The sequence below is a fragment of the Bradyrhizobium sp. SZCCHNRI20481 genome, assembly GCF_032485055.1.
Classification (GTDB): Bacteria; Pseudomonadota; Alphaproteobacteria; order Rhizobiales; family Xanthobacteraceae; genus Bradyrhizobium.
This window is the reverse complement of sequence record NZ_JAUEUE010000006.1, coordinates 114,450-229,792: the sequence shown is the minus strand read 5'-3', so window position 1 is coordinate 229,792 and position 115,343 is coordinate 114,450. Positions and strand designations below refer to the sequence as shown.

Here is a 115,343-nt window from a genome sequence, read left to right as displayed (position 1 = left end):
GCCGACCAGGCGGTGTTGAGTTCGGCCAAGAGCAATCTGAGTGCCGCACAACGCATCGACGCCGCCGCAGCGAACTACAAGCCGGCACCGCCGCCGGTCACCGTGAAAGATCCGGTCGCGCGGAAAGTTGTCCCGCTCGTCGACGCGGCCTCGGCCCAGGTTTCCGCGGGAAAGGCCAAGGTCACCGCCGATACGGCTGCTCTCGAACAGACCAAATCGCAGCTCGGCCGTCTGGACACCGAGATGGACCGGGGGATCAGCGCCGGAACATTGCACCGTCTGTCGTTGCTGAATCAGCAGCAGGATGCGCAGCAACACAAGCTGGCGACGGACCAGCGCAAGCTTGATGCCGCGAGCGCCGACCTTGCGGCAGGGAAAAGCGTCGTCTACGGGCAGCAGGCCGCGGCGGACAAGAAAGAGCTCGAGAGCGCTTCCACAGCGCTGAAGAAAGCCGGTGTCACGATCGACCAGAACGACAATCCGACCCAGGCGAATTTGACGCCATCGCAGCTGCGCGCCTATGACGACTTCACCGTCGCGCGGAGCAAGCTCAACGCCGATGTCGGCATGGTCGCGCAGGGCAAGGCCCAGCTCCAGTATTATGCTTCGAATTCCGAGAAATACGGGACGGTTGCGAAGGATGCCCAGGATCGGGTGAACGACGCTCTGCATCCATTGGGGTACACCATACGTGCAACGCGCGGCAGCGATCCGCAGCAGGCATCGCTCGATCTCAAGCTCGCGAACGGGAACGCTGATTACCAGAATGCAGGCTGGGCCGTAGCTCAGCACCGGGTGGCATTTGCGGCGGCAGCGCAGACCGATCTTGAGGCGGCGCAGGACTCCGATCTTGCCAAATTGTCCCCGCAAGCCCGGCAGAACGCTACCACGGCGAAGATCGAATACGATCAGGCAAGCGCCTATCAGAACAAAGTCGGGACCGACCTCGCCCTGATCAAGGGCCACCAGGCCGTCTCGGATGCGCAGGCCGCCTATATCAAGAATCCGACGGCCGCCACGGAGCTCAAGCTGAACCAAGCGCAGCATCAGTTGCGCGAGCTCTCGACAATGTCCGCCATTGCGACGGCGGGCTTCAAGTCGGCAACCGGGCTTGCCTACGCCGACCAGCGCAATACGACATTGGCTAATCTGGAGCAGACCTATAGCCATGTTCCCTTGCCCTCAAACTCGCCGGTGTTGCAGCAGATAGCGCAGGCAAGAACTGACGCGGCATCGGCCGGCCTGATCACGAAAGAGCTGGCTGCAACGACCAACAGGCTGGTTCAGGATTATCGTGTCACACAGAGCGAGGCGGCGGTCGCAACCGCGCGGCAGTCCGCCAACACTGATTCGGTACAAGCTGGCAATGTACAGGCTGTGGGTTTCACCAAAGCGAGCAGCGCCCTGACGACGGCTCAGCAATCGCTTCAATATGCAAAGCTTCAACAGAAGCTGGCTCAATATCAGCTGCTGGACTCCCAGTTTCGGCTGACATTGCCGCAAAATCTACTTGATCCGCAAACGGTCTCTGACCAGAGCGCGCTCTCGCATGCGTACAATACATTCTTTGCGCAGCATCCGGGTGCCTTGAGCGATGGCGCGGTCGCTGAGCAGCTTGCGAGCCTCAAAGACGCGAACGCGCGAGTTGATATCGGTCAAGGGCTACATGAGCTGCAGGATGCCATCGACAGGGAAGACAAAGCACTTGGCAACCGCAGCCTTCTGCAGAAGGGCGGCGATTGGGTCGGGGGACTGTTCGGTGCCAACCGGTCTGAGCTCGAGTCGGATCTGCAGGACAAGAAAGAGGCGCTCACGGCCCTGCAGAAAAATCAGGGAGGGATGACTGCCCAGGAGGTCAACGGCGAGTATCTGAACATCATGGGTAATCTGGCCACCCAGAATGACCGGATGTTCGAGAACGAGCGCAAGACCGACGCCAATTGGTCGAGTGCACAGGAAGTCGTGCGCGACGTCGCGATCGCCGCGGCTGCGACCGCGGTTACGATGGCCACGGCCGGAGCCGGCGCGCCGGTATTGGCCGCCCTTGCGGCGGGCACATTGGTGGGAACGGGAACGGCCGAAGCCATCGACACGGCCCAGAATGCAGCAACTGTGTTCGGTGGCGGCGACATTCACAGCGATCCTCACATCTCACTCGACGCAGCGCTGACCAACAACTTCTTCAAGGGCGGCGGCAGCTGGGATGAGGTGAAGCAGGCGGGCGTTGATGCGACCGTATCGGGCGTGCAATCCCTCGGCGCAGCAGGGGGGGCGTTGACGGGCGGAGCCACGGAGGCCTTCCTTACGCGCGGCCTCGACCAGGCTGCAAGCTCGGTCGTCTCGAAGCTGGCAACCGGATCAACGGTCATGGTTGCCAATCAGGGGGTGATGGGTCTCGGCAACGTGGCGGGGACGTATGTCGAGTCCCAATATCAGCTCTCGGAGGGGCGGCTCACGCAGGACGAAGCCCAGGCGCAGATGAAGGATGCGTTCTCCGGATACTTCAAGAATCTCGCGGTGGCCGGCGTGACGGGAGGTCTGACGAAGTTCGTCGACGGCAAGGTGGCCGTGCGGACCGCAAGCGCGGCACGGCCGAATGGACTCGTGTCGAACCCGCTTTATCAGACAGCCTCCCAGCTGGGTGCGAACACCATGCTGACTGCGGGCCCCGGCCTCCTTTCCGGCAAGGCGCCGACCGCCCAAGACTATCTGTCCATCGGTCTCAATACGGTTTCCGGTGTGGCTTCTCATCACTATCAGCAGAGCAGATCCCGCACCGTGGCCGAAACGGGCCTTGCCGGTCAGCCCGCCGCGTTCGACGCGGGAAGGAAGGTGTTTGACGCCTATCAGGGTCAGGCGAGCGGGACATCGCCGAATGGCATCCGGCTGCAGGCCATGGATCCCGCCGCTTTCGCCCGTGCATATCAAAAAGCCGGCGGCCAGCACGATCCGGCGTCCGTCGATGCCTTCAGCATCTTATCGGATCAGGGGCATCGCGTCTATGTACGGACCGATAGATTGAGCCCGGACGTGGTCGCACACGAGGCCGTGCATGCACTGACCTCGGAATCGTTCAAGAAGCTCGCAAGCACGTTGGTCATTGATTCAAGCCGGCCGCATTCGAACTTGAATGAAGGTGTGACCGAGCTTCTCGCCTCGCAGGTCGTGCCGCGCCGTGGCACATCGCCCTATGCGACGGAGGCGCAGATCGCGGAGGCCATTCGCGACCGGATGGGGGAGACCGACTTCCATAAGGCGGTTTTCGGAGGCGATCCAGCGGCACTCGCATCGTTCCGGCAGACCGCTTTGGCGTTGCACGAAAGACCTGTCAGCGAAGACTCGGCTGCAAATTGGGCCCTAGCCGCCTCGACGGCAGCCCAGCCCGCGGGTGGTGGCGGCGGCAAGCCGCCCGCGAGCGGCGGTGGTGCGGTCTCTCCGGCCTCGCCCCCGCCGGCCTCGAGCGGCTTGACTCTTGTGCTCAGCCCGAAGGCATTCGAACGATTTCAGGACCGGGTCGCTCTCCAACCCTCCAAATACGGCAGTAGCGCCGACAGGTATATCTACGTTGTGGAGACACGAGGAAACAAGCCAAGCCGACCGTTCGCCATGAACGACGCAAACATCAAACGGCGAGGAGTGATCGGAGCAACAGACCGCTTTGTTGACTGGGGCGGAAGTCCGCCGCAATCAGCCAAGACATACAGCCGACGCTACGATCTACCGAAAAAGGATTTTCGTGTCGTGGTCACGGATCAGCCCTACACGGGAGTGGGCGATCGACAAGTGGCACCGCGCAGGTCAGGCCTCCGACAGGCTCTGCCCGTTGCTGCAGGAGTGGCCTCCGATGCGGTTGCCCTTGCAGCAGCCGCGCGGTTCGGATCTCTAGGCATGCTGGCGGCCTGGAACGCCACAGTTCGTGGACCGCTGAACATCGTTCAGCTCAAGCCGAAATTGGCTGCCAAGTTGAGAATACCCGAAAAAGCAGCCCCGTATTTGCGAACCGCAACAGGTGTGAGCTTCATTGCCAACGGCATGGCAAACGACATCGTCAGTGTGACGAGCGGCCACCTGCTGAGTTTCCAATATGGTGGTGCAGCTGTCATCGGCTCCGCGCAAATCGTCTTGGGAGCGCGGAGCTATTTCAGTGGCTATGGCGCGCTTAGATCGCGTGGAGCTACCGATACGGTCCGGTCAACCGACACCAGTCTGAGCGAAATCGCGGACAGGAATAACGTACCGGACGAGGTGATCGGACGCGTCAATGCGAGAGATCCCGCGCATCCGCTTAAACTAATTAATCCAGATAAGTCGATCTCCATCAAGAGCAACGATGAGCAGCTCACTTTCCGCCAGATCGCCAGAAAGGAAAATAAGTCCGTCAGGAAGGTGCTCGAGGATGTCGGGCGTCGCGAGAAACTGGCAATTCCCGGGCGATTCACGTCTAAGGGGAGGCAGATCACCGCTCGGATCAAATCAGGCGAGGACCTGGATGCCTTTGCAGCGAGAAATGGCTCCTCCGCGCGGGCGATCATCAAGGCGCATCGGGATCGGATTCCAAGCACGTATACAAGCAATCCCGATTCGCATGCAGTTTGGACCGGCGCGGGGTTGAGGATTCCCGGGTCGTTTGACAACTCGCGAGGTCTATCTTGGACGGGAATTGCCTGGCGAACCGGCCGCTCTGCGCAGCAGTTGAAATCCCTTAATGGGGCGGCCAGCGGAACCAACAGCAGAGACACGGCTCCCGATATCGTACATATCCCTCCAGCATCTTCCTGGGACACGACTCGACTGTCTCGCCGCATGCAGATAACCGGAAGTGCCGGTTTGATTGCTGGCAATGTTACTGAGCTTGTCTACGATATTCACGGTAATATCGGGGCTATCCCAGGCGCGGTCGGCGTCGCGGTTGGATCCGGCTTATCGATCTACGCGATGCTGCGCCGCAGGGCTCCGACGAATTATCAAGTAGTAACGTCTGTTTCGTTCTCGCTGAAGGGGCTCAATCGCGCTTGGCCCGCTTTCGGGCACGTCAGCGATGTCGTTGTGACCTTCGTCAAGGACAAAGGGCTGGAAGGACTGAGTTGGTTACAGAGGTGACGGATCCCATGCGTCTCCTCTCTGCAGGGACGCCGAGTGGCGGGACGTCGTGGCGACAACGCGCCCTCGGCAACATTGACATACGCCGAGCACCCTCGGCCTAAGTGACCTCAAGCCGGCGACCCCGACGTCGGTGCAGACGCACGAGCAACTCGTCTGGCGCGCTCGAAGCGCCGCGATTCGCGTATATGGTTTTGTAGTGGGAGAGATGCGCAGTCCGCCCGGAGCGCCCAGCCCCGGCGGCTGGCAGGTTTCGATCGACCACACCTTGCCGGCGACCGCAGTACGTCGACGTGTGCCGCGCAGGGGAGCGACGCCCTCGTAAGATTGCTTTAGCCGACTCTCACCAAGCGTCGCAGTCGTATCCTCCCGGCAACCTTTCGGAACTTCACTTTGACAACAACAGCCATGATCGCATCTGCAGGCGAGGGCGCTAAATCTCGCCATAAACGCGAGACGCGAAGCAGGCATCGTCAAGAAAGCAACTCGATGATGGTTCGAACCTCAGTTGAGTCGATTTATTGATAATCGTATGGGTTGTGGACCTTCGGAGCAGGCAATCATTGGCTGAAGTTGACATGGAGATCGTCATCGATCTGGGTCCTTCGACTCTCGCTGGTCGCCATTGCGCGACAGTCTTCGCGAGATGAGCCCAATGTGCGCAGCGCAACATTGATTTGCCGCTTGGTATTATCGTGCCGAGCTGATATTTTCTCAACGCAATCTTAAGTTTCGTGGGCGGTTGAATCGCACAGGCGGCAGTGCGTCTTGCCGCAGCCATGAAAGAGTATCGTGTAGGTTGGCTATTGGTTAGCGCATGAGGGATAGCGGTGTTCCGCTTATAGGAAGGGACCAGGAGTCGAACCGGCTTCGCGGGCTTCTCCCGGACAAGAATGGACGCGCTGTTGGTGCGGTCCTGGTAGGAGAGGCTGGAATTGGCAAGAGCCGTCTGGTCGAGGCACTGGCCCAAACTGCGAAGCAGCGCGGCTTCTGTGTGGCGAGGGGGGCCGCCTACGAGATGGCCGAACCTCTGCCATACGGATTGTTTGCCGACACGTTCTCCCAATGGGCTCGCGAGCAGCCGACACTCCTCAACCATGCTCGCAATGACATGATTCGGCCGCTGTCTCGCGTGGTGCCGGCGTTCGCGGCCGCTGCGGATCTTCCTGCTCTCAAAGGACTCTCCGGACCGGACGAGCGGTTTCGACTGTTCGAATCCGCGGTTCATCTGCTTCATGCGGTTGCAGTCGAGTCTCCACTACTGCTCGTGCTCGAGGACCTGCACTGGGCCGATCGCGAATCCTGGTCGATGTTGCTGCATTGCTTACGCTCGACGCGATCTCTGCCGCTGCTGACCGTCATCACTCTCCGTCCCGACGAGACCGGCGGCGAGCCTCTGGAACTCAATGCGCTGATGCGCGAGAGCGAGCTTCATCGGATCGCGGTCCGCTCGCTCGAGCCGGCGGACACGATGCGCATGCTGGAGTCATTGGCAGACGAGCGGCTGCCTGCATCGCTTGCCACGGCAATTCACCGTGAGACTGGCGGCAATCCGTTCTATGTGCGCCAGCTCTTCAACCACCTTGTCGAAGAGGGAAAGCTTGCTGGGCGCCAGGGCCAATGGCCCGCCGATCTCGTGAACAACGGTATCGGCATCCCGGCCGGACTGCGTCCGTTGCTGTCGCGACGGTTCGCGCGGCTCTCGGGGCCGACCTTGGGAATGCTGCGGATCGCTGCGATATTTCCCGAAGGGTTCGATCTCGGCCGATTGCAGCTTCTGATATCGGATTCCGAAGAGACGATTCTGGACCATATCGACGAGGCGATGAGGGCTGGGGTACTCGTCGTTCGCGGTGATGGCTACGTCTTTGCGCATGCGTTGTTGCGGCGCGCCTTGTACGACGAGCTGAACCCCGATCGGAGAGCGATTTTGCATCGACGCGCGGCGACGCGTCTCGCTGAGCTCGATGCCGATCCTGGAGAGATTGCGCATCAGTATCACGCTTCGCAGCGCATCCCGGGTGCTGAAATCGGCGAGGTCTTCGCACTGAACGCAGCCGAGCGCGCGCGAGCGAACTATATCAGCGAGCACGAAGCTGTATTCCTTCGGATCGCTTGCGATCTCGCAGGCGATGCTGCCTCGGACGAGATGCTCCGTGATCTCGCGCTTGCGCAGGCTGCATCACTCGACGTCGAAGCCGCCGATGCGACGACGCGCTTTCTGTTCAGCCGATGCTGGGAGCGGCGGCCATCATGGACCATGAGTTTCCTGGTGGCGATTGTCCGCAGGCTGCGGGACGCCGGCGCTCCCGCTGAGATGTGGCAGCCTCTGGTGGAGCGCGGACTGGAAGCCTGCGATGATCGCCGAGATTTGCACTGGGCCCGATTGGAGGTGCTCCGACAGGACTGGCGGTGCCGATGGAATGACGGGACGTTTGAGGCGATCTACCACGCGCCGGATCCGCGTGCGCTCGATCTCGTTCGTCAGCTTGGAGACGAAGAGGATCGTGCCTCGGCGCTCGACCTGTATGCTCCGCGATCCATCGAACAGACAGAGCAGGTGCAACGTTGGGCCGCCGAATGGCAGAATCCGGCGGCCATCATCCGGGCTCGAGAGGTCGTGACCCATGATTGGATCTATCGGCATGGGCAACTCGCCCTGGGGGTCGAAACTGCGCACGACCTGTTGCGGGATGCCAAGTGTTTCGGGTCGCTTCCCGGTCGGATCGAGGCGTTAACCTCTCTCGCGATTGCCGAGGCGAGCCTGGGTCATTTGGCAAGCTCAGACGCGGCGCTGCGCGACGCGCGTGCGCTGGCTGTCCGATTGGGACCGTGGCACCGGTTGCATCTTGCCCTGGAGCTTTCCGCGGTCGCATGGCGTGCCTATTTGTATGGTGGCGACTGGCCGGCGATTGGCCGAGTCGCTTCGCGTGCGCTACAGATCGTCAAGGATCATCCGGTGCGCCTTGGGCAAATCGTGCTCGGCTTCGCCGCTCTCACCGAAGCATTCCTGCCTGGCGAAAACGAATACGACGTTCGCATTGAGGCGTTGCTCCGATCCCTGGAGAACACAAATTCCGACAGACAGCTGTCGGATGATGCGCTTGGGCTCGGTGTCTGTGCCGCCTGGCAGCGTGAGGACGTCAAACGTGCCCGCCGGTTCGAAGCGTTGGTCCGCGCTCCAAAGCACGGGAGCACGATCGGTGCAGCCGGTGAATGCCGTGAATTCATCCTCGGACGCCTCGCGGCCCTTCAGGATCACACGGTTGCGGCACGCACACACTTCGCAAAGGCCCGCGGCGACCTTGACCGGGCAGGCCAAGTCTGCCTCCGAGCGCTCGTCGATCTTGATGAGGCGACCGTTGCGGGAACCTCAGGGGACAAGCCGTCATCGCGTGCGCTGCTGCAGCGGGGACGCGAGCAGTTCGTAGCACTCGGCATGCGAAGCTGGCAGGAGCGCGTTGATCGAGCACGGATAGAGGGAGTCGAGGCGGAGCCGCGCAACTTATACGCGCGAGGCCCTGATGATCTTTCACCACGAGAAATGGAGATCCTCAGCAAGCTCGCTGCCGGCAGCCGCTCCAAGGCCATTGCTGCGGAACTACGCCTCAGTGTGCCGACCGTCAATCGGCACATTGCGAACATATATATGAAGATCGGCGTGAGCTCGCGCGCCGCAGCAACCGCTTACGCGATGAGACACCGTCTCAGCATGCTCCAGTGAAGCGGTACACATCGATTGCATAGTTTTTATGATGGTGACGGCTGCAATGAGTGCGTAAGCTTACGGTGTGTAAAAAAAATGAAAGTCATGGGCGGACAACGAGTAGCAGGGCAAGGAGTCGACGTCGGGCGTCGTCGAATCCCTTCGTGCGTGCTCGTCGGCGCTGTCGGAGCATTCCGGGAACAAGTTATACGCCTCTCGGGAGCTACGTCTGCGGCCGGCAAGTTGCGTCCGCCGAGGGCGGTTCAAGGGGACGTGGCATGCGTGATACAGACGGGGATATCAGCAAGGTAGACACCGCTTACACTAAGCTCAAGGACCTCGTCATCCACTATGATCTGGTACCTGACGGCAAGGTCCGGGTGCTTCCAGGAGAGCATCTGCATATTGACGATCTGGCGGATCGCGTCAATGCGAGCGCCACGCCTGTGCGCCAAGCGCTGGAGCGCCTACAAGGCGAGGGGCTGATCGACAGCATCGCGAAGCGAGGCTTCTTCTCCAAGGTTCCGAACGCGTCCGAGCTGCAGGATCTGTATGAATTTGCCCGGCTGGTTCTTGAGCACAATATTACGAGGCCACTCGATCCGTCCTCGGTTGCGCGTCTCGGCCGGGGTTTGATGAAAGTGGAAGCCGTTGCAGTGGGCCACTCGGCAACGAAGTGCGTCAAGCATCATGCGATGACCATCGAGAGCGTCTTCGAGCAGATCACGCAGCTGTCGCGAAACGGGCAGATGCTGAGAATGATGCGGAACTTCAATGATCGCAGCCGGTATGTCCGATGCCTCTCGATCTTGCAAAGCCCGGATCACGGCGCGCAGGTACGAGAATGTCTCGAGCTGATCGAATTGCTCCGCGATCAAGATCCGAAAGGTGCAAGCGCTAAATTGGAAACGCACATGTGTCGGATGATCGTCGATCTGCCCGAGCTCATCAGGGACGCTAGGTCACGCTGGACGATGGCCGCGGCCATATAGATCTCGTTTGACGTTTGATTGTAATGCCCATGGGTACATCGACCTTCGACCTGTGAGAGGGTCCAAGACCCCGGTTGCGAGTGAAGCTCTGGATCCGGCATGCGCGGGGAGAATTCGCGGGGCGACCGAAGCCAAAATCAGGTCCATCATTTGAGCCCTGGCGTGAGCGAGAGGGTGGCGATGTCGGCGTGGTTTTCGAGCCGACTAGGCTTGCCGGGTGGGCTCTCAAGGGCTTGGCCGGCTATCGCCGCAATTGCTGTCCTGGCGATCGTGGGAGTCGCGCTGCTGTCCTACCGATTGGCCCTGAGCGCTGGCCTCGCGCAGATGAGCCGCGACTCCGACGATCGGCTTACGTTGATCGCCAGTACGTTCGATGCAACCGTTGCCCGCTTCCGATATCTGCCCACGGTTCTTTCACTCGCCGATCCGGTGCGCCGGCTGTTCCGGACACCGGGCAATGGGGCAGTTGTCGAAGCTGCCAACCGTTATCTTAAGTCGCTAAATCAGGCCGCGGGATCGGCCGAGCTATACGTGCTGGACACGGCCGGGGTGACGCTGGCAGCAAGCAATTATGATGGAGCAAAGAGCTTCGTCGGGCATGCGTACGACTTTCGCCCCTATTTCCAGAGCGCAATCCGTGACGGGGAAGGGCAGCTCTATGCCGTTGGGGTGACGACCGGCTTGCCTGGTTACTTCTTGTCGCAACGGATCACCGAAGGCGAGCTTACGATCGGGGTTGCCGTCGTGAAGATCGATTTGACGCCGCTGGAAGCCGATTGGGTCAGGGCCGGTGATCTGGTGGCCATGGAAGATGAAGAAGGCGTGCTCATCCTGGCCAGCCGCGCGCAGTGGAAATATCATCCGTTGCGAAGGCTACCCTCGACCGCGGTCGCGCGTCTGAACGCGTCCCGGCAGTTCGGCGACACGATAGAGAATGCTCCGATCCTCGGTTCGTCGGCCGAATCGGGCGAGGTATCGGTCGAACTGGGCGACGACGATGGCGTCCACGAATATGCGCTGCGCGCGCGGCCTCTGCCGGCGCATGGATGGCAGCTGCTCATTTTTTCGGACATCGGGGAGGCTCGTCGGCATGCAATGACCATCGCGGTCACGGCCGGCTTTGCCGTTCTCACGGTACAGCTGCTTGGGCTTGTCGCTCATCAATGGCGGCAATCGATGAAAGCCAAGGGCGAAGCTAACGAGCTGCTGGAACGAAGTGTTGCGGAGCGCACGATGGAGCTGCGCGAAGCCAATCGTCAACTGACAAGTGAAGTCCTGGAACGGACGCGCACCGAGCAGGAATTGCGACAAACCCACGAGAGCCTGGTGCAGAGTGCGAAGCTTGCCAGTCTTGGACAAGCCCTGGCAGGGGTGGCGCATGAAATCAACCAGCCACTCGCGGCGCTCACCACTTACATCGCAAGCAGCCGAGTCTTGTTGCAACGCAACGAGATCGAACGAACGGCCTTGAACCTCGACCTGATGTCATCCATAGCCGAGCGAATGATGGCATTGATCGGTCACTTGCGCATGTTTGCACGCAAGGAGACCGGTGCAACCAGCAGAGTCGATGTCGGTGTAACACTCGGCAATGCGATGCGGCTCCTGCAGTACCGGATCAGAAATGAAGGTATCGAGGTTGTCTTGGACTTGCCCGCGGAGCCGGCTCACGTTGAGGCGAATCCGATCCGTCTCGAGCAGGTCTTCGTCAACCTGCTCTCCAACGCGGTCCAGTCGATGCGCGACCGCCCGCGCCGAGTTCTCAGCGGTTGCATCCGGCGTGCGGAGAGCACGGTTACGATCGAGGTCGCAGACACCGGGAGCGGAATCTCCGCGGATCACATGAAATCACTGTTCGATCCGTTCTTCACCACCAAGGAAATCGGTGAAGGGCTCGGCCTCGGCCTTTCAATCAGCTATGGGATCGTGAGGGAGCTCGGAGGCACGATTTCGGTTGAGAGTGAACTGCAAATCGGAAGCCGGTTTCGGGTGACCTTGCCGACGCCGCCCGAGCCGGCCTAGACCTATCGGGGTGTGTGGATGAGCAAATCGATTCTTGTCGTTGACGACGAGGAGATCGTTCGCAGCTCGATCAGACAATGGCTGGAGCTGGGCGGCTTCGAAGCGCGCACAGCCCGAAATGCTGACGAGGCGCTGTCGATGCTTCAGGCCGAGCTGCCTGACGTGGTACTGACCGACTTCCGGATGCCGCATCGATCCGGCATCGAACTCATGCGCGACGTGCAGCGAATCGATCCCGACATTCCGGTCGTCCTGCTCACTGCTCACGGCGACGTTGCACTCGCGGTAGCGGCCATGCGCGAGGGTGTCTACGACTTTTTGCAGAAACCTGCCAACCCGGATCATATGTCTGCCGTGCTGGCACGGGCGGCAGAACAATCAGGATTGAAGCGTCAACTCAGGCATCTCACGAGCCGGCTCGGCGCCGAAGGTGAGCTGGAGCGACGTCTCCTCGGGACATCGCCCGCGATGGCCACGCTGCGAAAGTCCGTTGGCGAGCTCGCCGAGCACGACAGGGATGTGATCCTCTTCGGCGAGAGCGGCACGGGAAAGGAGGTCGTCGCTCGCGCACTGCATGACCTCGGTCCGCGGGCACGAGCTCCATTCGTTGCGGTGAATTGCGCGGCTATACCCGCCGAGCTGTTCGAGAGCGAGTTGCTGGGTCACGAGGCGGGCGCGTTCACTGGTGCACGCGGGGCTCGCATCGGGAAGTTCGAACATGCCAGCGGCGGAACTCTCCTGCTCGATGAAATTGAAAGCATGCCACACGCGTTCCAGGTCAAGATCCTACGCGTTCTGCAGGAGCGCGTGGTCGAGCGGGTGGGATCGAACCGGCTGATCCCGGTCGACGTCCGTGTGATCGCGGCCGCGAAAGCCGATCTCGCCGCGGACAGCCGCAGCGGCCGCTTTCGGGCCGATCTCTACTTCCGCCTGGCAGCGGCTGAGATCCGTCTCCCGCCGTTGCGCGAACGGGGCAACGACGTGCTGCTGCTATTCCAGCATTTTGCCGGGGAAGCTGCCCGGCGCAGCGGCCGTGACCTGACGCCACTCGGAGCCGAGGATTTCGATGCACTGCTGACCCATGACTGGCCTGGCAATGTTCGAGAACTGAAGAACGTGGCTGAACGCTACGCGCTCGGCTTGGCCGCAACGGGTCGCCGCGTCGCGGAAATTCTGCGGCGAGCCCAGGGAGCGGGCGCAAGGCGCTCGCTCTCTGAGCGTGTCGCAGCTTATGAGCGCATGCTGATCGAGGCGTCTTTGCTGGAGCACAACTGGTCGGTTGTAGCGGTTATGGAAAGTCTCGGCGTGCCACGGCGGACGCTCAACGAAAAAATGGCAAGATACGGCTTGCTGCGACCCAGCCGAACCTCCTGCTAGGCACGAGGCGGATTCCCGCTCACGCGCCGACGCGGATCGGCGGAATTCCGCTTAGCGCGGCGAGCCCGTTTCACGCGAGGCGCATGCAACCATCTGAAATGGCTTTGTTTGGCGGCGCGATCGGCGGCCGCCGCCGGCTGGCACGCGGGTTGCTCAGGCATGAGCACGATTGGCCTTAGAGCCTAAGAAAACGTGCACTCGGAGGACGCCATGAAGTTTGAGCGAGCTATCAGCCCCACCCTCGTTGCGGCCGCCGATGAAGCACGCCGTGACGGCCTTGGGATGGGTAGCCGCTTGCGCGCGATCTTCGTCGGCTCGGTCGGAAATCTGGTGGAATGGTATGACTTCTACGCCTATGCCGCGTTTGCGTTGTATTTCGCCAAATCGTTTTTTCCTGAGGGCGACGAGGTCGTGCAGCAGTTGAACGCCGCGCTGCTGTTTGCCGCCGGCTTTCTTGTCCGCCCACTCGGAGGCTGGCTATTCGGCCATTTTGCAGATCATCATGGCCGCCGTAATGCCTTGACCTTGTCGGTCTTGATGATGTGCTTCGGCTCGCTGATCATCGCCGTGACGCCCACCTATGCGTCGATCGGCTTTGCGGCGCCGGTCCTGCTTGGTTTCGCGCGAATCGTGCAGGGAATTAGCCTAGGCGGTGAATATGGCGCCAGCGCAACTTACCTGAGCGAGGTCGCGGACGAAAAGAACCGCGGATTCTATTCCAGCTTCCAATATGTGACGTTGATTGGCGGCCAGCTCTGCGCGATCGTCGTTCTCTTGGTCCTGCAGAAGGTGCTTCTGACGGAGGAGCAGCTTCGTGGATGGGGCTGGCGTATTCCGTTCGTCATCGGCGCGCTGCTGGCCGTCGTGGCCGCCGTCATGCGCCGCAACCTGCACGAAACGGATGTATTCACCCGCGCGAAGTCGGCAAGACAGGGGAGTTCGCTGCGCGCGCTGGGTCAGTTCCGACGCGAAGTCTTGCTTGTTGTTGGACTAACAATGGGGGGGACTGCGGCCTTCTATACCTATACCACCTACATGCAGAAATACCTGAAGCTATCCGTCAAGCTGACCGATGATCAAACGACCATGGTCACGGCCTGTAGCCTGATCTTCGCAATGGTGCTGCAGCCACTCTATGGCGCCCTTTCCGATCGCATCGGACGCAAATGGCTGTTGATCGGGTTCGGACTGGGCGGAACTCTGTTCACGATTCCGCTTCTGAACACGCTGCAGGGAGTCCACGACCCGTTCACCGCATTCCTCCTGATCGCGGCGGCGTGGTTGATCGTATCCGGCTATACCTCGATCAATGCGGTGGTCAAGGCCGAACTGTTCCCAACTGCAATTCGAGCAACGGGCGTAGCGCTGCCATATGCATTGACCGTTTCGATCTTCGGCGGCACGGCAGAGTCGATCGCGCTTTGGTTCAAGTCGATCGGTCACGAAAGCTGGTTCTATTTCTACCTCACCGGCTGCATTGCGACCTCTCTCGTCGTCTATCTCACCATGCGCGACACCCGGCGGCACTCGGCGATCGATCGTGAGCAGAAAGCGCGATGAGCGACGCGTCGCATGAGCGCGCGACGCGCCGCGCAGCCTTCGGCTCAAGCCCGCCGGATCAGCAATCCTCGCGCAGCAGGTATCGATATGGACAGCGAATTCAATCGAGTCGATGTTGCCTACGCCCGAATCAAGGAATTGGTCACACATTACGAGTTGACGTCGGAGTCGAAGATCATTTTGCCAGGCGAGCACCTGCGCATCGAACAGCTTGCTGACTATGTCAGGGCGAGCGCGACACCGGTGAGACAAGCTCTCGAGCGTCTTCATGGCGAGGGGCTGATTGATATCGTTCCGAAGCGAGGCTTCTTCTCGAGGGTCCCGGACGCAGCGGAGCTGCAGGACCTCTATGAGTTTGCTCGGCTGGTGCTCGCGCATAATCTCAGGAAGGCTTTGGAGCCATCGTCGGCCGTACGCTTTGGCCGAAGCGCGATGAGAATGGCGGCGCTTCCGCCCGCGAATTCGGCAAGGAATCGCGCCAAGCATTATGCTGCCGCTATCGAGGGGGTGTTCGAGCAGATCGCGCAGATATCGAGGAACGAGGAGATGCTGCGAATGATAAAAAACTTCAACGACCGCAGCCGGTATATTCGATGCCTCGTCATCTCCCGAGACGCCGATCCGGACTCCGAGCTCCGTGACTGTCTTGATATCGCGGACGGCGTCCGCAGCCAGAACGCCGCGCGCGCGTGCGCACGCCTGGAAGCCCACATGCACCGAACGACTGCAAATTTGCCAGAATTGATACGGGAAGCCAGATCTCGCTGGGCCATTGCCGCCGCTGCAGGCTGAACCATCCCACCTAATGGTCTCGCACTCACGGCGCCCGCGAAGTTCGATGGTCGATCGTTGCCATCGATCGAGCTGGTGGGTCGTTTGCGTTCGTGTGGACTGGCAAACTAGTCTTTAGCTGCAGTCTCGTGCCGACCTAACTCGACGTTTGCGGACGTGTGCAGCCGACCGCAAGGAGCCACTCCTGATAGTTGCGCTCGAACCGTTCACGGTCGGCGAGCAGCGGCCGCGGTTTTCCGCGAGCAAGGTAAGCCCCCGGCGACGGCCGCCTTGCGTCGGAGCTGACGCTTGTTGAAGCCATAGGACTAGTCCTGGAGCCAGTCCTATGGCTAAAGCGGAAGTGGAAGTGGAAGTGATCACGTCGGAGCGGCGACGGCGGCATTGGTCGCGGGCCGATAAGAAGCGTGTCGTTGCTGCAGCGTTAGAACCGGGAGCGACGATCCTGGGGGGGCGCGAGCGTTCGGGGTGCATTCCAGCCAGGTGTTTCGCTGGCGCCAGCAGCTATGCGGCAAGGAGGCTGCCGCGCCGGGTTTCGCTGCCTTGACGATCGCAGCCGATCCTCACGCGGCGGCAGCTCCAACGCAGGGGCTGATCGAAGTAGAGCTCGGGGCGGAGGCCAAGATCCGGATCAGCGGCGCGGCGGATGTCGCGACGGTGACCGCGGTGATCGCGGCGCTCCAGGCGGGTTCGCGATGACGATCCCGATCCCCTCCGGCACCCGGGTCTGGCTTGCGACAGGCCATACCGACATGCGCAAGGGCTTCGACGGTCTGGCGCTCAGTGGAAGGTGATCCAGCATGTACGGGAGAAGTTCTCCTGCCGCGCCTGCGAGGCGATCACGCAGCCGCCGGCGCCGTTCCATCCGATCTCGCGCGGACGAGCGGGACCGCGCCTGTTGGCGCACATCCTGTTCGCCAAATACGGGCTGCACGGCTGCGCGCAAGCCGGGCCCGATCATCGAGGTCGGCTGCTGGGCGCATGCACGGCGCAAGTTCTTTGAGATCGCACGGCTGAAGAAGGCGCCGATCGCGAAGATCGACGCGCTGTTTGCGATCGAACGCGAGATCAACGGTCTACCGGCTCACGAACGCAAAGCCGTGCGCGACGCACGCAGCCGCCCACTCGTCGACGAGCTCCACGGCTTCCTGCGCGAACGCCGTACCAAGCTGTCCGGCAAGAGCGAGACCGCAAAAGCAATCGACTACAGCCTCAAGCGCTGGGAGGTGTTCACAATACGGCCGAGCGCGAGCTGCGCGCCGTGGCCCTCGGCCGCAAGAATTGGACCTTCGCCGGCTCCGACGAAGGCGGCCGCCGCGCTGCCGCCATCTACACGCTGATCCAGACCGCCAAGCTCAACAACGTCGACCCGCAGGCTTGGCTCGCCGACGTCCTCGCCAAGCTACCCGACCATCCGGCCAGCAAGCTCGCCGATCTGCTTCCCTGGGCTGGCAGGCCGCCCAGACATCGGCCGCCGCCTGATCGAGCCGCTCCAGACCGTCCAGAGCAGTCGCTCGGCCCGTGGCCTTCACCGGACGCCTACGCAATTCAAGCACATCACTTGGCTTCTGACGACCAAATCCAATCGGGGCGAAGGCGCCTTTGGCGCTGAACGCAAAATACGGTCAGTAGCTGCGGGGGATGTGTCGCGGGCTCTTCCCGACTTCCGAGAGAGCTATTGATTGAGTGGCGCACCCGACACGATTCGAACGTGTGACCTTTGCCTTCGGAGGGCAACGCTCTATCCAGCTGAGCTACGGGTGCGTACGGCAAATCGTTTAGCCGATTGCCCCGGCGACGGCAACGGCCTTGGATGCTCCCGGACCGGGCGGACGGCCGCTCGCGCCGCGAGGCACGCGGGCAGTTCGGCGGGGGGCGCGGCCGGCCCGCTCCCGCCGACCGCCTTACGCCGGCACGATGGTCTTGCCGATCGGCCACAAGGCGAGCCCGGCGAGCTTCAGATGGGCCCAGGCGAAGGGCAGGCCGATGATGCTCACCGCGAGCACGATTGCGGTCAGGAGGTGGCCGAGCGCCAGCCACCAGCCGGCCAGCACGAACCAGATGATGTTGCCGAGCAGGCCGAGAACGCCGGTTCCGACGTCCTCCATGCCGGTGAGCTCGTCGCGGCGGACCGCGCGCGAGCCGAACGGCAGCAGCGTATAGGCGGCGATGTTGAAGGCGGCGCGGGACCAGGGCAGGCCGACGATCGTGATCGCCATCACGACCGCGGCGACCAGCCAGCCAAACGCCATGTAGGCGCCGCCGCACAGGATCCAGAGGATGTTCAGAAGCAAGGAAACCGGCTGCATGACGACCTGCCAACTCCGTTGTTGCCGCTCCGGATATAGGAACGCCGCGCCGAGGCCGGTAGCGGGCCGGTCGTCGAAATCTGCGTGGCCTCGCGCCGCAGCCACGGCCGGGGCGGCCGGGCGTGGACCGTGCCGTCGAGCCGGCTCAGCCGGCGACCTGCAGGCCCCCTGCCGCCGCCTCCAGGGCAAACAGCTTGCGCAACTCGGCCGCCGGCTTCGGGGCGCTGAACAGATAGCCCTGCATTTCGGTGCAGCCGAGCTGGCGCAGCGCCGTCTGCTGCGCCCCGGTCTCGACGCCTTCGGCCGTGGTCGTCATGTTGCTGGCGGCGGCGATGCTCACCACCGCCTGGACGATCGCCGACGAGCTGCCGGCGCCGATGTCGCTGACGAAGCAGCGGTCGATCTTGATCTTGTCGAACGGGAACCGCTTTAGATAGCTCAGCGACGAATAGCCGGTGCCGAAATCGTCGAGCGCGATGCGCACGCCCATGTCGTGCAACTGGTGCAGGATGCCGAGCGCGGCGTCGTCGTCGCTGATCAGCACCGCCTCGGTGATCTCGACCTCGAGCCGTTCGGGCGCAAGGCCGGCCGCCGACAGCGCGCCTGCGATTCGCAGCGCCAGGGTCGGCGATTTGAGCTGCACGGGCGAGACGTTCACGGCGATGCGGATGTCGGCGGGCCAATGCGCGGCCTCGGCGCAGGCGGTGCGTAACACCCAGTCGCCGATCTCGTTGATGAGCCCGGTGTCCTCGGCGAGCGGAATGAAGTCGAGCGGCGGCACCATCCCTCGCTCCGGATGACGCCAGCGCAACAGCGCCTCGCAGCCGGTCATGACGTTCTCGCTGAAGCCGAGCAGCGGCTGGTAGTGCAGCTCGAACTGGCCTTCCGTGATCGCCTGGCGCAGGTCCTGCTGCAACTGCAGCCGCGCGCGCGCGTTTTCATCCATCGCCGGCTCGAAGAAACGGAAAGTGCGGCGGCCGCCGGCCTTGGCGGCATACATTGCGAGGTCGGCATTCTTGGTCAGCTGGTCGCGCTCGACGCCGTCCTGGGGCGCCAGCGCGATGCCGATGCTGGCGTCGGTCGACAATTGGTGGCCCAGGCATTTATAGGGCTTGCGGATCGCGTCGAGGATCTCCTTCACGGCCACGATGACCTCGTCCCGGTCCGCAACGGTGGCCAGCAGCACCGCGAATTCATCGCCGCCGAGCCGGGCCACCATATCCTCCGGCGCGAGGCAGCTTTCGATGCGGCGCGCGATCGTCTTCAACAGCTCGTCGCCGACATGATGGCCGAGCGAATCGTTGATGCCCTTGAACTCGTCGACATCGATGTAGAGCAGCGCGAAGAAGGTGCCGTGGCGCACGCGTTCCAGTTCCTCGTCGATGCGCTCCTGGAACAGCACGCGGTTCGGCAGCTCGGTCAATGCATCGAAATGTGCGAGATGGGCGATCTTCTCGTCGGCCAGCCGCCGCTCCGTGGTGTCCTCGATCACGTTGATCAGATAGCGCGGCCGCTGCGCATCATCCGCGACGGCGATGCGCCGCGATGTGATGTAGCGCAAGCCCAGCCCCGGACTCTGCCAGGGATGTTCGGCGAGAAACAGCCCGTCCGACTGCTCCAGAGCCCGGTCGTCGTCCGCCGTCACCTTTTCCGCGACCGGTCGCGGCAGCAGGTCGAACGCCGTCTTGCCGACGATCTCGTCGCGTGGCACGCCGAAGCGCTGCTCGGTCGACTGGTTGACCAGCACGTAGCGGCGGTCGCGGACGTCCTTGACCATGATGTGTGACGGGATGTGGTCGATGATCTCGCGCAGGAATGCGTAGTTGCGGTCGCGCTCCTGCTCGATCCTGCGATGCTCGCTGATGTCCTCGATCGTCGTGACCCATCCGCCCGACGCCAGCGGCTTGTCGATGATGTTGAAGAAGCGTCCGGCTCCGCCCTCCGCGATCATCTGCGAGGTGCCGCCTGCTGCGGCTCTGTCGATGATGTCGGCGCAGAAGTCGGTCACGTCGCCGTTGAAGGATCCGCGCGCCTTGCAGTGCGCGATGACCTCGCTGAGGTGGGCACCGGGCCTGATCGCGTCTCTGGACAGGCCGAGCAGGTCGATGAAGCGCTGATTGAACATCACGACGCATGCGTTCGCGTCGAACGAGATCAGCCCCTGCGTCATGTTGTCCAGCGCAGTCTCGACCCGTTGCTTCTCGGTCTCCAGTTGACGCGTTGCCGCACGCCCCTGTCGCACGATCTGCCGGATCATCAGGCTGAACGTCAGGGCGATGACCGCGATCGCAAGCATCGCCGCACCTACGAGCAGCACCATCTGCGATCGCCAGTCCGCGAGCGCATCGTCGACCAGCCTATTGGCCGAGATGACGAGCGGGAAGCGCCCGATCCTGGAGGCGGACGCGATCTTCTCCAGGTTGTCGACGGAGCTCGTGAGCAGGGTCGTGCGCAGGCCACTCTCCGCGACCCCCTTCAGCAGCTCGTCGTTCCCGATCCTGGCGCCCATCAGGGATTCGGCGTGCGGGTAGCGCGCCAGCACGGCGCCGTCGGAATGGACCAGCATGATCGACGAGCCCTTCCCGAGAGCCATCGATTCCAGGAACGTCTCGTAGGTGTGCGGATCCACCCGGCGGGTCAGGAGGCCGAGGAATTCCCCGTTCGGGCCGTTCAGGCGATGCGCGACGATGGTCGCCCAGCCGCCGGTGACGCGGCTCATGACCGGCAGGATCACGAAGCTGTCCGGCCGCGATGCCGATTGCAGGTCCTTGAAGTAGGAGCGGTCCGCGACGTTGATGGCCGGCAGCGGGTCGTTGGACGACCAGTTCACGAAATTGCCGTCGACGTCGATGATCGTGAGGTCTCCCATATAGGACAGGCCACTGACCTGAGACCGCAGCATCTCGCTGATCTCGGGTTTTGCCATCTCGGTCCGGAACGCCTCCGGCGAACCGATCGACCCGAGCTGCATGCGGTGGATCGCATGCGACACCGCGGTCTCGGCATCTTCGAACTGCTGCGCGAAATGCCGGCTCAACAGCAGCACGGTATTTTCGAGCTCGCGCTCGTTGTTGGCGATCGCACGTGTCCGAAAGCCGCTGGCCATGACGATCGTCCCGATGACGATCGCTGCGGTCAGAAGCGCGCCGCACGCGATCAGCCATGGCACCGGACCGCGCCAGAGGGACGTGCCAATCCGTTCCGGCTCGCTACCGCCGGTCCCTGACGTGTCTGCTGCGCCCTGCATGCCTTGATCGACCCGGGGAGGAAATGACTTGTTGCAAGCAAGCTTGATAACAAGGCACTGGTGCCGGACCGGTTAGGAAATGCGGTTAGCCGTCGCTTAAGGGCGCGTCGAAACTTCGCGGCAAACGATAATTTCCGCATGCGAATACCGTGCGGCCAAAGCTGCGGCGGCGCCGCAGCGCGGAATTTTAAGGGTACTTGCAGCTCAGCGTGTCGCGCCCGGCTTGTTGCGGAGGCGCCCGACGACGCCGGTCGGAAAGAAATAGACGCTGGCGATGAACAGGAGGCCGAGCCACAGCAGCCAGCGGTCGGGATGCAGGAGGCCCGGCAGCAGCGGCAGGCCGGCGTCCGCCGCCGCGGTCGAGGCGATGCCCATCAGGGCCTGGAGATAGTTCTGCGCCAGGATGAAGATCGCCGCGCCGATGATTGCGCCATAGATCGTGCCCATGCCGCCGATCACCACCATCAGCAGGATGTCGAGCATGATCGAGAAGGCGAGCGAGGTGTCGGGGCCGGCATAGCGCAGCCACAGCGCGTTCAGCATGCCCGCGCACGCCGCGATGACAGCGGCGATGCAGTTGGCATAGGTGAGATGGAAGACGGTGCGGTAGCCGAGCGCCTCGGCCCGAAAGCGGTTCTCGCGGATCGCCTGCAGCACGCGGCCGAACGGCGAGTTGACGACGCGCAGCAGCGCCAGGATCATCAGTGCGCAGACCGACAGCACCAGGTAATAGGTCAGGATGCGTCCGTTGATCGGGAAGCCGAACCAGTCCTTGCTGATGAACACGGTGCCCGGGCGCAGGAGCTCCGGCAGTTGGAAGCTGCGGCCGTCCTCGCCGCCCGTCAGCCACGACAATTGCGACGCCAGCACCAGGAAGGCCGAGGCGACCGCGAGCGTGATCATGGCAAAGAAGATCGCCTCGACCCGCAGGGAGAACAGGCCGATCGCGAGCGCCAGCAGCAATGCGAGCGGCAGCCCGGCCGCGACGGCGACCGCGACCGCGGTCCAATTGGGGCCGAGGCCATAGAGCGCGATCGCGATCGCATAGGAGCCGATGCCGTAGAACATCGTGTGCGCGAACGACACCGAGCCGGTGTAGCCCAGCAGCAGGTCGTAGGACGCGACCAGCGCGGCGAAGATGCAGATCTTGGCGGCGACGTTGAGCGCCTTGGCGCCAGGAAAGATGAAGGGTGTCGCCAGCAGTGCCAGGATGATGACGGTGAGCAGGATGGACAGCGCGCGGCTGCGCGGTGGGTCGCCGGACAGGATCATCATCGGCTGGTCACCGCATAGAGGCCGCGCGGCCGCCACATCAGCACGGCGACCATCAGCAGGATGTTGGAGACGAGGGCGAGCTTCGGCACCAGGAAGCCGCCATAGTTGGCAACCATCGCGACCAGCATCGCGCCGATGAAGCAGCCGGTGATCGAGCCGAGCCCGCCAATGATCACGACGATGAATACCAGCACGGTGAGCTCGTCGCCGATCGAGGCATGCACCTGCTCGCGATACAGCCCCCACATCACGCCGCCGACGCCGGCCAGCGCCGAGCCGGTCATGAACACGCCGAGGAACAGCCGGCGGATGCGATAGCCGAGCGCCTCGACCATCTCGCGGTTCTCGACGCCGGCGCGGATCAACAGGCCGATCTTGGTCCGGTTCAGCACCAGCTCGATGGCGACGAAGATCGCGAAGCCGACGAGCATGGCCAGCAACCGGTATTTCGAGATCGCGACGTCACCGATGATGAAGGATCCACGCAACGCCGTGGGCAGCGGCATGGGAATGATCTGCGGGCCGAACAACGCATACAGGGTCTGCTCGGCAACGATGAGGCCGCCGGTGGTCATCAGGATCTGCTTGAGGTGCTGGCCGTAGACCGGCAGCACCAGCACGCGCTCGACGACCAGGCCGAGCGCGCCGGTCACGCCCATCGACAGCAGCGCAGCCGGGACGAGGACGGCGAGATTGGTCAGCAGCGAGTCGGACTGGGCCCAGCCCGCCAATGGCAGCAGCACCAGGGTCGCAACGTAGGCGCCGACGGCGATGAAGGCACCGTGGCCGAAATTGAGCACGTCCATCAGGCCGAATACGAGCGTCAGGCCCGAGGCCATGATGAAGATCATCATGCCCATCGCGAGGCTCGCAACCGTCAGGGTAACCCAGGAGCTCGCTGACCCGACCAGCGGGATCATCAGGAGCGCCAGCACGACCGGCAGCAGCAGCGGCGCGATGTCGCGCTTCGGCTTGGGCAGCGCATCGGTTGCCGCGATCTCGCTCATTGATGCGCCTCCAGGCTGAGGCCGAGCAGGCGCTCCTGCAGCGGCACGTCGGCCGCGAGCGCGGCCATCTCGCCGCGATGGACGATGGTGCCGTTGTCCATCACCAGCACCTGGTCGCCGAGCTCGCGCGCGGCGTGAAAATTCTGCTCGACCAGCAGGATCGTGGCGCCACGGCGCTTGATCTCCTTGAGGCATTCGATCAGCGATACCACGATCGCCGGCGCCAGGCCCTTGGTCGGCTCGTCGATCAGCAGCAGCTTGCGCGGCTCGACGATCGCGCGCGCGATCGACAGCATCTGCTTCTGGCCGCCGGACAGGCTGCCGGCGCGCGACAGCCAGAACTTCTTCAGGGCTGGAAAGAAGCCGAAGATCCAGGCGAGCTGGGCATCGTCGAGCGGACCGTTGCGCGCCGCCAGCACCAGGTTCTCCTTGACCGTCAGGTCGGAGAACACCGCCATGCTCTCGGGCACGTAGCCGACGCCGCGCCGCGCGATGTCGGGCGTCGCGAGCTTTTCGATCGCTTCGCCCGCGAGCGTGATGGTGCCGGTCTTCGCTTGCCACAGCCCCATGATGGTGCGCAAGGTCGTGGTCTTGCCGGCGCCGTTGCGGCCAAGCAGCATCGTGGTCTGGCCCTCGGGCACCTCGAAGTCGACGCCCTGCAGGATGTGATAGCGTCCGATATAGGTCTCGACGCCCGCAAGCTTCAGTAGCGTGCTCATGCCGCGCTCCGCGGCGCGACGCCGAGATAGGCTTCCTGCACGATGGGCGAGGCGATGACCTCCGCCGGCTCGCCGTCGGCGACCAGCTGGCCGTTATGCAGCACGATGATGCGGTCGGCGAGCGAGCGCACGACGTCCATCTTGTGCTCGACCAGCAGGATGATCCTGCTCTTGTCCTGCTTGAGCCTGCCGATCAGGTCGAGCACGACAGGGACCTCGTCGATGCTCATGCCGGCGGTGGGCTCGTCGAACATGAAAACCTTCGGCTCGAGCGCCATCATCAGCGCGACCTCGAGCTTGCGCTGGTCGCCATGCGACAGCGTCGTCGCGGTGACGCTGCGGCGGCCGCCGAGCGCGACCTGGTCGAGGATCGCATCAGCGCGCGCAATCAGGTCGCGCCGCGCCATCCAGGGGCGGAGCAGGTCATAGTGCACGCCGCTCTGCGCCTGGACGGCGAGCCGCACGTTCTCCTCAACGCTGAGATTGGGAAACAGGTTGGTGAGCTGGAACGCACGTCCCAGCCCGGCGCGGGTGCGCAGCGGAGCCGAGAGAGTGGTGATGTCTTTGCCATCGAACAGGATGGAGCCGGAGGACGCACGCAGCTGCCCGGAGATCAGGTTGAAATAGGTCGTCTTGCCGGCGCCATTGGGCCCGACGATCGCGGTCAGCTCGCCCGGCCGGAAGCTGCAGCTGACACTGTTGACCGCGACATGACCGCCGAAACGGATGGTGAGGTCACGGGTTTCGAGGGTGAGGGCCATGTCGCCAGCTGTCTCAATACCAACGCCAACGTGCCCGGCGCGAGGGCCGGGCACGGATGTCAGCGTCTAGCGCTTGTTGCGGATCGGGACGGTCATCTCGTCGATCTTGATCTCGCGCACCGGCTCGTTGACGGCCCAGGCGAGGTTCGGGTCGACCTTGACGCGGAAGTGATACATGCTTTGCAGCGCCTGGTGATCCTCTTTCCGGAAGACCATCTTGCCCTTCGGCGTATCGAACTCCATGCCTTCCATCGCCGCAATCAGATTCTCGGTATCGGTCGACTTGGCCTTGGTCACGGCGGTGACGACCGCCATCGCCGCGGAGAAGCCGCCCGCGGTGAAGAAGTCCGGCGGTGCGTTGAAGCGCTTCTGGTGCTCTGCCACCAGCCAGTCGTTCACGGGGTTCTTGGGAATGTCATAATAATAGTAGGTGGCGCCTTCCATGCCGGGCAGCCGCTTGTAGGCGGCAAGCGCCGGCAGGATGTTGCCGCCGGTCGACAGCTCGATGCCGTAGCGCTTGGGATCCATGTCCTGCAGCTTGGTGAGCGGATCGCCGGCGCCGGCCCAGATCACCCAGATGATCTTCTTGCCGGGCTTGTCCTTCAGCGCGTCGAACAGGCGCTGGCCGACGGCGGTGAAGTCGGTTGTGCTGGTCGGCACATATTCCTCGGCGCCCAGCGTCGCGCCGGTCTTGGCCAGCGCCTCCTTGAAGGCGGCGACGCCGTCGCGTCCGAAGGCATAGTCCTGCGCCAGCGTGGCGACGGTGACGCCCGGCTTGCCGATCGCGACCGCGTTGGAGATCGCGTCCTGCGAGGAGTTGCGGCCGGTGCGGAAGATGTAGCGGTTCCACTTCTCGCCGGTGATCTGGTCGGCCACCGCCGGCTCGACGATCAGGATCTTCTTGTTCTCCTCGGCGACCGGCAGGTCCGCGAGCGCCGCCGCGGAGGAGGTCGTGCCGATCGCGATGTCGGCGCCGTCGTCCTGATAGGCTTCGGACAGCGCGGCCTTCGACAGATCGGGCTTGCCCTGGTCGTCCTTGGTGATGATGACGATCTTGCGACCGTCGATCATGTTGGTGCCCTTGGTGGCATATTCGAAGCCGAGGCGAAGACCGGCCTCGGTCTGCTTGGCATAGGCCTCGAGCGGGCCGGTCTTGCCGTAGATGAGAGCGATTTTCAGATCGTCGGCCTGGGCGGCGGTGGCCAGCAGGGCTGCAGTCAGCGATGAAACAATGCCTTTGAGAATATGTGACGTCTTCACGAGCCTTCCTCCCAGCTACCGGCGGCTGTTGTCTGCAACTGATAGTGTGCAGGCTCGGCCTGGGTCAAGGCGCTTTCGGCGGCACCCCGTGACGGCTCATTCCTCGGACCGGAGGGCTTTTCCTCCTAAAACTCAGCGCCGATAGCGGCTGCTGCGCGCATAGGCCTGGCGATTTTCCTGCACAGGGCGACTGGCGAGACTGATGCGCGCTTCGCTTGCAAGCGGGGCCGCAGGCTTGAGCTCCTCGAGGAAGATCGGACGCGAGAAGTAGTAGCCCTGCGCATAGCGGATCTTGGTCGCGGCCTGCAGATAGGCGAGCTCCTCGAACGACTCGATGCCCTCGGCGATTACCGTCATGCCCAGAGCCTCGCTCAGGGATTCGATCGCACGCAGGATGCCCTGGCTGCGCGGCCGCTTATGAATGTCGGTGATGAAGGAACGGTCGATCTTGATCTCGTCCGCCGTGATGTCGGCGAGCGCCGACAGCGACGAATAGCCGATGCCGAAATCGTCGATCGAGATGCCGACGCCGATCCCGCGCAGCAGCGGCACGATCTCGTCCTGGAAATGGCTGCGGGTCACGAACGCGTCCTCGGTGACCTCGATCATGAACCGCTTGGGAAAGCCGGTTGCTGCAATCGCCCGGGCGAAGGGCTGCATGAATTCCGGATTCGACGCCTGTTTTGCCGCGACGTTGATGCTGATCGTCGCCTCGGGTCCAAACGCGTCGTTGATCAGATCGATCGACTTGACGATCTCGGCCAGCACGAGATGGGCGAGCTCGTCGATCAGGCCGAGCTCGACGGCGAGATTGATGAAGGAGCCGGGAGCCTGGATCACGCCTTCATTGTCGCGCAGGCGCACCAGCGCCTCGATGCCCTTGATCTCCTCGGTGCGGATGTCGACCTTGGCCTGGAACGCGCAGCAGAAGCGCTTTTCGAGGATCGCGAGCCGCAGCGACTGCTCGACCTTCATGCGCGCCAGCGCCTCGTGCTCCATTGCGCTCGAGAAGAAGGCCAGTGCGCCCTTGCCGCCGTTCTTGACGCGATACATCGCGAGATCGGCGTTCTGGCGCAGCACGTCGTAGCTCGCGCCGTGCTCGGGAAACAGGCTGACGCCAACGGACGCCGAGGCGAATACCTCGGCGCCGTCGATGAAGAAGGGCGCGTTCAGGCGGTTCACCATGTCCTGGAGGAATTCGGCGACCTCCTCGGCGCGCTCGATCGGATGCAGCAGCAGCAGGAATTCGTCGCCGCTGATACGCGACAGCAGGTCCGATTCGCGCAGGTCGCGGCTGATACGCTTGGCGAGCTCGACCAGCAGCGCATCGCCGGTGGCGTGGCCGTAATAGTCGTTGATGTATTTGAAATTATCGAGATCGAGAAAGGCGAGCGCGAAGCGTCCGTCGACCTGGCCGCGCCGGACCAGATGGTCGGCGCGATGTTCGACCACGCGGCGCATCGGCAGGCCGGTCAGCTCGTCGTAATAGGCGGCCCGAAAAAGCTGGTCCTCGAACTCCTTCTGCTCGCTGATGTCGGCCGAGCTGGAGATGAGGACTACCTGGTCACCGATGCGGACCGGTCGATGCGCGGTCAGCAGGGTCTGCGCGCCGCGCTCGCCTGCCACTTTTTCCTCGCCGATCACCGTTCGCCCCCGGCCGAGGATCTCGCGGCAGGCGGTGCGCCGGTTATGGAGATGCGGCGCCGAGAGGCCGTCGATGCTGTTGGCGGCGGCGCCGAGCTGAACGGCGGCCGTATCGTTGACCAGCAGAAAGCGACCGTGCTCGTCCTGGACCGTGACGCCCGACGGCAGCTGGCTGAGGACGCTACGCAGGAAGCGCAGCTCGGCCTCGGTCGAGCCCAGCCCCTCGTTCGGCCCGGGGGAAAAGTTGAATCGGTCGCTGCTGTACATGCGCCGATTGTGCAAAGTTCCCGCTTCATTTTAGTTAAGCGCTACGTAGAAACACGGAACGCGCGAGCCAAGTATTGGAAATGACGGAGCTTTGTGCCGCGGCGTCATTAACCGTTCGTGAATCGGAGCAGCGACGCGGCCGCACGCATCCGGCGAAAGTCGTAGGCAGCAATGGCCGCCCGGCGGCCGGTTCAGTTCGGTGGCACGCGACACTGCAAGGTGCAGTGAAGGCCGGATTCGAGAAACCTGGTCTCGGTCCTGCCATCGAACGACGACAGCACGGACTTCAGCAATTTGCTCCCGAAACCGGGCTTGCCGATCGGACCGATCGGCGGACCCCCGGCCTCGTCCCAGGTCAGATCGAGGCGGTCCTCCTGCATCGTCCACGACACCTGAAGGAAGCCGCGCGGCGAGGCAAAGGCGCCGTACTTGCCGGCATTGGTCGCAAGCTCGTGAAAGATCAAAGCGAGGCTGACCGCGAGCTTGGCAGGCAGGAACAGCGGCGGGCCGTTGAGCTCGAAGCGGACATGGCCATATGGCCCGAGCTCCGAGACCAGCAGATCCTTCAGGTCGCAGCCCTGTCCGTCGGCGCGCGCGATCAGGTCGTCGGCGGTCGCGAGCGCGCGGATGCGCTGGTCGATGCGGCTCCACACCTGCGGCTGGTCGTACAGCACCTGATGCAGCACGGCGTGAATGGTCGAGGTCTTGTTCTTGAGCCGGTGATGCAGCTCGTCGACCAGGAGCTTGCGATACTGCTCCTCCTGGGCGAGGCGCCGGGCGATCTCGCGCTGTTTGCCGGCCAGGCGTCGGTAGTGATCGACGCCCCAGATCACCAGCATCGCCACGACCATATACATCGCCATCAGCGCGAGCCGGGCGCCATCGGCCGGACCGCCGCCAAAATCGAGCGTCAGGCCGAGCGCTGCGCCAGCGATCGCCGTTGCCAGGCCGACGCCCGATCCGCCCATCGCGGTGGCGAAGAAGACGGCCGCCATGTAGGGCGTGAAGAACACGTCGGGCCGCAGATGCGCCATGCCGTAGCGGATCGCCGTGGCTGCGAGCAGGCACATCGCTGCAAACATGCAGCTCCATGTCAGGGAAGGCTGCTGCTCGCCGCGCCAGATCCGCTTGATGTCGTCGATGAGTCGCGTCATGGACATCCATGAGCCTCAACTGCGCAACCAAATTAAGGCCGACGTGGCGGTAATTTGTCCGGTTGATGGAAGCCGCCTTGCGTGTGTTGCAGGTTGGCGCGCACGATGATGGTTCCGCGGCGGAACTCAGGCGCTTATTATTCCGTCGCCAAGAATGAGCACGCAGCAACAACGGAAGGAGCAGGGAATGGGACGGTTGGAGGGCAAGGTCGCCGTGATCACGGGCGCGACCAGCGGGATCGGGCTGCGGACGGCGGAGATCTTCGTGGCCGAGGGGGCGAAGGTCGTCGTTGCAGGCCGGCGCGGCGCCGAGGGCGAGGCGCTGGCGCGCCGGCTCGGAGCGGACTGCGTCTTCCGGCAGACCGACGTCACCGTCGACGAGCAGATGCGGGCATTGATCGATGGCGCGGCCGAGCGCTTCGGCCGCCTCGATTGCGTGTTCAACAATGCCGGCGGCCCGGCGCAGACCGGCGGCATCGAAGGGCTCGACGCCGATCGTTTCGACCAGGCCATGGCGGTGCTGGTGCGCAGCGTCATGCTCGGCATGAAATACGCCGCGCCCCACATGAAGCGGCAAGGCGCCGGCAGCATCATCAACAACGGCTCGATCGCCGGCCGGCTCGCGGGCTATTCGACCTCGGTGGTCTACAGCACGGCGAAGGCGGCCGTGATCCATCTGACGAAATGCGTGGCGATGGAGCTCGGCGAGTCCGGCGTGCGCGTCAACTCGATCTCGCCCGGACTGATCGCCACCGGCATCTTCGGCAAGGCGCTCGGTCTGTCGACCGAGGCCGCCGAGAAGACGCCGGAGACGATCCGCAACGCCTATGCCGCGGCGCAGCCGATTCCGCGTGCCGGCCTGCCCGACGACATCGCCTACGCGGCGCTGTTTCTCGCCAGCGACGAATCCGGCTTCATCAACGGCCATGATCTCGTCATCGACGGCGCCATCACCGGCGGCCGCAACTGGAGCCAGCAGCAGCAGGGCTATCAGGCGATGCGCAAGCTGCTGGGGGATGCGGTGGAGTAGGGGACGGCGAAGTATACATTTCGTCATGCCGGACATCCACGTCTCTCATCCGCGAGTTGCAGCAGGATGGATGGCCGGGTCAAGCCCGGCCATGACGAGGAGGAAGACGAGGAGGAAAGCGTCCGCAACAAACCAAGATCCTTGGCGCCCTTGCTGTATCAATGCGCGCCGGTCACACCACCTTCAGCATCACCTTCAGCCCGTCGCGCGGCTTCGGGATCGGCCAGACCTGCCAGCTCGGCTGATAGCCGGGGGCGAAGGAGACCTCGATGTTGGCGAGGAAGTGCCGGGCAAAGCACTTTACCTGCATGTAGGCGAAGTGCAGGCCGAGGCACATGTGGGCGCCGCCGCCGAACGGCACCCAGGCGAAGCGGTGGCGGCCGCGCTGGGCCTCGTCGGTGAAGCGCATCGGATCGAAGCGCTCGGGCTCGGGCCAGATCTCTGGCATGTGATGCGTGAACATCGGATTGATGCCGACGCCGGTGCCGGCGGGAATCGCATAGCCCTTGAAGGTGAAGTCCCGGACCGGGCGGCGCGGCAATGACGGCACCGGCGGCATCAGCCGCAAGGTCTCCTGGAACGCCATCTCGGTGAGTTTCATCTTCTCCAGATGCTCCGAGCTCATCGGATCGCCCTCTGCAAGGCCGAGGCTCGCGACCTCGTCGCGCAGCTTCTGCTGCCACTCTGGATGCGCGGCGAGCTGGGCGACGAACGAAGTGATCGACGAGGTCAGCGTGTCGTGCGCGGCCATCATCAGGAAGCTCATGTGATCGACGATGTCCTGCGTCGACAGCAGCGCGCCGCGGTCGTCGGTGGCGCGGCACAGATGCGAGAACAGATCCTCGCCGTCGCCGCGCGCGCGGCGCAGCGGAATCTGCTCGGAGAAATAGGCGACGATGCGCTGGCGGCCCTTGACGCCGCGCGCCATCTGCGTGCCCGGCAGCGGCCGGCGGATCGGCGCCACCGCGGCCGCGACCATGTCGACGAAGGCGCGGTTGATCGCATCGACCTCGGGCCCGATCTCGCTCCCCAGGAAGGACGTCGCCGCGAGATCCAGCGTCAGCTGCTTGATCGCGGGATAGAACAGCATCTCGCCGGGATTTGCCTTCCACTGCGCGACGCGTGCGGCGATGCCGCGGTCGAGGCCGGCGAGATAGGACTTCATCGGCCCGGCCTTGAAGGCGACCGACAGCGCCTTACGGTGCATGCGATGCTCCTCGAAATCGAGCAGCATCAGGCCGCGCGGAAACAGCAGATTGAGGATGTGGCCCCAGCCATGCGCCGACGAGAACAGCTTGGCCTGGTCGAACAGCACGAGCTCATTGGCTTCGGGGCCGAGCAGCACGACGTTGACGTCGCCGAACATGTGGGTGCGGTAGACGGGGCCATACTTCCTGGCGTTGCGCTCGACGTGACCCTTGGGGTCGGCGAGCGTCTCGAATGTCTTGCCGATGATCGGCCAGCCTTCGTCGCCGGGGATATGGGTGAGTGAATTGCGCCGTGGCGGGGTCAGCCTGATCGCATCAGAGACCACATGCTGCATCGACATCGCGGGGCTTCCTCTCGTCTGATGGCGGTGTCTCGGATCTGACTTCGTTTCGGTCAGTGGCACAGTGGCAGACACCGTGGCCTGCATTGTCGGGCGGTTGCGGCCCTGATGCAATACGCTCCGGTGTCTCATGATCCGCCAGTTGTGCTGCGTCGCACGCGGCTGCGATCTCGCGGCGCGTTGATGCGTCCGAGGGATGGAATATTCCGCCCTCCTCCAGACAGAGGGCACGGGGAATGCCGGGCGCTGGCCGCACCCATGGCCCGCCTGCAGAAAAAAATGCAGGCGGCAGGTACCATAGGTTCAGCCGAGGCATCCCGGCATTCCCCGCGCGATGGTTTGAACGGCTGCTTCGCGTGCTCCCCGGTGCGCCGGGCTTGTTGGTCACCGTTGCCTGCGCGACGCGTGAGCGCCACCGCAAGCGTAACACCAGCATCGGGGTGCCAGGACCACGCGACTTGACCGTGCGCATCGCCGTCGTTCGTCCGCGCGGCGTCAACCACGCTGCGACATCGACACGCCCACCGCATCCCGCCCCAACGTTCGTGACGACCGCGAAGCGCCCCTCTTATCGAGACGGGACGGTGGGAGAGAAGCATGAATTCTGATAAAGAGAAACAGGAATGTTTTTGCGCGCAGGACTGGACAGGGGTGATGTGATTGAGGAGGTTCGCGAAATGAGTTTTTCAGCGCGCACCGTCTCGCGGCGATCGACCTGTGATCGGCAGGCCGGCGCGGTGGTGTTTCTTTTCTCAAGACGTTTTGCTGGAAGTGATTTGCCCGACGAGGCTGGGCAAGAACTCAGTGTTCACGGTAAGATTTGGGGGCATGACGAATCGGCCGTTCAAGAGCGGCGAGAGCCGCGATCAAGAGAGCCTGCTTCCGCCTCGGATTGAGGATTATGTCGGGCCGGACAATCCGGTTCGTGCGATTGACAGCTACGTCAACGCTCTCGATCTGGCCAAGCTTGGCTTCCGCCACGCCAAGCGGAGGGGATCGGGTGTCGGGCAGCCGCCGTACGATCCGGCGGACCTGCTGAAGCTTTATCTCTATGGTTATCTGAACCAGGTCAGATCGTCGCGCCGGCTCGAGCGTGAAGCCGGCCGCAATCTGGAGCTGATCTGGTTGTTGAGGAACCTGAAGCCCGGCTATCGGACGATTGCGAACTTCCGCAAGGAGAACTGGGCTGCCTTGAAGGCGGCGAACCGTAGCTTCGTCCTGTTGCTGCAGGAGATCGGGTTGATCGGCGGGACCCTGGTCGCGGTCGACGGCGCGCTGTTCCACGGCAATGCCAGCAAGGACAGCATCTTCACGCGCGGGAAGCTCGCCAAACAGATCGCCAAGCTCGATGAGGAGATTGAGGCGTACGGCAAGTCTCTCGACACCAACGACGCGGCGGAAGCCAAGCAGCCCGACGACGGCAAGGATGGCAACAAGGATGGCGGCGATGTCGGGGACAAGATCAAGGAGCTGATGGCCAGGCGTGAACGCGCACAGTCCGATCTGGAGAACCTGGACAAGGGCGACAAGGGACAGGTGTCGAAGACCGATTCCGATGCGCGACTGCTGAGCAAGGGCGACCAGACGATCGCAGGCTACAATGTCCAGAGCGTCGTCGACGACAAGCATAAGCTGATCATCGCCAGCGAGGTCGTCAATCGCAGCGATACAGGACACCTTCATATGATGGCGAAGGCGGCCAAGGAGGGCCTCCAGGTCGAGGCGCTGCAGATACTGGCAGATGTTGGCTATTACAACAGCGAGGATATCAAGGCTTGCGAGGATGACGGCGTCACCGCCTATGTCCCGCTGCATCACGGCAATGGCAAGAAGCACGGTCGCTTCACGCGAGGTGACTTCACCTACAATTCCGCGACCGACACCTACCAGTGTCCCGCAGACCAAGCGCTGCATCCAACAAAGAAGCTCTGGAAGAATACGAGCGGCAGGATGGAACGCCGCTACCTGGCCTCCGTGGCGACTTGCGGCATCTGCCCCCTCAAGGCGTCTTGTCTCTCTGCGAAGGAAAAAAGCCGCCGCGTCTCTCGATGGGAGCACGAAGAGGTGCTGGATCGTCACCGCCAGAGGATGGCGAGCGAACAGGCCGGCCAATTGATGCGCCGCCGCTCGGCCATCGTCGAGCACCCGTTCGGCACGCTCAAGTGCCGCGCCGGCTATCAGCACTTCCTTGTCCGCGGCTTCGACAAGGTTCGCGGGGAATGGAGCCTCATGGCGCTCTGCTACAATCTCACCCGCGCCCTCAACATTCTCGGCTTCGACGACTTCCTCGCCCGCATCGCCGAATGGGCTCTTGCAGCTCTACATGCCACTTCCGGCGAAGCGAGGGGCGCATGGGAGGCGGTTTCGCTTGCCCTGATCCGATTCTGGACCATGATGCAGTCATGGCTCGAAATTGCACCGCGCCGAGCCCTCTCACCCCCCTAATTCGGATTCTTGCCCAGCCTCGTCGGGCCTGACGGTCGCCATCAGCCTTCTGCTGTCGCGCGACGCCGCGATATCGGCGATCGATCGCAGCAAGATCAGCGGATCATGTCTCGCTGCGAGGAGGTCCCGCCACCGCCGGAAGCTGCCACGCGTTCCGACGCGGGCGTCAGGATCATCAGCCGCCCGATTTGTTGATTTTCTTCACCTTGGCGTCGGTTGCCTCGATCGAGGCCGCCAGCTCCAGGATCGCCTTTGCCAGGAGGTCGGCGGCCTCCTTGGGGTCCTGCGACCGTTCGGCGCGCAGCGCGTAGTTCTTGGCTGAGGAGAGTGACATTGGCGACCTTTCCCACGGAAAAGCCCGCCGGGTCGAGACGACGGGCTGCCTGACGCGTCCTACGCGCGAGCGGTCCCTTGCAGACCGTGCGCGATTAGCCGCGAGAATGGCAGAGCGGGGTTAAGAAAATCCTCGTGACGCTCGCTTCGCCTATGCGTCGTCTGCCGCGCGCGTGGCCGCGTCGCGCACGAACGTCGGTTCGCGTCGAGGCGCCGATTTCAAAGCACGACGCCTTGGCGATAGGCGAGCTTGGCCCGGCCCTTTATCCGCATGCCTCGCCGCGAGACCTCGAGAGCGATTTGGTCGCGGTCGATTCGGGTCATCAGGACGCCGCAGCAGTCATAATGCGCAATTCCAATGTCGCGGCCTGTTTCGACGTGCAATTCCATGCGGGCCGGGTCTGGGCCGAAATTGCGCACGATCGCGTCGTCGCCATAAAAGCGCTTGATCGTGTCCTTGATGAAAATGACTTCATCAGCAGACAAGGGAGCGGGCGGCTGTGGAGGGCGCTGGGGTTTGGCAGCGGGCATGGCGCTCAAAGTAGCGCCCGGGCAGTTTGGAGCCAAGCCTCGCCTGCCCCATGGCTTGACTGTTCTCACTGTCATCGGCGAGCGCAGGACCGCTCGCTTCAGGACCAGCCGCGCCTCAGAACTTGTAGCCGACGCCGACCGTCGCCGTATGCGTTCGCGTCGTCACATGCGCGGTGAAGCGGTCGTCGAAGCCGACACCGACGCCGCCGGCGACGAAGAATGTCCGCCTCGCCACCGTGCTCGGCCTCGTCGTCTACCCGCAATTCCAGAAGCCGGTCGACCTGCCGGCCCTGCGCGAGACGCTGAAGCAGATCGCGACCATCGCCGACTGCGAGAAGCTCGTCGCGGCGGTGAGGTAGTCACGCGCTCGACCGTTCGAGTCGCGCCTTTCCGCCATATTAGAGTCCAACCATTAAGGCCGTCATGGCCGGACTTGTCCCGGCGATCCACGCCGTTCGACATGGTGGATGGACGTGGATGCCCGGGTCAAGCCCAGGCATGACGAGTAACTAATTAGCAGCATTGAATGCCGCGATATTGCGCGTGCCGCGGAGCGGCTTCGCCCCACGCTCACCCTCGCTGCTTCGCCGCCGCCTCCTGCAGATCCGGGGCATTCACGGCCGGAATCGCGATCCGTCCTGGTCCCGTCTGCGACAGCGCGGCGGCGGCCTTGTCGTTGTCCATGATCTTGGCCATCACGGCCTGGCCGGCGCGGTCGAAGATGGCGCGGTTCTCGATGACGAATTTCTGCGAGCGGCGCAGGCCGTCGATGTAGCCGTTGATCTCCGGCACCACGTAGCGCGCGACCATGTCCCAGCTGCGCCGCGAAGCTTCCGGGTTGGCCCAGTCGTGCACGAAGCCGATGATGTGGCCGACGCCGCCCGACACCTGCATCAGGTTCTTGATCGTCTTGACGAGATCGTCCGGCGTGCCGATCGTCGACGCCGCGCCCTCGACGAAGGCGGTCTTGTCGACGGCCTCGTCCGGCGATGAGAAGGCCTTCAGGCCGGGCCGCATCAGGGTGCCGACGGTGTACTCGTTGTGCCAGCGCATCAGTCCCGCGCCGGCCTCGCGCCGTGCCTGCTCGCGCGTCTCCGCGATGTGCCAGGACAGCAGCACGCGCCAGTTGGCGCGGCTCACTGTCGTGCCGTGCTTCTTCGCCGCGTCCTCGGCAAACTCCCATTGCTGCGGCAGCGCCATCAGCCCCTGCGTCGACATCGAGCCGAGCGAGATGATGCCGATGCCGTATTTGCCGGCCAGCGTCATGCCGGACGGCGAGATCTGCGAGGCCACGACGAACGGCATCTCCTCCTGCAACGGCAGGATCTGCAAGGCCGCATCGTTCATCGTGAACCAGTCGCTCTTGGCGGTGACGCGCTCGCCGTTGAACAGGCGGCGGATGATGGCGATCGCCTCGTCCTGACGGTCGCGCTGCGTCATCGGATCGATGCCCAGCGTGTGGGCATCGGAGGCGAGCGCGCCGGGGCCCGAGCCGAAGATGGCGCGGCCGCCGGTCATGTGATCGAGCTGCACCATCCGCTGCGCGACGTTGTAGGGATGATGGTAGGGCAGCGAGATCACGCCGGTGCCGAGCCTGATGCGCTTGGTGCGCTCGCCGGCGGCGGCGAGAAACATCTCGGGGGAAGCGATCATCTCCCAGCCGCTGGAATGATGCTCGCCGCACCAGAACTCATCGTAGCCGAGCTCGTCGAGCTGCGCGACCAGATCGAGGTCGCGGCGGAATTGCAGCATCGGATGCTCGCCGATCGGATGATGCGGAGCGAGGAACGCTCCGAATTTGAGCCGCGCCATGCGTTTTCTCCCAAGCGGAATTCGTTGTTGCTTGCCGATCAGGCTAATTGGCGCATCGGTGTCAGGCAATCACCTTGGCGCGTATGCCGATCGGTGCATGGCTGCCATTTGTTTGTTTACTGATCGCCGATCGGTACGGCACACTTCCCGCTGACATGGTCGATTCGCGATGTGGCTCGAATGATGATTTCCAAATCGCGGTCGTCGGCCTTTGCGGTTGCGGAGTCTGTCGCGTTCACGCCAACGGCGATATTCGTGGTGCTCGGTTCGCATTTCGGTGATTGCTGCGTGAAGCGCCGCGTCGGCGTGGCATTTAGATCGCAGCAAGACCGAAATTCGCAATCAAATTGCTGACGTCCGGGATGGTGTGGGCTTTTTCTTTTGCACTGCAGCAACCATCTGGGTGATGGTGGATTGTCTACCCGCTGCCGTGAATACGCGAATGCCTAAGGAGCTGCCGTTGTCCCTCGCCGAAAATGTTGAGTATTTGCGACGGCTGCGCGAGCTGAACAGTATTACCGGATTTGCCGATTTTCATCGTCAGCCGCGTCGCGCTCCAGAGAATCCCCTGATCGAGATCGAGCACTTCGGCACCAACCCTGGGCGCCTGAAGATGTTTGCCTATGTGCCGGCGCAGCGTCAGCCGCTGGCGCCGCTGGTCGTCGTGCTGCATGGCTGCGGGCAGGGCGCCGCCGACTACGATCTCGGCGCCGGCTGGTCGACGCTCGCCAAGCATTTCGGCTTCGCGCTGCTGCTGCCGGAGCAGCAGCGGGTCAACAATCCGCAGCGCTGCTTCAACTGGTTTCAGTCCGAAGACATCACGCGTGATCAGGGCGAGGTCGCCTCGATCCGTCAGATGATTGCGCGCATGGTGGCGGATTGTGCCATCGATCCCAGGCGCATCTACGTCACCGGCCTGTCGGCGGGCGGCGCGATGACCATGGCGCTGCTCTCGGCGCATCCCGAATTGTTCGCTGCCGGCGCTGTCATCGCCGGGCTGCCGTTCGGCACCGCGCGCAGCATGCGCGACGCGATCCTGCAGATGCGGATGCCGCCGGCGCGCCCCGCAGGCGAGCTCGGCGATCTCGTTCGTCGTGCCTCGAACCACCGCGGCAAGTGGCCGAAGCTGTCGGTGTGGCACGGCACAGCGGACTACACCGTGCATCCGGACAATGCCGGCGAGATCGTCAAGCAGTGGCTGGACCTGCACCATCTGCCGCTGGCGCCGATGGCCGCGGCCGAGGTGAACGGCTATCCGCATGAGCAATGGTGGAATGCCGACGGCGAGACCGTCGTGGAATCGTTCACGATCTCCAACATGGCGCATGGCACGCCGATCGGGATCGCGGCCAACGACAAGCGCTATGGCAAGGCCGGGCCGTTCCTGCTCGAGGCCGGCATTTCCTCGTCCTATCACATCGCGAAATTCTTCGGCGTCACCGATTGGATTCGTCCGCTCAAGGCGGCCACGACGTCGCCGAGCACGAAGCTGATCCCGCAGGTGTCGCCGATCTCGGCGGTGCCGGCCTTCACCAAGACCTTGCGACGCGCGGCGGACGCTCCATCGCCCGCTGCGGAACCGGTCGACGTCAAGCCGGCCGAGATCAAAGTGGTCGAGCCCAGAATGTCGCCGACCGGCATGCTGCTCTCTGCACCGGCATCCGCTGCGGTCCCGCAGCCCGAGGTCGAGCCCCAGTCGCCGTCGCGGAAAGCGGCCAAGTCCAAGCCGGACCAGAGGCCGGAGTCCAAGCCCGTGGCCGTCTCCAAGCCCGTGGAGCCGAAACGGCTGGAGTCGGCGACCGGCGAATCTTCGATCAACGGCAGTGGCGCGACCGTCAGGCCGCGGCGCCGAACCATCGACGTCGCTGCCGTGATCGACCGTGCCCTGCAAGCGGCCGGCCTGAAGTAGGCGGCCACAACCGCAGCCGTTCAGAGCTCGCTCGCGAGGGACGCGCGGGTCAGACGTCCCCGGTCAGGAACGGGTTGGTCATGCGCTCCTGGCCGAAGCTCGATCCGGCGCCATGGCCGCAGATGAAGCCGACGTCGTCGCCGAGCGGCAGCAGCTTGTCCTTGATCGATCTGATCAGCGTCTCATGGCTGCCGCCGGGCAAATCGGTGCGGCCGACCGAGCCGTTGAACAGCACGTCGCCGACCTGGGCGAAGCGCATCTCCTTGTTGAAGAACACGACGCTGCCGGGCGAATGTCCCGGGCAATGCAGGATGTCGAAGCTGAGCTCGCCGATCTCGACGCGGTCGCCCTCATCGAGCCAGCGATCCGGTGTGAAATCGCGCACGCCTGTGATGCCGAAGCGCGCGCCGCTGGCGACGACGTTGTCGAGCAGGAACTTGTCGGCGACATGCGGGCCTTCGATCGGCACCTTCAGCGCGTCGCGCAGATCGGCCGCGCCGCCGACGTGATCGATATGGCCGTGCGTCAGCCAGATCTTCTCGACGGTGATATTGGCCTGCGCGATCGCCGCCTGAATGTTGGGCACGTCGCCGCCGGGATCGATCACGATCGCCTTCCGGGTCGCCTCGCACCACAGGATGGTGCAGTTCTGCTCGAACGGCGTGACGGGCACGATCATCGCGCCGGCCTTCGCCTTGGTGGTTTCGGGTTCGCTCATGGCGCCAGCATGCCGATTTTTCGCAGTGCGCCAAGCGAAAAACACCGCGTCACGGCGACCTGACACCTCACCGGCATCATCCATCGCCTGCCACTCTTTCGACGCTCGATGTCGATGCGATCTGGCTGTCGCCGATCTTCACTTCGTGGGCCGCAAAGTACGGCTGACGGCCTGACGGCCGCCGCGACCACGATCAACACGCCGATGCCGGTCGGGATCGACGAGGCGACATTGTTGGCGTGTCTGAGGACGGAGATGTCCGATCCAAGGTGGCGCATGCACGTGCAGGCGTTTTTCGACGAGGTCGATGTCTCCGTGATCCATAGTCTTGTCGTCGGCCATGTCGTCACGTTCGCAGAGCTACGACGTCGACCTGGATTCGAGCGCCGCCCTGCGGGCGGCCGTCTGTTAAGCGGAAGGCTGGCGTCAGGTTCCGGTTCCCCGGTGATTAGCGTGCTTGGGCGACGCCCGGAATCGGCTATGCTGTGGCGCATGGAATCGTCAGCCGCCAGGATCAGCCTCGTTCCCATCGACCGACGCCAGTCGGAGACGGCGCTGGCGATCGCGCGCGGCACCTCGCGCTTGCTGCGCTCGCTCGGCTTTGCCACCATCAGCGAGCTGCCGCTGCCGTCGGGACGTCGCGCCGACCTGGTGGCGCTGAACGAGCGCGGCGAGATCTGGATCGTCGAGATCAAGTCGTCGGTCGAGGATCTGCGCGCGGATCACAAATGGGAGGACTACCGTGCCCATTGCGACCGGCTGTTCTTCGCCTTCACGCAGGATCTGCCGTGCGAGATCTTTCCGCAGGACACCGGCCTGATCGTGGCCGATGCCTATGGCGCCCACCTGCATTGCGAGGCGCCAGAGCACAGATTGCCGGCGCCGACGCGCAAGCTCATGACGGTGCGCTTCGGGCTCGCGGCGGCGCAGCGGATCAACCGGCTGATCGACCCGCAGGGCCACGCGGACCTCTAGAGAATCCTCAAATGCGGTCCACTGGACGGGGGTTCCCCGCCTAGGTAGGTGACAGAGGCTCCGTCAGGTCACGAGTCTCAAGATGAGAGACATCAGCATCGCTGAGAGCCGATCCGCATCACCACCAGCCTGGCCGATCGATCGCCAGGCATCGCCGTCAAAAATTGGCAGCGACGAGATCGTAGGATCCCCGGCTGCCGCGGACATAGACCCTGGCGGCGGCGGCGCAGATCCGCTCGCGGTTGGAATCGAACGCGGTCAGAAAGCCCGACTCGTCCGGACGGGTGTCGGGTTGAAGGCGTCTCAACGCGCCCTCGTCGACGAAGAACGACGCTTCCATCGCGCTGTCATAGCCCCAGAACCGTACGGCACGTCGCGTGCGGTCATAGGAGCGGCTGTGATTTGGAAACTCAATCATGTGTGTGTCCGATCAGGTTCGGAGGACGCCGCCGATAGGGCGGAGGTCCTCCAAGGGGCGTCGTTCGGCGGTGGTCGCCGGCGACAACGGGTCGCGCATCTCAATCGAAAGCCGACGGCAACTCGCCGTGGCGGAAGAGGACCGTCGGCTCATCGTCATAGTCACCCATGTCGGGATCGCCCGAGGATGAGAAGGCGACGACGCCTGCCTTGCTCGACACCAGTCGTTCCGCAGTCCGCAGCGCGCTCGCTTCCGTCTTGCAGGCGATCGGCGTCTCGGCTTTCGCGCGTCCGCCCCGGCCGGCGCTGAACGCCTGAACGAAATAGATCGTTTCGCGCGCCATGTTCTGTCCTTTGGGCTGTCGAGTACGGTCGGCCGCATCGTCACCGCATTGCGCGCGGCCTTGATTGCGCGCGGCCCTGCGGCCTTGCGGGAGAACCATCCAGACTGATGAGGACCGGAAATCTCCTAGCGCTTCTTCTTGTCGCTGGAAAAATCCGGCTGCCATGCTCCGGTCTTCTGGCTCGGCGCTGCGGCAATGCTCTTGGGCTTTTCCTTCTTGGGCTTCTTGGCTTCGCGATTGCCTTTTTGCTGACCTTTGGCCATGTCGATCTCCTCTCGGCTCGGGTTGGAGCTGGTTCAACGCATCGAAGGCGCCGCGTCGATCCTGCGTGCGCGGCGTCACTGCCTATCGGCCGGGTGGCCGTCATCCACCGGCTGCCGACGGGGCGCACGGTGGTCTGATCTACGAATGCAGCGCGGCAGTTGCGAGCGCGAGAAGGATCAGCAGAAGCGGCACAATGATGGGTGGAACGATCCACTCGCTCAGACGAAACTGCGGCATTGGCTGTCCCTCGCGTGTTTGCGGCGGGAGCGCTCGTGACCCTCAGTCACCGATGAATGCCGTCGGAATGGCGGTGATCGCCATTGATACACCCTGGCTCCTGCAATAGCGAGCACCAAAGCGCAGCGACACGGTCCGATGACGCCCGGCCGCTCGTCACGTCGTGCTGATGAGAAAGCGGTGGCTATTGCCGGCCGTAAGGCGCATGCTCCGAAGAGCTCGAAGTTGCGACAAGCGACAGCGAGGCTGTCGCGAAAGGTAGGCGCAGATGAGCATCCGCTCGCGGCGCGAATTCGTCACCTTCAAACATCCGTTCCGGATCAGAAGCATCGAGCGTCTCTTGCCCGAGGGCACCTACGAGGTGGTCACGGACGAGGAGCTGATCGAAGGATTGTCCTTTGCTGCCTACCGTCGGGTTGCGACGATGATGATGCTGCCCGCCGCCGGCTCGCGCTCTGCGGCCGTCGAGATGGTGTCCGTCAGCTCGGTCGATCTTGCAGACGCGCAGCGTGTCGACGCGAGTGCGTCGGATGACTGATGAACCGCTCGATCTCGACAGACACCGCGGGATGAGCGCGCAGAAGGCCGTGGACCTGCGTCGCGCTCTGGCCGAGGCCGAAAGTCACGCGCGGGACCTGCGCGAGCGGCAGGCTGTTCTCGAGCAGCACTTGCTCGCCAACGCGGCTGCGTCGTGGCCGGAAGCCGCCGCGAAGGCGCGCTATCTCCTGAACATATATGCCGCGAGCCTTGCGGAACAGGATACCAGGCACCGGGAGCTGATCGCCGCCGTCCTGGCCGACTTCTCCCGGCTGACGGGGGAGAGCTGACGCGAGCCGGGGCATCGGGGCGCCGCCCGGCCTTGGATCCCCCGCCCGATCCAAGACTGTTGCTGGCGCAACAACATTCGCTTGTCCCGCCCTCCCGGCAATTTCCCATCTCTGCCCGATAAATGCCCCGCATGGGGCGCAACATCTCGGAACATTTTTAAGGCTCGAGCGGTATCCAGCCGAGGGGTGCGAACAGGGACGACAGATGCGACGGGTGCTCTTGGCGTTGACACTGCTCTACGCGACCGGAGTTCGCGCGGAGGAGATGGCGTTCTACGTCCTGGGCGTGGGCGCCGATTCCTGCGAGCGCTTCATCACCGCCGCCGAGGAGCAGCCGCCCGGCACCTACAAGGCGATCGGCAATGCCGACGGCCCCTACGTCAACGCCATCTCAAAGTATCAGCAGTGGATGATGGGCTACGTCTCCGCCATCAATGCGGACCGCGGCGACGAGGGCCGGCAGATCAAGCTCGATCTGACCGAGGTCGACAGCTGGATGCGCAATTGGTGCAGCCGCAATCCGCGGCGCACCGTCTTCCATGCGCTGCAGGCATTCGTGAAGTCGCACTGAGTGCGGACGAGCCGCAAAAGCCTACTTCGGCGCGCGCTTGGCGAGGATGCGCTGCAGAGTGCGGCGGTGCATGTTGAGCCGGCGGGCCGTTTCCGAGACGTTGCGGTTGCACATCTCATAGATGCGCTGGATGTGCTCCCAGCGGACACGGTCGGCCGACATCGGATTCTGCGGCAGCTCGGACTTTTCGCTGGTGGTCGACAGCAGTGCTGCAACGACGTCGTCGGCATCCGCCGGCTTGGCGAGATAGTCGACGGCGCCCATCTTCACCGCCGTCACGGCGGTGGCGATGTTGCCGTATCCGGTCAGCACGATGGCGCGGGCCTCGGGGCGCTTGCGCTTCAGCGCCGACACCACGTCGAGGCCGTTGCCGTCGCCCAGCCGGAGGTCGACCACGGCGAAGGCCGGCGCTGCCTTGCCGATCTGTGAAATACCTTCGGCGACGCTTTCGCAGGAGGTGACCGTGAAGCCGCGAGTCTCCATGGCGCGCGACAGGCGCTCCAGGAACGGCTTGTCGTCCTCCACGATGAGGAGAGAGCGGTCCGGGTGGTTCGTCAGTTCGGCGATGGCGCCCACGGTCATATCCTTGAGAAGAAGGCTCGATGGTTGCGAGACGTCTGGTCCATCCTCATATGGTCTGCCGACCGGCCGCTGCCAAGATCGCGGGTTGCCGCAGTCTGCGGCGTGACGCCGCGCGGGGCGGGTGTGCTGTATGCCAGGACCACGCCGGCGGCGGCTGCCGCCGAGGCTTCATTCCGGCTCCGCCTCGCCATCGTCGTCCTCGCTGGCCTCGAAGCGCCGTCGCGGCCACACGATCTGGACTACGGCGCCATGGTCGGGGAAGGTGCGATTGCTGAACGAGACCTTGGCCCCGGTCCGCTCCAGCAGGGTGCGGGCGATGAACACGCCGAGCCCGAGGCCGCCGCCCTGGTTACCTCCCGGGCCGTCCTCGGCGCTGGGCCGTCGCGACAGATAGGGCTCGCCGATCCGCTTCAGGATATCAGGTGCGAAGCCGGGGCCGTCGTCGGACACCACGATCTCGACCGTCTCATTGTTCCACCAGGCGTTCACCTCGACGGCGTTGCGCGCGAAGTCGACGGCATTCTCCAGGATGTTGCCGACGCCATAGAGGATCGCCGGGTTGCGCGAGCCGACCGGCTCCTTGGCCGCGGCCACGGCGACGCGCACCTTGATGTCGACGCCGAAGTCGCGATGCGGGGCCACCGTCTCCTCGATCAAGGTCGACAGCTTCATCCGGTCGTACATCGACCCGATCGAGGACAGCTGGGTGATCTTGCCGAGAATGTCGCGGCAGCGCTGCGCCTGCTCGCGCAGGGTCTTGATGTCGGAGGTGACCTGGCTGTTGTCCTGCAGGGCGCGCTCCAACTCGCGCGAGATCAGCACGATGGTCGCGAGCGGGGTGCCGAGCTCGTGCGCGGCGGCCGCCGCGAGACCGTCGAGCTGGGTGAGGTGCTGCTCGCGCGCCAGCACCAGCTCGGTCGCCGCCAGCGCGTCCGACAGCTTGCGCGCCTCCTCGGTCACCTGGAACGCATAGAGGCTGGTGACGCCGATCGCGAGCGCGATCGAGAGCCAGACGCCGAACAGATAGATCGGCGGGAAGATCAACGGCTCCTCGCCTTCCCACGGCAGCGGCAGGTGCATGAAGAACAAGGCGGTTGCGCAGGCCACGGCGAGCAGGCCGAGCATGATCGTCAGGCGGACGGGGAGGGCGGTCGCCGAGATCAGCACCGGCGCCAGGAACATGTAGGAGAACGGATTCTCCAGCCCGCCTGTGAGATAGAGCAGCACCGTCAGCTCGACGATGTTGAGCGCGAGCAGGCCTCCGGCGTGGGCCGGCTCCAACAACTGCATCGGGTTGAAGGCGATCTGCAGGCCGAGATTGAGCAGCGCCGAGATGCTGATCACCGCGAGACAAGGCACCACTGGCAGGTCGAACTCCAGCCCCTGCACCACGATGAAGATCGCGCTCAACTGACCGAGCGCCGCCAGCCAGCGCAGCCGCAGGATGGTGTCGAGCCGGACGCGCTGTCGCGGATGGCGATAGTCGGTATCGGGCGTGTCGATGATCAGGGCGTCGTCGGTCATGACGGGAACCTAATGCCGCGCAGGCGCGGCGACAAATCTGGCCGGCCGTTGGTGGCCTGTTGCGGTTTGCGGCACAATGCCTCAATGAACCCCTCCCATGACGCAAGATGACGCAGTGCCGACCCTCTCATCCGATTCCAGCTCGGTTTCGCCCGCGATTGCCGTGTCGCGGCTGACCAAGGTCTACAAGACGACGACCGCTGTCGACGGCATCTCCTTTGCGATCCGCCGCGGCAGCATCACCGGGCTGCTCGGCGGCAACGGTGCCGGCAAGACCACGACGATTGCGATGATCATGGGACTGGTGCAGCCGACCTCGGGCGAGGTCGCCGTGCTCGGCCACAGGATGCCGGACGAGGCTGCTGCCGTGCTTGGGCTGATGAATTTCGAGAGCCCCTATGTCGACATGCCGATGCGCCTCACGGTGCGGCAGAACCTCACCATCTTCGGCCGGCTCTATGCGGTGGACCACCTCAAGGAGCGGATCGCGGAGCTCGCCGCCCAGCTCGACCTGACCGACTTCATCGATCGTGCCAATGGTAAGCTCTCCGCCGGGCAGAAGACGCGCGTCGCGCTGGCCAAGGCGCTGATCAATGATCCCGAGCTGCTGCTCTTGGACGAGCCGACCGCCTCGCTCGATCCTGACACCGCCGATTGGGTGCGTGGCCATCTCGACAGCTACCGCAAGCGCCGTGGCGCCACCGTGCTGCTCGCCTCGCACAACATGCTGGAGGTCGAGCGTCTCTGCGACCGCGTCATCATCATGAAGCGCGGCCGCATCGAGGACGACGACAGCCCGGCGCAGATCATGGCGCGCTACAACCGCTCGACGCTCGAGGACGTATTCCTCGACGTCGCCCGCGGCCGCGACCGGGAGGCCGCGCAATGAACGATCTTTCGCTCCGCATCGCCCCGCACCGGATCGGCGCGATGATCCTGCGCTACTGGTATCTGCTGCTGTCGTCCTGGCCGCGGCTGCTGGAGCTGATGTACTGGCCGACCTTGCAGATCATCACCTGGGGGTTCCTGCAGACCTACATCACCGCCAATGCCGGCTTCTTCGCCCGGGCCGGCGGCACCCTGATCGGCGCCGTCATCCTGTGGGACATCCTGTTCCGCGGACAGCTCGGGTTCTCGATCTCCTTCCTCGAGGAGATGTGGGCGCGCAACATCGGCAACCTGATGATGAGTCCGCTGACGCCGATCGAATTCCTGCTGGCGCTGATGACGATGAGCCTGATCCGGTTGGCCATCGGCATCATCCCGATGACCCTGATCGCGGTCTGGTTCTTCGACTTCAACCTCTACAGCCTCGGCCTGCCGCTGATCGCCTTCTTCTGCAACCTGATCTTCACCTCCTGGGCGGTCGGCATCTTCGTGTCGGGGCTGGTGCTGCGCAACGGGCTCGGCGCCGAGAGCATCGTCTGGACGCTGATGTTCGCGCTGATGCCGCTCGCCTGCGTGTACTATCCCGTTCAGGTGCTGCCGCATTGGCTGCAACTGGTCGCCTGGTCGCTGCCGCCGACCTACGTGTTCGAAGGCATGCGCGCGCTGCTGGCCGATCACGTCTTCCGATCGGACCTGATGCTGACCGCGCTCGGGCTCAATGCCGCCCTGCTGCTGGCGTCGTTTGCGGCATTCATTGCCCTTTTGCGTAGCGCGCGCCGCGCCGGCTCGTTGCTGGCGGCAGGGGAATAATTGCGCTTTTCCCGTGGATTTCCGGGCTCATTTCGTCGCTTTGCGGCGTTGACACGTACAACACCGCATTGACGCTTAATTGCGCATTCGGCAGTATGCTGCATTGCAGAGAGGTTGAACGAGAATGCCGATAGGTGAGTTTGGCGGTGCACCGCCCCTGGCGTCGGAAGGCAGTCCGGTCCTGACGACGCCGATGTACTGGATGTACGAAATGGCGCACGCCTCGCTCAATCCGGCGCGCGCTGTCACCGACGCCACCAAGATCCTGTTTCAGAACCCGCTCAATCCCTGGGCCCACACCCAGATGGGCAAATCGGTCGCGGCGGCCTGCGAGCTGTTCGAGCGCACCACGCGCCGCTACGGCAAGCCCGAATGGGGCCTCGACGAGACCGAGGTCAACGGCATCCGGACCCCCGTCGAGGTCCGCTCGATCTGGGAAAAGCCGTTCTGCCGGCTGCTCTATTTCGACCGCAAGCTGACCCGCCCGCTGCGCAGCCCCCAGCCCCGGCTGCTGATCGTGGCGCCGATGTCCGGCCATTACGCGACCCTGTTGCGCGGCACGGTGGAAGCGTTCCTGCCGACCCACGAGGTCTACATCACCGACTGGTCTGACGCGCGGATGGTCCCGCTGGCCGAAGGCCGCTTCGATCTCGACGACTACATCGACTATGTCATCGAGATGCTGCGCTTCCTCGGCACCAACATGCACGTCATGGCGGTGTGCCAGCCGGCGGTGCCGGTGCTGGCGGCGGTGTCTGTCATGGAGGCCGAGCGCGATCCGTTCGCACCGATCTCGATGACCCTGATGGGCGGCCCGATCGACACCAGGCGCAACCCGACCGGCGTGAACAATCTCGCCCAGGAGCGCGGCATCGACTGGTTCCGCAACCACGTCATCACCAAGGTGCCGTTCCCGCATCCAGGCGTCATGCGTGACGTCTATCCGGGCTTCCTGCAGTTGAACGGCTTCATCAGCATGAATCTCGACCGCCATGTCGACGCCCATAAGGCGCTGTTCGCCAACCTCGTGAAGGGTGACGGTGACCAGGTCGACAAGCACCGCGACTTCTACGACGAGTATCTCGCGGTCATGGACCTGGCTGCGGAATATTATTTGCAGACGGTGGAGACCGTGTTCGTCAAACATGCGCTGCCGAAGGGCGAGATGACCCATCGCGGCACCCTGGTCGATCCGTCGAAGGTCACGCGCGTGGCCTTGATGACAGTCGAAGGTGAGAAGGACGACATCTCCGGTCTTGGTCAGACCGAAGCGACGCACGGACTCTGCTCGTCGATCCCGGATCACCGCCGGGTTCACTACGTGCAACCGGGTGTCGGTCATTACGGCGTGTTCAACGGCTCGCGATTCAAGTCGGAGATCGTGCCGCGCATCAACGATTTCATGCTGTCGGCAGCCGATCCGAAGTCGCTGCTCGCCATTGCGGCTGAATGAGCGAAGACGATGGTCACCGCGCATCCGAATCCGGATGCGGGGTAACCCTTTGAAGGGACGCTAGAAACCGGAACTCAGGAGTGACTCAAGCAGTGAATGTGGCGTCGCTTCTTGAGCGATGCTTTTGAATCTGAATTCATGTTTTTGGGGGCGCGCGAGGCCCAACCGCTAGGGTGCGGAACCTTCCGAACCCCTGTATGTTGGGCAAATGATTTGTTTTTGCGCCGAGCGCTTTCCCTGGCGGTGGATATGGCAAAATCCGGGCGAGTTCTTCCCTCCCGGACTGACAGAAATGGCCACTCGCGCGCTACTTTATCGGCGGCCCGCCGAACCTTCGCGTCTTCTCGTCAAGCATGGCTCGCAAATCTACTCGATTAGATTGCGGCGTCACCGTCGTGCGCGACGTTATACCCTGAGAATTCATCCGTCGGATCGCGAAGCGATCCTCACGATGCCTCCGCGCGGCACGATCATCGAAGCGAAAGACTTCGCGCAGCGTCACGGCGCGTGGATCGCGGCGCGTCTTGGCCGTCTGCCGAAGGCGGCGCCGTTCCTGCCGGGCACTTTGGTGCCGCTGCGCGGCGTGCCGCACAAGATCGTGCATCGCGCGGGCGAGCGCGGCACGGTGTGGACCGAGACGCGAGACAGTGGCGAGAAGATCCTGTGCGTGGCCGGCGGGATCGAGCACACCGAACGCCGGGTGCTCGACTTCCTGAAGCGCGAGGCGCGCCGTGACCTGCAGAAGGCCGCCGACGCCTATGCCGAGCAGCTCGGCGTCAAGGTTAAGCGGCTGTCGATCCGCGACCAGTCGAGCCGCTGGGGCTCATGCACCTCGGCCGGCTCGCTGTCGTTCTCGTGGCGCCTGATCCTGGCGCCGCCCTTCGTGCTCGATTATCTCGCCGCGCACGAGGTCGCTCATCTGATCGAGATGAACCACTCGCCGCGGTTCTGGAAGGTGTGTGGCAGGATCTGCTCCTCGGTCGAGCGCGCCAAGAAGTGGCTCGACACCTGCGGCAACGATCTGCATCGCTATGGCATCGACGACTGAAGTCTCGACGATAGAGCATCTCGACGATGCGAGTCCCAATGGCCCGGCCTTCTGGTCCGGGCCATTTCTTTGTCGGGTTCCAATCTGCATCGATGAACTCAGAACCCGCGTGCGGACTATCGAATTCTTAAGCCTTCTCGCCTGCAGTCGGAGGATATTGCCCAATTCGGCGGCGCCTTAACGCGGCCGTAACGCTGCGCTCGCCAGATTTACCGCGATCAACCCCAAGGTGACGTCCCAGCGAGCTGCCGGGTCGTTCGCTGCAACCAAAGCGCCGATCGTTTCTCTCGAAACGTGCAGCGCGCCTCGAATCGAACGATGCCTGCAAGCGAGTTCCAACCGGCCGCATCCACACAATTGCTCTCGGCCGCGCTCGACGGTGCCTCCGAGGCGATCCTGTTTCTCGACGCGCTGGGCCATGTCCAGCACGCCAACCAGGCGGCGTCGGTGCTGCTGCGGCGTGAGCCGGCCGCTCTGATCGGCGCCGACCTCGAAAGCCTGGGTCTGCCCGCGGATCTGATCCCGGCGCCCCCCTGCGACGAGACGACGGACGCGCAGCAGGAGGCGGACCAGTCCGAAGCCCGCGAAATGACGATGCGCCATGCCGATGGCGGGCGGACCCGCCTCCGCCTGTCGCTGTGCGCTCTCCCGCCGGGCCGCGACGACGAGCCGGTCCGTTCGCTGCTGTTCATTCGTGACGTGACCACCGAAGTCGACATGCGCGAGCGCAATGCGCTGCTGACGTCGGTCGCCGACCGGACCAACCGGGCCGTCATCGTCACCGATCGCGAGCTCAACGTCCTCTATACCAACGCCGCCTTTGCCGGCCTGTTCGGCTACACGCCTGAACAGGCGATCGGGCGCCGCGCCGAGGAACTGCTGATCGGCCCCTGCACTGATCCCGCCATCGTCGACCGGCTGAGGCAATGCCTCGAGGACGATCGCGGCATCGAGGAGGACGTGCTGGTCTACGACAAGGACGGCCGCGAGATCTGGACGACCGCCTATGTCAAGGCGCACCGGACCAAGCGGGGCAAGGTCAGATATCTGTTCGGGCTGCTCACGGACATCCGGGAGACCAAGCAGTTGCGCTCGCTGCAGCAGCTGATCATGGCGTCGCTGGCGTCCGACGTTTCGATCACGACCATCGCCGATCAGCTGTGCCGCCGGGTCGAAGAACTCGCCCCGGACGTCGTCTGCTCGATCCTGCACGTCGATTCCGATGGCCGCATGCATCCGCTCGGCGGCGCCAGCCTTCCGCCCGCTTATTCGGCCAGCCTCGACGGCGTCGCGATCGGGCCGGACGTCGGCTCCTGCGGCACCGCCGCCCATCTCTGCGAGCCGGTGCTGTCGCACGACATCGACAATGATCCGCGCTGGCAACCCTACAAGGCCGGCCCGCTCGCCGCCGGCCTGCGCGCCTGCTGGTCGTCGCCCATCAAGGGCAAGGACGGCCGTGTCATCGGCACCTTTGCCTTCTACTTCCGTGAATGCCGCGGCCCCAGCCCCTGGCACGAGCAGATCGTGGCCGCCTGCGTCCAGCTCGGTGCGCTCGCCATCGAGCGCCAGGAGGTCCGCTCGACGATCTCACAGGTCGCCTATCATGACATGCTGACGGGCCTGCCCAACCGTGCCCGCATCCCGTCGCTGATCGCCGAAGCCATCAAGGCCTGTCCGGAAGGCGGACACGTCGCCGTGGCCTTCCTGGACGCCGACAATTTCAAGGACGTCAACGACACGCTGGGCCATGCCGCCGGCGACGAGTTCCTGGTCGGCTTCGCCAACCGCCTGCGAGCGCAGATCCGCAACGGCGACATGCTGGGCCGTCTCGGCGGCGACGAGTTCGTGATCGTGCTGCAGAACCGCGATGCCCTGGAAGCCTCGCTCGCGGCGGCGCGCATCACCGCCGCGCTGGCGATGCCGCTGACGATCGGCAAGCGCCAGGTGCCGATGTCGGCGAGCATGGGGCTCAGCCTCTATCCTGATAATGCCAAGGACATCGAGACCCTGATCAAGCAGGCCGACGCGGCGATGTACAAGGCCAAGCGCGGCGGCCGGGCGACCTACCGCTTCTTCAGCGCCGACATCGACAAGCTCGCCGAAGAACGGCTGATGCATTCGACAGCGCTGCGCGAGGCGATCGCCAGCGAGGCCCTGACGTTGCACTATCAGCCGCAGATCCGCACCCGCGACGGCGCGATCCACGGCGTGGAAGCGCTGGCGCGCTGGCACGATCCGGTGCTCGGCGAGGTCTCGCCCGCCAAGTTCATTCCGCTTGCCGAGGAATGCGGCCTGATCGAGCAGATCGGCGTGTGGTCGATCAAGCTGGCCTGCCAGCAGATGGCGTCGTGGCGGCGTGCCGGTCTCGACATCCCCTGCATCTCGGTGAACCTGTCGCCGATCAACTTCCAGAACGTCAATCTGGCGGCGATGGTGGCGCAGATCCTGGCCGCCAACGATCTGCCGGCGAAGATGCTGATGCTGGAGATCACCGAAGGCGTTATCCTCAACGAGCGCGCCACCGTGATCGCGACCATGAACGAGCTGCGCAACATGGGCGTCGGCCTGTCGCTGGACGATTTCGGCACCGGCTATTCGAGCCTCAGCCGGCTGGCCCAGCTACCGATCGACGAGCTGAAGATCGATCGCAGCTTCATGCGCGATTTCGAGAACGACAGAGGCACGCGGGCGATCGTGACCGCGGTCGTGCGCGTCGGCCAGAGCCTCGACGTGGCCGTGGTCGCCGAAGGTGTCGAGACGGAGCCGCAGCGCAAGCTGCTGGCCGAGCTCGGCTGCGATGCGATGCAGGGCTTCCTGTTCGCGCGGCCGATGGCCGCCAGCGCCTTCAGCCGCTGGCTGCTCGACTACAGCGCCCATCGCGCGAGCCTGATGCTGCGGCTCGTCGGACGCGCGCTGGCGCAGGCCTCCGGTGATGCGAAAGGCGAGGGTGCTGCGAAAAGCGAGCCGTCATCGCGGCCCGTTGCGGCCGCCGCGGGCTGATCAGGCCCGACTCACTGTCTTCCCCTGACGAGCATCGCTCGTTGTGTCGCAACACGCAGCGCATTTGCGCTTCCGTCGTCATTCCGGGTTCAAGGCCTGCGGCCTTGCCCCGGAATGACGGTGGTCGTGGTGCAATCAGATCAGCGCCGGCCGCCGAACAACCGGTCCACCAGCCAGCCGTCGAGCCCGGCCGCGGGCTCCGGACGAACATTGCTGCGGCTCGGGCTCGGCGCCGCCGAGCGCGCCGAGTAGGCTGCATTGGGTGCGGGGGCCGACGGTGCTGAAATCTGCGAGGCGATCTGCGCCAGCGTCGGCACAAGGCCCGAGCCCTGCGCGTTCGGCAGCGCCGCCACCGGCACGCCCTGATGCGCCGCGCGCATGAAGCGGGTCCAGACCTCGACGGGTAGGCCGCCGCCGGTCGCCTTCCTGGTCGGCGAGTTGTCGTCATTGCCGAGCCAGACGCCGGTGACGAGGCGCGCGGTGTAGCCGATGAACCAGGCGTCGCGGAAATCCTGGCTGGTGCCGGTCTTGCCGGCGGCGATCCAGCCCGGGATCTCCGCCTTCTTCGCGGTGCCGGAGATCAGCGTCTCCTGCATCATCTGGTTCATCATCGCCGCGTTGCGCGGCTCGATCACCTGCACCGGCTGCTCGGCCTGGCGCATGTAGAGCAGTTTGCCGTCGAGCGTCCTGATCCGCGTCACCACATGCGGCGAGACGCTGACCCCGCCATTGGAGAACGGCGCGTAGGCGCCGACCAGCTCGATCATCGACACCTCGGAGGTGCCGAGCGCGATCGACGGGTTGGGATCGAGCTTGGAGGCGATGCCCAGGCGGTGTGCGGTCCGCACCACGTTCTTCGGTCCGACCTCGAGACCGACACGCACCGCGACCGTGTTGAGCGACATCGCCAGCGCCTGGGTCAGCGTCACCGGGCCGAAATATTCGCGGGTGTAGTTCTCCGGCTTCCAGCCCTTCAGGTCGAGCGGCGCGTCCTGGCGCACCGTGTCCGGCGTCAGGCCCTGCTCGATGGCGGTGAGATAGACGAACGGCTTGAACGCCGAGCCGGGCTGGCGCTTGGCGGTCACGGCGCGGTTGAACTGGCTGTCCGCGTAGTTGCGGCCGCCGACCATCGCACGCACGGCCCCATCCGGCGTCATCGCCACCAGCGCGCCCTGGCTGACGTTGAATTTCACGCTCTTGGCCGCGAGCTCGTCGATGATGGCGGCCTCGGCGACGGATTGCAGCTTCGGATCGATCGTGGTCTCCACGACGATCGACTCCTCGACCTGGCCGACGAGGTCGTCGAGCACCTCGCCGATCCAGTCGGCGACGTAGTTCACGGTGCCGGCGCCGGCCGGCTTCACCGCCACGGAAGGATGCGCGATCTGGGCCTGCGCCTGGGCGTCGGTGATGAACTTGGCCTCGGCCATCGCCGCAAGCACGGTCTGCGCGCGCTTGGCCGCGCCCTCCGGGTTGCGGTTCGGCGCCAGCCGCGACGGCGACTTGACGAGACCTGCGAGCATCGCGGCCTCGCCGATCGTCACCTGCCGCGCGGACTTGCCGAAATAGCGCTGCGCCGCCGCCTCGACGCCATAGGCGCCGGAGCCGAAATAGACCCGGTTGAGATACAGCTCGAGGATCTCGCGCTTCGAATATTTGCGCTCCAGCCACAGCGCCAGCTCGGCCTCCTGCAGCTTGCGCGCCAGCGTGCGCTCCTGGGTCAGGAACAGGTTCTTGGCGAGCTGCTGCGTCAGGGTCGAGCCGCCCTGTGATACGCCGCGATGCAGGATGTTGGCGACGACAGCGCGGGCGATGCCGATCGGGTCGATGCCGAAATGCTGGTAGAAGCGGCGGTCCTCGATGGCGATGAAGGCCTTCGGCAGATAGGGCGGCAGATCCTTCAGCGCGACATTGGCGCCGGCCATCTCGCCGCGCTGCGCCAGCATGGTGCCGTCATAGCCCACGATCTCGATCGTCGGCGGCCGCTTGGGGATCTCCAGCGACTGGATCGGCGGCAGATGCGCGCCGGCCCAGATCACGACGCCGACCAGCGCGATCACGCCCCACAGGCCGCAGACCAGCGCCCAGTAGAACATGCGCCCGATCGGCAATCCCCAGCGCGACCTGCCGCGGCTCGGCTTTGGTTTCGGTGTTGAGGTCTTCGGCTCGCGCGCCGGCACATCGTCCTCGTCGTCGGGCTCGACCGGCCTTTTCTTCGCAGCGGACTTCTTGGGCGCGTTGTTGCCGGAGGGGATGCGATCCTTGGGGTCGAGGCGCAGATCGGCCATCGCGGCCGCAAGACCGAATCGCGGCTCCTTGCGTCCGCCGCTCTGTTTCCGTCCCCGCGCCATACGCAACCCGAGCCCGCGACCCCGCCGTCCGACCACGGTAATGTCCGGAGTTTAAGGGGCAGTTAGGAAGAGCTTAACGCGCGATTAGGAGTTTCGCGCCGCTAACGCCGCGTTATGGTTAAGCGAAGGTCAACAACAATCAGGCGAGGGAATTCATGGGCCATATCGATCCCACCAAGGAGGTGTTCGCGCAGTTCCGGGAGAATGACCGCCCGGGTCCGATCCACATGCTGAACCTGGTGCGGCTGCGTAAGGAGGCCGCCTATCCCGATGGACGCAAGGTTAGCGGCGCGCAAGCCTATGCCGCCTATGGCCGCGAGAGCGGCCCGGTGTTCGAGCGCCTCGGCGGCCGCGTCGTCTGGCAGGGTCGTTTCGAACTGATGCTGATCGGTCCGCAGGAGGAATACTGGGATCACTGCTTCATCGCCGAATATCCGAGCGTGCAAGCCTTCGTCGCGATGATCCGCGATCCCGTCTATCGCGAGGCGGTGAAGCACCGCCAGGCTGCGGTCGAAGACTCGCGCCTGATCCGCCACGCCGTGCTGCCGGTGGGGAGGAATTTCGGCGAGGTGCCGACGGCGTAGGCTGCTTTCGGCGTGCCCATCTTTGGACACCGCTGCTTGCTGAGGAAAAGGTACGTTCCCTCCCCCCTTGTGGGGGAGGGCTAGGGAGGGGGGTAGCCGCGAAGACGGTCGCCCGGAGCTACCCCCCTCCCCAACCCTCCCCCACAAGGGGGGAGGGAGCGCAGCGGTGGGCTGGGTCGGGGCGTGTCTTCATCGCCGCCGTCGTCACCCACGAAGGCGGGTGACCCAGTATTCCGAGACGGTGGTGATCGACCGAGACGCCGCGGCGTACTGGATGCCCCGCCTGCGCGGGGCATGACGTGAAGGAGGAAGCGGCGAGAACTGCGCAGCATGCTTTTGACGATCGAGCGATCGAAAAAGCCGGCTTGCACGACACATAAGTTTATGCTTATGTGTTGGCATGATCGAGAGTGACATCTTCAGGGCCCTGGCTGATCCGACGCGATACGCGATCTTCGAGAAGCTGGCGAACGGCAGCATGAATGCCAGCGCGCTTCGCGAGGGTCTGACGATCAGCCAGCCGGCGATGTCCCAGCACCTCGCGGTTCTCAGAAGCGCGGGATTGGTGAGGGAAGAACGGCAGGGTCGCTTCGTCAACTATGAGGTCGATCCGGAGGGCCTGGCGCAGATCGCGCGCTGGCTGGCGAAGTACCGCGCCTACTGGCCGTCGCGGGTCAATGCGTTGAAGGCCGTGCTGAAGGACATGGACCAATGACCGATTTCAAGGATGACCGGCAGAGCGACGATCTGGTGCTCGACTATGAACTCGACGCTCCGCCGGAGAAGGTGTGGCGGGCGATCAGCATTCCCGCGCTGCGCGAGAACTGGCTGCCTTCAGGAGAATTGGCCGATGCCGCCCCGGTCTCCTCGACGCCCGGCGAAGAAGTTCGCTACCGGATGCGCGACGACGAGCCGCCGTACCTCGAGAGCATCGTGACGTTCCAGGTCATGCCCAATGCCGCAGGCGGGACCAGGCTGAGAATCATTCACGGACTGGTCGTCACGAAGCTGATGCGGCGGACGCCGCCGGCGGCGAACAGCAACCGGCGCAGCCTGATGCGCGCGGCTTGACGCTCTAGTTCACTAACAACCCACTGAAACCGGGAGCTCGCGCATGCGCGACACGATGCAACTCGTCCCTATGGTCATCGAGCAGTCCAGTCGGGGCGAACGATCCTTCGACATCTATTCGCGGCTGCTCCGTGAGCGGATCGTCTTCCTGAACGGCGAGGTCAACGACACGGTGTCCGCCCTGGTCTGCGCGCAACTGCTGTTTCTCGAGGCGGAAAACCCAAAGCGGCCGATCCATCTCTACATCAATTCACCCGGCGGCGTGATCACCAGCGGCCTCGCGATGTATGACACGATGCAATTCGTCAAAGCACCGGTACACACGCTCTGCATGGGAACGGCGCGTTCGATGGGGTCGTTTCTTCTCATGGCGGGCGAGCCGGGCGAGCGTACGGCGCTGCCCAATGCAAGTCTTCACGTGCATCAGCCGCTCGGCGGCTTTCAGGGCCAGGCGTCCGACATCCTGATTCACGCCAAGGAGATGGAGCAGACCAAGCGCCGCATGATCAGGCTCTACGCCGAGCATTGCGGACGCAGCTATGAGGACGTCGAGCGCACCCTGGATCGCGATCACTTCATGACCGCGGACGAAGCCTTGCAGTGGGGCTTGATCGACCGGGTCGTCAAGCAACGAGACCTGGGTGACGTCATCAACGACTGATACTCCCTCGACGCGACGGCGGATCCTACCGCAACAGCCGTTGTCACCCGCGATGCGGTCGAATGGCCGTCGGCGAGCGCACGCAGCGGCGAACGGGCGCAACCCGTGCCGCAATGCAGAACGGGGCCGCGCTATCCCGCAGCCCCGTCCCGTCGATGTTGACCGCGTCATTCCGGGGCGATGCGCAGCATCGAATCCGGAATCTCGAGGGTCCGGGCTCGTCGCTATCGCACGCCCTGGAACGACGTCGAGTGCAGCTAGCCCGCCGCGCCCTTGTCCTCCAGGATCGGGCCGAACAGCTCCCAGCGCTCGCCGTTGAACTTCATCATCTGTAGCTGCTTGTTGACGCGATAGTCGGTCGGCGAGGTGTTGATCTTCATGCCCGGCAGCGACAGGTCGCCGACGACGTCCTTCAGCGACGCCGCCTGCTTCATGACGTTCTCGCGCGTCAGGTTGTCGCCGCACATCTGCAGCACCGTCACCAGGAGCTGTGCGTTCCCGTAGCCATAGACGTTGAAATTGGAGTTCTTGTCGCCCTCCGGATAATACTTGGCCATGAAATCCAGATAGCGCTTCATGCCCGGATCGTCCTTCCAGGTCGGATCGAGCGGGTCCTTGCCGTAATTGACCGAGATCACGCCCTTGGAGGCTTCGAGGCCGGCCGGTTGCATCACTGCGCCGACAGAGGTGGCATTGATATCGACGATGTGGACGGGGTGCCAGTCGAGCTCATGCAGCTTCTTGATGGCCTGAGCGGCCTGCTTCGGCGTCGCGGCGGAGAACAGCAGGTCGGCGCCGGCCGCCTTGATCTTGAGGATCTGCGAGTCGATGGTCGGATCGGACACCTCGTAGGAGGCATCGGCGACGATCATGGTCGATGCCTTGTCACCCAGGCCGGCCTTGATCCCGTTCAGATAGTCCTTGCCGAGATCATCGTTCTGATAGAGCACGCCGATCTTGGCGTTGGGATGCTCCTTCAGAATGTACTGGCCGTAGATGCGGCCCTCGGTGAAGTAGTTGGGATTGTACCCCATGGTCCAGGGGAAGTTCTTGGGGTCGGTGAACTTGGTGGCGCCGGTGGCGGCGAACAGCTGCGGCACCTTCTTCGCGTTGAGGTATTTCTGGACCGCGGCGTTGGACGGCGTGCCGATGATCTGGAAGGTCAGCAGCACCTCGTCGTCCTCGACCAGCTTGCGGACCTGCTCGACCGCCTTGGGCGGCGAATAGGCGTCGTCATACTGGATCAGCTTGATCTTGCGGCCATTGATGCCGCCCTGCTCGTTGATCATGTTGAAATAGGCAGCCTGGGTCTTGCCGATCGAGGCATAGGCCGAGGCGGGGCCCGAGAACGGCACGGTCTGACCGACCTTGATCTCGGTATCGGAGGCGCCGGGATCATACTTCTTCTGGGCCGAGGCTGACGTGACGGAGAGGGTGACGGCCAAAGCGGCCGCGCCTGCAAGACGGAAATATCCCTGTCGCATGGGGTCTGCATTCCTCCTGAATGTTGTTGTGCGGCTGGTCTGCCCGGACGGGCGCCATCGCTACAGGCAGTGTGGAGGAACGGCTTGGCGGACGCAAGGCGAGCCGCCACCGGGACTGCGGCGGTTCCGCGGGGCGAGGGCTTAGGATGCAAGCTCGATGATCGTGACTTCGCGCCATTGCGAGCCAAGCTGCCCCCTGACATTCAGTGTCGTCCCGGCCAAGCCCTGGCGTCGCGCAGCGACGTCAGGGCGCAGAGCCGGGATCCATAACTACAGGCCGCCCTGTGGCGAAGACTCGGAGTTGCGATCCTGCCTCGAACGTCGCCCGGGAGTATGGGTCCCGGGTCGGCGCACGCCGTCGCGTTGCGCCGCCGTGCTTGCCCGGGACGACATCTGTGGTCGCTGCTTCAAAACGGCTTCGCCATTTTGCGCGCGAATGTCCCGGAGTGACGTCCTCATGGGCACCGACATCGTCCGCAGGTGTCTCGAAGGACGGCCGCGGACTCGGTGTTGATCAAGCTGCCAGCCAGACGAGCACCAGGCCGATTGCCGCCGGCACGCTCTGGATGAACAGGATCTTGCGGCTGGCGGTGGCGGCGCCATAGAGCCCGGCGACGAGCACGCAGAGCAGGAAGAAGATCTTGACCTGGAAGGCAAACGCGGGCGCCGGCTGCGCGAGGCCCCAGAACAGGCCGGCGGCGAGGAAGCCGTTGTAGAGGCCCTGATTGGCGCCGAGCACCTTGGTCTGCTCCGCGCGCTCCGGCGTGTTGTTGAACGCCCTCAAGCCGGCCGGCTTGGTCCAGAGAAACATCTCGAGCACGAGAATGTAGACGTGAAGCAGGCCGATCAGTCCGACGACGATGTCTGCAATCAATGCCATGGTTCGGCTCCCCCAAGCCTGCCGGGACCGGCGGTGGTGCCGGCCCCCTCGTTCAAATCGGCTCCGATCGGCTCAATGCCGCGCAATGGTCTCTCATGCCGCCGGTTGGGCGGCCGCGTCGTCGTTCGCCAACAGATGCAGCAGCGCGCTCTTGATCGCCGCCTGCCGGGTCGGCGCGTTGATCTGCGCGCCCAGCAGATCGGTCACGTAGAACACGTCGCGGGCGCGTTCGCCGAAGGTGGCGACATGGGCCGAGGCGATGTTGAGATTCAGCTTCGAGATCGCCGTCGTCAGCTCGTACAGCAGGCCGGGGCGGTCGAGGCCGGAGACCTCGATGACGGTGTAGAGCTCCGACCATTGATTGTTGATGGTCACTTCCGGCTCGACCGAGAACGCCTTGTGCTGCTTGCCGCGCGTCGTCCGCCGCGCCACGGCGTCCGGCAGCCGCAGCTTGCCCTCCAGCACCTGCTCGATGGTCTCGCCGATCCGGGTCGCACGCCGGCCCTCGTCCTCATCGCGCTCATACTCGCGGGAGATCGCGATGGTATCGAGCGCGCGGCCGTCGGTCGTGGTATAGATCTGGGCATCGACGATGTTCGCCCCGGCGGAGGCGCAGGCGCCGGCGATGATCGACAGCAGCCACGGATGGTCCATCGCGAAGATCGTCAGCTCGGTCACGCCGCGCGCCGGATCGAAGCCGACATTGATCGCGAGCTTGTGGCCGGCATCCTCGCTCGATCGCACGAAGCGGGCATGGCGGATCTTGCGCGGCAGCTCGACCTTGAGCCAGTAGGCCGGATAATGCCGGCCGATATAGGTGTTGAGCTCGTCCTCGGGCCAATCGGTGAAGGCGTTGCGGAATTCAGCCTGCGCCGCGGTGATGCGCTTGGCGCGGTTGACCTCGGAGAAGCCGCCGGTCAGCACCGGCTCGGTCTCGTAGTAGAGCGTGCGCAGCAGTTGCGCCTTCCAGCCGTTCCAGACGCCGGGGCCGACGCCGCGGATGTCGGCGGTGGTCAGGATCGTCAGCAGCTTCATCTGCTCGACGGACTGCACCACGGCGGCGAAATTCTCGATCGTCTTGCGGTCCGACAGGTCGCGCGACTGCGCCACCGTCGACATCGTCAGATGCTCCTCGATCAGCCAGGCGACCAGCTCCGTGTCGGCATTGTTGAAGCCCAGCCGCGGGCACAGCCGGCGCGCGATCTTGGCGCCAGCGATGGAATGGTCCTCGGGCCGTCCCTTGGCGACGTCGTGCAGCAGCACGGTGATGTAGATGACGGCGCGGTGCTCGGGCCGGATCTTGCGCATCAGGTCGGAGGCCAGGGTGAACTCGTCGATGCCGCCGCGCTCGATCTCCTGCAGAAAGCCGATGCAGCGGATCAGGTGCTCGTCGACCGTGTAATGATGATACATGTTGAACTGCATCATCGACACGATGCGGCCGAAGGCGCGGATGAAGTGGCCGAGCACGCCGGTCTCGTTCATCCGCCGCAGCACGACCTCGGCATCGTTGGAGGTCAGGATCTCCATGAACAGCCGGTTGGCCTCGGGATCGTCGCGCAGCTCGGTGTTGATCAGGTTCAAGGAGCGCGTGACCGCGCGCATCGCGTCGGGATGGAAGGCGAGGTTGTTCTTCTGCGCCAGCCGGAAGATGCGGATCAGATTGACCGGATCGTGCTTGAAGACGTCGGGCGCGGCGAGGTTGATGCGGTTGTTGTCGACGATGAAGTCGTCACTCTCCGGCACGCGCCGCCAGGTCGAGCCGGTGGTCAGGCGCGAGATCATCCGGCTCAGCACCGGCGCCGGCTTGGCCTGCTGGTCCTCGAGCTTGGCGCACAGGATGGCGGTAAGATTGCCGACCTCCTTGGCGACCAGGAAGTAGTGCTTCATGAAGCGCTCGACATCCTGCATGCCGGGATGGCTGGTGTAGCCCAGCCGCACCGCGATCTCGCGCTGCAGGTCGAATGACAGCCGCTCCTCGGGCCGTCCGCTGACGAAGTGCAGGTTGCAGCGCACCGACCACAGGAAATCGGCGCAGCGCCGGAAGGTGCGGTATTCATGCGCGTCGAACACGCCGCGCTCGACCAATTCAGCGGTCTCACGCACGCGATAGACATATTTGGCGATCCAGAACAGCGTATGCAGGTCGCGCAGGCCGCCCTTGCCGTCCTTGACGTTGGGCTCGACGAGATAGCGCGACTGGCCGCCGCGGCGGTGCCGCTCCTCGCGCTCGGCCAGCTTGGCGGCGACGAACTCGGCGGCGGTGCCCTGCACCACCTCGTTGTCGAAGCGCGCGACCAGCTCGTCATAGAGCGGCCGGTCGCCGGCGAGATAGCGCGTCTCCAGGATCGCGGTGCGGATGGTCATGTCGCCGCGCGCCTGGCGGATTGACTCGTCGACCGAGCGGGTCGCATGGCCGACCTTCAGCCCCATGTCCCACAGCGAGTACAGGATGGCTTCGGCGACCTGCTCGCCCCAGGCGGTCTGCTTGTAGGGCAGGATGAACAGGAGATCGATGTCGGACTCCGGCGCCATCAGGCCGCGGCCATAGCCGCCGGTGGCGACCACCGCCATGCGCTCGGCGCCGCTCGGCACTTGCGAGCGGTAGAGGTGCTGGGTGGCCGCGGCGTAGAGGATGCGGATGATCTCGTCCTGCACGAAGCAGAGCTGCTCGGCGCAGCGCCGGCCGTGGCGGTCCTTCAGCAGTTGCGCCTGGGCCGCTGCGCGCGCCTTGACCAGCTCGGCCTTGAGGAATTGCACCACCGCGGCGCGGAACATGTCCTCGCGGCCCGAATGCTGCGCGGCCAACGCGTCGACCGCAACCGCGATGCCGGCGCTGTCGAAATCGGAAAGGCTATCGGGGTGGGAATTGGGGGCGACGCTGTCCATGGATGCAACCGGATATCGAACAAGGCCTGTGCTGTCACGAAACTTCCAATGCAACAATCGATCCATGCTGTCATCGGTGGTCACGGGATGATGATCGTTCTGAATGGTGCCGTCGAAAGGAAAAGCAATTCTCGCGCGCCCCTGGCATAACTCATTGAAACCACAGCAATGTTTCTTGAGGCTTGGAGGGGTGACGATGGGTGGATTGTCGAGGCGCGGATTTGCTGCGGTTGCGGCCGTGGTTCTCCTGGGATGCGGCGCTGCACGCGCGGCCGAGCCGGTGAAGGAGATCCGCATCGATTGGGCGACCTACAATCCGGTGTCGCTGGTGCTGAAGCAGAAGGGACTGTTGGAGAAGGAGTTCGCGAAGGACGGCATCAGCATCGTCTGGGTGCAGTCGGCCGGCTCCAACAAGGCGCTCGAATTCCTCAACGCCGGCTCGCTCGATTTCGGCTCGACCGCCGGCTCCGCCGCGCTGGTCGCCAGGATCAACGGCAATCCGATCAAGTCGGTCTACGTCTATTCGCGGCCCGAATGGACCGCGCTGGTCACGGCCAAGGATTCCAAGATTGCCTCCGTGGCTGACCTCAAGGGCAAGCGGGTCGCGGTGACCCGTGGCACCGATCCGCACATCTTCCTGGTGCGCGCGCTGTTGTCAGCCGGCCTCAGCGACAAGGACATCACGCCGGTATTGCTGCAGCACGCCGACGGCAAGGCGGCGCTGATCCGCGGCGACGTCGACGCCTGGGCCGGGCTCGATCCGATGATGGCGCAGGCCGAGGTCGAGGAGGGCGCCAGGCTGTTCTACCGCAAGGCCGACGCCAACACCTGGGGCATCCTCAACGTCCGTGAGCAGTTCCTCAAGGACAATCCCGAGATCGTCCGCCGCGTGCTCGCCACCTACGAGGTCGCACGCAAGGACGCGCTGGCTAATTACGACGACCTGAAGAAGACCTTCATCGCCGTGACCAAGCTGCCGGAGGCCGTCGTCGACAAGCAGCTCAAGGAGCGCACCGAGCTCACCCATAGCCGCATCGGCGCACCCCAGCGCGAGTCGATCCTCGCCGCGGGCCTCGCTTTGCAGCAGGCCGGTGTCGTCGATGCCAAGGTGGATGTGAAGGCGACGCTGGATGCCCTGATCGACGACCAGGTCCCGCTGCCGACGAACTAGAACGTACGAAGCACTGTTGCAGATACAACCAATGCTGCAGACAAAATAACGGTGTCGTCCCGGACAAGCCCGCCAGCGCGGAAGCGCTGGCGGGCGCAGATCCGGGACCCATACTCCGTGAAGGTCGTTGGGAGGCAGGCTGGAGCGGCATCTCGTCTCACCACGGCGGCCGCGGAGTATGGGTCCCGGCTCAAGGCCGGGACGACAGCAAGTTAGGAGCGCCGTCCTCGGCCCCATTACCATCCACCACCATCACCACGCCTTGCATTCCCGCGCGGGACACTGTTCTCACTATGACCATGACCGTCGAATTGCAGGCGCCGGCTGCCGCCATACCCCAGACTGCTCGCCAGCCATGGCTCACGCGGCTGACGCGCCCGCTGCTCGGCTTGCTGCTGCCGCTGTCGCTCGCACTCGCCTGGGAGCTTGCCGTCCGGGCCGGCTGGTCCAACGGCCGGCTGGTGCCGCCGCCCTCGAAGGTCTTCACCACCATCGCCGAGCTCGCCCGCTCCGGCGAACTCTCCCGCCACATCACGATGACCTTGACCCGCGTCGGCGTCGGTTTTGGCCTCGGCGTCATTGCCGGAACTGTCCTCGGCGGCATCTGCGGCTATTGGGGCCTCGCCCGGCGGCTGGTCGATCCCACCATCCAGGCGTTGCGCGCGATTCCCTCGATCGCCTGGGTGCCGTTGTTCATCCTGTGGCTCGGCATCTTCGAGACCTCCAAGGTGGCGCTGATCGCGGTCGGCGTATTCTTCCCGGTCTATCTCGGCCTGACCGGCGCGATACTCTCGGTCGACCGCAAGATCGTCGAGGTCGGCCGCATCTTCCGTCTCTCCGGGCCGGCGATGATCCGCCGCATCCTGCTGCCCGCGGTGCTGCCGGCGTACGTCGTGTCGCTGCGCGTCGGCCTCGGCCTGGGGTGGATGTTCGTCGTCGCCGCCGAGTTCATGGGGGCGTCGGAAGGGCTCGGCTACCTCCTGATCGACGGCCAGCAGCTCGGCAAGCCGGCGCAGATCGTGGCGGCCATCGTGATCTTCGCCATCATCGGCAAGGCGACCGACTGGCTCCTGGAGATCGCCACCGCGCCGCTGTTGCGCTGGCAGGACAGCTTCGCACGCCAGAGCGGGGCCGCCTGATGCTGTCGTTGCAAGCCGTCACCAAGGTCTATCCCAACGGCGTTCACGCGCTGGAGCGGTTCTCGACCGAGATCCAGCTCGGCGAGATCATCGCCATCATCGGCGGCTCCGGCTGCGGCAAGTCGACCTTGCTGCGCGCCGTCGCCGGGCTCGACCGCGCCAGCGCCGGCACCGTGACGCTCGACGGCGAGGCGATCACGGCGCCGCATCCCAAGGTCGGCATCATCTTCCAGGAGCCGCGGCTGCTGCCGTGGCTCACGGTCGCCGACAACATCGGGTTCGGCCTGTCCGAGTTGCCGGCGGCCGGGCGCCGCGATCGCGTCGCGCGCGCGCTCGAACGTGTCGGCCTCGCCGACAAAGCGAAGGTCTGGCCGCGCGAATTGTCCGGCGGCCAGGCGCAACGCGTCGCGATCGCCCGCGCATTGGTGGCGCGGCCGGAGGTGCTCCTGCTCGACGAGCCGTTCTCTGCGCTCGATGCCTTCACGCGCAAGGACCTGCAGGACCACCTGCTCGACCTCTGGGCCGATACGCGCCCGACCCTGGTGCTGGTCACGCACGACGTCGAGGAAGCCGTGGTGCTGGCCGACCGCGTGATGGTGATGCGGCCGCATCCGGGCCGGCTGTTCGAGGAGATCACCGTCAATCTGTCGCGGCCGCGCGACCGCAACGCGCCCTTGTTCGACCAGTTCAGGCGCCATGTGCTCACTGCACTGGATCGCTCGCTCGACCGGACGATGCCGGACGCGCAGGGCAGGCGTGACGCCGGCGGCGGCCTGTGGTGGTGACTTTGGCGGCCCGGCCCGGTACATCTCGTCCGAAATGACTCCGGGAGAGAACGACAATGGATGCTGCCGAGCTGCGCGCCATGCAGGCGCCGATCAAGGAACGCTACAAGGCCGATCCGTCCGCCGCCGTCATCACGCTGAAGGCCAAGGGCGAGGTCGGCGGTGAGGGTCTGACCTGCAAGCTCGAGACCGGGCGCGCAATGGCTGTGGCCGGCCTGCATCCGGGGACCGGCGGCTCGGGGCTCGAGCTGTGCTCCGGCGACATGCTCTTGGAAGCGCTGGTCGCCTGCGCCGGCGTCACCCTGAAATCCGTTGCGACCGCCGTCGAGGTCCCGCTCAAGAGCGGGCTGGTGCTGGCCGAAGGCGATCTCGATTTCCGCGGCACGCTCGGCGTCGACAAGGAGGCCCCCGTCGGCTTCCAGGAAATCCGCCTGCGCTTCGAGGTCGACACCGACGCGCCGCAGGACAAGCTCGACCTCTTGCTCAAGCTCACCGAGCGCTATTGCGTGGTGTATCAGACCATCAAGAACGGCCCGAAAGTGTCGGTCAGCCTGAAGCGGGTGTAGTTGCACGGCGGCGCTGCCGCTGAGGAGACAAGCTGTTGAGGCTCGCTCGGTCTGCGCCTCCCCCGCGTGCGGGGGAGGTCGCCGTGCATCGCAGATGCGCGGCGGGTGGGGGAATTCTCTCCGCACGGCACACCCATTATCACCACCCGAGCCGCGCCCCCACCCCGGCCCTCCCCCGCAGGCGGGGGAGGGAGATCACTGTCCGCGCAGCATGAGCTGATGTCCCTCGATCCCCCCTTTCTGCTGCTGCTGACCTTGCGCATGGCGATCGCGGCGTCGTTCGTGGTGTCGGCGTCGATGATCGCCGAGCGCACCGGGCCTGTCATCGGCGCGCTGGTCGCGACCCTGCCGATCTCGGCGGGGCCGACCTACGTTTTCCTGGCGCTGGACCACGATGCCGCGTTCATCGCGCAGGGCGCGCTGACCAGCCTGCCGATCAACGCCGCGACGATCTTCCTCAGCTTTGCCTATGCCGTGCTGGCGCAGCGCCGCAGCGTGCTGGTGGCAAGTGCCACGGCGGTGGCGGTGTGGCTCGGCCTCGCGGTGCTGATCAAGAGCGTGCAGTGGACGTTGTTGATGGGCATCGCCGCCAACGTCGTGACGTTCGCCATCTGCCTGCCGCTGCTGCAGCGCTATCGCCACGCCAAGATGCCGCTGATCACGCGGCGCTGGTACGACGTGCCGCTGCGCGCTTCGCTGGTGGCAACGCTCGTCGCCACCGTCACCTCGGTCTCCGGCTGGGCCGGCCCCAGCGTCTCCGGCATCCTGGCGCTGTTTCCGATCGTCTTCACCTCGATGATGCTGATCCTGCAGCCGCGCATCGGCGGGCCCGCGACGGCGGCCGTGCTGGCCAACGGCGCCTGGGGCCTGATCGGCTTCTCGCTCGCCGTCGTCGTGCTGCACCTCGGCAGCCTGCATCTCGGCGCGGCGGTCGGCCTCAGCGGCGCGCTGGCGACCTGCGTCGGCTGGAATCTCGGCCTGTGGTGGCTGGGGCGACGGAAGGCAGCTCGTCAGCTTGCGTAGGGTGGGCAAAGCGAAGCGTGCCCACCGAGTTGCATGTCACGCTGCAAATGGTGGGCACGACGCCTCGCGTCTTTGCCCACCCTACGGCATCTCTCTGTCATTCCGGGGCGACGCCGCAGGCGGCGAGCCCGGAATCCATCTGGCTGCATGCGCTGACGAAGGATGGATTCCAGGTTCGCGCTGCGCGCGCCCCGGAATGACGGCAACTACTTGTTCGGCAGTTTCGATTTCAGTTGATACAGCGCGTCCATCGCCTCGCGCGGGGTCATCTCGTCCGGATGCAGCGCCTTCACGGCGGCGATCAGTTCCTCTGCCTCCTTCGACATCGCGGGCTCCGCAGCCGCGCGCGAGGGCACCGCGAACAGCGGCAGGTCGTCGACCAAAACGCGCGCGCTCTGGCCGCGGTCCTGGGCTTCCAGCTTCGCCAGCACCGCTTTGGCGCGGCTGATCACGGCCGGCGGCAGGCCGGCGAGCTTCGCGACCTGGATGCCGTAGGAGCGGTCGGCGGAGCCGGGCAGCACCTCGTGCAGGAACACCACGTCGCCCTGCCATTCCTTGACGCGGACCGTGGCGTTGAACAGCCGTGGCAGCTTGGCGGCGAGGGCGGTCAGCTCGTGATAATGCGTCGCGAACAGTGTGCGGCAGCGGTTGCTCTCGTGCAGATGCTCGATCGCGGCCCAGGCGATCGACAGGCCGTCGAAGGTCGCGGTGCCGCGCCCGATCTCGTCGAGGATCACCAGCGCGCGCTCGCCGGCCTGGTTGAGGATCGCCGCGGTCTCGACCATCTCGACCATGAAGGTCGAGCGCCCGCGTGCGAGATCGTCGGCGGCGCCGACGCGCGAGAATAGCCGGTCGACGATGCCGATGCGGGCCCGGCTCGCCGGGACGAAGGAGCCAATCTGGGCCAACAAAGCAATCAGCGCGTTCTGGCGCAGGAAGGTTGATTTGCCGGCCATGTTCGGGCCGGTGAGCAGCCAGAGTTGCCCGCTCTTGTGGCCCGGCGTCGGCGACAGATCGCAGGAATTGGCGATGAACGGCTGGCCTTCGCGCTTGAGTGCCTGCTCCACCACGGGATGGCGGCCGCCCTCGATGGCGAAGCCGAGCGAGCCATCGACTTCGGGGCGCACATAGTTGTCGTCGACCGCGAGCTTGGCCAGCGCGGTCGCGACATCGAGCATCGCAAAGCCGTGCGCGGCGGCGCGCAGATCGTCGCCGATCGCCATCGCCGACGCGCACAGCCGGTCGAAGATCTCGAGCTCGAGATTGAGCGCGCGCTCGCCGGCGTTGGCAATCTTGGCCTCGATCTCGCCGAGCTCCGACGTGGTGAAACGCACCTGGCCGGCGAGGGTCTGGCGATGGATAAAGGTCGCGTTCAAGGGCGCCGACATCAGCCTGTCGCCGTGCTGCGCGGTGACCTCGACGAAATAGCCGAGCACGTTGTTGTGGCGGATCTTGAGCGCCTTGACGCCGGTCTGGTCGGCGTAGCGCGCCTGCATCGAGGCGACGACAAGCCGCGAGGCGTCGCGCAGATTGCGCGTCTCGTCGAGCGTCGCATCATAGCCTGATCGGACGAAGCCGCCGTCACGCTTGATCAGCGGCAACTGCTCGTCGAGCGCGCGGGCGAACTCCTCGGCGAGCGCCCGCGCGGGCCGCGCCAGCGCAGCCATCACGGACGTGACGTCTTGCGGCGGCTGCTCCAGCGCGGACAACCGCGCGAGCGCCTGGTCGGCGGCAAGGATGCCGTCGCGCAAGGCGGCGAGATCGCGCGGGCCGCCGCGGCCAACCGAGAGCCGCGCCATGGCGCGGGTCATGTCGGGCGCGCCGCGCAGGATGGAGCGGATGTCCTCGCGGGCGGCGCCGTCGGTGACGAACGTGGCGACTGCATCGAGACGGCGCCCGATCTGCGCCGGCTCCGTCAAGGGCGCCGCGAGCCGTTGTGCCAGCAGCCGCGAGCCGGCGGATGTGACCGTGCAGTCGATCGCGTCCAGCAGCGAGCCGCGCCGCTCACCGGCGAGCGTGCGCGTCAGTTCGAGATTGGCGCGGGTCGCCGGATCGATTGCCATGGTGCTGCCGGTCGCCTCGCGCGCCGGCGGGGCCAGCGGCGGGCGCTGGCCCACTTGCGTGCGCTCGACATAGGTGACGCAGGCGGCAGCGGCCGTGGCCTCCAGCCGCGACAGCACCGCAAGCCCGTCCATGGTCGCGACCGCGAAATAATCGCACAGCCTTCGCTCTGCGGTGGCGCCGTCGAACACGTCGCGCGTCAGCGGTGTGACCGCGGCGAGTTCGCGCAGCACCGGCTCGAAGGTCGCATCAGAATACAGCGCATCCGAGATGATCACCTCGTTCGGATTGATGCGGGCGAGCGTCGCGGTCAGCTCGGCGAACGCGCATTCGGTGACGATGAAGTCCGAGGTCGAGATGTCGATCCAGGCGAGCCCGAGCCGGTCGCCGCCGGAGGAGCCGCGGCTGCGCGCGATCGACAACAGGTAGTTGTTGGCGCGCGCATCGAGCAGATTGTCTTCCGTCAGCGTGCCCGGCGTCACCACGCGCACCACGCCGCGCTTGACCACGCTCTTGTTGCCGCGCGCCCGCGCAGCCGCCGGATCCTCCATCTGCTCGCAGACCGCGACGCGGATGCCCTGCGCGATCAGCCGGTGCAGATAGTCCTCGGAGCGCTCGACCGGCACGCCGCACATCGGGATGTCCTGGCCCAGATGCTTGCCGCGCTTGGTGAGCACGATGCCGAGCGCTTTCGAAGCGACTTCCGCGTCCTCGAAGAACAGCTCGTAGAAATCGCCCATCCGGTAGAACAGCATCAGCCCCGGATGCGCCGCCTTGATCTCGAGATACTGCTCCATCATCGGCGTGAGCTTGGCCGGCGCCTCGGCGGGCGCGGCGTCGGGCGGAACGGGGACGGAGATGGGCTGCTGGATCGTCATGGCGCGGAAACTAGCCAATTTGCCCGGACGGTCCTACCGCTTTGCAGGCGATGTCCCGGTTTTCCACGCCCGAGCAGTGGCGGCTCTTGTACCTCCCCCGCTTGCGGGGGAGGTCGCATCGCATCGAAGATGCGATACGGGTGGGGAAGTCTCTCCTCACGGGGATTCTCGCTTGGGGCTGCCCCCACCCCAGCCCTCCCCCGCAAGCGGGAGAGGGCGCCCACCGTTCGTGAGGCGTGAGCGTCGCATCCAGCAGCTTGAGCGCATGCCACCCCGCGCTCCCGTCATTTGACCTGCTCCCATCGCACTCCTAAAACCGCCGTCAATTCTGACCAGAAACACGAAAGTTCGGGAGAGAGCGATGCGAGACGTGTTTATTTGTGATGCGGTGCGGACCCCGATCGGCCGCTTCGGCGGCGCGCTGGCGAAAGTGCGCACCGACGATCTCGCGGCGACACCGCTGAAGGCGCTCAAGGCCAAGCATCCAAATCTCGACTGGGCGGCGGTCGACGAGGTGTTCTTCGGCTGCGCCAACCAGGCCGGCGAGGACAACCGCAACGTTGCGCGTATGGCGCTGCTGCTCGCGGGCCTGCCGGATTCAATTCCCGGCCAGACCTTGAACCGTCTCTGCGCCTCCGGTCTCGACGCGGTCGGCGCGGCGGGACGTGCGATCCGCGCCGGCGAGGTCGATCTCGCGATCGCGGGCGGCGTCGAATCCATGACGCGCGCGCCGTTCGTGCAGGGCAAGGCGACCGAGGCGTTCTCGCGCTCGGCCGAGATCTTCGACACCACGATCGGCTGGCGCTTCATCAATCCCCTGATGAAGCAGCAGTATGGCGTCGATTCGATGCCGGAGACCGGCGAGAACGTCGCCGAGGAATTCCAGGTGTCGCGCGCCGACCAGGACGCGTTCGCGATCCGCTCCCAGCAGCGCGCCGGCAAGGCGATCGCGTCGGGCTATTTCGCCGCCGAGATCACGCCGGTGTCGGTGCCCGGCGGCAAGGCAGGGCCCGTGACCGTCGACAAGGACGAGCATCCGCGCCCCGAGACCACGCTCGAAGGCCTCGCCAAGCTGAAGCCGATCGTGCGCAATCCGGGCACCGTCACCGCCGGCAATGCCTCGGGTGTCAATGACGGCGCGGCCGCGATGATCCTCGCGTCGGAGGCCGCCGTGAAGAAGCACGGCCTGACCCCGCGCGCCCGTGTGCTCGGCCTTGCCTCCGCCGGCGTGCCGCCCCGCATCATGGGCATCGGCCCGGTGCCGGCGGTGCGCAAGCTGATGGAGCGGCTCGGCCTGAAGATCACCGATTTCGACCTGATCGAGTTGAACGAGGCGTTCGCGTCTCAAGGCATCGCCTGCCTGCGCCAGCTCGGCGTCGCCGACGATGCCGATTTCGTCAACCCGCATGGCGGCGCCATCGCGTTGGGACATCCGCTCGGCATGAGCGGCGCGCGCATCGCGATGACCGCCGTGCATGGGCTCGAGGTCCGCGGCGGCAAGCGTGCGCTCGCCACGATGTGCGTCGGCGTCGGCCAGGGCGTCGCGCTGGCGGTCGAGACGATCAAATGACGAAGCGCTAAGCGCTTCGTCATTCCGGGGCAGCCCGCAGGGCTGAACCCGGAATCTGGAGATGAGTCCTGCAATATCGAGATTCCGGGTTCGACGCTGGCGCGTCGCCCCGGAATGACGGAGTCCTGACGATGACCATCTCACGCGAACAGGACGTCACGCCGGCCGTGCTGGCGGTGATGGAGCAGACCACCAATCCGCGGCTGCGCGAGATCATGGTCTCGCTGATCAAGCACCTGCACGGCTTCGTCCGCGATGTCAGGCTGACCGAGGCCGAATTCCGCGAGGCCGCCGCCCTCGTCGCCGAGCTCGGTCAGCGCACGAACGACACCCACAACGAGGTGGTGCTGATGGCCGGCTCGCTCGGCGTCTCGCCGCTGGTCTGCCTGCTCAACAATGGCGATGGCGGCAACACCGAGACCGCGCAGTCGCTGCTCGGTCCGTTCTGGCGGCTGAACTCGCCTGTTACAGCGAACGGCGGCTCGATCGTGCGCTCGGCGACACCAGGGCCGGCGTTGTTCGTCAACGGGCGCGTCGTCGATCCCCATGGCGCGCCGGTCGCCGGCGCCGAGGTCGACGTCTGGCACGCCTCCCCGGTCGGCACCTACGAGAACCAGGACCCGGAGCAGGCCGACATGAACCTGCGCGGCAAGCTCGTGACCGATGCCGATGGCCGCTTCTGGTTTCGCTCGGTGATGATGGTCGGCTATCCCATCCCGACCGACGGGGTCGTCGGCCGCCTTCTGAAGGCGCAGGGCCGCCATCCTTATCGGCCGGCGCATCTGCACGCGCTGATCGTCAAGCCGGGATTCAAGGTCCTGATCTCGCAGGTCTACGACCCCAACGACCCGCACATCGACAGCGACGTCCAGTTCGGCGTCACCAAGGCGCTGCTCGGCAACTTCATTCGCCACGACACGCCGCACCCGACCGAGCCCGACGTCACCGCGCCCTGGTATTCGCTCGATCACGTCTACCGGATGGAGATCGGCGACACCGTGCTGCCGCGCGCGCCGATCAAGTAGCGCTTCGGAATATCCATGCTAGTGTGGGCAAGCTGCAACCCTGAAGGGACGGCGCCTATATGTCCTCCACCGACTTGCCGTCCGTTGCCAAGCCAGCCGCGTTGACGGCGACGATGCGTGAGGCGGGTGTGCTCGAGTCCGGCGCGGTCTCGGACGTCGCCGTGATCAGCGACCGGCCGATGCTGTTGTCGCGCATCATCCGCCTTGGTTTGTCTTATAGCGGCGCGGCTCCGGACGCGCCGAAGGCGCTGATCCTGAAAATCCCGATGCCGGCCTTCGCCAAGACGCTGTGGCGGGGCGGGCGCCACGAGGTCAACTTTTATCGCGGACTGGCGCGGCTCATGCCGACGGGCCTGGTGCCCGGCTCTTACGGCGGCGCGTGGGACGAAGCCGCGCTCACCTGGCACTTGTTGCTCGAGGATCTCACCGACACGCACCAGACGGCGACGCCATGGCCGCTGCCGCCCGCGCTGCCCCAGGCCGAGGGGATCGTGCGGGCGCTGGCGCGGCTGCATGCGGCGTGGTGGGACGATCCGCGGCTTGGCGTGTCCATCGGCAGCTTCGCGACCGCGGACGAGCGCGCCGAGCGCGGCAGGACCTTTGCCGGCCACTATCAGCGCTTCGCCGATCAGTTGGGAGACCGCCTGAGCGCGGACCGGCGCGCGGTCTACGAACGCCTGATGGCGGCGACGCCGCGGCTCTCGGAACGCTATCTGTCGCGGCGAAACCTCAGCATTGCGCATGGCGACGCGCATGTCTGGAATTTTCTGGTGCCGAAGGCCGCCGACAGCGACGACGTGCGCGCGTTTGATTTCGACCAGTGGCGGATCGGCGTGCCCGCGAACGATCTCGCCTACATGATCGCGCTGCAGATCTATCCCGACCGTCGGGCGCGGATCGAGCGGCCGTTGCTCGACAGCTATCATCAGACATTGGTCGCAGGCGGTGTGACCGGCTACGACAGGGCGTCGCTGGATCAGGACTATCGTCTCGCCGTGCTCTGGCACATCGCCCAGCCGGTCTGGCAATGGGCGATCCAGCTCCCGCCGGTGATCTGGTGGAATAATCTCGAGCGCATCTTCCTTGCGTTCGACGATCTCGGCTGCCGCGAATTGCTGGACTGACGGCGCCTCCCTCGAGACAGGGCCGCACGCGCGCGGCGAGGTCTTTGGCGGTACACGTCACTGCGGTGCATTTGCCGTCGTCGCTACCAGCCCCCTTAACGATTACCAGAGATTGTTCGCCAGCCTTAAACCGCCGGCCAGCAGCGGCGCGACATATCGGCATGGGCATGGCGTCGAGGCCAAGTTCGTCGACGGCCTGCGCTCGGTCGCGGCGACGATGGAGCTGTTGGACCTGCAGGAGAAGCGCTCGGATTTCGTCAAGCACGTCCAGGCCGCGGTCGAGGCCGACGTGCAGTCCAACGGCCTGGAGCTGGAATCGGTGTCGCTGACCAAGCTCGACCAGACCGACATCTCGTTCTTCAACGCCGAGAACTTCTTCGACGAGCGCGACATCGCCAACAAGACCGCGAGCACCCGTGCCGAGGTGGCGAGCGCGACGCAGACGGCGTGGCAGACGGGTCGGCGCCCGCTGACGCTTTGCGTCATCGGGCTTGCCCGGGACGACAGCGGAGGTTCTCGGTTTGAGATTCTTGATACCGTCAGCCCGCGACGCGAGCGACCAATTCCCCCGGGGCTGGGGGCGGCGCTGGAGGAGCCACCGCCCCCGCCCGGCACATCACGAGTGGGGCGCTCATGAAGTGCAGTCCCTGCGCGCAACTCATACGCAGAGAACCGAGTGGGGTGAGCAGAAGATAGCCGGAAACGCGCCGGATTGAAGTTACAAATCCATCACGTCGCGGTCACCTTTTTGCTATCCCGGTCCCGCTGCGTCTCAACAGCGCACGCTTTTTCCGTCGCGGGGAACGGTCACTCCATCACCGCGTGATCGGCCGGTGCCGCCTGCGCGCGCAGTGCCGTCCGAGTCGAGCCGATCATGACCGCGAGCGGGATCGAGACCAGGATGAACATCATGACCAGCTGGTAGTCGTGCGAGAAGGCGAGGATCTGCGCCTGCACCATCACCATCGCATCGGCCATCGCGCGGCCGGCATCCGTGGACAGGTTCAGCAGGCCGGCAACATTGGGCATCTGCAGCGCGTGATTGAACGGGTTGATGTGCTCGACCAGGATCGCGTGGTTTCGCCGCGTTCCCTCGGTGAGCTGCGCGATCGCAATGGAGATGCCGATCGAGCTTGCGACATTTCGCACCAGGGTCAGCATCGAGGTTCCATCAGTCCGTAGCTCGCCCGGCAGCGTCAGGAACGCAACCGTCGACAGCGGCACGAAGACGAGGCCGAAGCCAAACCCCTGCATGATGCTGATGGTGATGATCTCCGGCACGCCGGTCTGGTCGGTCCACGCCGTCATCTGGAACAGCGACAGCGCCGTGAGCGCAAGCCCGACGACGATCAAGGTGCGGGCCTCGATATAGCGCAGCATCCGCCCGACCAGCATCATCGCGACGAACGTACCGCAGCCGCGCGTCGCCAACAGCACGCCGGCGGTGATGATGGGATAGCCGATGACGTTCTGCAGATAGGGCGAGGACAGCGCCATGGTCGAGAACAGCACGAGGCCCATCACGGTCATGAACACGCAGCCGCCGACGAAATTGCGGTCCTTGAACAGCGCGAACTGGATGAACGGGCGCTGCGTCGTCAGCGAATGCGCCAGGAAATAGTAGAAGCCGACGCCGGCGACGATGAACTCGATGATGATCTCGTTGCTCTCCAGCCAGCCCTGATCCTCGCCGCGGTCGAGTGCGATCTGCAGCGAGCCGATGCCGATGGCGAGCGCAGCGAAGCCGAACCAGTCGAAGGTCAGTTCCGCGTTCGGCTTGGTCTCCTCCATGAACGCCATCAGGCCGAGCACGGTCACGGCGCCGAACGGCAGGTTGACGAAGAACACCCAATGCCAGGAATAGGTCTCGGTCAGCCAGGCGCCCAGCGACGGCCCCATGATCGGACCGAGCATCACGCCCATACCCCAGATCGCCATCGCCTTGGCGCGCTCATGCAGCGCGTAGGAATCGAGCATCACGGCCTGCGACAGCGGTACCAGGGAGGCGCCGAACACGCCCTGCAAGAGGCGGAACAGCACCATCTGCGTGATGTCCTGGGCAAGCCCGCACATCACGGACGCGATGGTGAAGCCGGCCGAGCAGACGATGAAGGTGCGCTTGCGGCCGAAGCGGTTGGCGATCCATCCCACCGGCGCGGTCATGATCGCGGCCGCGACGATGTAGGACGTCAGCACCCAGTTGATCTGGTCCTGCGAGGCCGACAGCGTACCCTGCATGTAGGGCAGGGCGACGTTGGCGATGGTGGTGTCGAGCGCCTGCATGATCGTCGCCGTCATGGCGCAGATCGTCACCATGTTGCGGCGGAATCCCGGAACCGCCGATGATGAGGCCGCCGGCGCAGTCATGGCGCGCTACTCCTCCTTCTCCGCCGCATGCGCCGCTCCGAACAGCCCGGCCAGCGTGCGCTCGTGGCCGGTGTCGATCGATACGTTGACGCTCATGCCGGCCTTCAGCCTGGCGACGAACCTGTCGGTCTTGTCGAAATGGATCCGCACAGGCACGCGCTGCACGACCTTGACGAAGTTTCCGCTCGCGTTCTGCGGCGGCAGGATCGCGAACTGCGCGCCGGTGCCCGGCGACAGCGAGCCGACCGTGCCCTTGAAGCGATGGTTCGGGAAGGCGTCGACGTCGAGTTCGACCGACTGGCCGACCGCGACATAGGTGAAGTCGCTCTCCTTCGGATTGGCGTCGACCCAGGGATTGCCGACATCGATCACCGAGAACACCGGCGTGCCCGCGGTGACGAAGCGGCCGAGCTGGATCTGGTCGACCTGCGTGGCGATGCCAGGCATCGGCGCGCGCAAGGTGGTGTGGTCGAGATCGCGCTGGGCGTCCTCGAGCTTGGCCCTGGCCTGGATGTAGGGCGGGAACTGCTCCAGCGGCAGCTCGGGATTGCCGAGCAGCTGCGTTTTCGCGTTCGATAGCTGCTGCTTGATGTACTGCGCCTGCGCGCTCGCCGTCACCAGCGCATTGGCGGCATTGTCGAGGTCGAGCTGCGAGCCGAAATTGTTCTTGGCGAGCGTCTGCTTGCGTTCGACGTCCTTCTGCTTCAGCTCGATGCCCTGCTGGGCCAGGTCGAGCATCTGGCCGTAGATCTTGATGTTGGCGGTGAGGTTGTCGTAGGTGGTCCGCGCCTGCTCCAGCGCCGCCTTGGTCTGGTCGACCGCGAGGCGGTAGGGTACGGGATCGATCTCGAACAGCTCGTCGCCCTTTTGCACCTGCTGGCCTTCCTTGACGACGACCTTGATGATCTTGCCGGAGATGTCGGGGGTGATGAGCACCTTCTGGGCGCCGACATAGGCGTCGTCTGTCGTCACGTAGCGGCCGCCGTTGAGATAGAGCACGAGGCCGCCGACGGCGGCGACGAGCGGCAGCACGACCAGCAGCAGCGTGCGACGGTAGCGGCGGACGAATCCGGGGCGCGCCGGCTTTTCGGCGTCGGCCGCCGCATCCGAGCCGGCTTTCTGTTCGGGGGCGAGTTTCAGGGCGGGCTCAGCCATAGTGCTGCTCCTTTCGCTGCTCGTCGCACAACGACTGCAGGGCGTTTCTCACGTTTTCTTTGATGGCCTCGAGGTGGGTCATCAGCCGCTCGGCGTCGTCGGCGCTGATGCCCTGAAGGGCGGTGTCGGTCAGATCGCCGCGCAGCACCGCGAGCTTCGCGAGCAGCGGACGCGCGGCCTTCTTCAGATAGAGCCGGTTGACGCGGCGGTCGGTGTCGTCGCCGCGCCGCTCGATCAGCCCAGCGTCGGCGAGCTTGTCGATCAGCCGCGTCAGCGTGATCGGCTGCATCTCCATCTGCTCGGCGAGCTCGGACTGCTTCATCCCCTCGTTGCGCTCCACCTTGGCCAGCACGGCCCATTGCGCGCGGGTCATGCCGAAGCGCGCCGCCTCCTTGTCGGCATAGGCGCGCACCAGGCGCTGCAGCTCGCCGAGCGTAAACAGGAAATTCACGTCCGCGGACGTGCGGGTCATGGCGGATCTCGATTCAGTGGCGGAAGAAATTGAGCTTTGGCTGTAATGAGCTTCCGATATAATAAGCAAGCTTATGAATATTTGATGGCCCCGCCGAGCGCACCGGCCCCGCCGAAGATGCATGGCTCGGCCGCGGCCTTTGGCGAGACCGGCCCGAGATGCTAGATTGTCGGCAATGACCCTCGCAAAGCCCACCTTCCCGGCGCCGGACCACGACCATGGCCGCTGCGCGGCCGATGCCCTGGACCATGCCGAGCGCATCTGCGCTCAGCGCGGCCAGAAGTTCACGTCGCAGCGCCGCCAGGTGTTGGAGGCGCTGCTGTCGAGCCACCGGCCGCTCGGGGCCTACGAGATCATCGAGGAACTTGCCAAGGTCACCGCGCGGCCCGCGCCGATCACCGTGTACCGCGCGCTCGAGTTCCTGATGGCGAACGGCCTGGTGCACCGCATCGAGAGCCGAAATGCCTTCCTCGCCTGCGCCCACGACCACGAGCAGACCGCGCTGGTGGCGTTCCTGATCTGCGAGAGCTGCGGCGCCGTTGGCGAGGTTCCGGCTGCGCCGATCGCGGAAAGCCTGAAGCTGGCCGCTGCGGCAACGGGCTTCACACCGAAGCTTTCCGTCGTCGAGATCACCGGGTTGTGCGCGCATTGCCAGAGGGCCGCGTGAGGTCCGTCACTGCGGCCGAAGCTATACACGTGTGAATGACTGTCGTATTCGAGGTTCAGCGCGAGAACGGTGCGCGCAGGGAGAGGCCAGCACCGCCGCCGCTCTACCTCCGCATCATCTCCGACCGACAAAGACAAAGCTGACCACACCTTGATGGCGGTCCGAATACAAAGAAACGCGCCAGGGAGCCAACGTCCTCGTGTCCGCAACGTCAACCTCATCCGCCGCGACCCGGCCGCTCGGCCTGGGCGCGATCGCCGTCATCCTCGTGCTGTGCCTGTCCTGGGCGTTCAATCAGATCGCGGTGAAGCTCGCGCTGCCTGAAATTCCGCCGCTGCTGCAGGCCACCTTCCGTTCGCTCGGTGCGCTGCCGGTGCTACTGGTGTTCGCGCGGGTGCGCGGCGTGAAGATGTTCAAGCGCGACGGCACGCTGGGGCTCGGCCTGGTGGCAGGCCTGCTGTTCGGCTTGGAATTCGTGCTGATCTATCAGGGCCTGCTGCTGACCTCGGCGTCGCGCGCCATCGTGTTCCTGTATACCGCGCCGTTCTTCGTCGCGCTCGGCTCGTTCCGCTTCCTCGGCGAGCGGATGGGGCCGGCGCAATGGGGCGGGCTGGCGCTCAGCTTCACCGGTGTGGCGCTGGCGATCGGCATTCCCCAGGCCGATGTCGACGGCCGCGTGCTGCTCGGCGATCTCCTGGTGGTCGGCGGCGGCCTGCTCTGGGGTGTGACCACGGTGTTCGTCAAAGGCACCCGGCTGCGCTTCATCGCGCCCGAGCGGGCATTGGGGTACCAGGTCGCGGTCTCCGTCCCGATCATGGCCGTGGCGGCGCTCATTGCCGGGGAGCGGTTGACCCAGGTTCCCAGCCCGTTCGTGATCGGCCTGATGGCGTACCAGTCGATCTGGGTGGTCGGGACCACGTTCACGATCTGGTTCGCGTTGATCAAGGCCTACTCGGCCAGCAAATTGTCGGCATTTACCTTCATCACCCCTTTATTCGGGGTGGTGGCGAGCTATTTCATCCTGCATGACGCCCTGACGCTGGCCTTTGGCCTGGCTGCCGTGCTTGTGATCGTTGGGCTTTTTCTCGTAAACCGCCCGAACCGCGTGGTGCTGGCCGCGACTGATCCATTGCTGAATGTCACCAAAACCTGATATCCGAGCGCCCATGAACAAGCCCGAGATCCTGACCGAGAACACCTCAGCGTCCGATGTCGCCGGACCCGCTCCCCGGCATCAGACCACCCGCGTCATGGTCGGCAACGTCGCCGTCGGCGGCGGCGCCCCGATCGTGGTGCAGTCGATGACCAACACTGACACCGCCGACGTCGACCAGACGGTGGCCCAGGTTGCAGCGCTGGCGCGCGCCGGGTCCGAGATGGTCCGCATCACGGTCGACCGCGAGGAGGCCGCCGCGGCCGTCCCGCAGATCCGCGAGCAGCTCGACAAGCGCGGCATCACCACGCCCTTGATCGGCGACTTCCACTATATCGGCCACAAGCTGCTGACCGACTATCCGGCCTGCGCCGAGGCGCTGGCGAAATACCGCATCAATCCCGGCAATGTCGGCTTCAAGGACAAGCGGGACACGCAGTTCTCGACCATCATCGAGCTCGCCAACAAATACGGCAAGCCGGTGCGCATCGGCGCCAATTGGGGCTCGCTCGACCAGGAGCTGCTCAGCAAGCTGATGGACGAGAACGCCGCTTCCGCGAGCCCGCGCGATGCCCGCGCGGTGATGCGCGAAGCGATGGTGCAGTCGGCATTGCTGTCGGCCGCCCGCGCCCAGGAGCTCGGCATGCCGAAGGACCGCATCATCCTGTCGGCCAAGGTCTCGGCCGTGCAGGACCTGATCGCGGTGTATCAGGACCTCGCCGCACGCTCCGACTACGCCATCCATCTGGGCCTCACCGAGGCCGGCATGGGTTCGAAGGGCATCGTCGCCTCCTCGGCGGCGCTCGGCATCCTGCTGCAGCAGGGCATCGGCGACACCATCCGCATCTCGCTGACCCCGGAGCCCGGCGGCGACCGCACCCTCGAAGTGCAGGTCGCGCAGGAGCTGCTGCAGACCATGGGCTTCCGCACCTTCGTGCCGCTGGTCGCGGCGTGCCCGGGTTGCGGCCGCACCACCTCGACCACGTTCCAGGAGCTGGCGCGCTCGATCCAGGATTTCATCCGCGAGGAGATGCCGGCCTGGAAGACGCAATATCCCGGCGTGGAAGCGCTCAACGTCGCCGTCATGGGCTGCATCGTCAACGGCCCCGGCGAATCCAAGCACGCCAATATCGGCATCTCGCTGCCTGGCACCGGCGAGGCCCCGGCCGCGCCGGTCTTCGTCGACGGCAAGAAGTTCCGCACCCTGCGCGGGCCCACCATCGCCGCCGACTTCAAGGCGCTGGTCATCGACTACATCGACCAGCGCTACGGCAGCGGCGCGAAAGCGCCGGAGAACGTGACCGCGGCGGAGTAGGGCGGCACGCTGGTCCCGGCTCAGCCAGCGGCGCCTCCTGTCCGCTGGGTTGATCGGGCGGTTGCTTGCGGCGAGAAGGCCTGACCATTCGTTACTCCGTCATGTCCGGGCTTGTCCCGGGCATCCACGTCGTTCCGAGGATGCCGAGCGGCGTGGATGGCCGGGACGAGCCCGGCCATGACGATGTGGCAGCAGACGGTCGCACAACTCCGATCGTCATATGCGATCCCTCTGTCGCAGGCGGGGAGCTTGAGAAAGAGTCCTCAGCTAGATTTCATGTCCAATCGGCCTGCCGTGAGAGCGACAGCCGACCTGCAACCGACGGCTGCTTGTGCCGCGCGCCGCGGTCTGAAATTTTTGCACGCGGATCGGCTGCAACGCACGCCGTGATGTCGCGGTTGCCCCCATCAGAACGGCGCCCGCCCCACTGCTGCCCGCATGATCAGCACCTTGAGGCTTGCTGAAGAGGACGCCTCGATGAATCTCGACATCCGCGAAATGGAACTCGCCGAGACCTCGATGGTCATCGACTACTTCTATTCGTCGAGCATCGAGCAGCTCGACCTGATGGGCATCGATCCGACGCGGATGCCGACCAGGCAGGTGTGGACCGGACTGTTCCAGACGCTCTACGACACGCCCTTGGCCGAGCGCGCGGCGCTGCTGGTGATCTGGCGGCTCGACGGCCGCGCCATCGGCTTCTCCAGTTGCGACCGCATCGTGTTCGGCAACCGCGCCCACATGCATCTGCACGTCACCGAGCCGGAGCTGCGCGGCCGCGGCCTCGGCACCGCATGCGTCCGCCGCACCATCGATTTGTATTTCGAGCGGCTCAAGCTCAAGCAGCTGTTCTGCGAGCCGCACGCATACAACACCGCCCCCAACCGCGCGCTGCAGAAGGCCGGCTTCCGCTACTTGAAGACCTACAAGACCGTGCCCGGCCCGATGAACTACCATCAGGCCGTGACGCGCTGGATGATCGAGCGGTGAGGGTGAGGCTCCCCTCGATAGCGGGGAGAGATGTGCGCGGCTCTATCCACGTCATTGCGAGTGCAAGCGAAGCAATCCAGGGCCGCGCAAGGATTTCTGGATTGCTTCGCTGCGCTCGCAATGACGGCGTTTGCCGCAACATCGCGTCCTACAACCCCGCCACCAGCCCTCAGCTCCTACAGCGGCACGTGCCCATATTCGCGATTGGCGAGGCTCGCCTCTTCCAGATCGAGATCGCGCTCGATGCGGCGGCGGGTCTCGTCGGTGATCTTGCCGTCGCGCAGCATCACGTGGATGAATTTGCGTTCTGCCGTGATCAGCTCGCGGGTCAGCTCGATGCCGAGCGCGGAGGCGTCGTTGTCCTCGGGCCTCAGACCTTCCGGGAGCTGGTTGGTCCGTACCTCGTGGCGCGCCCGCAGCAGCCGCACCACCTCGTCCGACAGCTCGCGATCGCTGGTCATCGTCTCCAGCGACCGCAGGGCGCTGTCGAGCGCCTCGCGCCGGGCCGCGATCTCCTGCTCATGCTCGCGCTGATGCTCGGCGCGACCCTGGTTGCCGACCCCGAGCCAGCGCACGACGGCCGGCAGGGTCAGGCCGAGACCGATCAGGGTGAAGAAGATCACGCCGAAGGCGATGAACAGGATCTGGTCGCGATAGGGAAACGCATCGCCGGTCGAGAGCGTCAGCGGCAGCGCCAGCGCGGTGGCGAGCGAGACCGTGCCGCGCACGCCGGTGAAGCCGATGATGAAGGTCTGCCGCCACGGCGGCAGCGGATCGCGGGCCCGGAGCGAAGAGCTCAGCAGGCGCGGCAGGATGGTCGCCGGAAAGGTCCAGGCGAAGCGCGCGATCACGACGATGGCGAGCACCAGCGCGGTCGCGATCATGATCTCGTCGAGCGGGAAGATCTTCGACTTCTCGTAGATCAGCCGCATCTGGAAGCCGGTCAGCAGGAACAGCATGCCCTCGATCAGGTAGACCATCAGGTCCCAGAAGAAGACGCCCTGCAGGCGGGTTGCCGAGGAGATCCACAATGGGCCGTTCCAGCTCATGTAAAGGCCGCAGGCCACGGTCGCGATCACGCCGGAGCCGCCGACATGCTCGGGGATCCAGAACGCCAGATACGGCGTCAGCACCGACAGGGTGATCTCGACCTGCGGGTCGCGGGCATAGTGACGGGCGCGCAGCATCAGCCAGCCGACGCCGATGCCGAAGGCGATCTCGCCAACCACGATCAGGCCGAACTCGCCGGCCGCGACCGGAAAGGAGAAGGCGCCGGTGATGATGGCGGCCACCGCGAAGCGATAGAGGATCAGCGCTGTCGCGTCATTGGCGAGGCCCTCGCCTTCGAGGATCACCATGACCCGGCGCGGCAGATGCAGCCGGCGGGCGATGGCGAGCGGCGCCACGACGTCGGGCGGCGCCACGATGGCGCCGAGCAGGAAGCCGATGCTCCAGGGCAGGCCGAGAAGATAGTGGGTCGCCGTCGCCACAGCGGACGCCGTGAAGATCACGCAGCCGACCGCGAGCAGCACGATCGGCCGCAGATTGCGCTTGAACTCGCGCCAGCTCATCGCGACGCTCGACGAATAGATCAGCGGCGGCAGCACCACCAGCAGGACCAACTCCGGCGGCAGCGCGAACGCCGGCATCGTCGGCACGAAGGCGAGCGCGATGCCGGCGAGCATCAAGAGGATCGCCGGCGCGAGATTGGCGCGTCGCGCGATCAGGGCGGTTCCCGCCAACACGGCCAGCAGGATCAGGAATATCTGAAAGTGAGCTTCCATGGCTGGGGGCTTGGCGTCGTTGCGCCGGCGTCAATCCCGGAGGTCGTAGCGGTAGGACTTCGACACGATCTGCCAGCCGTCCTTCAGTTTCATCGCCACGAGATAATCGGTGAAATAGCGCGGCGGCAGCTGGCAGCGCACCTTGATGAAGGCCGTCTTGTCGTCCGAACGATCGATGGTGACGATGAAGTCCTCGCGCGGCTTGCCCTCGCCCTTCGCCGACGGGCGCTTGCGCACCCAGGCCAGCCAATCCGGCACGGTCAGGATCTTGAGCTCGCCATTCTCGACCCAGCGCAGGTCAGCGGTGGGGTGGAACACGGCACCGAGCTTGTCGGCGTCGCCCTCGTAGAGCGCATCGAAATAGCCCTGAACGACGGCCTCGACGGTGGAACGGTCTGTGCTCACGGCCAACTCCCTGGGAACCTGGACAAACAAGGATCGCATTTTCGATGCAAAGCGGCGCTTGGCAAGGCATGAACTGGCGTCATTGCGCCAGCGACAGACTATAATGGCCGAGGCCAGGTCGATCGGGAATAAATCTGCGTGATCCCGGTCACAAGCCGAATGGGCTGCACTCTGATAGGCAGGTCCCAGCAGATCTCCCAGCGGTATGGGGTGGGTACGATGTCTTGGTCACTTCGATTGGGCGGTTACATCCTGACGGCAGCGCTGCTGCTGATCGGCCACCCCGCGCTCGCCGAGAAGCGGGTGGCGCTCGTCATCGGCAACTCCGCCTATCAGAACGTGCCGCAGCTCACGAACCCCGCCAATGACGGCGCGGTGATGACCGCGACCTTCAAGAGCGCCGGCTTCGACGTCGTCGATTACAGGCGCGATCTCACCGCCCGTGAGACCCGGCGGGCGCTGCGCGATTTTGCCGACGCCGCGCGCGATGCCGACATCGCCGTGGTCTACTATGCGGGCCACGGCATGGAAGTCGAAGGGGCCAACTACCTGATCCCGATCGATGCCCGGCTCGAGCGTGATACCGACGTCTATGACGAGACGCTGTCGCTCGACCGCATCCTGGTTGCCGTCGAGCCGGCCAAGAAGCTGCGGCTGGTCATTCTCGATGCCTGCCGCGACAATCCGTTCACCCGCAACATGCAGCGGACGGTGGCGACCCGCAGCCTCGGCCGCGGCCTCGCCAAAGTCGAGCCGACCAGCCCCAATACGCTGATCGCCTACTCCGCGAAGGCCGGCTCCACGGCGCAGGACGGCGACGGCAAGAACAGCCCCTTTACACTGGCGTTGTCGCGGCACATCGCGACGCCCGGCCTCGACGTCCGCAAGGCGTTCGGCTTCGTGCGCGACGAGGTGCTGAAGTCGACCGGCAACCGCCAGGAGCCGTTCGTGTATGGCTCGCTTGGCGGTGAGGACGTGCCGCTGGTTCCTGGCGTGCCGCGCGTCGTCACGCAGATGCCGGTCGCGCCGCCCGCAAATCCGCAGGCCGACATCCGGCGCGACTACGAGCTCGCCATGCAGGTCGGCAACAAGGGCGCGCTGAACGCGTTCCTGGCGCAATATCCGGACGGCTTCTATGCCAGCCTTGCCAAGTTGCAGCTCGAAAAGCTCACCGCCGAGGAGAATCGCGCCGCCGCTTCCGAGAAGGCCCGCGCCACCGAGGCCGAGCGCGCGCGACTCGTCGCGGAGGGCGCGCGCAAGGACACCCTCGCCAAGGCGGAGGCCGAGGCCAAGGCGGCCGAGCAGGCGCGCATTGCTGCCGAGAAGGCCAATCAGCTGGCACAGCAGCAGGCGGCCGACGCCGAGAAGAAGCGGCAGGAGCAGCAGCTCGCGGCGGCCGACAATCCGCGCGCGGCGACATCGCCGGGCGCGCCGGCGGCCGCAGCCCTGCAGCAGGGGCCGGAGGTCGCCTCGCTGACTCCCCCATCGCAGCCGGCTGATCTCGCCAAATCTGTTCAACTCGAGCTTCGCCGCGTCGGCTGCCTCAGCGAGGACGCCGATGGCGACTGGGGCTCGGCCTCGCGCCGCTCGCTGTCGCAGTTCAACCGCTATGCGGGCACCAAGCTCGACACCCAGGCGGCCTCGGCCGATGCGCTGCAGGTGATCAAGCTCAAGCAGGCCCGCGTCTGCCCGCTGGTCTGCCAGCATGGCACCAAGCCGGACGGCGACCGCTGCACCCGCATCGTTTGCGCCGAGGGTTCGTTCGTCAACGACGACAATGAATGCGAGAAGCGGCGCGAGAAGAAGCCGGTCGCCAAGCGCGGGCAGGACGACGAGGACATGCCGTCGCGCCGTCGCGCCCGTGCTGCTCCCGAGCCCGGCCTGCCGCTTCCCAATGCCGGCGTCGGCCTCGGCATCGGGTCGGCGCCGGGCTACGCCAGGCCGCAGACCCAGGCCGCCCGGCCGCCGAAGTCCACCGGCCAGATCTATTGCGATGCCTATCTGTGCCGCGCCGTCAGGCCCGGCTGCCGTCTCGAATATCGTGGCGGCGGTGGTCCGGCCAACAACGCCAGCGTCGAGGTGTGCAACTGATCAGGACGAGATTACGCTGGCGGCGATGTTGACCATCAGGGCGACCAGCGCGGTGTTGTAGACGAACGAGATGATGCCGTGCACGGTCGCGGTGCGGCGGATGATCTTGTCGGTGATGCCGACGTCGGAGACCTGGGCGGTCATGCCGATGACGAAGGAGAAGTAGACGAAGTCCCAGTAGTCGGCGTGCTCGTCCGTGTCGCCGCTGGGGAATTGCAGGCCCCCGGGCTTGGCGCCGCGGTAGTAGTCATGGGCGTAGTGCAGGGCGAAGGTCGCATGCACGGCGGCCCAGGACAGCGAGACGGTGAGCAGCGCCAGCGTCAGCGCCGGCGCGTCGCGCTTGGAGGCGCCGAGCTCGAGCACGATCGCGGCGATGCTGGCGAAGGCGCCGAGCGCCGTGACCAGCAGGATCACGAAACGGCCGTCGTCCTGCATGATCGCCTTGCGGCGGATGTGATGATGCTCGCTGCGAAGCATCATCGCCGCGACCAGCACGAGGTAGAGCGCGGTGAAGATGTCCCAGGCGAGCAGCAGCCGCGTGATCAGGCGGAGCGCCTGCGGCAGCAGGAAGAACGCGATGATCGCGATGCCCAGCGAAACGAAGGTGCGCGGCCGCGCATAGATGACGCGCAACGCAGCCGGCATGCTTGCGAAGCGAGCGAGGTCCGGATCGTCGGGATGGACTCCGGCCAACGCCTCGCCTCAGCTCTTGCGCTCGGCGACGAAGTGGGCGGCGGCGCGCAGCACGTCGCCCTTGGCGCCGAAGATCGACAGCGCGGCATCGCCGCGGGCGAGGAGGTCGCGGACGCGCTGCCTGGCGCCCTCGACGCCGAGCTGGGTGACGAAGGTGGTCTTGCCGAGCTCGGCGTCGGCGCCGGCCGGCTTGCCGAGCGTCGCGGCATCGCCCTCGACATCGAGCAGGTCGTCGGCGATCTGGAAGGCTTCGCCGAGCGCGCGGCCGTAATCGTCGAGCGCCTGGTACTCGGCTGCCGACGCCTGGCCGAGCAGGGCGCCGGCGATGCAGCCGAAGCGGAGCAGGGCGCCGGTCTTCATCTGCTGCACGCGAGCGACGTCGACCGGGTCGCGGTCGCCGAACCGGCCTTCGCCGGCCAGATCGAGGATCTGGCCGCCGGCCATGCCGCCGACACCGGCGCAGCGGGCCAGCGCCCGGGTCAGCGCCAGCCGGACGCCGGCATCGGGATGGATCTCGTCGCGGGTGATGATGTCGAAGGCGATGGTCAGCAACGCGTCGCCGGCCAGGATCGCGGTGGCGTCGTCATAGGCCTTGTGCAGGGTCGGACGTCCCCGGCGCAGGTCGGAATTGTCCATCGCCGGCAGGTCGTCATGGATCAGGGAATAGCAGTGGATGCATTCGAGCGCCGCGCCCGCCATCAGCGCGCCGCGCCGGGGCACGCCGAACACGGCGGCGCTCTCGACCACCAGGAACGGGCGCAGCCGCTTGCCGCCGTTGAGGCTCGAATAGCGCATCGACTCGATCAGCCGCTTCGGCCTGATGATCTCGTCCGCCAGCGGCGCATCGCCGAGGAGCTCGCCGAGCAGGGCTTCGGTCTCTTCCGCGGTCTTGTCCAGGCGTTGGGTGAAGTCGGTGAGGGCCGTCGCAGTCATTTAACAAGAGCTCCAGGGGCAAAATTCGCCGGACAATCGTTGATGGCGGCGACTTCGTCAATTGCCGGGGCGGTGGCGGCTTTCGGCCGCAACTGCGGAAAAAAGCAGGAAACCTCATGGAGATGTCGGATAATCCCGGCCAATTGTCCGCCGCCGCGGCGGTCCAACCCGAGCGACGCCTGCCCTTGCGTACCGTCAGAACCATCCTCCTGATCGTCGTGCTGGTGCTGCTCGTGCCCTACGCGCTGACGCCGTTCTATGCCGTGGGTCACCCCGTCTCGACCCTGATGCTGTGGCGGTCGGTGACGGGGCAGCCGGTAACGCGGCACTGGATCGACCTCTCGGCGATGTCGCCGTATTTGCCCCGCTCGGTGGTGGCCGCGGAGGATGCCAAATTCTGCGGCCATCACGGCATCGACTGGGGGGCGCTGCGGGAGGTCATGGACGACGCCGAGGACGGCGAGGTCAGCCGCGGCGGCTCGACCATCACCCAGCAGGTTGCCAAGAACCTGTTCCTCTGGCAGGGCCGCAGCTATGTCCGCAAGGCGCTGGAACTGCCGCTGGCGCTATGGATCGATCTCGTGCTCAGCAAGCGGCGCATTCTCGATATCTATCTCAACATCGCCGAGCTTGGCCCATCCGGCCAGTTCGGCGTCGAGGCGGGCGCAAATTACGCCTTCAACCGCTCCGCCGCGGGGCTCGGCCCGCGCGAGGCGGCCCTGATGGCCTCGATTCTGCCGAACCCCGTCCGGCGCAGTGCCCGGGCTCCGGGGCCGGGCGTGCGGCGGCTGTCGGCGACCTACATGGTGCGGGCCCAGGCCTCCAGCCTGCAGACCTGCTGGGGGGAGCGGCGTTGAGACCCGAGCGGGCGCAATTTTGGCCAAAAATGCCTCGGAGAGCCCTAGCCATGCCGCACCCCTTCCTCTATAAGCGCGGCCTTGATCGGCATCCGGGCTCGCCAGCTTCATGGCTGCAGCCGTCCCTTTGCGGACGATGCCTTCCGAAATACCCCTAGAGGATACCGATATGGCCGTCCCCAGAAGAAAAACTTCGCCGTCGCGCCGCGGCATGCGCCGCTCGGCTGACGCCATCAAGAAGCCGACCTATGTCGAGGACAAGGATTCCGGCGAGCTGCGTCGTCCACACCACCTGGACCTGAAGACCGGCATGTACAAGGGCCGCCAGGTTCTGAAGAAGAAAGACGCCTGATTGTCCGCGCGGGCCGCTTTCCAAGCTGCCCGAATTCGGCCATCGATGGGGTTGAAAGCGGTCCCGTGCGACGTGATTCGCCGGGACCGTTGCGTATCTGTGCCGCGTGATCCCGTCTCGCTGTCATCATCTTCGCACCGATTGATTTTGCGCCGGGCCGCCGCCCGCGCCATCCAAGGCTTCAACCGATGTCCATGGTCGGTTTCCCGCTGCTGCTGATCCCGCTGGCGATCTACAACATGATCGTCTTCCTGATGCCGGGGGTCGCCTTCAGCGAGACGCTGCTGCGCCTTCAGCTTCCGTCCGGCGAGGTCTGGACGATCTCGCTCGGCGACATGCTGCTGGCCCTGGGCGTGCTGCTGCTGCTGCTCGAAATCATCAAGGCGGCGAAGCCGAACGGGAAATATCTGACCGATCATCTGCTGTCGCTGCTGGTCTTCGGCGGCGCCGCGGCGGAATTCGTGATGTGGCAGAAGTTCGGGAATTCGACCTTTCTGCTGCTGACCCTGCTGGCGATGGTCGATTTCTTCGGCGGCATCTCGCTGCGCACCAAGCGCGCCGCCCGCGCCGTCGTAGCCGCGCCTGCTCCCGCGCCGGTTCCTGCCGACGTGCCCGTCTCTGATCCCGAGCCCGAGCTGATCGAAGAATCGGCCAAAGAACCGGCCAGGGCAGAGCTTCAGCCGGCGGATGCCGCTGTCCCTCCTGCACCCGACGAGGAGTCCACCGATGCCGTGCCGGCAGCGGCCTCGGTCGCCGAATCGGTGCTGCTCGATCGCTCGGTGCCGCGGCCGGCTGCTGCGGAGCCGAAAGGCGCTGCCCCGGAGTTGCAGGCCGAGGTGACCGGCCCGGGGGCCCAAGAGCCGCCAAAAACCGACACGCCAAAGGCCTGACGCGCAGGCGAGCCGCCCTCAGATCACTTGCCGGGTCCGGCCGACGGCCCGCGTCACCGGTTGAAGCCTCGCCGCATAGGCGTTGTGTACGTCTGCCGGCGCGGCGCGCCTCAGCGTGCGGGTCTGTGGCAGGTGCTCGGCGGTCGCGATCAGATGGGTGACGAAGCTGGCGTCGGGGCGGGAGGCGCGGACCATGCGCGCGCAATGCTCGTCGCTGGTGCCGGCCGGCAGCAGCACGACCGAGCGCGACGTCTCCTCCGTTCGGTCCAGGCGGCCCTCGTCCTGATCAATCGTTAACATTGCCCAACCATTACCGGCGCGCGTGTCACGTTATGGGACGCCGGAGCCTTTCGCCATTCCAACTCGCAAAGCCAATGCCGTTCCAAGCGCGTCGGGCGCTGTACGTTCCAAAGATGGTTGACGCGTCTCGGACACGCGCCCGTCGCCTCGGCATGCTCTCCGTTAACCAGAGATGCGTAGTCTGATTCGCGAAGTCGGCCGCCGCCGCTCGCGCTGATGCGCGTCGGCCGTTCCCAAATCAGCGCCGGCCTTGCCGGCCTGTGCCGAAACGAGGCGATCTTGACATCCGAATTGCCACAGACCGCGATGATCCTGGCGTCCCTGGGCCAAGCTGCCTTCGTCTGGGATCTGGCGAGCGACGTGATCGTCTGGAGCGATCACGTCGGGGCGGTGTTTGCCGACGTTCCGCTGCCGCAACTCTGCAACGGCGCCGAATTCAGCAAGCTCATCGAGCCGGACCGCAGCATCCGCTCCGAGATCATGCACCAGGCGGCGCCGCTGCATGGCGCCGCCGGCACGCCGTACCGGATCGAATATGGCGTGCGCACCCACGCGGGTGCGCCGCTGATCTGGGTCGAGGAGACCGGCTGCTGGTTCGCCGGCCCCGATGGGCGGCCATCGCGTGCCCAGGGCATCGTGCGGATCAACAACGAGCGCCACGCCCGCGAGGAGCAACTGCTCAAGCTGTCACGCCACGATCCGCTGACCGGCGAGTTGAACCGGACGCACCTGTTGGCGACGCTTGCCGAGGTGATCGAGGAGTCGCAGCGCTTCCGCTTCTCCTGCGCCTTCATGCTGGTCGGCATCGATCATCTCGCGCGCATCAACGACGCCTTCGGCTTCGACGTCGCCGACGGCGTCGTGCTGGAGATCGCCCAGCGCATCCGGGGCCGGCTCCGCGGCGGCGACACGCTCGGGCGGTTCTCGGGCAACAAGTTCGGGTTGATCCTGAAGAACTGTACGATGGACGACATGAACACCGCCGCCGAACGCTTCCTCGCGACGGTGCGCGACGAGGTGGTGCCGACCAAGTCTGGTCCGGTCGCCGTCACCGCGACGATCGGCGCAGTCAGCGTTCCCCGTCACGCCCGCTCGGTCGAGGAGGCGGTCAACCGCGCCCATGAGACGCTCGACGCCGCCAAGCGCCGCCGCATCGGATCGTTCTCGACCTGGCGGCCGAACGTGGAGCGCGACGCGCAGCGCAAGGTCAACATCCGCGTCACCGATGAGATCGTGACCGCGCTCAATGAGCGGCGCATCGTCACGGCGTTCGAGCCGGTGGTGAATGCCAACACGCTTGCGCCCGCCTTCTATGAATGCCTGGTGCGGATGCGCCAGGATGACGGTCGGGCCCTCCTGGCGCCGGACGTCGTGCCGGTCGCCGAACGTCTCGGCCTGATCCGCCTGGTCGATCACCGCATTCTGGAGCTGGTGGTGGCGGAGCTTGCGAGCACGCCCGACGTCACCCTGAGCCTCAACATCTCGCCTGAGACCACCATGGATCCGGACTGGTGGGCCTCGATCGAGTCCATGATGCGCGCCCATCCGGGGGTCGCCGAACGGCTGATCGTCGAGATCACCGAGACGGTCGAGATCCAGGACGTCGACGATCTCCGCGGCTTCGTGACGCGGCTGAAAGATCTCGGCAGCCGAATTGCCATCGATGATTTCGGCGCCGGACACACCTCGTTCCGCAATCTGCGCAAGCTCGGCGTCGACATCGTCAAGATCGACGGCGCCTTCGTGCAGAATCTCGTGCGCTCGGCTGACGACCGCGCCTTCGTGCAGACGCTGGTCGAGCTGGCGCGACGGCTGCAGATCAAGACGGTCGCGGAATGGGTGCAGGACGAGGCGTCGGTCGCGCTGCTGCGCGACTGGGGCTGCGATTACATCCAGGGCCGGGTGATTGGCCTCGCCTCGGTCGATCGGCCGTGGATCGGTAACGGCACGGTCGAGTTGCCGGCGGCGAGCTGATCGGCCGCCGGCCTTCGGCGTCAGCCTTGCTGCTCGTCCTTCTTCGGCTCGGACATGCGGTCGAGCCGGTCCTGCATTTCCTTCATCTGACGACGCAGCTCGTCGATGTTGTCGTCGGCGGCCGGGGTCGGCTCGGCCGCCTTTTCCTCCCCGCGGGCCGGCGGCGCGAACGGCTTGAACATCGAGAAGGTCTGCTGGAACAGCTCCATGTTGCGGCGCACCTGCTCCTCGAGCGGCGCGAATGGCGTCCCGCTGAAGGTGTCAGCGATCTGCTTGCGGAACTTTTCCTGCTCTCTGGTCAGGGTATCGATCGACTGCTCAAGGTATTTCGGCACCACCATCTGCATGCTGTCGCCGTAGAAGCGGATGAGCTGGCGCAGGAACGTGGTCGGCAGCAGGTTCTGGCCGGCCTTGTTCTCCTGTTCGAAGATGATCTGGGCGAGTACGGAGCGCGTGATGTCGTCGCCGGTCTTGGCGTCGTAGACTAGGAAATCCTCCCCGTTCTTAACCATCGAGGCAAGATCTTCGAGGGTCACGTAGGTACTCGTCCCGGTATTGTAGAGCCGCCGGTTCGCGTATTTCTTGATTGTGGTGGGTTGGTCAGATTTCGCCATGAGCTCACACATGCAAACCGAGAACAGGGAACCCGGCGGCGTCGCCGCAGGGCGAAGAGCTACGCAATGCAATAACGTAATCACTTTCGGGCGAGTTCGGCTACGGTTTTGTGCGGAACGGTTAATCCCGCAGCAGAAATCTTGCTCACGAAACGGCCAAGCATCCCAATTTGAATGCGCTGCAACAGGAATTGCTGATGCCGCCAATTGACATGTCGCAACGACGTTAACAGGATGAAGCGCGAAGGTTTCGCACTCGCCAATCCGGGGCTTGCGGACGGCCGGCACGACCGTGAACTGAAAAGATCATTTTCATTTCAAATACCCTCAAGTTCTCAAGCCCTCGCTTTCACGTCCAAGATCAAGAACCCCAGGAGATGCCCATGTCAGACGATGTCGTCATCGTCAGTGCCGCCCGTACCCCGGTTGGAAGCTTCAACGGTGCCTTTGCCAGTGTTCCGGCCCATGAGCTGGGCGCTGTCGCCATCAAGGCCGCACTGGAACGCGCCGGCATCGAGCCGGGCCGTGTGTCCGAAGTCATTCTGGGGCAGATCCTGACCGCAGCTCAGGGCCAGAACCCGGCCCGTCAGGCCTCGATCGCCGCCGGCATTCCGGTGGAAAGCCCGGCCTGGGGCATCAACCAGCTGTGCGGCTCGGGCCTGCGCTCCGTCGCGCTGGGCTACCAGGCGCTCGTCAATGGCGACTCCGACATCGTCGTCGCCGGCGGCCAGGAGTCGATGAGCATGGCGGCGCATGCGCAATACCTGCGCGCCGGCGTGAAGATGGGCTCGCTCGATCTGGTCGACACGATGATCAAGGACGGTCTGTGGGATGCCTTCAACGGCTATCACATGGGCAACACCGCCGAGAACGTTGCGAAGCAATATCAGATCACCCGCGCGCAGCAGGACGAGTTCGCCGTTGCATCGCAGAACAAGGCCGAGGCCGCTCAGAAATCCGGCAGGTTCAAGGACGAGATCGCGCCCGTGACGGTCAAGAGCCGCAAGGGCGACACCGTGGTCGACACCGACGAATACCCGCGTCATGGCGCGACGGTCGAGGCCATGGCCAAGCTGCGTGCGGCCTTCGAGAAGGACGGCACGGTCACCGCCGGCAACGCGTCGGGCATCAATGACGGCGCAGCGGCCGTGGTGTTGATGACCGCCAAGCAGGCCGCCAAGGAAGGCAAGACCCCGCTCGCCCGGATCGTGTCCTGGGGACAGGCCGGCGTCGACCCGAAGATCATGGGCACCGGCCCGATCCCGGCGTCGCGCACGGCGCTGAAGAAGGCCGGCTGGAATATCGCCGACCTCGACCTGATCGAAGCCAACGAGGCGTTCGCCGCGCAGGCCTGTGCCGTGAACAAGGACCTCGGCTGGGATCCGGCCAAGGTCAACGTCAACGGCGGTGCGATCGCGATCGGCCATCCAATCGGTGCATCCGGCGCGCGCGTGCTCGTGACCCTGCTGCATGAGATGCAGAAGCGCGACGCCAAGAAGGGCCTCGCGACGCTGTGCATCGGCGGTGGCATGGGCATCGCGCTGTGCGTCGCACGCGACTAAAAAGCCGGCACTGACTGCGAACCGTTCAATCTTCGCAATCGCGTCCAGCTCAACTAAAGATCAACGCCCGGCGATCTCGCCGGGCGTTTTGTTCTTGATGTCCGTCAAACACGTCGCATAATCGACCACTAAAAAAATGGAGTTGAGCGAGCATCGATGGTCATGCGGCAAGTTGATCGTCGCACGACGTTTCATGATCCAATAACAACGGTATGCACGGTGGCAGCCAGAGGTTGTCCTGTGCGATCAGTCATCGAGGGAAGGATTCGACATGGCACGTGTGGCGTTGGTGACCGGGGGGACGCGCGGTATCGGAGCGGCGATCAGCAAGGCGCTGAAGGCGGCGGGATACAAGGTCGCGGCGAATTACGGCGGCAACGATGCCGCTGCGGAGAAGTTCAAGAGCGAGACCGAGATCCCCGTCTACAAATGGGACGTCAGCTCGTTCGAGGCCTGCGGCGAAGGCATCAAGAAGGTCGAAGCCGATCTCGGTCCCATCGACGTGCTGATCAACAATGCCGGCATCACCCGTGACACGGCCTTCCACAAGATGACGCTCGAGCAGTGGAGCGCCGTCATCAACACCAATCTCGGCTCGCTGTTCAACATGACCCGCCCGGTCATCGAGGGCATGCGCGCGCGCAAGTTCGGCCGCATCATCAACATCTCCTCGATCAACGGCCAGAAGGGCCAGTTTGGCCAAGTCAACTACTCCGCGGCGAAGGCCGGCGACATCGGCTTCACCAAGGCGCTCGCGCTGGAGACGGCCAAGGCCGGCATTACCGTCAACGTGATCTGCCCGGGCTACATCAACACCGAGATGGTGCAGGCGGTGCCGAAGGACGTGCTCGAGAAAGCCATTCTGCCGCTGATTCCGGTGGGGCGCCTCGGCGAGCCCGAGGAGATCGCGCGCGCCGTGGTGTTCCTCGCGGCGGATGAGGCGGGAGCCATCACCGGCTCGACGCTGTCGGTCAATGGCGGCCAGTACATGGTGTGATCCGCGCCGGCGGCGTTGCCTCCGGCCGCCTTCTGCGGTTAAGGAAATCGAACGCTCGCGCTCGCCGCGGGCATTCACGTCTTGGACGCTTCCCGCACGGACGAAGGCGTGGTGGCCGGCATGAGCCGGCCGTGACGGAGCCTGCCGCCTGATGTCCCAGCGAACTGCGACCCTGATCGGTCTGACCGCGATCCTGATGTGGTCGCTGCTCGCCTTGTTGACGGTGGCGACGGGTACGATCCCCGCCTTCCAGCTTGCGGCAATGACCTTTGCTGTCGGCGGCGCGGTCGGCCTGCTCAGTGTGTTGCGTCGACCGGATGGGCTGCAGGTGTTGCGGCAGCCGGCGAGGGCGTGGGCCGTGGGCGTCGGCGGCCTGTTCGGCTATCACGCGCTGTATTTCCTGGCGCTGCGCTTCGCGCCGCCGGCGGAAGCCGGGCTGCTGAACTATCTCTGGCCGCTGCTGATCGTGCTGTTCTCGGCCTTCCTGCCTGGCGAGCGCCTGGCGGTCCATCACGTCATCGGCGCCGCGATCGGTCTCGTCGGAACCGCGCTGCTGTTGCTCGGCAACGGTGCGAGCTTCGCTGCGAGCCAGTTGCCGGGGCTTGCGGCCGCCTTCGTCGCGGCGTTCGTGTGGGCGATCTATTCGGTGCTCTCGCGTCGTCTGAAGGCGGTGCCGACCGATGCGGTCGCCGGCTTCTGCCTGGCGACGTCCGCGCTGGCGGCCCTGGTCCATGTTGCGGTCGAGCGAACGGTCTGGCCCGACAGCCCGACGCAGTGGCTCGCTGTTGCCGGTCTCGGCATCGGCCCGGTGGGTGCTGCGTTCTACGCCTGGGACATCGGCATGAAGCGGGGCGACATTCGGGTGCTCGGTGCGGCGTCCTATGCGACGCCGCTGCTGTCGACGGCGTTCCTGATCGTTGCCGGCTACGCGCGGCCGAGCGCGACCATCGCCGTGGCGGCGCTGCTGATCGCCGGCGGCGGTCTGGTCGCGGCCAAGGACATGTTCCTTCTGCGCAAGCGCTGACCGCGTCAGGTTGAGCGAAAGTCAGGCGGTGCCCGCTCGCATGCGGACTTCGGTACGGCGGCCCGAATCCGCCGGTTATCCTTGATGCGCACTTAACCGTGCGCAAAACCAGCGCGCCGGCCGGTAGCTCACAACCGCCGATTACGGTTTGGCGCGGTCTGCACCTAACCCGCCCTTTACCCGTCCCGCGCGATAGTTCGCGGGAAATGGTGCTGACAACGGGGCGGCGATGCCGGACGTGAGACGTTACATGGCCCGCGCGGGGGAGTTGTTTCGCGTCCCCGCCGACAATCCCGAGCTGACGCGCGCGCAGTTCCAGGCGTTCTCGAAGCAGGTGCCGCTGCTCTATTTCATTCTCATCACCAACAGCCTGGCGCTCGCCTACACGTTCCTGCCGCTGGCGCCGACGTGGCTCACGATTTCGGTGCCGGCCCTGCTATCGACGATTACCGGCGCGCGCATGCTGTGGTGGCTGCGGCAGGGCGAGGCCGCCAGCAACGACGCCGAGGTGCTGCGTAACCTGCGCGTCACCAACCGGATCGCCGGCCCGATCGGGGCGCTGTTCGTCGTCTGGTCATTCGCGTTGTTTCCCTATGGCGATCCGTTCGCCAAGGGGCAGGTCGCGTTCTACATGGCGGTCACGGTCATCGGCATCATCTTCTGCCTGATGCATTTGCGCTCCGCGGCGCTGATCGTGACCCTTGTGGTCATCGTCCCCTACGTCATCTTCTTCATGTCCACGGGCGTTCACGCGCTGCGTGCGATCGCGGTCAATCAGTTGCTCGTGTCCGGCGCCATGGTCACGGTGCTGTTCATCTACTATCGGGATTTCGCCGCGCTCGTCGCCAGCCGCAAATCGCTGCTCGCGGAGCAGGCCGCGACGCAAGCGCTGTCGGATGAAAACTTCCGCCTCGCCAATTTGGACGCGCTGACCGATCTGCCCAATCGCCGCCGCTTCTTCTCGGAGCTCACGCAGGCATTCGCCGAGGCCGAGCGGGACGGCACGCGGCTCGCTGTCGGCATCATTGATCTCGACGGCTTCAAGCCGATCAACGATACCTATGGACATACGGTCGGCGACCGCGTGCTGATGGAGGCCGCGCGCCGCGTCCGCGACGCCTGTGCCGGCCATGGCGGCCAGGTCCATCTCGCCCGGCTCGGCGGCGACGAGTTCGGACTGGTGGTCGCCGGCAACCCCACGGACGACGATCTGCTCAACCTCGGACGGCAGATCACCGAGCTGATCAAGCTGCCCTATCAGTTCGACACGACGCATACCGGCCTGTCGTGCTCGACCGGCTTTGCGCTATATCCGCGCTCGGCCATGGCCGCGGATGCGCTGTACGAATGCGCCGACTATGCGCTCTACCACGCCAAGCGCCGCGCCCGCGGCCAGGCCATCATCTTCTCGACCGAGCTCGAGGCGGAGATCCGCAGCCGCAGCGTGATCGAGCACCTGTTGCGCACGGCCGATTTCGAAGCCGAGATGGATCTGGCGTTTCAGCCGATCATGGACGCGACGAATTCGCGCACCACCGGATTCGAGGTCCTGGCGCGCTGGCACAGCCCCAAGCTGGGAACGGTGTCGCCCGCAAGCTTCATCCCGGCGGCCGAGCGGATCGGCGTCATCCGCAGCCTGACGCGCTGTCTGCTGGTCAAGGCGCTCGCGGCGGCGCGGACCTGGCCGGACGACATTCGCGTGTCGTTCAATCTCTCCGCGCACGACATCTGCTCGCCGGACGGTGTTATTCCGCTGCTGGCGGTCATTCATGCCAGCGGCGTTCCGCCGCGCCGAATCGAGTTCGAGATCACGGAGACCGCCGTCACCTTTGATTTCGCCCGCGCCGAGCAGTCGATCGCGGCGCTGAAGGCGATCGGTTGCGGCATCTCGCTGGACGATTTCGGCACCGGCTACTCGTCGCTCAGCCACGTTCACCGGCTGCCGCTCGACAAGCTCAAGGTTGACCGCAGTTTCGTGAGCGACGTCAATGCCAACCCGATCAGCCACAAGATCATCAAGTCGCTGACCGGCCTCTGCGCCGACATGGAAATCTCGTGTGTGGTCGAAGGTGTCGAGACCAAGGAGCAGCTCGACAGCCTCCGGCGTTTGGGCGCGGACTACATCCAGGGCTACTACTTCGCGAAGCCGATGCCGGCCGACGCGATTTCCGGCTTCCTCGCCCAGGAGCGCCAGCGCTTCGCCGAGCCGGCCGCGAAGGTCGCGGGCGCGAGCGCCTGACTCAGACCTCCGGCTCCCAGCCGGGCGGCGCGAGTTCGAATCCTTCGAACATGAAGCCCGGCGCCACCGTGCAGCCGACGAGCGTCCAATCGCCGGCGCTCTCGGCGGCTTGCCAGGCATAGGCAGGGACGATCGCCTGCGGTTGCTGGCCGGCTGCGAGGTCGATCCCCAGCGTCGTCGTTTGCGGCGCCTGGCCTTCGGCGGCGATCCGCAAGGTCAGCGCTGCCCCGGCATAGAAGTGCCAGGTCTCGACCGCGTCGACCCGGTGCCAATGCGAACGCTCGCCGCGGGCGAGCAGGAAATAGATCAAGGTCGATGCGGCGCGGCCGGAGGCGTCCACGGCCGGATCGCGAAACGTCTCGCGAAAATGTCCGCCCTCCGGATGCGGCTGCAGACCAAGGCGCGCGATGATGTCGGCAGCCGAGAGCGTGGTCATCGTCGTCCTCAGCCTTACGACTTGTTCTTGCGCTCACGCAGTTCGCCGAACACCTGCTCGGCGCTGGCGCCCTTCATGCGCAGCCGCAAAGCGACGGCCGGATCGTCGGCGCGCAGGAACACGTTGGCGGTCTTCTCGTCGCCCAGCAGCGACGGAATGGTCGGCCGGTTGGCGGCACGGAGCCGCGTGACTTCCTCGGCGCGAGCCTTCAGCGCCTCGTTGTCTCCGTCGACGGTGAGCGCGAATTTGACGTTCGAGGCTGTGTATTCGTGGCCGCAATAGAGCCGGAAGTCGTCCGGCAGCGCGCGCAGCTTGAGAAGCGAGTCCCACATCATCGGATAGGTGCCTTCGAACACGCGGCCGCAGCCGACCGAGAACAGCGTGTCGGCCGCAAACAACGCCTTGTCGGCGTCGAACACGTAGGAGACGTGGTCGAGCGTATGGCCGGGCGTTTCCAGCACGCGCGCGAGCAGCTCGCCGATCTTCACGACATCGCCATGGGCGACGCGCAGGTCGACGTTGGCGATCGCCGTCGTCTTGTCGTGCGGCGCGACCACCCGGCAGCCATATTTCTGCTTGAGCTCGGCGACGCCGCCGACATGGTCGTGATGATGATGCGTGATCAGGATGTCGGTGAGCGTCCAGCCTTCGGCGTCCAATTGCCGGACGATCGGTCCGGCCTCGGGGGCGTCGATCGAGGCAGTCGCGCCGGTCGCGGGGTTATGGATCAGATAGCCGAAATTGTCGGACAGGCAGGTGAAGACGCGGATGTCGGCGGCCATGATGTCTCCGTCGGCGGGACCGGGCGAGGCACGATGGTAGCGCTCGCGATGCCAGAAGGTCGTGGAAGCGGAGCCCGGGCGCAGCGCTGCGGGGCGCCTCCGATGTCCCGGGCAGAGATATGGCGTTAACGCTGGAGGCGCAACGCAATATTCGGCGCGTGGCAGCGCGCGCCCGCATGATACATTGACGTCATGGACGTGATCGATCTGCGGAATTTCTATTCGGGTCGCCTCGGGATCGTCGCGCGGCTCTTGATCAACCGCGGCATCCGCGCGCGCTGGCCGAACGCGGCCGGGCAGCGGGTGCTCGGCATCGGCTATCCCACGCCCTATCTCGGCTTGTTCCGCGAGGATTCCGAACGCTGCATCGCCTTTATGCCGGCGGCGCAGGGGGTGCTGAAATGGCCGACGGCGCGGCCGACCCTGGCCTCGCTGGTGGACGAGTTCTCGCTGCCGCTGCCCGATGCGGCGGTCGACCGCATCCTGATCGTGCATGCGCTGGAGATGTCGGACGACCCGGCCGGGCTGCTGCGGGAGATGTGGCGGGTGCTGGCGCCGGCGGGACGCATGATCATCGTGATCCCGAACCGGCGCGGCGTCTGGACGCGGACCGACAACACGCCATTCGGCCATGGCCGGCCCTATTCCCGCTCGCAGATCACGCAGTTGCTGCGGCAGACCTGGTTCACGCCGACCGGCTGGGGCGAGGCGCTGTTCATGCCCCCGGTCGGTGGCTGGTTCCTGAAATCGGCGATGGCCTGGGAGCGCGTCGGCGCTGCGCTGTCGCTGCCGTTCGCCGGTGTCCACATCGTCGAGGCGACCAAGCAGGTCTACCGGGTGATCCCGGCGCGCCGCGAGCGCATCCGGCTGATCCCACGACTCGAACCCGTGCTGGCGCCGTCACCGTCGGCCCCAGGATCCGGTGGCTCCGGCCGCCGCGAGGTCGGTCTGCCGTCGCGCGACGGATGACACCGGGTTGCTCCCTGCGTGCCTCTCAGCGCAAAGAAAAACGGGTGGGCTCAGGGCCCACCCGTTTCGTCATGACGGAGCGAAATCGCTATTCGCCCGGATTGAGGTCCTCGCTCGGCGCCGGCGCAGCAGCGGCTGCTTCGCCGCGCGGACCATGCGGACGCCGGCGGCGGCGCGGATAGCGCTCGGCAGCGCCCTCGAAGGCGGCCGGGGCATTGGCGATCTGCGGCTGCGGGCCGGTGATGAAGGACGGCAACCGATCGACCCCGCTGTCGGCGATGACGGGCTGGGGTTGCGGCTGGGGCTGGTACTGGACGGGCTGCGGACGCTCGCGGTGCTCGCGCGGCTCCCGCTCGCGATGCTCACGCGGTTCACGGTGCTCGCGCGGCTCGCGGTGTTCGCGCGGCTCGCGATGCTCACGCGCTTCGCGATGCTCGCGCGGCTGCTGCTCGCGCTGATAGGGCTGGTTGTCGCCGCGCTCGCGCTGGCCGCCTTCGCGATCGCGCATGAAGGGTTGGGGTTGAGGCTGCGGCTGGGCCGGAACGAAGCCGGGCTCCTGGCCGAAATGCGAGAAGCTCTCGCCTTCATCATCGAGGTCGTCGACGGTCAGGTCATCGGCGTTGCGCGGTTGCTGCTGCGGCTGGTTCTGGCGGAACTGCTCTTGCGCGGCGGCAATCAGGCGGAAATAGTGCTCGGCGTGCTGGTAGTAGTTCTCGGCGGCAACGGGGTCACCCGAGGAGCGGGCGTCGCGGGCAAGCTGGACATATTTCTCGGCGACATGAGAGGCGGTACCGCGGATCTTGATGTCCGGTCCATTGGACTCGAACACCCTGGTCAGCGGATTCTGGCCGCGCCGGTTATTGTTGTTGTTACCGCCGCTGTTCCGGTTGCGCATCCGCTTGTTGTTCTGACCGTTTCTCATGTCCTGCCTTTATTCCAACCCTGCGTTAGGAGCACCGATTGCTGAGCACTGATAGTGAGCACTGATTGTTATCGGAATACCGAAAGCGTATTGAATTACCTTCGCCGGGCTCGGACGCCTCGTGCGCGGTCCAAATGGCCCATCCGACCCATGCCGGTTCCGACATGCCGGTTCGACCCATGCCGATGTGATCGACAGCCGATTCTCTCGACAAAAGCGCGTTCAAAACGCGTTCCCCACCCGCCAGCCCCCTGGGACCAGCGAACCACGTCATTCAGCCAGCCACGGCGAGATGCGCCACGACCGACCCAGTTTGCTTAGCGTAAGACCTCAAGTGCAAAGTCAGGCTTTCGTTCGCTTTGCAGTCGCGGGCTGCGCAGCCATCCGGCTCTCGCGCTCAGCAGATCTGCGTTCTGGAACCTATCGCCCGGCGCGGCTCTCTGGCATCTGACTGCTGCGGTGTTCCGTGAATACCGCTCGTCGTGGCCTGCGCCGGTGCTATGGGTGGAACGTAGTCGCTCCCGGGGGATATTCCAAGAGCTTTTTCTATATCCCCCGACCTTTACCGGAGCTTTTTTAAGCCCATGACGGTTCGGGGAATACCGGCCAGATCGGCCCGGATCGTCGAGGAATCGGCCGTCAGGCCGGCCCTCACCATCAATGCAGCGACGTCGTCACTCTGGCCAAGCCCGACCTCCACGATGACAGCGCCGCCGGGCTGAAGCAGGGCCGCTGCCTGCGGGATTAGCGCGCGGTAGGCGTCGAGCCCGTCCTTGCCCCCGTCCAGTGCGCGTAGCGGATCATGAGCGCGCACCTCGGCGTCGAGCGCGCCGATCTCGGACGACGGGATGTAGGGCGGGTTCGACACGATCAGGTCGAAACCTACAGCCAGCGCTGCGGCGTAGGAGCAGGCAACGAAGCCAGCGCGGTCGGCCAATCCGAGCGCGCGCGCATTGTCCCGCGCGGTCGTCAGCGCGGCCAAGCTGATGTCGGTGCCCAGTCCAAAGGCCCACGGCAGCTCGGACAGCAGCGCCAGCAGGATCGCGCCGGAGCCCGTGCCGAGATCGGCGATGCGCAAGCGACGCTTCAGGTCGCCGCCGGCCGCGAGATGTTCCAGTGCCAGCTCGACCACGGTCTCAGTGTCCGGTCGCGGCACCAGCGTATCGGCCGACAATCGCAGGTCCAGGCCCCAGAACTCTTTGGTGCCGAGGAGGCGGGCGACCGGTTCGCCGGCCAGCCGGCGCTGCATCAGCGTTTCCAGGCGCTGCGCGTCGTCATGGGAGAGCTGTCGTCTCCCGTGCATCACGAGCCCGGTGAGGTCGAGCTGCAGCGCATGGCCGATCAGCAGCCGCGCATCGAGCTCGGGCGAGTCGAGGCCCGCATCTGCAAAGCGTGCGGCCAGGGCACGGCGGGCGGCATCGATCGTCACGCCGGCGATGAGGCCGGTCATCGCGCAAGCTCCCTCCACGCGTCATCCCCGCGAACGCGGGGATCCATACGCCGTGCCGTTGCGGGACGGGCGGTCGGAGTTGCCTTCTGTGACAGCCACGAAGGCCGGTGATTATGGGTCCCGGCGTTCGCCGGGACGACACCGTTTGTGTCGGGGCAGCGTCGCATCGCCTCCTGCAATGCGCCGGTGCGCATCACGCCGCCGCACCTTGCGCGGCGAGCTGGGCTGCCTGGTGCTCGGTCGTCAGCGCGTCGATCAGTTCGCCCAGCGCTTCGCCCGCGATCACCTGCGGCAGCTTGTAGAGCGTCAGGTTGATGCGGTGGTCGGTGACGCGCCCTTGCGGGAAATTATAGGTACGGATGCGCTCGGAGCGGTCGCCGGAGCCGACCTTCTCCTTGCGCTCGGCCGAGCGCGCCGCGTCGACCTTCTGCCGCTCGGCGTCGTAGATGCGCGAGCGCAGGATGTTCATCGCGGAGGCGCGGTTCTTGTGCTGCGAGCGGCTGTCCTGCATCATCACGACGATCCCGGTCGGGATGTGGGTGATGCGGATCGCCGATTCCGTCTTGTTGACGTGCTGGCCGCCGGCGCCTTGGGCGCGCATGGTCTCGATGCGCAGGTCGTCCTGCTTGATGTCGACATCGACCTCCTCGACCTCCGGCAGCACGGCAACCGTGGCGGCCGAGGTGTGGATGCGCCCCTGGGTCTCGGTATCGGGCACGCGCTGCACGCGGTGCACCCCGGATTCGAATTTCAGCTTGGCGAAGGCGCCGCGGCCCTGCACCTCGGCGATGATTTCCTTGTAGCCGCCGACGGTGCCTTCGGAGGCCGAGATCACCTCGACCTTCCAGCCCTGCAGGGCGGCGAAGCGCTCATACATCCGGAACAGGTCGCCGGCGAACAAAGAGGCCTCGTCGCCGCCGGTGCCGGCGCGGATTTCAAGCACGACGTTGCGGTCGTCCATCGCATCCTTCGGAAGCAGCGCGACGCGGATCTGCTGCTCCAGCTCGCCGCGGCGCGCGATCAGCTCGTCGCGCTCGGCCTCGGCCATCGCGCGCATCTCGGCGTCGGTGGTGGGATCGGCGATGAGCGCCTCCGTCTCGGCGAGCTCCTTGACGCCGGCGCGATACGCCTTCACCGCGTCGATCAGCGGATTGAGCTCGGCGAGTTCGCGGGTGATCTGCACGTAGCGGTCGGAATTGACCTGGCCGAGCAGCTCCGCCTCGAGCGAGGCGTGATGCGCGAGCAGGACATCCAGTTTGGCTTCGGGAAGCGACGACATGATGCAATCTGATCTAGGAGCAAACGATACGAACGGAAGACGCTTGGCGCGACGGGCCCGCTACAGCGCGAGGCCTTCGCTCTCGGCGAACTCGGTCAGCTTCTGCCGCATCGAGAAGCTGCCAGCCGGTGCGGCCAGCCATTCGGCCATCTTCGTCGCCGCCTTGCCGGCGTCGAGTTCGAGGATCATCGCCTTCACAGGGCCGTGCGCGGTGGCCGACAGCGACAGCGAGCGGTAGCCGAGCGAGATCAGCGCCAGCGCGCCGATCGGCTTGGAGGCCATCTCGCCGCACAGCGACACCGACCGCTTGGCCGCCTTGGCCTTGTGCACGATCTGCTGCAACGCCCGCAGGATCGGCGTCGACAGCGTGTCGAAGCGCTCGGAGACCTTGGCATTGCCGCGATCGACCGCGAACAGGAACTGGAACAGGTCGTTCGAGCCGACCGAGATGAAATCGACCTTCGAAAGCAGCTCGTCGAGCTGATACAGCAGCGCCGGGACCTCGAGCATGGTGCCGACGTCGACGCGCTCCGGCAGCGTGTGACCGTGCTGGCGCAAGTAAGTCAGCTCGCGCTCGACGATCGCCTTGGCCGTGTCGAACTCGGCGACTTCCGAGATCATCGGGAACATGATGCGCAGCGAGCGGCCGCCGCCGGCGCGCAGCAGCGCCCGGATCTGGCCGCGCAGCAGGCCCGGACGGTCGAGGCCGAGGCGGATCGCGCGCCAGCCGAGCGCCGGATTCTCCTCGATCACGGTCTCCATGTAGGGCAGCGCCTTGTCGCCGCCGATGTCCAAAGTGCGGAACGTGACCGGCTTGTGGCCGGCGGCGTCGAGAACCGTGCGATACAGCGCCAGCTGGTCGCTCGAGCGCGGCAGGCTGGCGGACACCATGAATTGCAGCTCGGTGCGGAACAGGCCGATGCCGGCGCTGCCGGTGTCCTCGATATGCGGCAGGTCAATGACCAGGCCCGCATTGATCATCAGCTCGATCGGCTGGCCGTCCTTGGTCACGCAGGGCTTGTTGCGCAGCTCGCCATATTGCGCCTGGCGGCGAGCGCGGAAGCGCACCCGCTCGGCATAGGCGGACTCGATCTCGGACGACGGCCGAACGTAGATCGAGCCCGACGTGCCATCGACGATGATGGCGTCGCCGGGATCGGCGATGCCCGGCGCGTTCGGCACCTCGCCGACGGCGGGAATGCCGAGCGCACGCGCCACGATCGCGACATGCGAGTTGGCAGTGCCTTCCTCGAGCACGAGGCCGCGCAGCCGCTTGCGGTCGTAGTCGAGCAGCGCCGCCGGGCCCATTGCGCGCGCGATCAGGATGGCATTGTCGGGCAGGTGCTCGCGCCGGGGCGCGTGGTCCTGGCCCACCAGTTGGCGCAGCAGCCGGTAGCCGAGGTCCTCGAGATCGTGCAGCCGCTCGCGCAAATACGGATCGGTGGAGCGCAGCATGCGGGCGCGGGTGTCGGACTGCACGCGCTCGACGGCGGCTTCCGCCGTGAGGCCGGTCGCGACCGCCTCGTGCAGCTTGTGCGACCAGCCCTGGTCGTTGGCGAACATGCGATAGGCTTCGAGCACCTCGCGGTGCTCGCCGCCATCGGCGACGTCACCGCGCTCCAGCATGCGGTCGAGGTCGGCGCGCAGCTTGAGCAGCGCGGCGTCGAGCCGCTTGATCTCCTTCGGCAGATCCTCGGCGATGTAGTTGTTGATGACGACGCGCGGCTCGTGCAGCACGACGTGGCCGAGCGCGATGCCATCGGACAGCACGGTGCCGGTCTTGTGGATCGAGTGCCGCGCCGCCGGCTCGGCGCCGGGCTGGGCGAGCGCTGCGAGCTCGCCGGAGGCGATCATCTCGGCGAGCACCATCGCGGTGGTCTGCAGCGCCTCGACCTCTTCCTCGACATAGGTGCGCTTGGCGCGGTTCTGCACCACCAGCACGCCGAGCGTGTTGCCGGCGCGCAGGATCGGCACGCCAAGGAAGGAGTGGTAGATCTCTTCGCCGGTTTCCGGCCGATACGAGAAGGCGGGGTGGCTCTGCGCGTCGTTCAGATTGAGCGGCGTCGCCTCGCTCGCGACGAGGCCGACGAGGCCCTCATGCGCGCTCAGCACGGTCATGTGAACGGCGTCGCGGTTCAGACCTTCGGTGGCGTAGAGCTCGAGCGTGTTGTCGACGCGAAGCACATAGACCGAGCAGACCTCCGCGACCATGTTGGCCGCGATCAGCACCACGATCTTGTCGAGTCGCTCCTGTGCCGAGACCTGCTCCGCCATGGTCTCGCGAAGCCGTCTGAGCAGGACGCGGGGGCCTCCCGACGCGCTTCGCATGTGGCACAATCCCCCTTCCTGGGGCCAGCCCGGCACGCGGCCGGATCTGGCGCTAAACTCGCGGCATCGAACAGCTTTCTCGATTCGGCACTATCGCACGCTCAGAGTGCCGGCCCGAACCAGAACAACCATCACTGGAGCACAGTTTGCGGCTGCCATCCTGCGATGGCGTATAGCGAATTAGGGCTTGTTTTGCCAAGCAAAACGCCTGCCACCGCGGGCGGCGTCAACGGCTTTCGAACGACCTCCGGCCCGTCCCGCTGTCACATAACGGGACAGGTGTGGTTGCGGAGGAGGATTTTCTAGGCCTGGTCCAGTCCGTAGAGCGTGTGCAGCGTGCGGACGGCGAGCTCGGTATAGGCGGCGTCGATCAGCACCGAGAACTTGATCTCGGAGGTCGTGATCGCGCGAATGTTGATGTTGCGGGCGGCGAGCGCGGCAAATCCCTTGGCGGCGACGCCGGCATGGCTGCGCATGCCCGAGCCGATCACCGAGACCTTGGCGACGTCGGTTGCGGTATCCAAGCGCTGGTAGCCGATCTTGTCCTTGGCCGCGGTGATGGTCTCGCGCGCCCGGTTGTAGTCGGTCGCCGGCACCGTGAAGGTCAGATCGGTGGTCTTGCCATCTTCCGAGACGTTCTGGACGATCATGTCGACATTGATGTTGGCATCAGCCAGCGGTCCGAAGATCGACGCGGCAACGCCCGGCTTGTCCTCGATCTGGCGCACCGAGATCTGGGCCTCGTCCTTGGAGAAGGCGATGCCGGTCACGACGTGATTTTCCATGATTTGTTCCTCGCTGCAGATCAGCGTCCCCGGCGGCTGGTTGGCGTGCGGGTCGATATCCTCGGGCTTGTCGAATGAGGAGCGGACGAAGATCGGCATGTTGTGCACCATGCCCAGTTCCACCGAACGGACCTGCAGCACCTTGGCGCCCTGGGACGCCAGCTCCAGCATGTCCTCGAAGGCGATCTTGTCGAGCCGCTTGGCCTTCGGCACCACCCGGGGGTCGGTGGTGTAGACGCCGTCGACGTCGGTATAGATGTCGCAGCGGTCGGCCCTGATGGCGGCCGCGATCGCCACCGCCGAAGTGTCCGAGCCGCCGCGGCCGAGCGTGGTGATTCGCCCGGTTTCGGCGTTGATGCCCTGGAAGCCGGCGATGACCGCAACTTCCTTGCGGTCGCGGAAGCGCTGGATCAGCTCGGCGCCGTCGATATCGACGATTCGCGCCGAGGCATGGGCGTCGCTGGTCTTGATCGGGATCTGCCAGCCCTGCCACGAGCGGGCCTGGATGCCCATGCTCTGCAGCACGATCGCCAGCAGGCCGGACGTGACCTGCTCGCCCGAGGCCACCACGGCGTCGTATTCGCGCGCATCATGCATCGGCGACGCCTCGGTGCACCAGGCGACCAGCTCGTTGGTCTTGCCCGACATCGCCGAGACGACGACGGCAACCTCATGACCGGCATCGACCTCGCGCTTGACGTGGCGCGCGACGTTGCGGATGCGGTCGATGTTGGCGACGGATGTGCCGCCGAATTTCAGCACGAGGCGACCCATGACGACGCGCTCATTCCCATCAGGAGGATAAGTTGACCGGCTGAGCGCGAAACCGGAGGCGCGCCAGCCGAAACGCGCGTATACATAGCGCCGCGGCTGGGGGCAAGACGGTTCCTTGTGGTGACAGGGTCAGGTTGGTGACAGGGTCAGGTGAGAGGCTTGGAATGGCGCGTTACATCGACGAAATCCTGCAACCCGGCGAGAAGGTGCTGTATTCGACCAACGCGCATTGGATGTTCTACCTGCCCGCGATCGGGGCCTGGATCGTCGTGTTTGGATTGCTCGTCCTCTCCCGCATGACCGTGAACGACAGTTTGGTCATGCTGTGCCTGGCCACCGCCGCCGTTATCGCCATTGTCGCCCTGTATTGGACGGTCCGGGCCTGGTTCCATCGCCTCACCACGGAGACGGACGTTACCAATCGTCGCGTCGTCCATAAAACCGGTTTCATCAAGCGCCGTACCTTCGAGATGGCCCTCGACAAGGTCGAGAGCGTCGACGTCAACCAGACCATCATGGGACGGGTTCTCAATTACGGCGACGTCACCATCTTGGGGGTGGGCGAGGGCAAGGAAACCATTTCGACCATCGCGGAGCCGCTGGCGTTCCGGAACGCCATCACGGCGCGTTAACCCGGTACGGCGCCGCAGCTTCGATCATTGAGTATTCAGCGATGACAATGCCTCAGGATTCCCGCAGCACTTCTGTTCCCTCCGGCTCGACCGTCGATCCGGCCGAGATCGCGAAGTTCTCGAAACTGTCCGAGACCTGGTGGGACCCCAAGGGCAAGATGGCGCCCCTGCACAAGATTAACCCGCTGCGCCTGACCTACATCCGCGATGCCGCCTGCCGGAAATTCGAGCGCAACGCCAAGAGCCTGAACTGCCTCTCGGGACTGCGCATGCTCGACATCGGCTGCGGCGCGGGATTGCTGTGCGAGCCGTTCACGCGGCTGGGCGCGCAAGTCGTCGGCGTCGATCCCTCGGCCAGCAACATTGCCGCTGCCAGGCTGCATGCGGAAAAGGGCCATCTGTCGATCGACTATCGCTGCACCACGATCGAGGAGATGGATCCGCGCGAGCGCTTCGACATCGTGCTGGCGATGGAGGTCGTCGAGCACGTCACCGATGTCGGTGCCTTCCTCGGCCGCTGTGCCGCCGTGCTGAAGCCGGGCGGCATGATGGTGGTCTCGACGCTGAACCGCAACTGGAAGAGCTTCGCGCTCGCCATCGTCGGTGCCGAATATGTGCTGCGCTGGCTGCCGCGCGGCACGCATGAGTGGAGCAAGTTCGTCACGCCGGACGAGCTGACGAAATACCTGCTCGACAATCGTCTGGTCATCACCGAGCAGAGCGGCGTCGTCTACAGCCCCTTCGCCGACCGCTGGAGTCTGTCGACCGACATGGACGTGAACTACATGATGGTTGCCGAGCAGATGGTGTAGCACGGCGTCGCGCTTCGGTTCGGCCGGGGTGCTGCTCCACAACCGGTGTCGTCCCTGCGAACGCAGGGACCCATAACCCCAGAGAGTGGTTCGGGGCACGCTAGGAGATCAGGTCGCTGGCGGGCTTTCCGTGGCGCGACAGGTTCAACGTGCAGCCTGCCCCAAGACAGATCACGCGGTATGGGTCCCGGGTCTACGCCCGCTGACGCGTCGCGTCATTGGGCTTGCCCGGGACGACAGCTTTGCTCCCCCCGCCAGCTTCATTCTCGGTTGTCGTCGGTCCAGCCAGATGGCGCTCGACCAAAGGTGTCGTCCCTGCGAACGCAGGGACCCATAACCACAGGGATTGGTTTGTGGCACCCTAGGAGATCAGGTCGCTGAGATCGCGCCGTTCGAGATTGTCGCGCTCGATCAGCTCGATCTTCCAGTCGCGCTTCCAGCGCTTGAGCTGCTTTTCGCGGGTGATTGCTTCCTCGGCGACAGCGTATGTTTCCACGTAGACCAGCCGAAACACGCCGTACTTCTTGACGAAATCCGAGCCTTCGCCATCGCGATGCTGCCCAATCCGTTTTTGTATCGAGTTGGTAACACCGATATACAGGGTGCCGTAACGGCCGCTGGCGAGAATGTAGACGTAATACATCGCCGCACCATCGTGTGGAGACATCGTCTGAACCAATTGAAGCCAGTGGTTATGGGTCCCTGCGTTCGCAGGGACGACACTGGTCGTGCGGCACGAGCGTACCATAAACCTCGGACAAGTGCGCGTCGTCCCGCCGCTGACTTGCAATCCTGACATGCGACCGAATCGTCGCCTGTCCTGTTGACCCGGCGCCCCGCGCTCGTCACGGTGCCGGCCTCACCGTCGCACAGTGCCGCGCATGCTCACCATCGCCTCGCTCTGGATTCCCTTCACGCTGGTGGCTGCGGTCGGTCAGGTCGCACGCAATGCGATGCAGCGGTCGCTGACGGCGAAGCTCGGCACCTGGGGCGCGACCAACATCCGCTTCCTGTTCGGCTTCCCGTTCTCGCTGGTGTTCCTGACCGCGGTGCTGCTGGCGACCGGCGACCATCTGCCGTGGCCGTCGGCGGCGTTCTGGCCGTGGCTGCTGCTCGGCGCGCTCAGCCAGATCATCGCCACCGGGCTGATGCTGCTGGCGATGACCGACCGCTCCTTCGTCGTCACCACGGCCTATCTGAAGACCGAAGCGATCCAGACCGCGATCTTCGGCTTCATCTTCCTCGGCGATCCGCTCTCGGTGCCGAAGGTAATCGCGATCCTGATCGCCACCATCGGCGTCGTCGTCACGGCGCTTCGGCCCGGTGGCGACAAGAGCTTTGCGGAGTTGAAGCCGACCGTGACCGGCCTCGTTGCGGCGGCGGCGTTCGCCCTGTCGGCGGTCGGCTTCCGCGGCGCCATCATCACCGTCGACGGCGTCTCCTTCGTGACCGCCGCATCGTACACGCTGGTCTGGGGCCTGTTCGTGCAAACCGCGATCCTGACCGTCTACCTGCTGGCGCGCGCGCCGGACATCCTGCGCGGAATCCTGTCGCTGTGGCGGCCGTCGATGATGGCCGGCTTCGTCGGCGCCTTCGCGTCACAATTCTGGTTCCTGGCTTTCGCGCTGACGGCGGCTGCCAACGTCCGCACGCTCGCGCTGATCGAGGTGCTGTTCGCGCAGGGCGTGTCGTACTACTCGTTCAAGCAGCCGGTTTCGCTGCGCGAGGTCTGTGGCATCGTGCTGATCGTTGCCGGGGTAGCGCTGCTGATCGCAGTATAGTCAGCCCTTGATCGCGATCAGCACGGCGCCGGCCGCGATCAGGACGATGCCGATCCAGCCCTGCAGGCTCGGTCGTTCGCCGAGAAACACGACGCCGAACAAGGCGACCAGCACGACGCTGAGCTTGTCGATCGGCGCGACCAGCGTCGCGGGGCCGAGCTTCAGGGCGCGGAAGTAGCACAGCCACGAGGCGCCGGTGCCGAGCGCCGACAGCGTCAGGAACACCCAGCTCTTGGTCGAGATCGGTCCCGGGCTGGTGAGCTGGCCCGTCGCAAACAGGATCAGCGCCAGCGTCATCAGCACGATCGCGGTGCGGATCAGCGTGGCAAGATCGGAGTTGAGACCTTCGACGCCAACCTTGGCGAAGATGGCGGTGAGGGCCGCAAACAGCGCGGAGAGGAGGGCCCAGAGCTGCCAGGACGAGGAGAGGGGGGGCATGTCGTCACACCGGCGAAAGAGAGAGTGCAGGCCGAGATCTCTCCCCCGTCATTGCGAGCGAAGCGAAGCAATCCAGAATCTGTCCTCGGCTCCTGGATTGCTTCGCTTCGCTCGCAATGACGAAAAGGCCTTCTCGATTGCTCAATTCCTATCGTCCGGCAGCACCGGGATCGGGGCGACCTCGATGCCTTCCTCGATCAGTTCGCGGGCCTCGTCGAGCGAGGCCTCGCCATAGATCGGCCGGTGCTCGGTCTCGCCGTAATGCATCTTGCGCGCTTCCGTCGGGAAACGCTCGCCGACATCGTCGGCGTTCTTGACGATGTGGTCGCGCAGCTCCTTGAGCTTGGCGCGCAGCTCGCGCTCCTGCGCCATCATCAGCGCGGTCGATCCCGGCGGAATTACTTCCTGCGCTGGCGTCGGTGAGGCCGGCACTGGCACTGGAACGGCCTCGCGGCCCTTCTTGCTGACGATGCGCGGCGCCATGATCGCCTTCTCGACCTTGGTCGAGCCGCAGGTCGGGCATTCCACCAGCTTGCGCTTCACCTGCGAATCGTAGGTCGAGGAGCTCTGGAACCAGCTTTCGAACGTGTGGTCACGCTCGCAGCGCAGCGCATAGCGGATCATGCCGAGCCCCGCACCAGGTGCAGATAGTCCGGACCCGCGTTGGGGTCGGCGATGCCGAACCGGCGGCCGTGCTGCAGCGAAGGAATGGTCTGGCGCACGCTCTCGACCCGCGACGGATCGATGCGCGCCACGATCACGCCGGGCTCGACGCCGCCCTCGGCGAGAATCTCGCCCCATGGATCGATGATCAGCGAGTGGCCGAAGGTCTCGCGCTTGTTCTCGTGCAGGCCGCATTGGGCGGCGGCGAACACGAAGCAGCCGGTCTCGATGGCGCGGGCGCGCAGCAGCGTGTGCCAGTGCGCCTCGCCGGTCTTGCGCGTGAAGGCGGAGGGCACGCTGATGAACGAGGCGCCGCTCTCGGCCAGCGCGCGATACAGCGCCGGGAAGCGCACGTCGTAGCAGATCGTCAGCCCCAGACGACCCCAGGGCAGATCCGAGATCACGGCCGTCTCGCCCGGCTGATAGTTGGCCGACTCGCGATAGCTCTCACCGCCCGGCAGGTCGATGTCGAACATGTGGATCTTGTCGTAGCTCGCCAGCACGTTGCCCTCGGGGCCGATCAGGAACGAGCGGTTCACGGCCTTGTCTGCCGAGAAGCGCAGCGCCAGCGATCCGATGTGCAGATGGATGCTCAGCTCCTTGGCGAGCGCCTGATAGGCTTTGAGAGAGGGATCGTCCGCCTCGCTCTTGAGCTGCTCGAACAGCGCCGTCCGGTTGAGCTGCATCATGTTGCTCACTTCCGGCGTCTGGACGTACTCCGCGCCCTGCGCGACCGCTTCCCGGATCAGCCTGGTGCCCTGCTCGAGGCTCGGCTCGGGTAGGAGCGAGGTGCGCATCTGCACCATGGCGGCGGTAAAGCTGCGGTCGTTGCTCATGATGTCGCCTTGTCTCCCGCCAGCATGGCGTCGAGTCTGCCCTCGCGATCGAGCGCATAGAGATCGTCGCAGCCGCCGACATGGGTGTGGCCGATGAAGATCTGCGGAAAGGTCGAGCCCGGGCCGACACGATCATACATCTTCTGCCGGATCGTCGGATCCTTGCCCGCGTCATGCTCGGTGAAGGGAACGTTCTTGCGGGTCAGAAGCGATTTGGCGGCCGTGCAGTAGCCGCACCCCGGACGGGTATAGATTTCGATCGCAGCGGTCATGTCGCGCTCAGCTGTTACGGAACGACAGATTATATGGGAGCGCGGGGGGCATCGACAACCCGGGCGAAAACCAGCACGCTGACCTCGGCCGCCTTGGCGCGCAGCAGAGCGCGGGCGCAGGCATCCACCGTCGCGCCGGTGGTCAGCACGTCGTCGACGATCACGATGCGGCGCCCCTGCACGTCATGCAGGCGGTCTGAAGATACCTGGAATGCGCCCTGCACATTGCTGGCGCGCTGGGCGCGCGACAGGCCGACCTGCTGCTCGGTCGCCCGCACGCGGCGCAACGCATCGCCCTGCATTCGGACGCCGCTGGACCGGGCGATCACCCGCGCCAGCGCGCCGGACTGGTTGTAGCGGCGGCTGAAGCCGCGCCGCCAGTGCAGCGGCACGGGCACCACGAGGTCGGCCTCGGCCAGCAGCTCGCGGCCGGCGCGAGCCATCCAGCGGCCCATGATCGGCGCCAAATCGGTGCGGTCCTGATATTTCAGCTGATGCACCAGGGTGCGCGCGACCTCGTCATAGCGCACGGCGGCGCGCGCCCGGGCATAGGCCGGCGGCGCCGCGATCGCCTCCATCGACAGCAGCTCGGGGCCGGGATCGTAGACGAAGGGGATGCCGAGCTTCGGGCAATACGGCCGCTCGATGAACGACAATTTGCCCCAGCAGGCCGCGCAGACGCCCTCGCCGTCGACCGGCTCGCGGCAGGCGATGCACAAGGTCGGCAGTGCAATGTCGAGCGCGAGCTTGGCTGCGTGAGCCATCACGCCGCAGACCGAGCCAACGACGGAGCGAACGGGATCAGGCAAGGAGATCATGATGCTCGCCCAGGATGGCGCGCGCCGTCCTGCTCCTACGTCCGTGCCCGCCAACGATCGCATCATATGCCGCTCGCATCTGGCGTGCGGCTTGACGTGGCGGCACGGCCCCGATGCCGGTGCCCATGCCCGGTGCCAGCAGGGAGGTGATCGGCCCGGCTTCGCGCGTGTTGTGTACCTGGACCGCAATCAGAGCGGCTCGGAACGCGAGATAGACGTTCGGTGTTCCGTCGATGCGCGATGGCACGCGCATGGTCGGAGCGCAAATGAGATAGCGAAGCTCCGGATGTCCGGTCGGGAGGATCACGGCCTGTCCGACCGGAAGCTCGCCATAATGTTGCGCGGCCAGCAGCTCGCGCAGCTCTGTCTCGACCTGCCAACCGAAGAAGCGTGCATAGTGCAAGTCGATGCCGCCGTCCATGAAGCCGAAGCTGTTCGCCGGGCTGACGATGGCATCGGCCTGCTGGTCCAGAATGCTTCCGTGAGAGACCTGGACCTCGCCGACGCCTGCGAACGCGGACCGCCAGGCCTCGACCACCTCGATGCTGATGTCGCGAAGGTGGACCGTGAGCATGATCGCAATGAACTCGATCGGAGAACGCCGCTATTTTTGGCTCGGGTCATCGCAGGTTAGCGTGGCCTCGGACGCGGCTCAAGCGGTGCATTGCCCGGCCGCGAGGATCGGCGTAACCAGCCCCCATGACCCAGCCCGTCACCGCTCCCGTTCTGTTCGATCGCAGCCTGCTCGCGCTCAGGCAGCGGCGGGCTGCAGCAGCGCCGGAGACCTTCCTGCTGGAGCGCGTCGCCGAGGATG

At 65.2% G+C, this 115,343-nt stretch carries 98 protein-coding genes, 1 tRNA gene and 2 pseudogenes (2 of these 101 cut by a window edge); 53 read left to right on the top strand and 48 right to left on the bottom strand.

The window, feature by feature from the left end; translation table 11 throughout:
• The 9 genes and pseudogenes from QX132_RS11830 to QX132_RS11790 form a co-directional block, all read left to right on the top strand.
• On the top strand, positions 1–5,100 hold the 3' portion of the coding sequence (locus QX132_RS11830; protein ID WP_316161238.1) for a hypothetical protein. Its footprint begins 411 nt before the window's first position; only the last 5,100 of its 5,511 coding nucleotides appear in the window; the start codon falls outside the window, past its left edge; it ends in the stop codon at positions 5,098–5,100.
• Between the two features lie 817 nt (positions 5,101–5,917).
• A complete protein-coding gene (locus tag QX132_RS11825; protein WP_316161236.1) occupies positions 5,918–8,824 on the top strand; it encodes a helix-turn-helix transcriptional regulator in 2,907 nt (968 codons plus the stop codon).
• A 260-nt stretch (positions 8,825–9,084) separates the two neighbouring features.
• On the top strand, positions 9,085–9,798 hold the full coding sequence (locus QX132_RS11820; protein WP_315735411.1) for a GntR family transcriptional regulator: 714 nt from the start codon (positions 9,085–9,087) through the stop codon (positions 9,796–9,798).
• A gap of 162 nt (positions 9,799–9,960) precedes the next feature.
• The gene (locus tag QX132_RS11815; RefSeq protein ID WP_315812118.1) at positions 9,961–11,820 is read left to right on the top strand and encodes an ATP-binding protein; all 1,860 of its coding nucleotides are present in this window, start codon (positions 9,961–9,963) and stop codon (positions 11,818–11,820) included.
• 18 nt (positions 11,821–11,838) lie between these two features.
• Positions 11,839–13,197: a sigma-54 dependent transcriptional regulator gene (locus tag QX132_RS11810; RefSeq protein WP_315797240.1), complete on the top strand. Its 1,359-nt coding sequence runs from the start codon at positions 11,839–11,841 to the stop codon at positions 13,195–13,197.
• Positions 13,198–13,479: 282 nt separating this feature from the next.
• Positions 13,480–14,757, top strand: a complete 1,278-nt coding sequence (locus QX132_RS11805; protein ID WP_316161359.1) for an MFS transporter — start codon at positions 13,480–13,482, stop codon at positions 14,755–14,757.
• Positions 14,758–14,769: 12 nt separating this feature from the next.
• Complete coding sequence (locus tag QX132_RS11800; RefSeq protein ID WP_315797241.1) at positions 14,770–15,549, top strand: GntR family transcriptional regulator; 780 nt, start codon at positions 14,770–14,772, stop codon at positions 15,547–15,549.
• Between the two features lie 465 nt (positions 15,550–16,014).
• Positions 16,015–16,245, top strand: a complete 231-nt coding sequence (locus tag QX132_RS11795; protein WP_315784290.1) for a hypothetical protein — start codon at positions 16,015–16,017, stop codon at positions 16,243–16,245.
• Positions 16,246–16,327: 82 nt separating this feature from the next.
• A pseudogene (locus QX132_RS11790) lies at positions 16,328–16,993 on the top strand (transposase); the annotation flags it as partial.
• A gap of 240 nt (positions 16,994–17,233) precedes the next feature.
• Here QX132_RS11790 and QX132_RS11785 read toward each other — a convergent pair.
• The 10 genes from QX132_RS11785 to QX132_RS11740 all read right to left on the bottom strand — a co-directional run bounded on the left by QX132_RS11785 (position 17,234) and on the right by QX132_RS11740 (position 29,195).
• A tRNA-Arg gene (locus tag QX132_RS11785) sits at positions 17,234–17,310 on the bottom strand.
• A gap of 140 nt (positions 17,311–17,450) precedes the next feature.
• Positions 17,451–17,855, bottom strand: coding sequence for a YccF domain-containing protein (locus QX132_RS11780; RefSeq protein WP_315773251.1), 405 nt, complete (start codon positions 17,853–17,855; stop codon positions 17,451–17,453).
• Positions 17,856–18,000: 145 nt separating this feature from the next.
• Positions 18,001–21,102 carry an EAL domain-containing protein gene (locus tag QX132_RS11775; protein ID WP_316161234.1) on the bottom strand — a complete coding sequence of 1,034 codons (3,102 nt, stop codon included), beginning with the start codon at positions 21,100–21,102 and terminating at the stop codon, positions 18,001–18,003.
• Positions 21,103–21,306: 204 nt separating this feature from the next.
• On the bottom strand, positions 21,307–22,377 hold the full coding sequence (locus QX132_RS11770) for a branched-chain amino acid ABC transporter permease (protein ID WP_315735395.1): 1,071 nt from the start codon (positions 22,375–22,377) through the stop codon (positions 21,307–21,309).
• Positions 22,374–23,384: a branched-chain amino acid ABC transporter permease gene (locus QX132_RS11765; RefSeq protein WP_315773245.1), complete on the bottom strand. Its 1,011-nt coding sequence runs from the start codon at positions 23,382–23,384 to the stop codon at positions 22,374–22,376. Before QX132_RS11765 ends, QX132_RS11770 begins: the two co-directional genes overlap by 4 nt.
• Positions 23,381–24,103 carry an ABC transporter ATP-binding protein gene (locus QX132_RS11760; protein ID WP_315773244.1) on the bottom strand — a complete coding sequence of 241 codons (723 nt, stop codon included), beginning with the start codon at positions 24,101–24,103 and terminating at the stop codon, positions 23,381–23,383. Before QX132_RS11760 ends, QX132_RS11765 begins: the two co-directional genes overlap by 4 nt.
• A complete protein-coding gene (locus QX132_RS11755) occupies positions 24,100–24,864 on the bottom strand; it encodes an ABC transporter ATP-binding protein (protein ID WP_315773242.1) in 765 nt (254 codons plus the stop codon). Before QX132_RS11755 ends, QX132_RS11760 begins: the two co-directional genes overlap by 4 nt.
• Positions 24,865–24,930: 66 nt before the next feature.
• Positions 24,931–26,124: a substrate-binding domain-containing protein gene (locus tag QX132_RS11750; RefSeq protein WP_316161232.1), complete on the bottom strand. Its 1,194-nt coding sequence runs from the start codon at positions 26,122–26,124 to the stop codon at positions 24,931–24,933.
• Positions 26,125–26,256: 132 nt separating this feature from the next.
• Positions 26,257–28,035 carry a putative bifunctional diguanylate cyclase/phosphodiesterase gene (locus tag QX132_RS11745; RefSeq protein WP_316161230.1) on the bottom strand — a complete coding sequence of 593 codons (1,779 nt, stop codon included), beginning with the start codon at positions 28,033–28,035 and terminating at the stop codon, positions 26,257–26,259.
• 191 nt (positions 28,036–28,226) lie between these two features.
• Positions 28,227–29,195, bottom strand: a complete 969-nt coding sequence (locus QX132_RS11740) for a sensor histidine kinase (protein WP_315735382.1) — start codon at positions 29,193–29,195, stop codon at positions 28,227–28,229.
• Positions 29,196–29,376: 181 nt separating this feature from the next.
• Between QX132_RS11740 and QX132_RS11735 the strand changes: the two genes are divergently transcribed.
• Entirely contained in the window at positions 29,377–30,219 is an 843-nt protein-coding gene (locus QX132_RS11735) for an SDR family oxidoreductase (RefSeq protein WP_316161228.1), read from the top strand.
• A gap of 172 nt (positions 30,220–30,391) precedes the next feature.
• On the opposite strand, the gene QX132_RS11730 is transcribed toward QX132_RS11735, so the two are convergent.
• On the bottom strand, positions 30,392–31,768 hold the full coding sequence (locus tag QX132_RS11730; protein WP_315735376.1) for a cytochrome P450: 1,377 nt from the start codon (positions 31,766–31,768) through the stop codon (positions 30,392–30,394).
• Positions 31,769–32,485: 717 nt separating this feature from the next.
• Between QX132_RS11730 and QX132_RS11725 the strand changes: the two genes are divergently transcribed.
• Complete coding sequence (locus tag QX132_RS11725) at positions 32,486–34,213, top strand: IS1182 family transposase (protein WP_316161227.1); 1,728 nt, start codon at positions 32,486–32,488, stop codon at positions 34,211–34,213.
• Between the two features lie 175 nt (positions 34,214–34,388).
• Here the strand turns inward: QX132_RS11725 and QX132_RS11720 are convergent, their stop codons facing one another.
• Positions 34,389–34,547, bottom strand: coding sequence for a hypothetical protein (locus QX132_RS11720; protein WP_213737209.1), 159 nt, complete (start codon positions 34,545–34,547; stop codon positions 34,389–34,391).
• Positions 34,548–34,765: 218 nt separating this feature from the next.
• Positions 34,766–35,077, bottom strand: a complete 312-nt coding sequence (locus QX132_RS11715; protein ID WP_316161226.1) for a hypothetical protein — start codon at positions 35,075–35,077, stop codon at positions 34,766–34,768.
• Between the two features lie 173 nt (positions 35,078–35,250).
• Here QX132_RS11715 and QX132_RS11710 point away from each other — a divergent pair, with 173 nt between their 5' ends.
• Complete coding sequence (locus QX132_RS11710; RefSeq protein ID WP_315756833.1) at positions 35,251–35,436, top strand: hypothetical protein; 186 nt, start codon at positions 35,251–35,253, stop codon at positions 35,434–35,436.
• 211 nt (positions 35,437–35,647) lie between these two features.
• On the opposite strand, the gene QX132_RS11705 is transcribed toward QX132_RS11710, so the two are convergent.
• On the bottom strand, positions 35,648–36,889 hold the full coding sequence (locus QX132_RS11705; RefSeq protein ID WP_315735365.1) for an LLM class flavin-dependent oxidoreductase: 1,242 nt from the start codon (positions 36,887–36,889) through the stop codon (positions 35,648–35,650).
• A gap of 442 nt (positions 36,890–37,331) precedes the next feature.
• On the opposite strand from QX132_RS11705, the gene QX132_RS11700 reads away from it, so the two are divergent.
• On the top strand, positions 37,332–38,798 hold the full coding sequence (locus QX132_RS11700) for a PHB depolymerase family esterase (protein ID WP_315797249.1): 1,467 nt from the start codon (positions 37,332–37,334) through the stop codon (positions 38,796–38,798).
• Positions 38,799–38,847: 49 nt separating this feature from the next.
• Here the strand turns inward: QX132_RS11700 and QX132_RS11695 are convergent, their stop codons facing one another.
• A complete protein-coding gene (locus QX132_RS11695) occupies positions 38,848–39,516 on the bottom strand; it encodes an MBL fold metallo-hydrolase (RefSeq protein ID WP_316161224.1) in 669 nt (222 codons plus the stop codon).
• 492 nt (positions 39,517–40,008) lie between these two features.
• On the opposite strand from QX132_RS11695, the gene QX132_RS11690 reads away from it, so the two are divergent.
• A complete protein-coding gene (locus QX132_RS11690) occupies positions 40,009–40,491 on the top strand; it encodes an MmcB family DNA repair protein (protein WP_315735358.1) in 483 nt (160 codons plus the stop codon).
• Positions 40,492–40,648: 157 nt separating this feature from the next.
• On the opposite strand, the gene QX132_RS11685 is transcribed toward QX132_RS11690, so the two are convergent.
• The 3 genes from QX132_RS11685 to QX132_RS11675 form a co-directional block, all read right to left on the bottom strand.
• Entirely contained in the window at positions 40,649–40,909 is a 261-nt protein-coding gene (locus QX132_RS11685; RefSeq protein ID WP_315735356.1) for a DUF1488 domain-containing protein, read from the bottom strand.
• Positions 40,910–41,009: 100 nt separating this feature from the next.
• Positions 41,010–41,417 carry a hypothetical protein gene (locus QX132_RS11680; protein WP_315775737.1) on the bottom strand — a complete coding sequence of 136 codons (408 nt, stop codon included), beginning with the start codon at positions 41,415–41,417 and terminating at the stop codon, positions 41,010–41,012.
• Entirely contained in the window at positions 41,378–41,515 is a 138-nt protein-coding gene (locus tag QX132_RS11675; protein WP_315735351.1) for a hypothetical protein, read from the bottom strand. The genes QX132_RS11680 and QX132_RS11675 overlap by 40 nt, the downstream gene beginning before the upstream one ends.
• A 506-nt stretch (positions 41,516–42,021) precedes the next feature.
• Between QX132_RS11675 and QX132_RS11670 the strand changes: the two genes are divergently transcribed.
• The 3 genes from QX132_RS11670 to QX132_RS11660 all read left to right on the top strand — a co-directional run bounded on the left by QX132_RS11670 (position 42,022) and on the right by QX132_RS11660 (position 43,151).
• Positions 42,022–42,291 carry a hypothetical protein gene (locus QX132_RS11670; protein WP_315735348.1) on the top strand — a complete coding sequence of 90 codons (270 nt, stop codon included), beginning with the start codon at positions 42,022–42,024 and terminating at the stop codon, positions 42,289–42,291.
• Complete coding sequence (locus QX132_RS11665; protein WP_316161223.1) at positions 42,284–42,580, top strand: hypothetical protein; 297 nt, start codon at positions 42,284–42,286, stop codon at positions 42,578–42,580. Before QX132_RS11670 ends, QX132_RS11665 begins: the two co-directional genes overlap by 8 nt.
• 205 nt (positions 42,581–42,785) lie before the next feature.
• The gene (locus QX132_RS11660; RefSeq protein WP_315735343.1) at positions 42,786–43,151 is read left to right on the top strand and encodes a hypothetical protein; all 366 of its coding nucleotides are present in this window, start codon (positions 42,786–42,788) and stop codon (positions 43,149–43,151) included.
• 21 nt (positions 43,152–43,172) lie between these two features.
• On the opposite strand, the gene QX132_RS11655 is transcribed toward QX132_RS11660, so the two are convergent.
• Complete coding sequence (locus tag QX132_RS11655; protein WP_315715137.1) at positions 43,173–43,727, bottom strand: ActR/PrrA/RegA family redox response regulator transcription factor; 555 nt, start codon at positions 43,725–43,727, stop codon at positions 43,173–43,175.
• Between the two features lie 174 nt (positions 43,728–43,901).
• Positions 43,902–45,257 carry an ActS/PrrB/RegB family redox-sensitive histidine kinase gene (locus QX132_RS11650; RefSeq protein ID WP_315735341.1) on the bottom strand — a complete coding sequence of 452 codons (1,356 nt, stop codon included), beginning with the start codon at positions 45,255–45,257 and terminating at the stop codon, positions 43,902–43,904.
• 97 nt (positions 45,258–45,354) lie between these two features.
• Here QX132_RS11650 and QX132_RS11645 point away from each other — a divergent pair, with 97 nt between their 5' ends.
• From QX132_RS11645 to QX132_RS11625, 5 genes are all read left to right on the top strand, one after another.
• Entirely contained in the window at positions 45,355–46,146 is a 792-nt protein-coding gene (locus QX132_RS11645) for an ABC transporter ATP-binding protein (RefSeq protein WP_316161221.1), read from the top strand.
• Positions 46,143–46,955 (top strand): ABC transporter permease, encoded by an 813-nt coding sequence (locus QX132_RS11640; RefSeq protein WP_315735337.1) that lies wholly within the window; start codon positions 46,143–46,145, stop codon positions 46,953–46,955. Before QX132_RS11645 ends, QX132_RS11640 begins: the two co-directional genes overlap by 4 nt.
• Before the next feature lie 124 nt (positions 46,956–47,079).
• Entirely contained in the window at positions 47,080–48,408 is a 1,329-nt protein-coding gene (locus QX132_RS11635) for a polyhydroxyalkanoate depolymerase (protein WP_315735335.1), read from the top strand.
• A gap of 208 nt (positions 48,409–48,616) precedes the next feature.
• Positions 48,617–49,456, top strand: coding sequence for a SprT family zinc-dependent metalloprotease (locus QX132_RS11630; RefSeq protein ID WP_315735333.1), 840 nt, complete (start codon positions 48,617–48,619; stop codon positions 49,454–49,456).
• A 318-nt stretch (positions 49,457–49,774) separates the two neighbouring features.
• Positions 49,775–52,456, top strand: coding sequence for an EAL domain-containing protein (locus QX132_RS11625; protein WP_316161219.1), 2,682 nt, complete (start codon positions 49,775–49,777; stop codon positions 52,454–52,456).
• A gap of 140 nt (positions 52,457–52,596) precedes the next feature.
• Here QX132_RS11625 and QX132_RS11620 read toward each other — a convergent pair whose 3' ends face one another.
• The gene (locus QX132_RS11620; protein WP_316161217.1) at positions 52,597–54,807 is read right to left on the bottom strand and encodes a penicillin-binding protein 1A; all 2,211 of its coding nucleotides are present in this window, start codon (positions 54,805–54,807) and stop codon (positions 52,597–52,599) included.
• Between the two features lie 155 nt (positions 54,808–54,962).
• Here QX132_RS11620 and QX132_RS11615 point away from each other — a divergent pair, with 155 nt between their 5' ends.
• The 4 genes from QX132_RS11615 (at position 54,963) to QX132_RS11600 (ending at position 57,123) form a co-directional block, all read left to right on the top strand.
• Complete coding sequence (locus QX132_RS11615; RefSeq protein WP_316161216.1) at positions 54,963–55,391, top strand: DUF1330 domain-containing protein; 429 nt, start codon at positions 54,963–54,965, stop codon at positions 55,389–55,391.
• Between the two features lie 400 nt (positions 55,392–55,791).
• Positions 55,792–56,106 carry a metalloregulator ArsR/SmtB family transcription factor gene (locus QX132_RS11610; protein WP_315783403.1) on the top strand — a complete coding sequence of 105 codons (315 nt, stop codon included), beginning with the start codon at positions 55,792–55,794 and terminating at the stop codon, positions 56,104–56,106.
• The gene (locus QX132_RS11605; protein ID WP_316161214.1) at positions 56,103–56,462 is read left to right on the top strand and encodes a polyketide cyclase; all 360 of its coding nucleotides are present in this window, start codon (positions 56,103–56,105) and stop codon (positions 56,460–56,462) included. The genes QX132_RS11610 and QX132_RS11605 overlap by 4 nt, the downstream gene beginning before the upstream one ends.
• Positions 56,463–56,505: 43 nt before the next feature.
• The gene (locus QX132_RS11600; protein ID WP_316161213.1) at positions 56,506–57,123 is read left to right on the top strand and encodes an ATP-dependent Clp protease proteolytic subunit; all 618 of its coding nucleotides are present in this window, start codon (positions 56,506–56,508) and stop codon (positions 57,121–57,123) included.
• A gap of 257 nt (positions 57,124–57,380) precedes the next feature.
• Here the strand turns inward: QX132_RS11600 and QX132_RS11595 are convergent, their stop codons facing one another.
• From QX132_RS11595 to QX132_RS11585, 3 genes are all read right to left on the bottom strand, one after another.
• Positions 57,381–58,607 (bottom strand): ABC transporter substrate-binding protein, encoded by a 1,227-nt coding sequence (locus QX132_RS11595; RefSeq protein ID WP_315812104.1) that lies wholly within the window; start codon positions 58,605–58,607, stop codon positions 57,381–57,383.
• Positions 58,608–59,121: 514 nt separating this feature from the next.
• Positions 59,122–59,487 carry a DUF1304 domain-containing protein gene (locus QX132_RS11590; protein ID WP_316161212.1) on the bottom strand — a complete coding sequence of 122 codons (366 nt, stop codon included), beginning with the start codon at positions 59,485–59,487 and terminating at the stop codon, positions 59,122–59,124.
• Between the two features lie 93 nt (positions 59,488–59,580).
• Positions 59,581–62,376, bottom strand: coding sequence for a [protein-PII] uridylyltransferase (locus tag QX132_RS11585; protein ID WP_316161210.1), 2,796 nt, complete (start codon positions 62,374–62,376; stop codon positions 59,581–59,583).
• 196 nt (positions 62,377–62,572) lie between these two features.
• Between QX132_RS11585 and QX132_RS11580 the strand changes: the two genes are divergently transcribed.
• From QX132_RS11580 to QX132_RS11560, 5 genes are all read left to right on the top strand, one after another.
• A complete protein-coding gene (locus tag QX132_RS11580) occupies positions 62,573–63,547 on the top strand; it encodes an aliphatic sulfonate ABC transporter substrate-binding protein (protein ID WP_316161209.1) in 975 nt (324 codons plus the stop codon).
• Between the two features lie 293 nt (positions 63,548–63,840).
• Positions 63,841–64,686: an ABC transporter permease gene (locus tag QX132_RS11575; RefSeq protein WP_315775730.1), complete on the top strand. Its 846-nt coding sequence runs from the start codon at positions 63,841–63,843 to the stop codon at positions 64,684–64,686.
• Entirely contained in the window at positions 64,686–65,471 is a 786-nt protein-coding gene (locus QX132_RS11570) for an ABC transporter ATP-binding protein (protein WP_316161208.1), read from the top strand. The genes QX132_RS11575 and QX132_RS11570 overlap by 1 nt, the downstream gene beginning before the upstream one ends.
• Positions 65,472–65,527: 56 nt before the next feature.
• Entirely contained in the window at positions 65,528–66,037 is a 510-nt protein-coding gene (locus QX132_RS11565; RefSeq protein WP_315756858.1) for an OsmC family protein, read from the top strand.
• Between the two features lie 219 nt (positions 66,038–66,256).
• A complete protein-coding gene (locus QX132_RS11560) occupies positions 66,257–67,060 on the top strand; it encodes a hypothetical protein (RefSeq protein WP_316161206.1) in 804 nt (267 codons plus the stop codon).
• 206 nt (positions 67,061–67,266) lie between these two features.
• Here QX132_RS11560 and mutS read toward each other — a convergent pair whose 3' ends face one another.
• Positions 67,267–69,999 (bottom strand): DNA mismatch repair protein MutS, encoded by a 2,733-nt coding sequence (gene mutS / locus QX132_RS11555; protein WP_316161205.1) that lies wholly within the window; start codon positions 69,997–69,999, stop codon positions 67,267–67,269.
• Between the two features lie 361 nt (positions 70,000–70,360).
• Between mutS and pcaF the strand changes: the two genes are divergently transcribed.
• From pcaF to QX132_RS11535, 4 genes and pseudogenes are all read left to right on the top strand, one after another.
• The gene (pcaF, locus tag QX132_RS11550; RefSeq protein ID WP_316161204.1) at positions 70,361–71,569 is read left to right on the top strand and encodes a 3-oxoadipyl-CoA thiolase; all 1,209 of its coding nucleotides are present in this window, start codon (positions 70,361–70,363) and stop codon (positions 71,567–71,569) included.
• 131 nt (positions 71,570–71,700) lie between these two features.
• Positions 71,701–72,594 (top strand): dioxygenase, encoded by an 894-nt coding sequence (locus QX132_RS11545; protein WP_316161202.1) that lies wholly within the window; start codon positions 71,701–71,703, stop codon positions 72,592–72,594.
• A 59-nt stretch (positions 72,595–72,653) separates the two neighbouring features.
• Complete coding sequence (locus QX132_RS11540) at positions 72,654–73,718, top strand: phosphotransferase (protein WP_315812097.1); 1,065 nt, start codon at positions 72,654–72,656, stop codon at positions 73,716–73,718.
• Between the two features lie 172 nt (positions 73,719–73,890).
• A pseudogene (locus QX132_RS11535) lies at positions 73,891–74,166 on the top strand (SPFH domain-containing protein); the annotation flags it as partial.
• A 359-nt stretch (positions 74,167–74,525) separates the two neighbouring features.
• Here QX132_RS11535 and QX132_RS11530 read toward each other — a convergent pair.
• The 3 genes from QX132_RS11530 to QX132_RS11520 are packed head-to-tail and all read right to left on the bottom strand — an operon-like array spanning position 74,526 to position 77,712.
• Complete coding sequence (locus QX132_RS11530) at positions 74,526–76,085, bottom strand: DHA2 family efflux MFS transporter permease subunit (protein WP_315735301.1); 1,560 nt, start codon at positions 76,083–76,085, stop codon at positions 74,526–74,528.
• Between the two features lie 6 nt (positions 76,086–76,091).
• Positions 76,092–77,240 carry an HlyD family secretion protein gene (locus tag QX132_RS11525; protein ID WP_316161201.1) on the bottom strand — a complete coding sequence of 383 codons (1,149 nt, stop codon included), beginning with the start codon at positions 77,238–77,240 and terminating at the stop codon, positions 76,092–76,094.
• Entirely contained in the window at positions 77,233–77,712 is a 480-nt protein-coding gene (locus QX132_RS11520; RefSeq protein WP_315735298.1) for a MarR family transcriptional regulator, read from the bottom strand. Before QX132_RS11520 ends, QX132_RS11525 begins: the two co-directional genes overlap by 8 nt.
• A 175-nt stretch (positions 77,713–77,887) precedes the next feature.
• Here QX132_RS11520 and QX132_RS11515 point away from each other — a divergent pair, with 175 nt between their 5' ends.
• The 4 genes from QX132_RS11515 to QX132_RS11500 all read left to right on the top strand — a co-directional run bounded on the left by QX132_RS11515 (position 77,888) and on the right by QX132_RS11500 (position 81,837).
• Entirely contained in the window at positions 77,888–78,379 is a 492-nt protein-coding gene (locus QX132_RS11515; protein WP_315756867.1) for a Fur family transcriptional regulator, read from the top strand.
• A 199-nt stretch (positions 78,380–78,578) separates the two neighbouring features.
• Positions 78,579–79,532 (top strand): DMT family transporter, encoded by a 954-nt coding sequence (locus QX132_RS11510; protein ID WP_316161200.1) that lies wholly within the window; start codon positions 78,579–78,581, stop codon positions 79,530–79,532.
• 13 nt (positions 79,533–79,545) lie between these two features.
• Positions 79,546–80,847 (top strand): flavodoxin-dependent (E)-4-hydroxy-3-methylbut-2-enyl-diphosphate synthase, encoded by a 1,302-nt coding sequence (gene ispG, locus QX132_RS11505; RefSeq protein ID WP_315797267.1) that lies wholly within the window; start codon positions 79,546–79,548, stop codon positions 80,845–80,847.
• A 477-nt stretch (positions 80,848–81,324) separates the two neighbouring features.
• Positions 81,325–81,837: a GNAT family protein gene (locus tag QX132_RS11500; RefSeq protein ID WP_315783369.1), complete on the top strand. Its 513-nt coding sequence runs from the start codon at positions 81,325–81,327 to the stop codon at positions 81,835–81,837.
• 176 nt (positions 81,838–82,013) lie between these two features.
• Here QX132_RS11500 and QX132_RS11495 read toward each other — a convergent pair whose 3' ends face one another.
• Both QX132_RS11495 and QX132_RS11490 read right to left on the bottom strand, forming a co-directional pair.
• Entirely contained in the window at positions 82,014–83,621 is a 1,608-nt protein-coding gene (locus QX132_RS11495; RefSeq protein ID WP_316161198.1) for a Na+/H+ antiporter, read from the bottom strand.
• A 30-nt stretch (positions 83,622–83,651) separates the two neighbouring features.
• Complete coding sequence (locus tag QX132_RS11490) at positions 83,652–84,026, bottom strand: nuclear transport factor 2 family protein (RefSeq protein ID WP_315775717.1); 375 nt, start codon at positions 84,024–84,026, stop codon at positions 83,652–83,654.
• A 219-nt stretch (positions 84,027–84,245) separates the two neighbouring features.
• On the opposite strand from QX132_RS11490, the gene QX132_RS11485 reads away from it, so the two are divergent.
• Positions 84,246–86,117 (top strand): caspase domain-containing protein, encoded by a 1,872-nt coding sequence (locus QX132_RS11485; protein WP_315783365.1) that lies wholly within the window; start codon positions 84,246–84,248, stop codon positions 86,115–86,117.
• Here the strand turns inward: QX132_RS11485 and QX132_RS11480 are convergent, their stop codons facing one another.
• Together QX132_RS11480 and QX132_RS11475 are read right to left on the bottom strand one after the other, a co-directional pair.
• Complete coding sequence (locus QX132_RS11480; protein ID WP_315783363.1) at positions 86,118–86,810, bottom strand: DUF1345 domain-containing protein; 693 nt, start codon at positions 86,808–86,810, stop codon at positions 86,118–86,120.
• A gap of 9 nt (positions 86,811–86,819) precedes the next feature.
• Positions 86,820–87,743 (bottom strand): farnesyl diphosphate synthase, encoded by a 924-nt coding sequence (locus tag QX132_RS11475; protein WP_315735280.1) that lies wholly within the window; start codon positions 87,741–87,743, stop codon positions 86,820–86,822.
• Positions 87,744–87,928: 185 nt separating this feature from the next.
• Between QX132_RS11475 and QX132_RS11470 the strand changes: the two genes are divergently transcribed.
• From QX132_RS11470 to QX132_RS11460, 3 genes are all read left to right on the top strand, one after another.
• Positions 87,929–88,600, top strand: coding sequence for a transglycosylase domain-containing protein (locus tag QX132_RS11470; protein ID WP_316161358.1), 672 nt, complete (start codon positions 87,929–87,931; stop codon positions 88,598–88,600).
• Between the two features lie 169 nt (positions 88,601–88,769).
• Complete coding sequence (gene rpmF / locus QX132_RS11465; protein WP_006610266.1) at positions 88,770–88,952, top strand: 50S ribosomal protein L32; 183 nt, start codon at positions 88,770–88,772, stop codon at positions 88,950–88,952.
• 188 nt (positions 88,953–89,140) lie between these two features.
• Entirely contained in the window at positions 89,141–89,842 is a 702-nt protein-coding gene (locus QX132_RS11460; RefSeq protein WP_315775714.1) for a hypothetical protein, read from the top strand.
• An 18-nt stretch (positions 89,843–89,860) separates the two neighbouring features.
• On the opposite strand, the gene QX132_RS11455 is transcribed toward QX132_RS11460, so the two are convergent.
• Entirely contained in the window at positions 89,861–90,142 is a 282-nt protein-coding gene (locus QX132_RS11455) for a hypothetical protein (protein WP_316161197.1), read from the bottom strand.
• 306 nt (positions 90,143–90,448) lie between these two features.
• Between QX132_RS11455 and QX132_RS11450 the strand changes: the two genes are divergently transcribed.
• On the top strand, positions 90,449–92,116 hold the full coding sequence (locus tag QX132_RS11450; RefSeq protein WP_315735742.1) for a bifunctional diguanylate cyclase/phosphodiesterase: 1,668 nt from the start codon (positions 90,449–90,451) through the stop codon (positions 92,114–92,116).
• A 20-nt stretch (positions 92,117–92,136) separates the two neighbouring features.
• Here QX132_RS11450 and phaR read toward each other — a convergent pair whose 3' ends face one another.
• Positions 92,137–92,730 carry a polyhydroxyalkanoate synthesis repressor PhaR gene (phaR, locus tag QX132_RS11445; protein ID WP_315735740.1) on the bottom strand — a complete coding sequence of 198 codons (594 nt, stop codon included), beginning with the start codon at positions 92,728–92,730 and terminating at the stop codon, positions 92,137–92,139.
• 383 nt (positions 92,731–93,113) lie between these two features.
• On the opposite strand from phaR, the gene QX132_RS11440 reads away from it, so the two are divergent.
• From QX132_RS11440 to QX132_RS11425, 4 genes are all read left to right on the top strand, one after another.
• Positions 93,114–94,292 carry an acetyl-CoA C-acetyltransferase gene (locus tag QX132_RS11440; RefSeq protein WP_315775712.1) on the top strand — a complete coding sequence of 393 codons (1,179 nt, stop codon included), beginning with the start codon at positions 93,114–93,116 and terminating at the stop codon, positions 94,290–94,292.
• A 271-nt stretch (positions 94,293–94,563) separates the two neighbouring features.
• Positions 94,564–95,289, top strand: coding sequence for a beta-ketoacyl-ACP reductase (locus QX132_RS11435; protein WP_315715178.1), 726 nt, complete (start codon positions 94,564–94,566; stop codon positions 95,287–95,289).
• Between the two features lie 151 nt (positions 95,290–95,440).
• Complete coding sequence (locus QX132_RS11430) at positions 95,441–96,313, top strand: DMT family transporter (RefSeq protein WP_315735272.1); 873 nt, start codon at positions 95,441–95,443, stop codon at positions 96,311–96,313.
• Between the two features lie 229 nt (positions 96,314–96,542).
• Positions 96,543–98,552, top strand: a complete 2,010-nt coding sequence (locus QX132_RS11425) for a putative bifunctional diguanylate cyclase/phosphodiesterase (RefSeq protein WP_316161194.1) — start codon at positions 96,543–96,545, stop codon at positions 98,550–98,552.
• A gap of 1 nt (position 98,553) precedes the next feature.
• Here QX132_RS11425 and QX132_RS11420 read toward each other — a convergent pair whose 3' ends face one another.
• Together QX132_RS11420 and gloB are read right to left on the bottom strand one after the other, a co-directional pair.
• Positions 98,554–98,988 (bottom strand): cupin domain-containing protein, encoded by a 435-nt coding sequence (locus QX132_RS11420; RefSeq protein WP_316161193.1) that lies wholly within the window; start codon positions 98,986–98,988, stop codon positions 98,554–98,556.
• Between the two features lie 14 nt (positions 98,989–99,002).
• Complete coding sequence (gene gloB / locus QX132_RS11415; protein WP_316161192.1) at positions 99,003–99,770, bottom strand: hydroxyacylglutathione hydrolase; 768 nt, start codon at positions 99,768–99,770, stop codon at positions 99,003–99,005.
• Positions 99,771–99,962: 192 nt separating this feature from the next.
• On the opposite strand from gloB, the gene QX132_RS11410 reads away from it, so the two are divergent.
• The gene (locus QX132_RS11410) at positions 99,963–100,739 is read left to right on the top strand and encodes a class I SAM-dependent methyltransferase (protein ID WP_315735264.1); all 777 of its coding nucleotides are present in this window, start codon (positions 99,963–99,965) and stop codon (positions 100,737–100,739) included.
• Positions 100,740–100,827: 88 nt separating this feature from the next.
• On the opposite strand, the gene QX132_RS11405 is transcribed toward QX132_RS11410, so the two are convergent.
• From QX132_RS11405 to QX132_RS11385, 5 genes are all read right to left on the bottom strand, one after another.
• Positions 100,828–101,661 (bottom strand): DUF4167 domain-containing protein, encoded by an 834-nt coding sequence (locus QX132_RS11405; protein WP_315775709.1) that lies wholly within the window; start codon positions 101,659–101,661, stop codon positions 100,828–100,830.
• 562 nt (positions 101,662–102,223) lie between these two features.
• Positions 102,224–103,111 carry a peptide chain release factor N(5)-glutamine methyltransferase gene (gene prmC, locus QX132_RS11400; protein WP_316161189.1) on the bottom strand — a complete coding sequence of 296 codons (888 nt, stop codon included), beginning with the start codon at positions 103,109–103,111 and terminating at the stop codon, positions 102,224–102,226.
• A gap of 193 nt (positions 103,112–103,304) precedes the next feature.
• Entirely contained in the window at positions 103,305–104,390 is a 1,086-nt protein-coding gene (gene prfA, locus QX132_RS11395; RefSeq protein ID WP_315783351.1) for a peptide chain release factor 1, read from the bottom strand.
• 60 nt (positions 104,391–104,450) lie between these two features.
• On the bottom strand, positions 104,451–106,718 hold the full coding sequence (gene ptsP / locus QX132_RS11390; protein ID WP_315735256.1) for a phosphoenolpyruvate--protein phosphotransferase: 2,268 nt from the start codon (positions 106,716–106,718) through the stop codon (positions 104,451–104,453).
• Between the two features lie 302 nt (positions 106,719–107,020).
• Complete coding sequence (locus tag QX132_RS11385) at positions 107,021–108,277, bottom strand: aspartate kinase (protein ID WP_316161188.1); 1,257 nt, start codon at positions 108,275–108,277, stop codon at positions 107,021–107,023.
• A 164-nt stretch (positions 108,278–108,441) separates the two neighbouring features.
• Between QX132_RS11385 and QX132_RS11380 the strand changes: the two genes are divergently transcribed.
• Positions 108,442–108,909, top strand: coding sequence for a PH domain-containing protein (locus QX132_RS11380; protein WP_315735252.1), 468 nt, complete (start codon positions 108,442–108,444; stop codon positions 108,907–108,909).
• Positions 108,910–108,956: 47 nt separating this feature from the next.
• Positions 108,957–109,721, top strand: a complete 765-nt coding sequence (gene ubiG, locus QX132_RS11375) for a bifunctional 2-polyprenyl-6-hydroxyphenol methylase/3-demethylubiquinol 3-O-methyltransferase UbiG (protein WP_409997692.1) — start codon at positions 108,957–108,959, stop codon at positions 109,719–109,721.
• 361 nt (positions 109,722–110,082) lie between these two features.
• On the opposite strand, the gene QX132_RS11370 is transcribed toward ubiG, so the two are convergent.
• Positions 110,083–110,364 carry a GIY-YIG nuclease family protein gene (locus tag QX132_RS11370; protein ID WP_316161357.1) on the bottom strand — a complete coding sequence of 94 codons (282 nt, stop codon included), beginning with the start codon at positions 110,362–110,364 and terminating at the stop codon, positions 110,083–110,085.
• 238 nt (positions 110,365–110,602) lie between these two features.
• On the opposite strand from QX132_RS11370, the gene QX132_RS11365 reads away from it, so the two are divergent.
• Positions 110,603–111,502, top strand: a complete 900-nt coding sequence (locus QX132_RS11365) for an EamA family transporter (protein ID WP_315797276.1) — start codon at positions 110,603–110,605, stop codon at positions 111,500–111,502.
• On the opposite strand, the gene QX132_RS11360 is transcribed toward QX132_RS11365, so the two are convergent.
• The 6 genes from QX132_RS11360 to QX132_RS11335 form a co-directional block, all read right to left on the bottom strand.
• The gene (locus QX132_RS11360; RefSeq protein WP_315797277.1) at positions 111,503–111,940 is read right to left on the bottom strand and encodes an EamA family transporter; all 438 of its coding nucleotides are present in this window, start codon (positions 111,938–111,940) and stop codon (positions 111,503–111,505) included.
• Between the two features lie 141 nt (positions 111,941–112,081).
• On the bottom strand, positions 112,082–112,564 hold the full coding sequence (locus tag QX132_RS11355) for a DUF1178 family protein (protein ID WP_315735242.1): 483 nt from the start codon (positions 112,562–112,564) through the stop codon (positions 112,082–112,084).
• Positions 112,561–113,439 carry a carbon-nitrogen hydrolase family protein gene (locus QX132_RS11350; protein WP_315735240.1) on the bottom strand — a complete coding sequence of 293 codons (879 nt, stop codon included), beginning with the start codon at positions 113,437–113,439 and terminating at the stop codon, positions 112,561–112,563. Before QX132_RS11350 ends, QX132_RS11355 begins: the two co-directional genes overlap by 4 nt.
• Positions 113,436–113,711, bottom strand: coding sequence for a glutaredoxin 3 (gene grxC, locus QX132_RS11345; RefSeq protein ID WP_315735238.1), 276 nt, complete (start codon positions 113,709–113,711; stop codon positions 113,436–113,438). Before grxC ends, QX132_RS11350 begins: the two co-directional genes overlap by 4 nt.
• Positions 113,712–113,740: 29 nt before the next feature.
• Complete coding sequence (locus tag QX132_RS11340) at positions 113,741–114,529, bottom strand: ComF family protein (RefSeq protein ID WP_410052859.1); 789 nt, start codon at positions 114,527–114,529, stop codon at positions 113,741–113,743.
• Entirely contained in the window at positions 114,513–115,103 is a 591-nt protein-coding gene (locus tag QX132_RS11335) for a macro domain-containing protein (RefSeq protein WP_316161187.1), read from the bottom strand. The genes QX132_RS11340 and QX132_RS11335 overlap by 17 nt, the downstream gene beginning before the upstream one ends.
• Positions 115,104–115,228: 125 nt before the next feature.
• Here QX132_RS11335 and QX132_RS11330 point away from each other — a divergent pair, with 125 nt between their 5' ends.
• On the top strand, positions 115,229–115,343 hold the 5' portion of the coding sequence (locus tag QX132_RS11330; RefSeq protein WP_316161186.1) for a methyltransferase domain-containing protein. The gene runs 743 nt beyond the window's last position; only the first 115 of its 858 coding nucleotides appear in the window; it begins with the start codon at positions 115,229–115,231; its stop codon lies off the right edge, out of view.

Bases quoted from the DNA above. Each gene is read 5' to 3' on its own strand.
- QX132_RS11380 (WP_315735252.1), top strand. From the start codon at position 108,442: ATGGCGCGTTACATCGACGAAATCCTGCAACCCGGCGAGAAGGTGCTG.
- QX132_RS11620 (WP_316161217.1), bottom strand. From the start codon at position 54,807: ATGGCGCGGGGACGGAAACAGAGCGGCGGACGCAAGGAGCCGCGATTC.
- QX132_RS11440 (WP_315775712.1), top strand. From the start codon at position 93,114: ATGTCAGACGATGTCGTCATCGTCAGTGCCGCCCGTACCCCGGTTGGA.
- QX132_RS11760 (WP_315773244.1), bottom strand. From the start codon at position 24,103: ATGAGCACGCTACTGAAGCTTGCGGGCGTCGAGACCTATATCGGACGC.
- QX132_RS11665 (WP_316161223.1), top strand. From the start codon at position 42,284: ATGACTGATGAACCGCTCGATCTCGACAGACACCGCGGGATGAGCGCG.
- QX132_RS11640 (WP_315735337.1), top strand. From the start codon at position 46,143: ATGAACGATCTTTCGCTCCGCATCGCCCCGCACCGGATCGGCGCGATG.
- QX132_RS11500 (WP_315783369.1), top strand. From the start codon at position 81,325: ATGAATCTCGACATCCGCGAAATGGAACTCGCCGAGACCTCGATGGTC.
- QX132_RS11820 (WP_315735411.1), top strand. From the start codon at position 9,085: ATGCGTGATACAGACGGGGATATCAGCAAGGTAGACACCGCTTACACT.
- ispG (WP_315797267.1), top strand. From the start codon at position 79,546: ATGAACAAGCCCGAGATCCTGACCGAGAACACCTCAGCGTCCGATGTC.
- QX132_RS11525 (WP_316161201.1), bottom strand. From the start codon at position 77,240: ATGGCTGAGCCCGCCCTGAAACTCGCCCCCGAACAGAAAGCCGGCTCG.
- QX132_RS11425 (WP_316161194.1), top strand. From the start codon at position 96,543: ATGCCGGACGTGAGACGTTACATGGCCCGCGCGGGGGAGTTGTTTCGC.
- QX132_RS11570 (WP_316161208.1), top strand. From the start codon at position 64,686: ATGCTGTCGTTGCAAGCCGTCACCAAGGTCTATCCCAACGGCGTTCAC.
- QX132_RS11585 (WP_316161210.1), bottom strand. From the start codon at position 62,376: ATGGACAGCGTCGCCCCCAATTCCCACCCCGATAGCCTTTCCGATTTC.
- QX132_RS11720 (WP_213737209.1), bottom strand. From the start codon at position 34,547: ATGTCACTCTCCTCAGCCAAGAACTACGCGCTGCGCGCCGAACGGTCG.
- grxC (WP_315735238.1), bottom strand. From the start codon at position 113,711: ATGACCGCTGCGATCGAAATCTATACCCGTCCGGGGTGCGGCTACTGC.
- QX132_RS11515 (WP_315756867.1), top strand. From the start codon at position 77,888: ATGACCCTCGCAAAGCCCACCTTCCCGGCGCCGGACCACGACCATGGC.
- QX132_RS11580 (WP_316161209.1), top strand. From the start codon at position 62,573: ATGGGTGGATTGTCGAGGCGCGGATTTGCTGCGGTTGCGGCCGTGGTT.
- QX132_RS11770 (WP_315735395.1), bottom strand. From the start codon at position 22,377: ATGATGATCCTGTCCGGCGACCCACCGCGCAGCCGCGCGCTGTCCATC.
- QX132_RS11675 (WP_315735351.1), bottom strand. From the start codon at position 41,515: ATGGCCAAAGGTCAGCAAAAAGGCAATCGCGAAGCCAAGAAGCCCAAG.
- QX132_RS11695 (WP_316161224.1), bottom strand. From the start codon at position 39,516: ATGAGCGAACCCGAAACCACCAAGGCGAAGGCCGGCGCGATGATCGTG.
- QX132_RS11475 (WP_315735280.1), bottom strand. From the start codon at position 87,743: ATGACTGCGACGGCCCTCACCGACTTCACCCAACGCCTGGACAAGACC.
- QX132_RS11340 (WP_410052859.1), bottom strand. From the start codon at position 114,529: ATGATCTCCTTGCCTGATCCCGTTCGCTCCGTCGTTGGCTCGGTCTGC.
- QX132_RS11780 (WP_315773251.1), bottom strand. From the start codon at position 17,855: ATGCAGCCGGTTTCCTTGCTTCTGAACATCCTCTGGATCCTGTGCGGC.
- QX132_RS11670 (WP_315735348.1), top strand. From the start codon at position 42,022: ATGAGCATCCGCTCGCGGCGCGAATTCGTCACCTTCAAACATCCGTTC.
- QX132_RS11635 (WP_315735335.1), top strand. From the start codon at position 47,080: ATGCCGATAGGTGAGTTTGGCGGTGCACCGCCCCTGGCGTCGGAAGGC.
- QX132_RS11560 (WP_316161206.1), top strand. From the start codon at position 66,257: ATGTCCCTCGATCCCCCCTTTCTGCTGCTGCTGACCTTGCGCATGGCG.
- QX132_RS11685 (WP_315735356.1), bottom strand. From the start codon at position 40,909: ATGATTGAGTTTCCAAATCACAGCCGCTCCTATGACCGCACGCGACGT.
- QX132_RS11600 (WP_316161213.1), top strand. From the start codon at position 56,506: ATGCGCGACACGATGCAACTCGTCCCTATGGTCATCGAGCAGTCCAGT.
- QX132_RS11485 (WP_315783365.1), top strand. From the start codon at position 84,246: ATGTCTTGGTCACTTCGATTGGGCGGTTACATCCTGACGGCAGCGCTG.
- QX132_RS11370 (WP_316161357.1), bottom strand. From the start codon at position 110,364: ATGTATTACGTCTACATTCTCGCCAGCGGCCGTTACGGCACCCTGTAT.
- QX132_RS11385 (WP_316161188.1), bottom strand. From the start codon at position 108,277: ATGGGTCGCCTCGTGCTGAAATTCGGCGGCACATCCGTCGCCAACATC.
- QX132_RS11745 (WP_316161230.1), bottom strand. From the start codon at position 28,035: ATGTACAGCAGCGACCGATTCAACTTTTCCCCCGGGCCGAACGAGGGG.
- QX132_RS11575 (WP_315775730.1), top strand. From the start codon at position 63,841: ATGACCATGACCGTCGAATTGCAGGCGCCGGCTGCCGCCATACCCCAG.
- QX132_RS11460 (WP_315775714.1), top strand. From the start codon at position 89,141: ATGTCCATGGTCGGTTTCCCGCTGCTGCTGATCCCGCTGGCGATCTAC.
- QX132_RS11355 (WP_315735242.1), bottom strand. From the start codon at position 112,564: ATGATCCGCTATGCGCTGCGCTGCGAGCGTGACCACACGTTCGAAAGC.
- pcaF (WP_316161204.1), top strand. From the start codon at position 70,361: ATGCGAGACGTGTTTATTTGTGATGCGGTGCGGACCCCGATCGGCCGC.
- QX132_RS11700 (WP_315797249.1), top strand. From the start codon at position 37,332: ATGCCTAAGGAGCTGCCGTTGTCCCTCGCCGAAAATGTTGAGTATTTG.
- QX132_RS11350 (WP_315735240.1), bottom strand. From the start codon at position 113,439: ATGAGCAACGACCGCAGCTTTACCGCCGCCATGGTGCAGATGCGCACC.
- QX132_RS11705 (WP_315735365.1), bottom strand. From the start codon at position 36,889: ATGGCGCGGCTCAAATTCGGAGCGTTCCTCGCTCCGCATCATCCGATC.
- QX132_RS11410 (WP_315735264.1), top strand. From the start codon at position 99,963: ATGGACGTGATCGATCTGCGGAATTTCTATTCGGGTCGCCTCGGGATC.
- QX132_RS11765 (WP_315773245.1), bottom strand. From the start codon at position 23,384: ATGAGCGAGATCGCGGCAACCGATGCGCTGCCCAAGCCGAAGCGCGAC.
- QX132_RS11590 (WP_316161212.1), bottom strand. From the start codon at position 59,487: ATGGCATTGATTGCAGACATCGTCGTCGGACTGATCGGCCTGCTTCAC.
- QX132_RS11360 (WP_315797277.1), bottom strand. From the start codon at position 111,940: ATGCCCCCCCTCTCCTCGTCCTGGCAGCTCTGGGCCCTCCTCTCCGCG.
- mutS (WP_316161205.1), bottom strand. From the start codon at position 69,999: ATGACGATCCAGCAGCCCATCTCCGTCCCCGTTCCGCCCGACGCCGCG.
- QX132_RS11810 (WP_315797240.1), top strand. From the start codon at position 11,839: ATGAGCAAATCGATTCTTGTCGTTGACGACGAGGAGATCGTTCGCAGC.
- QX132_RS11825 (WP_316161236.1), top strand. From the start codon at position 5,918: ATGAGGGATAGCGGTGTTCCGCTTATAGGAAGGGACCAGGAGTCGAAC.
- prfA (WP_315783351.1), bottom strand. From the start codon at position 104,390: ATGTCGTCGCTTCCCGAAGCCAAACTGGATGTCCTGCTCGCGCATCAC.
- QX132_RS11805 (WP_316161359.1), top strand. From the start codon at position 13,480: ATGGGTAGCCGCTTGCGCGCGATCTTCGTCGGCTCGGTCGGAAATCTG.
- QX132_RS11715 (WP_316161226.1), bottom strand. From the start codon at position 35,077: ATGCCCGCTGCCAAACCCCAGCGCCCTCCACAGCCGCCCGCTCCCTTG.
- QX132_RS11430 (WP_315735272.1), top strand. From the start codon at position 95,441: ATGTCCCAGCGAACTGCGACCCTGATCGGTCTGACCGCGATCCTGATG.
- QX132_RS11755 (WP_315773242.1), bottom strand. From the start codon at position 24,864: ATGGCCCTCACCCTCGAAACCCGTGACCTCACCATCCGTTTCGGCGGT.
- QX132_RS11775 (WP_316161234.1), bottom strand. From the start codon at position 21,102: ATGCAGGGCGCAGCAGACACGTCAGGGACCGGCGGTAGCGAGCCGGAA.
- QX132_RS11615 (WP_316161216.1), top strand. From the start codon at position 54,963: ATGGGCCATATCGATCCCACCAAGGAGGTGTTCGCGCAGTTCCGGGAG.
- QX132_RS11495 (WP_316161198.1), bottom strand. From the start codon at position 83,621: ATGGAAGCTCACTTTCAGATATTCCTGATCCTGCTGGCCGTGTTGGCG.
- QX132_RS11610 (WP_315783403.1), top strand. From the start codon at position 55,792: ATGATCGAGAGTGACATCTTCAGGGCCCTGGCTGATCCGACGCGATAC.
- QX132_RS11435 (WP_315715178.1), top strand. From the start codon at position 94,564: ATGGCACGTGTGGCGTTGGTGACCGGGGGGACGCGCGGTATCGGAGCG.
- QX132_RS11455 (WP_316161197.1), bottom strand. From the start codon at position 90,142: ATGTTAACGATTGATCAGGACGAGGGCCGCCTGGACCGAACGGAGGAG.
- QX132_RS11800 (WP_315797241.1), top strand. From the start codon at position 14,770: ATGAGCGCGCGACGCGCCGCGCAGCCTTCGGCTCAAGCCCGCCGGATC.
- prmC (WP_316161189.1), bottom strand. From the start codon at position 103,111: ATGACCGGCCTCATCGCCGGCGTGACGATCGATGCCGCCCGCCGTGCC.
- QX132_RS11365 (WP_315797276.1), top strand. From the start codon at position 110,603: ATGCTCACCATCGCCTCGCTCTGGATTCCCTTCACGCTGGTGGCTGCG.
- rpmF (WP_006610266.1), top strand. From the start codon at position 88,770: ATGGCCGTCCCCAGAAGAAAAACTTCGCCGTCGCGCCGCGGCATGCGC.
- ubiG (WP_409997692.1), top strand. From the start codon at position 108,957: ATGCCTCAGGATTCCCGCAGCACTTCTGTTCCCTCCGGCTCGACCGTC.
- QX132_RS11625 (WP_316161219.1), top strand. From the start codon at position 49,775: ATGCCTGCAAGCGAGTTCCAACCGGCCGCATCCACACAATTGCTCTCG.
- QX132_RS11420 (WP_316161193.1), bottom strand. From the start codon at position 98,988: ATGACCACGCTCTCGGCTGCCGACATCATCGCGCGCCTTGGTCTGCAG.
- QX132_RS11735 (WP_316161228.1), top strand. From the start codon at position 29,377: ATGGGACGGTTGGAGGGCAAGGTCGCCGTGATCACGGGCGCGACCAGC.
- QX132_RS11680 (WP_315775737.1), bottom strand. From the start codon at position 41,417: ATGGCAGCCGGATTTTTCCAGCGACAAGAAGAAGCGCTAGGAGATTTC.
- QX132_RS11595 (WP_315812104.1), bottom strand. From the start codon at position 58,607: ATGCGACAGGGATATTTCCGTCTTGCAGGCGCGGCCGCTTTGGCCGTC.
- QX132_RS11605 (WP_316161214.1), top strand. From the start codon at position 56,103: ATGACCGATTTCAAGGATGACCGGCAGAGCGACGATCTGGTGCTCGAC.
- ptsP (WP_315735256.1), bottom strand. From the start codon at position 106,718: ATGCGAAGCGCGTCGGGAGGCCCCCGCGTCCTGCTCAGACGGCTTCGC.
- QX132_RS11645 (WP_316161221.1), top strand. From the start codon at position 45,355: ATGACGCAAGATGACGCAGTGCCGACCCTCTCATCCGATTCCAGCTCG.
- QX132_RS11520 (WP_315735298.1), bottom strand. From the start codon at position 77,712: ATGACCCGCACGTCCGCGGACGTGAATTTCCTGTTTACGCTCGGCGAG.
- QX132_RS11730 (WP_315735376.1), bottom strand. From the start codon at position 31,768: ATGTCGATGCAGCATGTGGTCTCTGATGCGATCAGGCTGACCCCGCCA.
- QX132_RS11450 (WP_315735742.1), top strand. From the start codon at position 90,449: ATGATCCTGGCGTCCCTGGGCCAAGCTGCCTTCGTCTGGGATCTGGCG.
- QX132_RS11660 (WP_315735343.1), top strand. From the start codon at position 42,786: ATGCGACGGGTGCTCTTGGCGTTGACACTGCTCTACGCGACCGGAGTT.
- QX132_RS11650 (WP_315735341.1), bottom strand. From the start codon at position 45,257: ATGACCGACGACGCCCTGATCATCGACACGCCCGATACCGACTATCGC.
- QX132_RS11405 (WP_315775709.1), bottom strand. From the start codon at position 101,661: ATGAGAAACGGTCAGAACAACAAGCGGATGCGCAACCGGAACAGCGGC.
- QX132_RS11740 (WP_315735382.1), bottom strand. From the start codon at position 29,195: ATGTCCATGACGCGACTCATCGACGACATCAAGCGGATCTGGCGCGGC.
- QX132_RS11530 (WP_315735301.1), bottom strand. From the start codon at position 76,085: ATGACTGCGCCGGCGGCCTCATCATCGGCGGTTCCGGGATTCCGCCGC.
- QX132_RS11690 (WP_315735358.1), top strand. From the start codon at position 40,009: ATGGAATCGTCAGCCGCCAGGATCAGCCTCGTTCCCATCGACCGACGC.
- QX132_RS11335 (WP_316161187.1), bottom strand. From the start codon at position 115,103: ATGCTCACGGTCCACCTTCGCGACATCAGCATCGAGGTGGTCGAGGCC.
- QX132_RS11545 (WP_316161202.1), top strand. From the start codon at position 71,701: ATGACCATCTCACGCGAACAGGACGTCACGCCGGCCGTGCTGGCGGTG.
- QX132_RS11630 (WP_315735333.1), top strand. From the start codon at position 48,617: ATGATTTGTTTTTGCGCCGAGCGCTTTCCCTGGCGGTGGATATGGCAA.
- phaR (WP_315735740.1), bottom strand. From the start codon at position 92,730: ATGGCGAAATCTGACCAACCCACCACAATCAAGAAATACGCGAACCGG.
- QX132_RS11565 (WP_315756858.1), top strand. From the start codon at position 65,528: ATGGATGCTGCCGAGCTGCGCGCCATGCAGGCGCCGATCAAGGAACGC.
- gloB (WP_316161192.1), bottom strand. From the start codon at position 99,770: ATGGCCGCCGACATCCGCGTCTTCACCTGCCTGTCCGACAATTTCGGC.
- QX132_RS11540 (WP_315812097.1), top strand. From the start codon at position 72,654: ATGTCCTCCACCGACTTGCCGTCCGTTGCCAAGCCAGCCGCGTTGACG.